We start from the raw sequence: 113585 nt of genomic DNA on the forward strand, positions 1-113585 counted from the left end.
CTGACCGGCAAGGAGCTGCGTTCATGATTCCGCCCAGCACCGGCTTTCTCGGCCGGGGGTCCGGGGGATGCCCCCCGGGTAGGCACAGCCTGGAGCCGACCGGCAAGGAGCTGCGTTCATGACCATCGCGGGCACCTACACCCCCAAGCCCGGCGCCGCCCCTCTGCCCCGCATGATCGCGGCCCAGGCGGCGCTGGAGACCAGGATGCTGCTGCGCAACGGCGAGCAGCTGCTGCTGACGGTCGTGATCCCGACCCTGCTGCTGGTCCTCTTCAGCTCCGTCGACATCGTCGACACCGGCGCGGGCAAGGCCGTCGACTTCCTCGCCCCGGGCATCCTCGCACTCGCCGTGATGTCGACGGCGTTCACGGGGCAGGCGATCGCGACCGGCTTCGAGCGGCGCTACGGCGTACTCAAGCGGCTGGCCTCCTCCCCGCTGCCCCGCTGGGGTCTGATGGCCGCGAAGACGGCGTCCGTGCTGGTCACGGAGATCCTCCAGGTGATCCTGCTCACGGCGATCGCCTTCGCGCTGGGCTGGTCCCCGCGCGGCAACCCCGCCACCGTGCTGCTCCTGCTGGTCCTCGGCACGGCCGCCTTCTCCGGGCTGGGCCTGCTGATGGCGGGCACGCTGAAGGCGGAGGCCACGCTGGCGGCCGCCAACCTGGTCTTCCTGCTGCTGCTCGTCGGCGGCGGGGTGATCGTCCCGCTGGACAAGTACCCCTCCGGCGTCCGGGACGCGCTCGGGCTGCTGCCCGTCTCGGCGCTGTCCGACGGGCTGCGGGACGTGCTCCAGCACGGAGCCGGGGTGCCGTGGGGCGACCTGGGCATCCTGGGCGTGTGGGCGGTCGTGGGGCTGGCGGCGGCCGGAAAGCTGTTCCGGTGGGAGTGACCCTCGTGAACGCATGCACAAGCGGCGGCCTACGATGGTGTACGTGCCAAAGCTGAACCCCGCCGACGCCCAAGCGGCGCTGCGCAACCCGCTCTCCTTCATCGCCGCACGCTGGACGCCGAACCCGAGAACGGTCCAGCGGGCCGCGCTGGCCGCCCTCGTGATGTCGGTGGTCATCGTGGTCACCGGCGGTGCCGTGCGGCTGACCGGCTCGGGCCTGGGCTGCCCGACCTGGCCCACCTGCACCGACGACTCGCTCACCACGACCCGTGCGATGGGTTTTCACGGCATCGTCGAGTTCAGCAACCGCATGCTGACGTACGTACTGTGCGCGGCCGTCGGCTGGGCGATCATCGCCGCGCGCTCGCAGAAGCCGTGGCGGCGCAGCCTGACCCGGCTCGGGTGGGCCCAGTTCTGGCTCGTCATGGGCAACGCGGTGCTCGGCGGCATCGTGGTCCTGGTCGGCCTCAACCCGTACACGGTCGCCGCGCACTTCCTGCTCGCCTCGGCGCTCACCGCGGTCGCCACCGTGATGTGGCAGCGCACCCGCGAGGGCGACGGGGAGCCGCGCCCACTGGTCGGCAAGGCGGTGCAGCAGCTGGTCTGGTTCCTGGTCGCCGCGTCCGTCCTGCTCATCGCGGTCGGCACCGTGGTGACCGGGGCCGGCCCGCACGCGGGGGACTCCAGCGAGGTCGAGCGGATCCCGATCGACTGGGAGACCGTCGCCAAGCTGCACGCGGTGCTCGCCTGGATCGTGGTGACGCTGACCTTCGCCCTGTGGTTCGTACTGAGGGCGGTCGACGCGCCCAAGGGGCCGTCGGCCCGCACACGGGACCTGTTCCTGATCCTGCTCGGGCAGGGCGTCATCGGGTACGTCCAGTACTTCACGCATCTGCCCGAGGCCCTGGTCGGTCTGCACATGCTCGGTTCGTGCCTGGTGTGGATCGGTGTGCTGCGGGTGCTGCTGGCGCTGCGCGAACGGCCGGAGGCCGTGGCGGACGTGCCCGGTCCCACGGCCGAGGCGACGGTCGGCACACCCGCGTGACTCACCTGTACCCGGCGACCAGCTTGTCGATCGCCGGGCCCAGGTAGCCACGCGTCAGTTCCGCCCGTCGCGCCGTCCACTCCGGGGTGGACGGCGGCGCCGGAGGTCCGTACCGCCGGCGTGTGATGTCCTCCACCACATCCCCCGGCGCGCCGAGATCCGGCAGCAGGTCCAGGGCCTCCCGCTTCGAGATCAGCCGGCCGTCGCGCAGTGTGGCGGTCGCCCTCGCAAGGGTGAGCAGTCCCAGGTCCACCCAGATGTCCTGCCGCCACAGTCGGGCCCTGTTCACCGCGGGCCGCCAGTAGTCCCGCTGGTCCCGCACGACGAAGTCGGTGAGCTGACGGGCCGGTACGGGAGGCAGCAGCTCGGCCGGGGAGGCGCCGTGCAGCACCCGGCCGAAGGCGTGCAGCTCGCGGCGGGTGACGGGCGTGACCGGTCGCCGCGTCACGTTGTACGCCCAGGTCAGGTGCGGGCGCGCGGGGTCCGTCAGCGTGTCCGGCGCCAGATAGCTGCAGTGCAGCTTGGCCGCCAGCGGATCTGAGCGCAGGCGACGGTGCAGCGCGACGGTCCTCCGTACGGTGCCCAGCCCGACGGGTGCCGGCAGCACCGCGATCAGGTCCAGGTCGCTGCGGCCCTCCTGGTAGTCGCCCCCGGCGAGCGAGCCGTGCGCCCAGACGGCGACGGGACGCAGGACCGCCAGCGCGTCGAGGAACCGGTCGAGCAGGGCGCCGGTCGGTAACGGGTACGGATCATGGGTCGGCATCCCCCCAGTCTCTACAGCTCACCCCAGCCCGTAAACCCTGTGGGCGTTCCCCGCCGCCACCATCGCGGCCACCCGCTGCGCGTCCCCCAGTGACCAGGCGCCCTCGGCCACCCAGGTGCCCAGCACCCGGGCGAGGGACTCGCGGAACAGGCCGGCCGCCACGACGTGCAGTTCGGGCAGGCCGTGGGCGCCGCTGGAGAACAGGATCTTTCCGAAGGGGGCCAGTTCCAGGACCTCGGCGAGGATCGTCGCGGCCCGGGCGCCGGTGCGCACCAGGGCGGCGCCGGAGTCGGCGTAGACGTGCGGGAAGACGCCGGCGAGGTGGGCGGCGTGACGGTGGTACGGGTAGCCGTGCAGCAGGACGAGGTCGGTGCCGAGGCCCGCGGTGGCCCGTGCGAAGTCGGTCAGCAGGGCCGGGTCGGTGCGGTCGACCCGCACGCCCGGTTCCCCGAGCCCCGCGTGCAGTTGGAGCGGCAGGCCCGAGGCGACCGCGATCCACAGCAGGTGCCGCAGCAGCACCGGGTCGCTCAGCTCGCCGCCGACCCGCCGCCCGGCCAGCCAGCGGCCCGCCGCACCCCGCACCTCCCCCGGCCCGGGCGGCTCGGGCGCCAGCGACAGCCCGTGCCGGACGCCCGCCACCGAGGTGAAGGCGATGGCGTGCGCGGCGGCGCCGTGCACCGACTCGGCGAGGTTGGCGAGGAACGACTCGACGGTGCCGGAGGTGTCCGCGACCTGCTCGGCGAGGAGTTCCAGGCGGACGATCTCGCGGGCGTCGGCGTCGCCCGCCGACGCCATCTCGGCGGGCCCGGTCAGGTCGCCCGGCAGGCCGGTGTCGACCAGGTAGGTGGTGATGCCGCTGCCGCTCAGCAGGCGGCGGCCGACCTCCAGTACACCCAGTTCACGGCGCCGGGCGAGATAGCGCGCGGGCGGACAGTGCGGTTCCAGGCCGAGCAGCGGGGGGCACCAGCGGCGGACGGCGAACCCGGTCTGTGTGTCGAAGAGGGTGGTGCCGGGCGCGGGCGGCCCCTCGGTGCGGGCCAGCTGGGCCTCGAACGTGCCGAGTCCCAGCTCCGTGCGCAGGACGCCGTGGCAGTACTGGTCCACCAGCGACGGCGTTTCGATCATCCGGGCTCTCCGTGACTGGGCCTCGTCCTCCTTGAGGTCCTAACGGGTGAACCCGGTGTGAGGTGTTGCTACGAGTTGCTCGGCCCGCCCACCTGGATCCCGGCCATGCGCGCCCACTCGTACCGGCCGGTCTTCACCTTGCCGGCGAACTCGCCGTCGAACGCCTCGTGGACGGTGATGCCGGCCTTGTGCACGGCCTGCTCGGCGATGGGCCGGCTGGGCGCCACCAGGTCGCCCCAGCCGCCGTCCTCGCCGACGAGCACGATCCGGGCGCCGCGCTCACCGATGTGGGCCACCTGCCCCTCGGCACCGCCGTGCGCCTTGGCGAAGGCGTCGATCTGCTTGGCGAGCTTCGCCACCTTGCGCTCTGCCTTGGGGTCAACCTGCTGCGTGTCTGCCATGACCAGGATGCTACCGACGGGTAGACCAAACGGCGACGGCCGGATTGCGTGGCCTTGACCACGCCGTGCCGACGGCGTTTCGGGGCAGGGGCGGATTCGACCGCGCGGGTCGGTGCCATCGGCGTCCGCAGCGCCGCCGCGGCCCGGCGGAGCCGTCGCCCCACAGGCCTCGGAGAGGCGCGCGGGCGACGGCACTCAGGTGGGCGGCGGCTGCCGGTGGCGGACCGCACCGGCCCGGTCGCCGCCGCCGTACTCGCGTGGCCACCGCCCGGCTTCCGAGCTGCGGGGCCGGGCGCGGGGGCCGACGGCGCAGGGCGGGCGTCCGCCGCCCTCGTCCGGCACCGCCGACAGGCGTCACCGCAAGAAGGGGTCCACCGCGATCGCCAGGAACAGGATCGAGACGTAGGTGATCGACCAGTGGAACAGGCGCATCTCCTTGAGCTTCGCGCCCGTCACCTCGGCCTTGGCGCGGTTCTGCAGCGCGTGCGCCTCCCACAGCCAGAAGCCGCCCGCGACCAGCGCGACCGCCGTGTAGAACCAGCCCGTGTAACCGAGCGGCGTCAGCAGCAGCGAGACGGCGACCATGACCCAGCTGTAGAGGACGATCTGCTTGGCGACGACCTTGTTGGAGGCGACGACCGGCAGCATCGGCACGCCCACGCGCGCGTAGTCCTCCTTGACCTTCATGGACAGCGGCCAGTAGTGCGGCGGCGTCCAGAAGAACATGACGAGGAAGAGGATGACGGGCGCCCACGACATCGAGTTCGTGACGGAGGACCAGCCGATCAGCACCGGCATGCAGCCCGCGATGCCGCCCCAGACGATGTTCTGCGACGTACGCCGCTTGAGGATCATCGTGTAGACGACGACGTAGAAGAGCAGCGCTCCGAGCGACAGCCAGGCGGACAGCCAGTTGACGGTGAAACCGAACAGCAGTGTCGAGACGACCGCCAGCGAGATGCCGAAGGCGAGGCACTCACGGGGGCTGACCATGCCGGTGACCAGCGGGCGCTGCGACGTCCGGTCCATGAGCGCGTCGATGTCGCGGTCTATGTACATGTTCAGCGCGTTGGCGCCGCCCGCGGAGAGGTACCCGCCGAAGCAGGTCAGCAGCACGAGACCCAGGTCCGGCACGCCCTGCTGCGCCAGGAACATCACCGGAACGGTGGTGATGAGCAGCAGCTCGATGATCCGAGGCTTGGTCAAAGCCACGAACGCCTTGACACGGGCCCCGAACGGCCGGTGAATCGGGCTCTCGCTCGCCCCCAGCACCCCGGCTGGACGGGATTCGACGGCCGTCACGCACACCCCTGACAGAGACATCCCAGCGAGCCCCCCGGTGGTGAACAGCGGTGAGGGCTCGCGCGTACCACGCCACTTTAGACGTTGCCCAGACCCGGACATTCGCGGGGGTGGGTTCGTGTTCGCAAGGGGCATCCGGTGTACGTACCGCTACTCGATTGAGCAGTCAGATGAGCGGCTGCGTATTCATGTGCCCGATGCCGTTCCGGCCAGTCGGCGGGCGGATCGCCACCCGGCCCGGCAGTCTGGAACGGTCGAAAAAACGCACGTACTCACAGGGGTAGGCTCGACAGCGGCCGGTGGGCATCCAGTGCACCGGCAGCCGGTGGGCGCGCGCCCAGATCACCGGTATTCGATCATGTGGAGAGGAGCCCTGACTCAGGGTGAGCACCAAGCCGACCACAACAGACCTCGAGTGGACCGAGTTGGACCAGCGGGCCGTCGACACCGCTCGTGTCCTCGCCGCCGACGCCGTACAGAAGGTCGGCAACGGCCATCCCGGTACGGCCATGAGCCTGGCGCCCGCCGCGTACACCCTCTTCCAGAAGGTGATGCGGCACGACCCCGCCGACCCCGACTGGGTGGCGCGCGACCGCTTCGTGCTGTCCGCCGGCCATTCGTCCCTGACCCTCTACACACAGCTCTTCCTGGCCGGCTTCGGCCTGGAACTGGAGGACCTGGAGTCCTTCCGCACCTGGGGCTCGAAGACGCCGGGCCACCCGGAGTACGGGCACACCAGGGGCGTCGAGACGACGACCGGCCCGCTCGGCCAGGGCGTCGCCAACGCGGTGGGCATGGCGATGGCCGCCCGCTACGAGCGCGGCCTGTTCGACCCGGAGACCCCGCAGGGCGAGTCCCCCTTCGACCACTTCATCTACTGCATCGCCGGTGACGGCTGCCTCCAGGAGGGCATCTCCGCCGAGGCGTCCTCGCTGGCCGGCCACCAGAAGCTCGGCAACCTGGTCCTGCTGTGGGACGACAACCACATCTCGATCGAGGGTGACACCGAGACGGCCGTCTCCGAGGACACCGTCAAGCGGTACGAGGCCTACGGCTGGCACGTGCAGCGCGTCGCCCCCAAGCCCGACGGCGACCTGGACCCGCACGCGATCTACAACGCGATCGAGGAAGCCAAGAAGGTCACGGACCGCCCGTCCTTCATCGCGATGCGCTCGATCATCGCCTGGCCCGCCCCGAACGCGCAGAACACCGAGGCCGCCCACGGTTCGGCGCTCGGCGACGACGAGGTCGCGGCCACCAAGCGCGTCCTCGGCTTCGACCCCGAGAAGAGCTTCGAGGTCGCCGACGAGGTCCTCGCGCACACCCGCAAGGCCCTCGACCGGGGCCGCGAGTTCAAGGCGGAGTGGGAGAAGTCGTTCCAGCTGTGGCGTGAGAACAACGCCGAGCGCGCCGCCGACTTCGACCGTATCGCCGCGGGTGAGCTGCCCACCGGCTGGGAGGAGAAGCTCCCGGTCTTCGAGCCCGGCAAGGGCGTCGCGACGCGTGCCGCGTCCGGCAAGGTGCTGCAGGCGCTCGGCGCGGTCATCCCCGAACTGTGGGGCGGCTCCGCGGACCTGGCCGGGTCGAACAACACGACCATCGACAAGGACAGCTCCTTCCTCCCCGAGGGCAACCCGCTGCCGGAGGCGAGCCCCTACGGCCGCACGATCCACTTCGGCATCCGCGAGCACTCCATGGCCGCGGAGATGAACGGCATCGCCCTGCACGGCAACACCCGCATCTACGGCGGCACCTTCCTGGTGTTCTCCGACTACATGCGCAACGCCGTTCGCCTGTCGGCCCTGATGCACCTGCCGGTGACGTACGTGTGGACGCACGACTCCATCGGCCTCGGCGAGGACGGCCCCACCCACCAGCCGATCGAGCACCTGGCCTCGCTGCGCGCCATCCCGGGTCTGAACGTGGTGCGTCCGGCGGACGCCAACGAGACCGCGATCGCCTGGCGCGAGATCCTGCGGCGCTGGACCAAGGAGTTCGGCAAGGGCCAGCCGCACGGTCTGGCGCTGACCCGCCAGGGCGTGCCGGTGTACGAGCCCAACGACGATGCGGCGCGCGGCGGTTACGTCCTGTTCGAGGCCGACGGCGGCGAGGCTCAGGTCGCGCTGATCGCCACCGGCTCCGAGGTGCACGTCGCCGTCGAGGCGCGCGAGCAGCTTCAGGCCGAGGGGATCCCCACGCGGGTGGTGTCCATGCCGTCCGTGGAGTGGTTCGAGCAGCAGGACCAGGGGTACCGGGACAGCGTCCTGCCCCCGTCCCTGAAGGCACGTGTAGCGGTGGAAGCCGGTATCGGTCTGACCTGGCACAAGTACGTCGGGGACGCCGGTCGCATCGTTTCCCTGGAGCACTTCGGTGCTTCGGCCGACGGCAAGGTCCTCTTCCGCGAGTTCGGCTTCACTGCCGAGAACGTGGCCGCCAAGGCCCGGGAATCCCTCGCTGCCGCCCAGCGCTGACGCTCATATACGACCTGTAGGAGATGTAATTCCATGACAGACGCACTCAAGCGCCTCTCCGAAGAAGGCGTCGCGATCTGGCTGGACGACCTGTCGCGCAAGCGGATCACGTCCGGCAACCTCGCCGAGCTGATCGACCAGCAGCACGTCGTGGGCGTCACCACCAACCCGACGATCTTCCAGAAGGCGATCTCGCAGGGCGACGGCTACGACCAGCAGCTCTCGGACCTCGCCGCCCGCAAGGTCACCGTCGAAGAGGCCATCCGCATGATCACCACGGCGGACGTCCGCGACGCCGCCGACATCCTGCGCCCGGTCTTCGACGCCACCGGCGGCCAGGACGGCCGGGTCTCCATCGAGGTGGACCCGCGCCTGGCGCACAACGAGAAGGCGACCGTCGCCGAGGCCCGGCAGCTGGCCTGGCTGGTAGACCGCCCGAACACGCTGATCAAGATCCCGGCCACCATGGCGGGCGTCCCGGCGATCAGCGACACCATCGGCAACGGCATCAGCGTCAACGTCACGCTGATCTTCTCGCTCGAGCGCTACCGGGCCGTCATGGACTCGTACCTCTCGGGCCTGGAGAAGGCCAAGGAGCGCGGCCTGGACCTGTCGAAGATCCACTCCGTGGCGTCCTTCTTCGTCTCCCGCGTGGACACCGAGATCGACAAGCGGCTGGACGCGCTGGGCACCGACGAGGCCAAGGCGCTGCGCGGCAAGGCCGCCGTCGCCAACGCGCGCCTCGCCTACCAGGCGTACGAGGAGGTCTTCTCCTCCGACCGCTGGGCCGCGCTGGAGCGGGCGGGCGCCAACAAGCAGCGTCCGCTGTGGGCGTCGACCGGCGTGAAGGACCCGGCGTACCAGGACACCATGTACGTCACCGACCTGGTGGCGCCGAACACGGTGAACACCATGCCGGAGGCCACGCTGGAGGCCGTCGAGGACCACGGCGAGATCACCGGCAACACCGTCGCCGGCACCTACGAGCAGGCGCGCGCCGACCTGGACGCGCTCGAGAAGCTCGGGATCGCGTACGACGACGTGGTCCAGGTGCTGGAGGACGAGGGCGTCGAGAAGTTCGAGGCGTCCTGGAACGACCTGCTCAAGTCGACGGAGGCGGAGCTGCAGCGCCTCGCTCCTTCGGAGGGCTGAATTGTCCCCGTCTTCAGGCTCTTCCGGCTCGGGCGGTTTCGGGGCGAACCCGCTTCGTGACCCCGCCGACCGACGGCTCCCGCGTATCGCGGGGCCGTCGGGCCTGGTCATCTTCGGCGTCACCGGCGACCTGTCCCGCAAGAAGCTGATGCCCGCGGTGTACGACCTCGCCAACCGGGGTCTGCTGCCCCCGGGCTTCTCGCTGGTGGGCTTCGCCCGCCGGGAGTGGGAGCACGAGGACTTCGCGGCCGAGGTCCACGACGCCGTCAAGGCGCACGCCCGGACCCCGTTCCGCGAGGAGGTCTGGCAGCAGCTCATCCAGGGGATGCGCTTCGTCCAGGGCACCTTCGACGACGACGACGCCTTCGAGCGGCTGCGCGGCACGATCGAGGAGCTGGACAAGGCGCAGGGCACGGGCGGCAACTTCGCCTTCTACCTGTCGGTGCCGCCGCGTTCCTTCCCGGTGGTCATCCAGCAGCTCAAGAAGCACGGGCTGGCCGACCAGTCCGGCGGTTCCTGGCGGCGCGCGGTCATCGAGAAGCCGTTCGGTCACGACCTGAAGTCGGCCGAGGAGCTGAACCGGGTCGTGCACGAGGTGTTCGAGCCGGACCAGGTGTTCCGGATCGACCACTACCTCGGCAAGGAGACCGTCCAGAACATCCTGGCGCTGCGCTTCGCCAACACCATGTTCGAGCCGATCTGGAACCGGTCCTTCGTGGACCATGTGCAGATCACCATGGCCGAGGACATCGGCATCGGCGGCCGGGCCGGCTACTACGACGGCATCGGCGCCGCCCGTGACGTCATCCAGAACCACCTGCTCCAGCTGATGGCGCTGACGGCCATGGAGGAGCCCGCCTCCTTCGACGCGGACGCGCTCGCCGCGGAGAAGACCAAGGTGCTCGGCGCGGTACGGCTGCCGAAGGACCTGGGCAGCGCCACCGTGCGCGGACAGTACGCGGCCGGCTGGCAGGGCGGCGAGAAGGTCATCGGCTACCTCGAAGAGGACGGCATCGACGCCAAGTCGAAGACCGACACGTACGCCGCGATCAAGCTGGAGGTGGACAACCGCCGCTGGGCGGGCGTCCCCTTCTATCTGCGCACCGGCAAGCGGCTGGGCCGCCGGGTCACCGAGATCGCGGTGGTCTTCCAGCGGGCCCCGCACTCCCCCTTCGACCACACGGCGACCGAGGAGCTGGGCTCGAACGCGGTCGTCATCCGTGTCCAGCCCGACGAGGGCATCACGGTCCGGTTCGGTTCGAAGGTGCCGGGCACCTCGATGGAGATCCGGGACGTGTCCATGGACTTCGCCTACGGCGAGTCCTTCACGGAGTCCAGCCCGGAGGCGTACGAGCGGCTCATCCTGGACGTGCTGCTGGGCGACGCCAACCTCTTCCCGCGGACGGAGGAGGTCGAGCTGTCCTGGAAGATCCTCGACCCGATCGAGGAGTACTGGGACAAGAACGGCAGGCCCGCACAGTACCCGTCGGGCACGTGGGGTCCCGCGGAGGCCGACGAGATGCTTGCACGAGACGGACGGAGCTGGCGCCGGCCATGAAGATAGACCTCACGGACACCACGGCCGGCAAGATCAACAAGGCGCTGGTGCAGGGCCGCCGGGCCATCGGCACGCCCGCCGTGGGCATGGTGCTCACCCTGGTCATCGTCACCGACGAGGAGAACGCCTACGACGCGCTGAAGGCCGCCAGCGACGCCTCGCACGAGCATCCCTCGCGCACGCTGCTGGTCATCAAGCGAGTCTCCCGCTCCCCCCGCGACCGCACGCAGTCCCGGCTGGACGCCGAGGTGCGGGTGGGCGCGGAGGCGGGCTCCGGCGAGACGGTGGTGCTGCGGCTGCACGGCGAGGTCTCCGACCACGCCGACTCCGTGGTGCTGCCGCTGCTGCTGCCGGACGCCCCGGTGGTCGTCTGGTGGCCGGTGAACGCCCCGCTGGACCCGGCCAGCGACCCGCTGGGCGCGCTCGCCCAGCGCCGGGTCACCGACACCTACGCCGCCGAGCAGCCGGTACGGGAGCTGTCCGCCCGCGCCGGCGCCTACACGCCCGGTGACACGGACCTGTCCTGGACCCGGATCACGCCCTGGCGTTCGATGCTGGCCGCGGCCCTCGACCAGGTCGTGTGCGAGGTCAAGGCCGTCGAGGTGGAGGGCGAGGAGTTCAACCCGAGCTGCGAGCTGCTGGCGATGTGGCTCGCGGACCGGCTGGACGTCCCCGTCAGGCGTTCCCTGTCCTCCGGTCCGGGGCTCACGGCGGTCCGGATGGAGACCAGCAACGGCCCGATAACGCTGGACCGCGCGGACGGTTCGCTGGCCACGCTGTCCATCCAGGGCCAGCCGGACCGCGCGGTGGCGCTGAAGCGGCGTGACACGGCCGAGCTGATCGCGGAGGAACTGCGGCGGCTCGACCCGGACGACACGTACGCGTCGGCGCTGCGCTACGGGGTCGAGCGGCTGGGATCTCCGTGGAGCGGTTCCCCGGCCGGGGAACCCGCCGCCAAAGGAGGCGAAGCCTCCGGCAAAGGAGCAGGAGCGGAAGGAGCAGGGGAACGGCTCGGGGTCGAGGCCCCTGTCGAAACGGCTGCGAAAGCTCCCGCGAAGGACGCGGCGGCGCAGGCCCCGGTGAAGCAGGAGCCCACGAAGAAGGCGGCGGCGAAGTGAGCACCCCGCAGCTGGTCGTGCACCACGACAAGGAACTGATGGCGCAGGCCGCCGCGGCCCGGCTGATCACCAAGATCGTGGACGCGCAGTCCTCGCGGGGCTCCGCGTCCGTGGTGCTCACCGGCGGCCGCAACGGCAACGGTCTGCTGGCGGCGCTGGCCTCGGCCCCGGCCCGGGACGCCGTCGACTGGGCCCGGCTGGACCTGTGGTGGGGCGACGAGCGCTTCCTGCCGGAGGGCGACCCGGAGCGCAATGTCACCCAGGCCCGCGAGGCGCTGCTCGACTCGGTGCCGCTGGACCCGGAGCGCGTGCACGCCATGCCCGCCTCGGACGGTCCGCACGGTGCCGATGTGGACGCGGCGGCGGAGGCGTACGCGGCGGAGCTGGCCAAGGCGGCCGGACCGGAGAACCACGGCAGCGTCCCCGCCTTCGACGTCCTGATGCTGGGCGTCGGCCCGGACACCCATGTGGCCTCGCTCTTCCCCGAGCTGCCCGCGGTCCGGGAGACCGAGCGCATGGTGGTCGGCGTGCACGGCGCCCCCAAGCCCCCGCCGACCAGGGTCACCCTGACCCTGCCGGCGATCCGGGCGGCGCGGGAGGTCTGGCTGCTGGCGGCGGGCGAGGACAAGGCGCAGGCCGCGGCGATCGCCCTCTCGGGCGCGGGCGAGATCCAGGCCCCGGCCGCGGGTGTCTACGGCCGTTCCCGCACCCTGTGGCTGCTGGACTCGGCGGCGGCCTCCCGGCTGCCGCGGTCGCTGTATCCACCGGCTTCGCCGTGAGACGGCGATGAGAGAAGGGGCGGCGCGGGGATTCCCCACGCCGCCCTTTTTCTTGGGCCCCTACTTCACCGACCCGGCCATCACGCCCTGCACGAAGTGCCGCTGGAAGGCGAAGAACACCACCACCGGCACGATCAGCGACAGGAACGCGCCGGGAGCGAGCACGTCGATGTTGCTGCCGAACTGGCGGATCTGGGACTGGAGTTCCACGGTGAGCGGCTGGGAGGAGCTGTCGGCGAACAGCAGGGCCACCAACATGTCGTTCCAGACCCACAGGAACTGGAAGATGGCGAGACTGGCGATGGCCGGCCGGCCGACGGGCAGGACGAGACGGGTGAAGATGCGCCACTCACTGCCGCCGTCCATGCGGGCGGCCTCCAGCATCTCCTTGGGCATCTCGGCGAAGTAGTTGCGCAGCAGGAACACCGCGAACGGCAGTCCGTAGGCGACGTGGAAGAGGACGACGCCGGGAATCGTGCCGAACAGGCCCAGCTGACCGAAGAGTTTGGCGACCGGGAGCAGACCGATCTGCACGGGCACCACCAGCAGGGCCACGACGAGCAGGAAGACGGGCTCGCGTCCGGGGAAGTCCAGCCAGGCGAAGGCGTATCCGGCGAGGGACGCGATGACGACGACGAGGAGCGTCGCCGGCACCGAGATCAGCACCGTGTTCCAGAACGCCTGGGTCATCCCGGAGTTCTTCAGCAGCGCCGAGTAGTTGTCGAAGGACAGCTGCCCGGGGCTGGCCAGTGCGGTCCACCAGCCGCCCTTGGCGGTGTCCTGCGCCGACCGCAGCGAGGAGAGGAACAGCCCCGCCAGCGGCGTCAGCCAGACCAGGCCGATCACCACCAGGAAGGCCTGCACCAGCCCGTTTCCGAGGCCGCGCCTGACCGCGTTCATCGCTGACTCCTCATCGCTGACTCCTCATCGCTGACTCCTGCGGAAGCGGCGGACGTTGAAGACCATCGCGGGGACCACGAGCAGCAGCAGGAGCACGCCCAGCGCGCTGCCGAGGCCCTGGTTGTTGCCGCCGCCGAAGGACACCAGCCACATCTGGGTGGCCAGTACGGTGGCGTCCTCCTGCACCGGGCCGGGCGCGATGATGTAGACGAGGTCGAAGACCTTCATCACGTTGATCACGAGGGTCACGAAGACCACGGTGAGGACGGGGGCGAGCAGCGGGACGGTGATGCGGCGGAAGATCTGCCATTCGTTCGCGCCGTCCATCCGGGCCGCCTCCAGTGCGTCCCGGGGCAGGGTCGACAGGCCCGCGCCGATCAGCACCATCGCGAACCCGGTCCAGATCCACAGGTACGCGCCGATGATCGCGGGCGTGACGAGGGTCGGACCGAGCCAGGAGACGCCCTGGTAGGGCGGCGCGAAGTTCGACTCCGGCAGCTTCAGCGCGTACGAGCCCGTGTGCAGTCCCGGGAAGCGGAAGGAGCCGTCGGACGCGGTGGTGGTGCTCGCGACCGGCTTTCCGTCCCGCACCGCCTCGACCGTCATGCCGGGCAGCCCGCTCTCCCGTCGGTCGACCTTGCCCTGCGTGCCGCCGCCACCGGGGGTGAAGTCCAGGTAGACGACGCCGCGCAGTTCACCGGCGGCGGGCTTCTTCGCGGCCGCCGGGTAGGCGGGCGAGGCGCCCTTGGGCAAGTCCTTGGGGAGGACGCCGACCATGGGCAGCGTCACCAGGTCACCCGGGGACGCGCTCGCCTTCGTGGTGTACGAGCCGTCGTGGTCCTGGGTCAGGCCGTGTCCGAGCCGGGCCCGTGCCGTCGGGTAGGACGACGCGTCCTCGAAGGCGTCGTGCACGGAGACCACGGCGGCGTTGAGCACGCCCTTGCCGGGATCCTCGTCGTACGCGAGCCGGAAGATGATCCCGGCCGCGAGGAACGACACCGCCATCGGCATGAACAGCAGCAGCTTGAACGCCGTCGCCCAGCGGACCTTCTCCACCAGGACGGCCAGGATCAGGCCGAGTCCGGTCAGCAGGGCCGGGGCCACGACGACCCAGATGGTCGTGTTGCGGATGGCCGTGAGCGTGGCCGGGTCGCGGAACATCTCGGTGTAGTTGTCCGCGCCGACGAAACGGCTGCCGGAGGCGTCGAAGAAGCTGCGGCCGACGGAGAACAGCACCGGGTAGACGACGAGCGCGCCGAGCAGGAGCAGGGCGGGGAAGACGAAGAGCAGGGCGACGATCCGGCCGCGCCGCCGCGAGCGTCGTGCGCGTTCGGCGAGCGCGCCGGGCGGTGGCGGCGGGCTCGCCCCTTTCTTCCTCACGAGTGTGGTGGCGGTCATCGGCCGGCTCAGTCCTGGTAGGCCTTGGCCGCCGCGGCCTCGAGCTTCGCCGCGGTGCCCTTCGGGTCCGACGGGTCGCGCAGGAAGTCCTGTAGCAGCTTCCACTCCCCGACGCCCTTGGTGCCGCCGAAGGAGGCGGGTGCCTGGTCGGACATGTCGAAGCGGACCGAGTCACCGGCCGCGATCAGGGACTTGGCGGTGGCGCGGGTGACGTCGTCGCCGTAGGAGGCGAGGTCCAGCTTCTTGTTCGGGGACAGGAAGCCGCCCGCCTTCGCCCAGACCGCCGCGGCCTCGGGCGTGGCCAGGTACTCCAGGAGCTTCATGCCGGCCTTGGAGTTCTTGCCGTCCTTCAGCACCACGGCCGCGTCACCGCCGCTGACGACCGGCGCCTTGCCGCCGTCGACCGCCGGGAACGGGAAGAAGTTCGCGTCCTTGCCGATGGCCTTGCCGAACTGGTCGTGGGCGACGCCCGCGACGAAGTCGCCCTCGTAGACCATGCCCGCCTCGGGCTTGGGTCCGAACACCTTCTCCACCGAGCCCGGGAAGTCGGTGTTGAGGGCCTCCTTCTGGCCGCCCGCGATCAGCTGCTTGTCCTTGAACAGCTTGCCGAGCGTGCCGAGCGCCTTGACCACGCTCGCGTCGGTCCACTTCAGCTTGTGGGTGGCGAGGGCGTCGTACTTCTCGGGCCCGGCCTGGGAGAGGTAGATGTTCTCGAACCAGTCGGTGAGGGTCCAGCCGTCCTGTCCGGCGACCGCGAAGGCGGCGAGCCCTGAGTCGGAGACGGTGTGTCCGGCCTTCAGCATCGCGTCGTACGTCTTCGGCGGCTTCACCCCGGCCTGGCTGAGGGCGTCGGGGCTGTACCAGACGGTCGACTTGTGGGCGGCCTTGAAGTAGAGGCCGTACAGGCGGCCGTCGACACTGCCGTACTTCTTCCAGACGGGCGCGTAACCGGCGTCCACCGATTTCTCGGTGGTGGCGGACAGCGGCTTGAGCCAGCCCTTCTTCGCGAACTGCTGGAGCACGCCGACCTGCGGCACCATCACGACGTCGGGTGCGTTGCCGCCCTCGATCTTGCTGCCGACGACGGTGGAGACGTTGTCGCCGGTGGAGACGAACTGCGTCTTGGCGCCGGTCTTCGCGGTGAACGCGTCCAGGACCTTCTGGAAGTTCTTCTGCTCGCTGCCGGACCAGACACCGGCGACGGTGACGGTCTGGCCGCTGAGCGCCTTGTCGCCGCCGCCGGCGGAGACCGGGCCGCCGCCGCAGGCGGTCGCGCCGAGCGTCAGGACGAGGGCGGTGCAGCCGGTGAGCAGGGTGGTGCGTCGTCGCATCATCATTGATGTCCCTTCGGGGGGTGGGGAGGTGACGGGCGGGTCAGAGGTCGTTGATCCACCAGGCGGCCGTCGAGCCGGGGAGCACCCCGGCCGGGCAGGGGCCGCTGGACAGCAGGGGGGTGCCGGGGACCGGCGCGGGCGTGGGCGCCGTACCGAAGTTGACGGCGCACACGAGGCCGTCGCCGCGGACGAAGCCGAGGACGCCCGGCGGGGTCTCCAGCCAGCGCAGCGAGCCCTCGCCCAACTGGGGCAGCGCGGTGCGCAGTTGGAGGCCGTCGCGGTAGAGGTGCCAGAACGAGCGGGTGTCGGCGAGGGCGCGGTCGGTGGCGTACTCGGCGAAGTACTCGGGCTGCGGCAGCCACGGCTTGGCGCTCTCCGCCCCGGACGTGAAGCCGAACGGGGAGGCCTGCCCGGACCAGGGCAGTGGCACGCGGCAGCCGTCGCGGATACGGGCGCGGCTGCCGGTGCGCCGGAAGATCGGGTCGGTGAGCACGTCGTCGGGCAGGTCGACGACCTCGGGCAGGCCCAGTTCCTCGCCCTGGTAGATGTACGCCGCTCCGGGCAGCGCCAGCATCAGCAGGGCTGCGGCGCGGGCGCGGGCGGTGCCCAGGCCGCTGCCCTCGGTCGCGGGTTCTCCGTAGCGGGTGACGGTGCGGACCTGGTCGTGGTTGTTGAGGACCCAGGTGACCGTCGAACCGGTGCCCGCGATGTCGTCCATGGCCTCGGAGATGACCTTGCGGAAGGCGTCGGGGTCCCAGGGGGCGCTGAGCAGGTCGAAGAAGAAGGCCTGGTGGAGTTCGTCGGGGCGGACGTACTGGGCGTGTTCGCGGGCGCTGGGCACCGAGACCTCGCCGACGAGGAGGCGTTCGTGGCCGTCGCGGGCCGTGTACTCCTCGCACACCGACCGCCAGTGCCGCCACACGCCGTGCACCTCGGGCTGGTTCCAGGCGAGCGGGTTGACCGAGTCGCGGGTGCGGGCGTCGGCCTCGGGGTCGTCGGAGTCGGGGAGGTCCGGGTGCTTGAACAGTCCGGCGGCGACGTCGATACGGAAGCCGTCGACACCCCGGTCCAGCCAGAAGCGCAGCACGCGGTCGAACTCGGCGGGGACGTCGGGGTGGCGCCAGTTCCAGTCCGGCTGCTCGGGCGTGAACATGTGCAGGTACCACTGGCCGTCGCCGACCCTGGTCCAGGCCGGGCCGCCGAACATCGCATGCCAGTTGTTGGGCGGTTCGCCGCCGTCCGGGCCGCGGCCGTCGGCGAAGTGGAAGCGGGCGCGGGCCGGGCTGCCGGGCGCCGACGCGAGCGCCTCGCGGAACCACGGGTGCTCGCTGGAGCAGTGGTTGGGGACGATGTCGAGGAGCACCTTGACACCGAGCCGCCGGGCGGCCGCCATCAGCAGGTCGAACTCGGCGAGGTCGCCGAAGAGCGGGTCGACGTCGCAGTAGTCGGCGACGTCGTAGCCGTGGTCGTGCTGGGGCGAGGGGTAGAAGGGGCTCAGCCAGATCCCGTCGACGCCGAGCTTCTTCAGGTACGGCAGCCCGGCCCGGACGCCGGCCAGGTCGCCGACGCCGTCGCCGGTGCTGTCGAGGAAGCTGCGGACGTAGACCTGGTAGATCACCGCGTCACGCCACCAATGAAGCCTGTTCAACCCTGTGGCCTGTCTCTGTGAAGGGCAGCAGTTATGCATGCATGTTAGGTAGGCGTTTCACAGGGGTGTCAATGAAAAGAACAGAGACTCCCGAGGCAAGGGAGGCTGAAATCACGACTTATTCGGGCATCTCGCGCCCAGTTGAGATGTTCGCGTTACCTAACAGGTAACTATCGATGGGCGACGGCGTCGAGTTCCCGCGCCAGTCGCCGCACCGCCACCCCGGGCGTCTCCCGCCCGGTCAGCGCATCGTGCACCACCGCCTGCACCACCAGGCTGACCTGGTCGTAACGCGGGCTCTTGGGACGCGCCTTGGCGTCGCGCAGGGCGGTGCGCAGGGTCGGCAGGTACGGGAACTCCCGTACGAGCTCGGGGTCCTCGTACAGCGCAGCACGTACGGGCGGCAGCGCGCCACGGGTGAGGACCTCGCGCTGGACGGGCTCGCTGGTGAGGTACGCGATGAGACGCGCGGCGGAGTCGGGGTGCCGGGCATGTGTGTTCACGGCCAGGTTGGAGCCGCCGAGGACACTCTTGCCCGGCCCGTCCGGTCCGGGCAGCGGTACGGCGCCGATCTTCCCGGCGACCTTGGAGCCCCTGGCCGAGGCGACGGCGTACGCGTAGGGCCAGTTGCGCAGGAAGAGCAGACGGCCGTCCTGGAAGGCGTCCTTGGACTCCTCCTCCTTGTACGTCAGCGCCTGCTTCGGGATCCAGCCCTCACGGAAGCCGCGCGCCAGGAAACCGATGCCCTCGCGGGCGGCGGAGGAGTTCACGGTGACGCGTTCCCCCTCGTCGCCGAGGATGGTCCCGCCCGCCGAGTAGACGGCCTCGGCCGCGTTGACCGTGAGGCCCTCGTACGGCAGGAACTGGCCCGCGTAACCGCCGAGCCCGTACTTCGGTGCGATGGTCTTCGCGTCGTGTTCCAGCTCGGCCCAGGTGCGCGGCGGCGGCACGTCCTCCTTGTCCAGGATGTCCTTGCGGTACAGGAGCAGGCCGGCGTTGGTGACGTACGGGACGGCGTACAGCCGTCCGTTGTACCTGGCCGTGTCGACGACCGGGGGCAGGAAGGTGCCGAGGGGGAAGCGGTCCGCCGGCAGCGGCCGGATCCAGCCGGCGGCGGCGAACTCCGAGGTCCAGTTGACGTCGATGTTGAGCACGTCGAACCGGCTGCGGTCGCCGTCGCGCAGGTCGGTGGTCATCTGCGCGTGCGTCTCGTCGGCGGAGTCCGGCAGCTCGACCAGGCGGACCTTCTCCCCGGGGTGGGTGCGGTTCCAGCCCTGGAGCAGCGGGCCGAGATAGCCGGTGAGGTCCCCCGCGGTGGCCAGGGTGAGCGGGCCGCGGCCCCCGGTGCCGCCCTCGTCGGCGTGGGCGCCCGAGGTGATGTACCCGGTCATGACCACGACGAGGGCGAGAAGGACTCTACCGGCGGCGCTCGTCCACCGCATAGGTTCCTCCTTGCACACTGGCACCGCGGGCACCCTCGCCCGTGAGTCAGAGGCCATGTATACCTGTTAGGTATGGGCGATACTAGGGCCTGGAGCACATTACGCAGACTAGGAGGACAGCACGAGTGCGCCTGCCCCTCCTGGCACTGCTCGCACGCCGCCCTGCCCACGGCTACGAGCTCAAGCAGGGCCTTGAGCAACTGCTGGGCTCCGCGTACCCTCAGCCGAACGTCGGCCAGATCTATGTGACCCTCGGCCGCCTCGAGAAATCGGGACTGATCGAGGGCGAGGACGTCGAGCAGTCCAGCCGGCCCAACAAGAAGGTCTACCGCCTCACCGAAGCCGGACGTGAGGCGCTGCGCGTCTGGTTCGAGGAGCCCGAGGACGAGCCGCGGGTCCGGGACGAGTTCTTCATGAAACTCGCCCTCGCCCCGCAGACCGGTCTCGCCGACCAGATCGCCCTCATCAACAAACAGCGGCGCCAGTACCTCAACACCATGCGTGATCTGTCGAAGCTGGCCGCCGCCGAGGACCGGGACAACCGAATCGCCCATCTGCTGATCGAGGGCGCGATGCTGCACCTGCAGGCCGACCTCGACTGGCTGGAGCGGTGCCAGGAGGAACTGGAGGAGCTGGAGTGAGCGAGAGCCCCACTCCTGCGCTGCGTGCCGAGGGCCTGGTCAAGACCCACCACGGTGAAGGCGCGCCCGCCCGGGCCGTGCGCGGGGTCGACCTGTCCGTGCGGCACGGCGAGTTCGTGGCGGTCACCGGCCCGTCCGGGGCGGGCAAGTCCACGCTGCTGCACCTGCTCGGCGGACTGCAGCGGCCCGACCAGGGCAGCATCTGGCTGGACGGCCGGTGCACGGACGGCTACAGCGAGGCCCGCTGGGCCGAGGAACGCAGGAAAGGCATCGGGATCGTCTTCCAGTTCTTCAACCTGGTCTCCAACCTGTCGGTCGCCGACAACGTCGAGCTGCCCGCGCTCCTGGTCGGCCGCTCGCCGAAGCAGGCACGGGCCGAACGGGAGGAACTGCTCGCCGAGCTGGGCCTTCAGGGCAAGGAGCGCAGCATGCCGGGCGAGCTGTCCGGTGGCGAGCAGCAGCGGGTCGCACTCGCCCGCGCCCTGGTCAACCATCCTCCCCTGCTGCTGGCCGACGAGCCCGCCGGCAGTCTGGACAGCAAGGGCACGCGCGAGGTGATGCGGCTGCTGTCCCGGTTCCACGGCCGGGGGCAGAGCATCCTGCTGGTCACCCACGACGCCCGGCTGGCGAGCGCCGCGGACCGCGTGATCAGTTTCTTCGACGGGCGGATCGTCGACGACGCGGAACTGGACGGCACGCCGTCGCGCAGGCGCACCGGGATATCGGGCGTGCTGGAACTGAAGGACTGACCCGTGCGAGCCACCCTGCGCTGGGCCCACTCCGACTTGCGCACGCATCGCGGTGAAGCGCTGTTCATCGTGCTGGCCACCGCCGGCATCGTCGTCTCGCTGCTGCTGGCCACGGCGCTGTTCGGCTATGCGACCAACCCCTGGCAGCGGGTCTTCACCCAGTCCCGTGGCGCGCACGTGTGGATCCACACCGTGAAGTCCGCCGACACCGGCCGCCTCGCCTCGCTCGACGGCGTCGAGTCCGTCGCGGGCCCCTATCCGACCGAGTCCGTCACGGTGTCCTCGCGTGGCACCCGCGCCTCGGTCGAACTGCGCGCCACCCCCGAGAAGCCCGCCATGGGCAGTCCGCTGCTCACCTCGGGTCACTGGCTCGACGCCCGGGAACCCGACGGTGTCGTCCTGGAGAGCCGACTCGCCCGGGCGCTGCTGGCCGAGCCCGGGGACACGCTCACCCTGCCGGGCACCGCCCGGAAGCTGACCGTCGTCGGCGTCGCCGACAGCGCCGAACCGCGTTACCGCGCGGGCGAGCAGCCCGGCCTGGTCTGGGCCCCGCCGGCCGCCGTACGCGATCCCGGCGGCCGGGTGATCGGACTGCGCCTCACCGATCCCGGCGACACGGACTACGCCGTCCAGCGGGCCGTCACCGTGCTCGGCGCGGGGGCGGTCGGCGAGGTCTCCACCTGGCAGCAGGCGCGGGCCGAGGCGCAGGGCGACAACCGGCTGCTGGGCCAGGTCCTCGGCCTGTTCGGCCTGGGCGCGCTGCTCGCCGCCGGGTTCGCGGTGCACGGCGCGATCGGCACCCGTATCCGCGGCCATCTCCGGGACATCTCGGTCCTGAAGGCGATCGGTTTCACGCCCGCCCAGGTCGTCCGGATCTTCCTGCTCCAGCATGTCGTTTACGCCCTTCTCGGCGCCGTGGCCGCCGCCGCGCTGACCCAGGGCCTGGGCACCTCCGTCCCCGGCCGGCTCGGCGACGCGGTCGGCGTGTGGCAGGGGCTGCCGGGGCACACCGTCGCCCTGTTCACGGTGCCGGTGGGCGCGGTGCTGTTCATCGGCGCGGTCACCGGGCTCGCGGCCTGGCGGGCGGGGCGGGTGCCCCCCGTGCCGGTGCCGCGCCCCGCCGCTCCGGCCGGCGGACGGCTGACCGGCGTGGCCCGCAGGGCTCTGGGCCTGCGCATGCCGCCCGCGCTCGTACTGGGCTGGCACCAGGCCTTCACCCGCCGCCCGCGCGCGCTCGCCACGATCGGGCGGCTGGCCCTGCCGCTGCTGCTGATCGTGGTGGCGATGAGCGCCTGGACCACCATCGACCGCTTCCACAACAGCCCCGACCGGATGGGGCTGCCCGCGGCACTCACCGTACGGGCGGACAGTGGCGTGACCGACGGTGAGACCCGCACGCTGCTGCACCGCGACCCGCGGGTCGCAGCCGTCTACCCGGGCGTCGAGGTGGCCGCCCTGGTCCCGGGCCAGACAGCCACCATCGCCCTCCGCGGCCTCGGCACCCACCACGACCCCTACCCGTACACGCTCGCCGCGGGCCGTCCGGCGAGCGGCCCCGACGAGGCGGTGGCGGGCCAGGGCCTGCTGGACCTCCTCGGCGTGAGCGTCGGCGACTGGGTACGGATGACGGTCGGCGACCAGCCGCAGATCCTGCACATCGTGGGCCGCAGCATCGAACCGGAGAACGCCGGCCGGGTCATCTCCACCTCGCTGGACACCCTCCGCGAGAACGACCCCGGGCTGGCCCCGACCCTGTACCAGTTGCGTCTGCGCCCCGGTGCCGACCCCGACCACGTCGCGACCGCCCTGGCGGCGGCCGGACACGGCCACCTCGACGTGCACGCCGTGACGAACCCGGCCGACGGCCTGTCCCCACTGCGCGGAGTCGTGATCGGCCTGATCGCCGTCCTGGCGCTGATCGGCCTCATCGAGCTGCTGACCGCGATCGGTGGCACGGTCCGCGAGAGCGAGCGGGACCTGCTGGCGCTCAAGGCCATCGGCATGTCCCCGCGCCAGATCACCGCGATCACCGTCACGGCGACCAGTTGCACGGCCCTGGCCGCGGCCCTCACCGGTACCGCCCTCGGCCTCCCCCTGGCCCACTGGCTGATCGACGCCCAGGGCCGCTCCAGCGGCATCGGCGCCGGCATCGCCCAGATCCCGTCCCCCTTCCTCCTCCTGCTCTTCGCATCAGCAGCGGTACTGGGCGCCGCCGCCCTGGCCACCCTCCCCGCAGGCCGAGCGGCGAGACGAAGGCTGGCGGACACGTTGAGCGCGGTGGCTTGAGGCGGGCCCTCGGGGATCGACACCGCGACCGGAGCCTGGCGCACAGGGGCCGAAGCCCCCGCCGGGGTCTGGGGCGGAGCCCCAGGGGGCGGGGGCCGTTCCCGGCCCGTCGACAAGGGCGGGCGGGTGGGCAAGCCCTCCCCCCGTCAACGCCCCCGCAGCTCGCGGTACTTGGAAACCAGCGCGGACGTCGACGCGTCCAGCCCCGGCACCTCCGCCCCCTCCGTCAACGCAGGCTCCACCCGCTTGGCGAGCACCTTGCCGAGCTCCACACCCCACTGGTCGAAGGAGTCGATGTCCCACACCGCGCCCTGCACGAACACCTTGTGCTCGTACAGCGCGACGAGCTGCCCGAGCACGGACGGCGTCAGCTCACGCGCGAGGATCGTCGTCGTCGGCCGGTTGCCCTTGAAGGTCTTGTGCGGCACCAGCTCCTCCGGCACCCCCTCGGCCCGCACCTCCTCCGCCGTCTTCCCGAAGGCGAGCGCCTGCGTCTGGGCGAAGAAGTTCGCCATCAACAGGTCGTGCTGTGCCTTCAGCCCGTCACTCAGCTCCGCGACCGGCTCGGCGAAGCCGATGAAGTCCGCCGGAATCAGCTTCGTACCCTGGTGGATGAGCTGGTAGTACGCGTGCTGCCCGTTGGTGCCGGGCGTGCCCCACACCACCGGACCCGTCTGCCACTCGACCGGGCGCCCCTGACGGTCCACCGACTTGCCGTTGGACTCCATGTCCAGCTGCTGCAGGTAGGCGGTGAACTTCGACAGGTAGTGGCTGTACGGCAGCACCGCATGCGACTGGGCGTCGTGGAAGTTGTCGTACCAGATGCCCAACAGCCCCAGTAGCAGCGGCACGTTGGACTCCGGGGGCGCGGTGCGGAAGTGCTCGTCAACGATCCGGAAACCGTCCAGCATCTCCCGGAAGCGGTCCGGGCCGATGGCGATCATCAGCGACAGCCCGATCGCCGAGTCGTACGAGTACCGGCCACCTACCCAGTCCCAGAACTCGAACATGTTGGCGGTGTCGATACCGAACTCACCGACCTTCTCGGCATTCGTCGACAGGGCCACGAAGTGCTTGGCGACGGCCTCCGGCCCGGCGTTCAGCTCGCTCAGCAGCCAGTCACGGGCCGAGGTGGCGTTGGTGACCGTCTCGATGGTGGTGAACGTCTTGGACGCGATGACGAACAGCGTCTGCGCCGCGTCCAGGTCACGCGTCGCCTCGTGCAGGTCGGCACCGTCCACGTTGGAGACGAAGCGGACCGTGAGGTCGCGGTCGGTGAAGCCGCGCAGCGCCTCGTAGGCCATCGCGGGACCGAGGTCGGAGCCGCCGATGCCGACGTTGACCACGTTCCTGATGCGCTTGCCGGTATGCCCCGTCCACTCCCCCGAGCGGACGCGCTCGGCGAAGTCACTCATCTTGTCGAGCACGGCGTGCACCGCCGGGACGACGTTCTCCCCGTCGACCTCGATCACCGCGTCCCGCGGGGCCCGCAGCGCCAGGTGCAGCACCGACCGGTTCTCCGTCGTGTTGATCTTCTCGCCGCGGAACATGGCGTCCCGCAGGCCGAAGACGCCGGTGGCGGCGGCCAGCTCGCGCAGCAGCCGCAGCGTCTCGTCGGTGACGAGCTGCTTGGAGTAGTCGACGTACAGGTCACCGACCTGGAGGGTGTACCCGGCGCCGCGCCCGGGGTCCGCGGCGAACAGGTCCCGCAGATGGGTGTCGGTGAGCTCCTCGCTGTGCTTGGCGAGAGCGGTCCACTCGGGCGTCTGGTTGAGTCTGGTACGGCCGTCTGCGTTCATTTCGGACTTCAGCCTTCTTTCCTGCCTGTTCCCTGCTGCGTACCTTGCCCCGCTGCCGGTTCCAACCTAGTTGATCAGCGCCTGACGTGAGCGGTCGTCGCGCCGTCGTCCGAGGCAACTACAGGTACGTCCGGCTTGCCCGCCGGTATCAACGAGGTGACCGCCAGGGCGAAGAGCACGGCCGCGGACAACGCGGGCCAGTTCAGCCCGTACCCCCGGGCCACGACGCCGCCGAGCAGAGCGCCGAGCGGCGCACCGGAGGTCGAGGCGGTACGGAAGGCGGACGCGATGCGTCCCACCATCGCCGCCGGGCTGCGTCGCTGCATCAGCGTGACCTGGTTGACGTTCCAGACCATGTTCATGGCGCCCAGCAGCAGCATGCCGACGAGGAGCGCGCCGAGGTTCCGGACGGTGCCGACGAGCACGAGGGAGGACGTCTGCACGCCGCCGGCGACCAGCAGGGCCCGGACCCGCCCGGTGCGCCGTGCGATCCGCTGGGCGACGAGGCCACCGAGGAGGCTGCCTGCCGCGTACGCCGTCATGGCGGCCGCGTATCCCGCGTTGCCGGCGCCCAGCCAGCGCGTCACGTGCAGCACCAGCGTGGCGATCAGGGCGCCCATGCCGATGTTGCACAGCAGGGTGGCCACGCAGACCGCGCGCAGCGTCCGGTCGCGCCACAGGGCGCGCAGGCCCGCGCCGATCTCGGCGCGCAGGGTGCTGCCCGCCTGGCGCGGCGCCCGCTCGGGCGGCCGTATCCGCAGCGACGCCACGAGGGCGGCGGCCACCAGGTACGTGCCCGCGTCGGCCGCGAAGGGCATGAAGGCCCCCACGGTCAGCAGCACCGGCACGAAGGGTCCGGCCAGCAGACCACCGGCGAGTTGCTGGCCGGTCATGAGGCGGGCGTTGGCTCCGCCTAGGCGGTCGCGGTCCACCAGGGAGGGCAGCAGGGCCGTGGAGGCGTTGTCGAAGAGAGTCTGCAGGGTGGTCAGCGCGAAGGCGAGGGTGAGCAGCAGCGGGATCGAGGCGTGTCCGAGGCCGACGGCGAGGGCGAAACCGGCGACGAGCAGGCCGCGAACCGTGTCCACCGCCCACATCGCGCGCCGCTGGTCCACCCGGTCCGCGACGGCCCCGCCGAGCAGCCCGAACAGCAGCCACGGAACATACCCGCAGGCGGTCACCGAGGCGACGGCGAGCGGTTCGTCGGTGAGGCGTACGGCGAGCAGGGGCAGCGCCGACGTCCGTAACGCGTCCCCGAACCGGGACACCACGGCTGCCGTCCACAGCCGCCCGAATCCCCCGCGCCACGCGGGCGCGGCCCTGCCCGCGTCCTCGACCGTCGTCACGACTCCCCCTCACAGTCGGCCCAAGCCTCACTGCAGGCCCATGCACGAACCGTAGAGGGCAGCACTGACAATCGGCCGTCGGCCGAGGGGGGAAACAGCTCCGGCCAGGCGCCCACGGACACCCGGCCGGTTCAACTCCTAGATCTCGCCCCGCAGTTTGGCGAGCGCCTCGGCGAGGATGGCCTCGCCGTCCGCGTCGCTGCGCCGCTCCCTGACGTACGCGAGGTGCGTCTTGTAGGGCTCGGTGCGCGGCGGGTCCGGCGGGTTGTCCCGGTCCTGACCTGCCGGGAAGCCACAGCGCGGGCAGTCCCAGGTCTCGGGCACCTGCGCGTCACTGGCGAAGCTGGGCTGGGTCTCGTGCCCGTTGGAGCACCAGAAGGAGATGCGCAGACGCGGCGCGGACTCGCCGCGCTCGGCCTCGCCCATCGGCCCCGCCCCGACCCGGCTACCTCGGATCGCGTTGCCACTTGCCACGGTCGTAACTCCCTGCGTGATGGTGCCGCGAAGCGAGTCGGCGTTTCGCTCCGCTGCGAGCGCCTCAGTCTACGTAAGGCCCAACGCGCGTCCAGTGCTTGGAGTTACAAACCCCCCACTCTGCAGACGCAAGCCCCATGATAGGCCGCGCACAGGAGCGCGTAGCCAACATGGGGCTCAACGTACGGAATGTGTGTACTTGACCTGATACCGAGCAGATGTGATCAGCTGTTCGACTTCATCAGGAGGCCGAGGACGACGATGCACGCGAACCACAGCAGACCGATCACGATGGTGATCCGGTCGAGGTTGCGCTCGGCGACCGAGGAACCGCCGACGGACGACTGCATGCCGCCGCCGAACATGTCGGAGAGGCCGCCGCCCTTCCCCTTGTGCATCAGCACCAGCAGCATCAGCAGCAGGCTGAAGACGATCAGGGCGATCGAGAACCCCAAAACCACGGCTGGACCAACTTCCTCGGAATCGGATGGACGGGGGCACAGCACCCTGGCTGTACCCCCGCAAGGGTACGACGGATCGCCGCTACCGCCTACTCACGGCCTGCTCACTGATCGCGGAATCGCACGATCTTGACGAACTCGTCCGCGTCCAGCGAGGCCCCACCGACCAGGGCGCCGTCGATGTCGGCCTGCGCCATGATCTCGGCGACGTTGCCGGACTTCACGGAGCCGCCGTACTGGACGCGCACCTTGTCGGCCACGTCCTGCGAGTAGAGCTCGGCGATCTTGCCCCGGACGGCGGCGCAGACCTCCTGGGCGTCCTCGGCGCCGCAGACCTTGCCGGTGCCGATGGCCCAGACGGGCTCGTACGCGATCACCACGGTCTCGACCTGCTCGGCCGTGAGGTCCTTCAGACCGCCCTCGACCTGGGTGAGGGTGTGGGTCACGTGGTTGCCCGCCTCGCGGACGTCGAGCTCCTCACCGACGCACAGGATGGGGGTCAGGCCGTGCCGGAAGGCGGCCTTGGCCTTGGCGTTGACGAGCTCGTCGGTCTCGTTGTGGTACTGGCGGCGCTCGGAGTGGCCGATCACCACGTACGTGCACTTGAGCTTGGCCAGCATGGAGCCGGAGATCTCACCCGTGTAGGCGCCGGAGTCGTGGGCCGAGACGTCCTGGGCACCGTACTTGATCTTGAGCTTGTCGCCGTCGACCAGGGTCTGCACGGAGCGCAGATCGGTGAAGGGCGGCAGGACGGCGACCTCGACGGCCTCGTAGTCCTTGTCCGCGAGGGCGAAGGCGAGCTTCTGGACGTGGGCGATGGCCTCGAGGTGGTTGAGGTTCATCTTCCAGTTGCCCGCCATGATCGGCGTGCGACCGGAAGTAGTAGATGCAGCCATGCTTGGTCAGTCCTCCAGTGCGGCGAGGCCGGGGAGCGTCTTGCCCTCGAGGTATTCGAGGGAGGCGCCGCCACCGGTCGAGATGTGGCCGAACGCGTTCTCGTCGAAGCCGAGCGTACGCACGGCCGCGGCGGAGTCGCCGCCGCCGACGACGCTGAAGCCGTGTCCGTCGACGAGGGCCTGGGCGACCGCCTTGGTGCCCTCGGCGTAGTCGGGGTGCTCGAAGACGCCCATCGGGCCGTTCCAGAAGACGGTCGCGGCGTCGGCGAGCTTCGCGGCGTACAGCTCGCGCGTCTTCGGGCCGATGTCCAGGCCCTCCTGGTCCTCGGGGATCTTGTCCGCGTCGACCACGGTGTGCTGGGTGGGCGCCTTGGCCTTCAGGTCCGGGAACTGCCGGGCGACCACGACGTCGACGGGGAGCACCAGCTCGACGCCCAGCTTCTCGGCGCGCTCCAGGTATTCGGTGACGGCCGGGACCTGGTCCTCCTGGAGCAGGGAGATGCCGACCTCGTAGCCCTTGGCCTTGAGGAAGGTGTAGGCCATGCCGCCGCCGATGAGCAGGCGGTCGGCCTTGCCGAGCAGCTCGTCGATGACGGCGAGCTTGTCGGAGACCTTGGCGCCGCCGAGCGCGACGACGTAGGGGCGCTCGACGTTCTCGGTGAGCTTCTTCAGGACGCCGACCTCGGTGGCGATCAGGTGGCCGGCGTAGTGCGGCAGCCGGGCCGGGAGGTCGTACACGGAGGCGTGCTTCCGGTGCACCGCGCCGAATCCGTCGCCCACGTACACGTCGGCGAGTTCGGCGAGCTGCTCGGCGAAGGCGCCGCGCTCGGCGTCGTCCTTGCTGGTCTCGCCGGGGTTGAAGCGCAGGTTCTCGATGACCGCGACCTGGCCGTCGATCAGGCCCGCGACGGTGTCCCTTGCGGACTCGCCGACCGTGTCGGTCGCGAACGCCACGGCGGAACCGAGGAGTTCACCGAGGCGCGAGGCGGCCGGGGCGAGGGAGAAGGCCGGCTCCGGGGCACCCTTGGGGCGGCCCAGGTGGGAGGCGACGATCACCTTGGCGCCCGCGTCGGCCAGGGCCTTGACGGTGGGCAGGACGGCGCGGATGCGGCCGTCGTCGGTGATGGTGCCGTCGGCGAGCGGCACGTTGAGGTCGGCACGGACGAAGACCCGCTTGCCGTCCACGCCGTCGGCGAGAAGTTCGTCGATCGTCTTCATGGGGAGGGACTCCTGAGGAGGGATCATGATGCTCGTGATCGTAAAGAGGGCCTGATCTGTACGTGAGTCAGGGCTCGGGCAGCGCGTTCACGCGCTGCCCGAGCCCTGTCCTCACACCGAGATGCCTGCTTCGGCGATCAGAGCTGGTTGCCGACGAAGACCGTCAGGTCGACGAGGCGGTTGGAGTAGCCCCACTCGTTGTCGTACCAGCCGATGACCTTCACGTTCTTGCCCTCCTGGACCATGGTCAGGGAGGAGTCGAAGGTGCAGGACGCCGGGGCGTTGACGATGTCGGAGGAGACGATCGGGTCCTCGGTGTAGTCGAGGAGGCCCTTGAGCTCGCCCTCGGCGGCCTTCTGGAAGGCGGCGTTGACCTCTTCCTTGGTGACCTCACGGCCGAGTTCGACGACGAGGTCGGTGACCGAGCCGGTCGGGACCGGAACGCGCATCGCGATGCCGTCCAGCTTGCCCTTGAGCTGCGGGAGCACGAGGGCGGTGGCCTTGGCGGCACCCGTGGTGGTCGGGATGATGTTCTCGGCGGCGGCACGGGCGCGGCGCAGGTCCTTGTGCGGGAAGTCCAGGATGCGCTGGTCGTTCGTGTACGCGTGCACCGTCGTCATCAGGCCCTTGACGATGCCGAAGTTCTCGTCGAGGACCTTCGCCATCGGCGCCACACAGTTGGTGGTGCAGGAGGCGTTGGAGATGACGTGGTGGCTCGCCGCGTCGTACTTGTCCTGGTTGACGCCCATCACGATGGTGATGTCCTCGTCCTTGGCCGGAGCCGAGATGAGGACCTTCTTCGCACCGCCGGCGATGTGCTTCGCGGCGTCGTCCTTCTTGGTGAAGATGCCGGTCGACTCGATGACGATGTCGACGCCCAGCTCGCCCCACGGAATGTCGGCGGGGTTGCGCTCGGAGAGCACCTTGATCGTGTGGCCGTCGACCGTGATCGTGTCGGCGGTGTGGGAGACCTCCTGCTTCAGGCGGCCCAGGATCGTGTCGTACTTGAGCAGGTGGGCGGTGGTCGCGGTGTCACCCAGGTCGTTGACAGCCACAACCTCGATGTCCGCCCCCTGCTCGAGCAGGGCGCGGAAGTAGTTACGCCCGATGCGGCCGAAGCCGTTGATGCCTACGCGGATCGTCACGAACCGATCTCCTCGTTGGTACGCCGGCCATGCGGTGCCGGCGAGCTGTGTTTGGGATGTCCCCGACCACCCCCGACCCTACCTCCCTGGGGGCCCGGTGGTGACATCCAGATGCCTCATACACGGCAGGGCGGTCCGTACCCGCCAGTAGGGGTACGGACCGCCCCGGACTTGCGCCCGGATCACCCGGTTCAGTCATGAATTGTCAATGCCGGTCGAGCGCCCGGATCACTCGTTCGTGAGCGCGTCGGCTCACTTGTCGAGTGCCGCCAGGGCCTTCTTCACCAGGGCCTTCCGGTCGGCCGCGGCCGGGACCTGTTCCAGGCCGAAGCCGAGCAGCACGGTCCGGTCGGTGGTGACCGCTCCGTACGTCTTGAACAGGGCTCCGGTACGCGCCCAGTCCTTCAGTGCCGCCGGGCTGCCCGGTGGCGGTCCGGTCACCTTCCAGGCGCCCAGCGAGGTCTCGAAGCCCTCGGTCTCCTTGGCCGTGCCGCCGACGACGAGTGAGGCGTCGTCGGCGAGGACGCCGTGTCCGCCGGTGCCCGGGTCGGTGATGTAGGCGATCGAGAGCTCGACGGACTTCCCGGCGTACGCGCTGAGGTCGAAGTCGACCGAACGCCAGCCGTTCGAGCTGCCGGTGAGGCTGTGCCACGAGCCGGTGCTGCCGGTCGCGGTGCAGCCGCTGGTCGCGAAGGTCAGATAGTGCTTGAGCCAGGGGTGCTCGTTGACCAGGAACCCGGCCTCGCAGTCGGCCGGCACGGCAGTGGAGGTGGCGCCGCCCGCCTCCGGGAGGGTCGTCCAGTCGTTCGCGCCGGTGGTGTGCGCCTCGACCACCGCGTGGTCGTAGCCCGGCTCGGTGTCCCACAGCAGCCGGGTGCGGAGCGTCGGCTTGTCGGCGGCGCTGACACCGGTGAGGTCGACGGTTCGGGTGAGGCGCTTGTAGGCGTCGTCGGTGTGCACCGCCGCGGCCATGTACGAGCCCGTGTACGGGCCGTACGGGTTGACGGTGCCCGCGAACTGGCCCGCGCCCGCGCTGGCGAACTGCGGGTACTTGGCCGCGGGCAGCTCGTCGGAGGTGACGGCGTAGCTGCCGGCCTTGTCGAGCGGGTTGCCGGGCGCGCCGCCCAGGGCGGCCGTGACCCCACCGAGCTCGCCCGAGCCGGTGAAGCCGGTGGCGCCGGCGAGCGACGTGCGCGAGTAGGCGCCGAGGTAGTACTGGCTGAAGTCGTCCGACAGGGTGCCGTCGGCGAGGGCGACGTTGCCGCCGGCCAGCTCACCGGCCTCGATCAGCTTGCCGCCCTCGTTGAGGTAGGCACGCAGCTGGAGCTGGGTGACGTTGCCCGGGCCGCTCGCGCCGGAGTAGTGGACGACGGTCCTGAAGTACTTCAGCACGCCGAGCGCGTCCGGCGCTCCCTGCTTGGCGACGTCCCAGACGATCGCCTTGCGGCCGGCCGCCTTCAGCGCGTCCACGTACTTCTGCGCCTGCGCGGCGGGCGCGCCCTCCTCGGCGACCACGAGGGTGTCCGCCGCGGACCGCTTGGCCACGGTGTACGTGAAGTGCGGGCTGGAGGTGCGCTTTCCGCTCCTCGTCCTGCCGGTGGACCACACCTCGACCTTGTCACCGGGCTCGCCGCCGCGGACCTTGGCCCGGTACTCGTCGAAGTAGAGGTTGTCCGCACCGCCGAAGGTCTCGCCGCCCTTCCAGTGCCTGAGCGTACGGTCCCGTGTACGGCCGCCGTTGACGCGGTACTTGAGCTCCTTGTCCCGTACGGACTTGCGGACGACGACCGAGACCTCCTGGTCCGCGCCGCGCGCGTACGAGGTGGAGAACGTCGCCGGGGTGAAGTCGGCCGCGCTCAGACCGACCGAGGAGGCCGGCTTGTCGGGGTGGGCGGCGGTCTCGGCGACGGAGAGCGCGAACGGGATGTTCTTGGCGAACTCCTGCTGGATCAGCTTCTCGTCGTCGGGGAAGTTGAAGACCGACTGGCAGTCGGCGGCCTTCCAGGCGTCGTTCGGGTCGATGTCCGAGGCGGTCTGGCAGGTCGACATCTCCGGGGTGAACATCGCCATGCCGTTGACGTTGGAGGCGTGGCCGTCCGCCTCACCGTTGGTGGTGTACAGCTCCGAGGAGACCTGCGGGTGGTAGCCGGGGATCGCGGAGTGCTCCGGGGTGCCGGCGAGCGCCTTGTAGAGGACGTCGTCCGGGGTCGGTGTGGCGACCTGCCAGCCGACTCCGTACAGCAGGAGTTCGGCGGCGGAGTGGTAGTTGATGCCGTAGGTGAAGCCGACGCGCTTCTCGAAGCGGTCGAGGGCCTTGGTCTCCGGTTCGGACGCCGGGCTCGCGCCGCGGTAGGTCTCGCTGGTCGGGTTGGGGGACGAACCCTCGTCGTCGTAGCCCCACTTGTAGGCGAAGTTGCGGTTGAGGTCCACGCCGTCGCCGGTGGAGATGACGCCGTCGCCGTTGACGTCCCTCAGGTTCTTGCGCCACAGCCGGGTGTCGGAGTTCTTGAAGGTGTAGTCGTAGCCGTCGGGGTTGGCCGAGAGCACGAACCACAGCTCGGTCGAGTCGACGATCTTCTTGATGCGCCTGTCCGTCTTGTAGCGGTCCAGGTAGTAGTGCATCAGGCGCCGGGTCATCTCCGGCGTGATCCATTCGCGCGCGTGCTGGTTGGACATGTACAGCACGGAGGGCTTGGAGCCGTCCTTGGACTTCTTCGCGTTCCTGGTCAGTTTGAGCGCGAGGATGTCCTGGCCGCCCACGGTCCTGCCGATGGACTCGACCTTGGTGAGGCCGGGGTTCTGCTGGGCGGCCCTGAGGATCTCCTCCTTCAGGCCGCCGCTTCCGCCGTACGGGCGGAACACGCCCTGGGCGGCGTCCTCGACGCGGGTCGCGGCCTTAGCCGAAAGCTTGTGCTCGGTGAGGTCGACGCCCTGTTTCCCGAGCTTCTCGGCCTGCTTCTCGGTGAGGTAGAGCTCGACAGTGTGCTTGCCGGCTCCGGTCACCTGGTCGCCGAGCTCGTTGCCGTCCTGTCCGGCCGCGAGCAGCAGCGGTACCTGTTTCCGGGTGACTTCGGCGCGGAACACCTTGACCTCGTCGTCGCTCTTGGCGTCGGCTCCGGTCGAGGTGGCGGTCTGTGCGTGGGCGACGGGTGCGAAGCTCGCTCCGCCGAGCAGGAGCGCGCCGACAGCGAGGATCGATCTCGCTCTGTGTCTCATGAACCCCCCTAGCCGTGGTCCGCCACGGCGGCGGACATCTGCCAGGCTCATGACACCTCATGATCCAGTCAAGGGCGCCCCAAGGACAGCGAAACGCCGGCGCCTTCACCCAACTGGGCTCAGGCACCGGCGAACTGAGAGTCCGTCGTCATACCGCCAGGTTGTCCGCCAGCTCCTCGCTGAGGTTGGCCTCCGTCCCCGGGATGCCCAGGTCGGAGGCGCGCTTGTCGGCCATCGCCAGCAGACGGCGGATACGGCCGGCCACGGCGTCCTTGGTCAGCGGCGGGTCGGCGAGGGCGCCCAGCTCCTCCAGGGAGGCCTGCTTGTGCTCCATGCGCAGCCGCCCGGCGGCCGCGAGGTGCTCGGGGACCTCGTCACCGAGGATCTCCAGGGCGCGCTGGACGCGGGCACCGGCGGCGACGGCGGCCCGGGCCGAGCGGCGCAGGTTGGCGTCGTCGAAGTTGGCGAGCCGGTTCGCCGTGGCGCGCACCTCGCGGCGCATCCGGCGCTCCTCCCAGGCCAGCACGGACTCGTGCGCGCCGAGCCGGGTGAGCAGGGCGCCGATCGCATCGCCGTCGCGGACGACCACCCGGTCCACGCCCCGTACCTCGCGGGCCTTGGCGGCGATCGACAGGCGGCGGGCGGCGCCGACCAGTGCCAGCGCGGCCTCGGGACCCGGGCAGGTGACCTCCAGGGAGGAGGAGCGTCCGGGCTCGGTCAGCGAACCGTGCGCCAGGAAAGCGCCGCGCCAGGCCGCCTCGGCGTCGCAGGTCGCACCCGAGACCACCTGCGGGGGCAGGCCCCGGATCGGGCGGCCCCGGCCGTCCACCAGACCGGTCTGCCGGGCGAGCTGGTCACCGCCGGCGACCACCCGCACCACGTACCGGGAGCCGCGGCGCAGCCCGCCCGGCGCCATCACGATCAACTCGGAACTGTGTCCGAAGATCTCCAGGATGTCCCGCTTGAGGCGCCGGGCCGCCATCGCGGTGTCCAGCTCCGCCTCGATCACGATGCGTCCGCTGACCAGGTGGAGGCCGCCGGCGAACCGCAGGATGGCGGAGACCTCCGCCTTCCTGCAGCAGGTCCGGGTGACGGGGAGCCGGGAGATCTCGTCCTTCACCGCTGCCGTCATCGCCATGGGCCGATCCTTCCATGCATCCGAAAAATACGGTCGTACGCGGCGGCCAACAGCTCCGGGTCGTGCCTCGGGGTCCCGTCGGTCCGGGCCACGGGCGCCAGCTCGACCGCGGCTCCCAGCCGCTTGGCGGCCTCGGTGAGGGAGTCACGGTCGGGCACGGCGGCCTCGTCGGCCAGCACCACGTCCAGGGCGAGTTTAGGGGCGTGTCGCCCCAAAACCTCCAAATGACGCTGCGGAGAGAAGCCCTCGGTTTCTCCCGGCTGCGGGGCGAGGTTCAGGGACAGCACCCGGCGTGCCTTCGTCTCCGTGAGCGCGTCCAGGAGTTCGGGGACGAGCAGGTGGGGGATGACGGAGGAGAACCAGGAACCGGGACCGAGAACCACCCAGTCCGCGTCCAGGACGGCGGCGACGGCCTCCGGGACGGCGGGCGGATCGTTCGGCACCAGGTGCACGGACTGCACCTCGCCCGGCGTGAGGGCGACGGTGGCCTGCCCCCGTACCGTGTCGACGTCGTCCGGGCGCTGTGGGTCGTGTCCCTTGACCAGGGCCTGGAGCTCCAGCGGCACGGCGGACATGGGCAGTACGCGCCCGTGCGCGCCGAGCAGTTTGCCGACCAGGTCCAGGGCCTGGACATGGTCGCCGAGCTGCTCCCACAGGGCCACGATCAGCAGGTTGCCGACCGCGTGCTCGTGCAGGTCGCCCTGGGACTGGAAGCGGTGCTGGATGACCCGGGCCCAGGTCTGGCCCCAGTCGTCGTCACCGCACAGCGCGGCCAGCGCCTTGCGCAGGTCACCGGGCGGCAGCACGCCCAGTTCGTCGCGCAGGCGCCCGCTGGAACCGCCGTCGTCGGCCACGGTGACGACGGCGGTGAGGTCGCCGGTGATCCGGCGCAGCGCGGCCAGCGAGGCGGACAGGCCCATGCCGCCGCCGAGGGCGACGACCTTGGGCTGGGCGCCGCGGCGGCGCGGCCTGGCGCCGCGGACCTCGACGGGCCGGCCGGCGCGCGCCTCCGGCACCACCCGGCGCAGCGCGCGCAGCCGCGGTGTACGTTCCCTCATTCCCGTCCCATGTCCCGGTGTACGACCACCGTCTCCACACCCTCGGCCGCGAGCCGCGCGGCGAGCTTCTCCGACACCGCGACCGAGCGGTGCTTGCCGCCGGTGCAGCCGATGGCGATGGTCACATACCGTTTGCCCTCGCGGCGGTAACCGGCCGCGATGAGCCGCAGCAGTTCGGCGTACCGGTCGAGGAACTCCTTGGCGCCGGGCTGGTTGAAGACGTACGCGGACACCTCCTCGTTGACGCCGGTGTACGGGCGCAGCTCCGGGACCCAGTGCGGGTTGGGGAGGAAGCGCATGTCCGCGACCAGGTCGGCGTCGACCGGGAGGCCGTACTTGAAGCCGAAGGACATCACGGTGGCCCGCAGCTCGGGCTCCTCCTCGCCGGCGAACTGGGCGTCCATCTTGGCGCGCAGTTCGTGCACGTTGAGGCTGGAGGTGTCGATCACCAGGTCGGCGTCGCCGCGCAGCTCGCGCAGCAGCTCCCGCTCGGCCGCGATGCCGTCGACGATCCGGCCGTCGCCCTGGAGCGGATGCGGTCGGCGCACCGACTCGAAGCGGCGCACCAGTGCCTCATCCGAGGACTCCAGGAAGACGATCCGCCGGGTGACGCCCCGGGCGTCGAGGTCGGCGAGCGACTCCCGCAGGTTGTCGAAGAAGCGCCGGCCGCGTACGTCGACGACGACCGCGATCCGCGCCACGTTGCCCTGGGAGCGGGCGCCGAGCTCCACCATGGTGGGGATCAGCGCGGGCGGGAGGTTGTCGACGACGAACCAGCCGAGGTCCTCCAGACACTTGGCGGCCGTCGAGCGGCCGGCTCCGGACATGCCGGAGATGATCACCAGCTCGGGGATGGCCCCGTCGGGGGCCCCGGCTGTCTCGCTGCCCGTACTCACCTTTGCTCCGTTGTCCTGGATCGCCTGCTGCGGCTGATCCTCGCGCTTTTCCTCGTGTGCCGGATCTCGGTCCGCTGTGGGGTGTGCGTCGTGCTCCGTCATGTCTCCTGCCCCCGTCGTTCGTCCGGGGTGCCCGCCGTCACGGGCTCCCCCGAGGGATCCCCCGTCGTACCGGGTTCCCCGTCTTCAATGATCTCTCCGGTCGCCGTGTTGACGGCGGGGGCGGCCGGGGCCGCCAGGGCGAGGGCCGCGGCGATCGTCTCGGCCGTCTTGCGGCCTATCCCGGGGACCTCCTGGATCTGGTCCAGCGTGGCGGACCGCAGCTTCTTCACCGAGCCGAAGTGCTTGATCAGCGCCTGTTTACGGGTGTCGCCGAGGCCGGGCACCTCGTCGAGGGGGCCGGCGCGGAAGCGTTTGGCACGCTTGGCCCGCTGGTAGGTGATCGCGAACCGGTGCGCCTCGTCGCGGACGCGCTGGAGCAGGTAGAGGCCCTCGCTGGTGCGGGGCAGGACCACCGGGTCGTTCTCGCCCGGCACCCACACCTCCTCCAGGCGCTTGGCCAGGCCGCAGACCGCGATGTCGTCGATGCCGAGCTCGTCCAGGGCCCGCTGGGCGGCCGCGACCTGCGGCTGTCCGCCGTCGACGACGACGAGCTGCGGCGGGTAGGCGAACTTCTTGGGACGGCCGTCGTCGTCCTTGAGCCCGTCCCCGGGCTCGTTCCCGAGCTCGCCGTCCTCGGAGCCGTCGTCCACCCACTCGCCGGTCTTCTCCTTCTCGGCGAGATAGCGCCGGAACCGCCGGGTGATCACCTCATGCATGGACCGGACGTCGTCCTGACCGGCGAATCCCTTGATCTGGAAGCGCCGGTACTCGCCCTTGCGCTGCAGACCGTCCTCGAAGACGACCATGGAGGCGACCACGTCGTCGCCCTGCAGGTGGGAGATGTCGTAGCACTCGATCCTGAGGGGAGCGCTGTCCAGGTCGAGGGCGTCGGCGATCTCCTCCAGGGCGCGCGAGCGGGTGGTGAGGTCGGAGGCACGCCTGGTCTTGTGCAGGACGAGTGCCTGCTGGGCGTTGCGCTGCACGGTCTCCATGAGCGCCTTCTTGTCGCCGCGCTGCGGTATGCGCAGGGAGACACCCGCACCGCGGCGGCCGGTCAGCCACTCCTGGACCGGTTCGACCGGCTCGGGCAGGGCGGGAACGAGCACCTCCTTGGGGACCGCGTCACCGCTCTCCTCGCCGTACAGCTGCTGCAGGGCGTGCTCGACGAGGGCGCCGGTGGTGACCTCCTCCACCTTGTCGGTCACCCAGCCGCGCTGACCTCGGACCCGGCCGCCGCGCACGTGGAAGATCTGGACGGCCGCCTCCAGCTCGTCCTCGGCGACCGCGATGAGGTCGGCGTCGGTCGCGTCGGCGAGCACGACCGCGTTCTTCTCCATGGCCTTCTTCAGGGCCTCGATGTCGTCGCGCAGGCGGGCGGCCCGCTCGTACTCCATCTCGTCGGCCGCCTCCGTCATCTGCTTCTCCAGACGGCGCAGGTGGGTGCCCGTGCGCCCGGCCATGAAGTCGCAGAACTCGTCCGCCAGTTCCCAGTGGTCCTCGGCCGGGATCCGGCCGACACAGGGGGCCGAGCACTTGCCGATGTAGCCGAGCAGGCAGGGACGGCCGGTGCGGGCGGCGTTCTTGAAGACGCCGGCCGAGCAGGTGCGTACCGGGAAGACGCGGAGCAGCAGGTCGACGGTGTCGCGGATGGCCCACGCGTGCGCGTACGGACCGAAGTACCTGACGCCTTTCTTCTTGTGACCCCGCATCACCTGGACCCGGGGGAACTCCTCGTTCATCGTCACCGCGAGGTACGGGTAGCTCTTGTCGTCGCGGTACTTGACGTTGAACCGGGGGTCGTACTCCTTGATCCACGAGTACTCCAGCTGCAGCGCCTCGACCTCCGTGGACACCACGGTCCACTCCACGGACGCGGCCGTGGTGACCATCGTCCGGGTGCGGGGGTGGAGGTTCGCCAGGTCCTGGAAGTAGTTCGCCAGACGCTGGCGCAGGCTCTTCGCCTTTCCGACGTAGATCACCCGGCGGTGCTCGTCCCGGAACCTGTAGACCCCGGGAGAGTCCGGGATGTCTCCCGGCCTGGGGCGGTAGCTGGAGGGGTCGGCCATGTCTCACACCCTACTGGCGAGGACCGACACCGCGGCGGGCCTGTGGACGACGCCACGCGCCCGCCGCCCCGCCCGGGGGCGCTGCTCGGCCAAGTGCCTACGGCGGCCGAACGCCAGGTGTTGTCGGAGCAAGGTCAACACGCTTCAATGCGGAGGAACTCGGGGGCCGTGAACGACGGCACGTGGCTGAAGCGTACAGATGTGCGACGCCCGGCGCCGACGGGGTGGCCCCCGGGCGGAACCCCTTGGGGCTGTGATCCAAACGACAGGGCCCAGGCCCACGCGCACGGTCTGACCAGCCGTAGTGAACCTTCACAGAAAGGCCCCTGTGCATGCCGCACGCCGCACAGCACGCGGATGTCGCCGCCGCGGAACTGGACACGGCCCTTCGGGGCGGCCCCTTCCATGTCGCCCTGCGGGCCGCGATCGCCGCCCGCGGACTGCCGCTCCAACGCGTGCAGCACCATCTCTCCCGGTACGGGGTCAAGGTCGGGGTGACGAGCCTGAGTTACTGGCAGCAAGGGGCCCGGCGCCCGCAGCGCCCGGAGTCGCTGCGGGCCGTGCGGGCGCTGGAGGAGATCCTTCAGTTGCCGGAGGAGTCGCTGATCCGGCTGCTCGCCGAGTCCGGCGAACGTCAGGCCACCTCACGTCCGGCCGCCGCCCGGTCGTACCGCTCACTGGTCGAGGCCTCCGGCGTCCTGGACCGGCTCCAGGCGGACCTGGGCTGGTCGCTCGACGGCGGCCTGGACACCCTCGGACACCACGAGCGGATACGGATCGGGGCGCGCCGCGAACTGGCCGACCGGGAGTCCCACCACATCGTGCGCGCACACCAGGACGGCGTGGACCGCTTCGTGGCCGTCCACCACGGTGACCCGGGCTGCGTGCCGCGACGCATGAACGTCCGCGCCCTGGAGAACTGCCGCACCGGGCGGATCCGCTGGGACCAGGACACCGGGGTGCTCGTCGCGGAGCTGCTCTTCGACACCCGGCTGCGGTCCGGCGACACCTTCCTCTTCCGGTACGGCGTCGAGGACGGCACGGCCGGGGTCTGCCGCGAGTACGCGCGTGGCTTCGGCTTCCCCGGCGGGCAGTACGCCCTCCAGGTGCGTTTCGACGCGGGGGCACTGCCGGTGCGCTGCCACCGGTTCGGACAGCCCTCCGCGGCGGCCCCGCGCAGCGGCCGGCAGGAGCTGCCGCTCAGCGGGCTGCACCGCTCGGTGCACGTCGTCGAGCCGCGGACCCGGCCGGGCATCGTGGGCATCTGCTGGGACTGGGACTGACGCTGCGCGTAAACGCTTGCGCAAGCGTTTACGTCGGGCGCTCCGATGGGGTACCTTCCGGCCAGCAGGAACCGCCGAGGCCCAGGAGGGAGCCCGATCCGATGCCCACGATGGCCGACGTCGCGCGCAGCGCCGGCGTGTCGGTGGCGACCGTCTCCCACGTCCTCAACGGCACGCGCCCGGTGCTGCCCCACACCCGCCAGGCGGTCCTGGACGCCATCGACGAGCTCGGTTACACGCCCAACACCCTGGCCCGCTCCCTGGTGACCTCCCGCACCCGCTCGATCGGGCTCGCGGTGTCGGCGATCACCAACCCCTACTTCACGGAGATCCTGCAGGGGGTCGAGGCCGCGGCCCTGCAGGAGGGCTACAGCCTCCTCATCGCCGATCCGCACGACGACCCCGGGCACGAGCGCAAGGTCGTCCAACTGCTGCACGAGCGCCGGGTGGACGGCATGATCGTCGCGCCGTCCGCGGACCCCCGCGAGCTCGTCGCCTACCTCGGCCGGCAGGCCGTGCCGACGGTGTTCCTGGACCGGGTGGTCGACGACCGCACGACCGCCGCGCCGTGCTTCGACCAGGTCTGCGCGGAGAACACCGAGCCGATGACCCGGCTCGTGACCCACCTGGCCGGGCTCGGCCACCGGCGGATCGCGCTGGTGGCCGGGCTGCCCGGGCTCAGCACCACCGACGAGCGGATCACCGGCTACCGGCACGGCCTCGCCTCGGCCGGGCTCGCCCACGACCCCCGCCTCGTCGTCTCCGGCAATTCCGAGTCGGCCGGCGCCGAGCGGGCCACGGCGGCGCTGCTGGCGCTCAGACCCGCCCCGACGGCGTTGGTCACCGCCAACAACGCGATGACCATCGGCGCCCTGCGCGCCCTGCGCGACCTGGGCCTGTCCGTACCCGGCGACATCGCCCTGTGCTGCTTCGACGACTTCGCCTGGGCCGATCTGTTCTCCCCGCGGCTCACCGTGATCGCCCAGCCCAGCAGGGACATCGGCGCCCGGGCGGTCCGGGTCCTCCTCGACCGCCTGGCCACGCCGGACGGGCCCGCCCGGACCGTCCGGCTGCCCTGCTCCTTCGTACATCGCACGTCGTGCGGGTGCCCCGAGAAAGGAACCGACTCGTGATCGTCGTCGCCGGTGAGGCACTGATCGACCTCGTACCGCAGGGACAGGGTGCCCTGGCGGGGCTGCAGCCGGCGCTCGGTGGCGGCCCCTACAACACGGCCCTGGCGCTGGGCCGCCTCGGCTCCGCCACCGCCTTCTGCTCCCGCACCTCCTACGACGCCTTCGGCGAGGCCCTGCTGGACGGGCTGCGACGGGCGGGCGTCGACGTCTCGGCCGTCCAGCGCGGCGCGGAACCCACCACTCTCGCGGTCGCCACCCTCGACGCCGAGGGTTCGGCCGCCTACTCCTTCTACGTCCAGGGCACCGCCGACCGTCTGTTCACGGTTCCCTCCGGCCTTCCGGCCGGGACCCGCGCGGTGTCCTTCGGGACCTGCTCACTCGTCCTGGAGCCGGGGGCGAGCGCCTACGAGGAGCTGATGCGGGCCGCGGCGGGACAAGGGCTCTTCACCGCCCTCGACCCGAACATCCGGGCGGGTCTGATCCCCGACGCGGACGCCTACCGTGCGCGTTTCAAGAGCTGGCTGCCGTCGATGACCCTGCTGAAGCTCTCCGAGGAGGACGCCCGGTGGCTGGGCGGCACCCCGGACGAATGGCTCGCCGCGGGCCCTTCCGCCGTCGTGATCACCCGCGGTGGCGACGGCCTCACCGTCTTCACCCGGGACGGCGCCGAGCATTCCGTGCCCGGTGTGAAGGTCGACGTCGTGGACACCATCGGCGCCGGTGACACGGTGAACGCGGCCCTGCTGCACGGGCTGTCCCGGCAGGACGCCCTCTCCCCCTCGGCCCTCGGCGCCCTGGGCGCGGACGGCTGGGCGCGGCTGCTGCGGTTCGCGGCGCGTGCGGCGGCGATCACCTGCTCCCGGGCGGGGGCCGAGCCGCCGTTCGCGGAGGAACTGGGGGACCTCTGAGGGCCCAGGACGGCACATGAACAGCGCCCCGCGGGGAGTGCCGCGGGGCGCTGTTCATACGCGTCAGGCCTTGCGGGCCCGCGTCGTCTTCTTCGCGGGCGCCGCCTTCTTCGTGGCCCCGGCGGCCTTGGCGGTCGCCGTGCTGTTGGCGGCCTTCGCGGCACGTGCCGGGGCTGTCTTCCTCGCCGGCGCCTTCACCGACGGTGCGGCGTCGCTGATCGTCTCCGGCTGCAGGATCTCGCGCAGGAACTTGCCGGTGTGACTGGCCGGAACCCCGGCCACCTGCTCGGGAGTACCCTCCGCCACGACCAGGCCGCCGCCCGCGCCGCCCTCGGGACCCATGTCGACGATCCAGTCGGCGGTCTTGATCACGTCGAGGTTGTGCTCGATGACGATGACCGTGTTGCCCTTGTCGACCAGGCCGGAGAGGACCTTGAGCAGCTTGCTGATGTCCTCGAAGTGCAGACCGGTGGTCGGCTCGTCGAGCACGTAGACCGTGCGGCCGGTGGAGCGCTTCTGCAGCTCGCTGGCGAGCTTCACGCGCTGCGCCTCACCTCCGGACAGGGTGGTCGCGGACTGGCCGAGGCGCACGTAGCCGAGACCGACGTCGTTCAGCGTCTTCAGGTGGCGGTTGATCGCCGGGACAGCCTCGAAGAAGTGCATTGCCTCTTCGATGGGCATGTTCAGGACCTCGGCGATGGACTTGCCCTTGTAGTGGACCTCCAGGGTCTCCCGGTTGTACCGGGCGCCGTGGCAGACCTCGCACGGGACGTAGACGTCCGGGAGGAAGTTCATCTCGATCTTGATGGTGCCGTCGCCGGCGCAGTTCTCGCAGCGGCCACCCTTGACGTTGAAGGAGAAGCGTCCGGGCTGGTAGCCGCGGACCTTCGCCTCGGTCGTCTCCGCGAACAGCTTGCGGACGTGGTCGAAGACACCGGTGTACGTCGCCGGGTTCGACCGCGGGGTGCGACCGATGGGCGACTGGTCGACGTGCACCACCTTGTCGACGAGGTCGTCGCCGTCCACGCGCGTGTGCCGCCCTGGCACGGTGCGCGCGCCGTTCAGCTCGCGGGCCAGGTGCGTATAGAGGATGTCGTTGACCAGCGTCGACTTGCCGGAGCCGGACACGCCCGTGACGGCCGTGAACACGCCGAGCGGGAAGGAGACGTCGATGTCCTGGAGGTTGTTCTCCCGGGCGCCGTGCACCGTCAGCTGCCGCGAGGGGTCGCGGGGGCGGCGGATGCCGGGCACGGGGATGGCCTTCTTGCCGGACAGGTACTGGCCGGTCTGCGACTCGGCGTTGGCGAGCAGGTCCTTCAGGGAGCCGCTGTGCACGACCTTGCCGCCGTGCTCGCCCGCGCCGGGGCCGATGTCGACGACCCAGTCGGCGACCTTGATGGTGTCCTCGTCGTGTTCGACGACGATCAGCGTGTTGCCCATGTCCCGGAGCCGGACCAGGGTCTCGATCAGCCGGTGGTTGTCGCGCTGGTGCAGGCCGATGGACGGCTCGTCGAGGACGTACAGGACGCCCACGAGGCCGGAGCCGATCTGGGTGGCCAGGCGGATGCGCTGGGCCTCGCCGCCGGAGAGGGTCCCGGCCGCGCGGTTGAGCGAGAGGTAGTCGAGGCCGACGTCGACCAGGAACCGCAGCCGCTCGTTGACCTCCTTCAGCACGCGCTCGGCGATCTTCTTGTCGCGGGCGCTCAGCTTCAGCTCGCCAAGGAAGTCCGCGCAGTCGCTGATGGACATCGCGGAGACCTCCGCGATCGACTTGTCCATGATCGTGACGGCGAGGACTATCGGCTTCAGGCGCGTGCCCTCACAGGTGGGGCAGGGGACCTCGCGCATGTAGCCCTCGAAGCGCTCGCGGCTGGCGTCGCTCTCGGCCTCGCTGTGGCGGCGCTTGACGAAGGGCACGGCGCCCTCGAAGGGCGTGGTGTACACGCGCTCGCGCCCGTACCGGTTGCGGTAGCGGACCTCGATCTGCGTCTTGTGGCCGTGCAGCAGGGCCTTCTTGGCGCGCTGCGGCAGACCGGCGAAGGGGATGTCGGTCCGGAAACCCAGGGCGTCCGCGAGGGCGCCGACCAGACGGCCGAAGTAGTCCTTGGTGTGCCCGTGCGACCACGGGTGGATGGCGCCCTCGTCGAGGGACTTGTCCTCGTCGGGGACGATCAGCTCAGCGTCGACCTCCATGCGCGTGCCGATGCCGGTGCACTCGGGGCAGGCGCCGAAGGGCGAGTTGAAGGAGAAGGAGCGGGGCTCGAGCTCCTCGAAGGACAGGTCGTCGTAAGGGCAGTACAGATGCTCCGAGTACATGCGCTCGCGCTCGGGGTCGTCCTCGGGAAGGTCGACGAAGTCGAGCACGACCATGCCGCCGGAGAGTCCGAGCGCGGTCTCCACGGAGTCGGTGAGGCGGCGCTTGGCGCTGTCCTTCACCGTGAGGCGGTCGACGACCACCTCGATGGTGTGCTTCTCCTGCTTCTTCAGCGTGGGCGGTTCGGAGAGCTGGATGGTCTGCCCGTCCACGCGCGCCCGGCTGTAGCCCTTGGTCTGCAGGTCGGCGAAGAGGTCGACGAACTCGCCCTTGCGCTCGCGCACCAGCGGCGAGAGCACCTGGAAGCGGCTCCCCTCCGGCAGCTCCAGGACCTTGTCGACGATGGCCTGCGGTGACTGGCGCGAGATCGGCCGGCCGCACTCGGGGCAGTGCGGCTTGCCGATGCGCGCGAACAGCAGCCGCAGGTAGTCGTAGACCTCGGTGATGGTGCCGACCGTCGAGCGTGGGTTGCGCGAGGTCGACTTCTGGTCGATGGAGACGGCCGGGGAGAGGCCCTCGATGAAGTCGACGTCCGGCTTGTCCATCTGGCCGAGGAACTGGCGGGCGTACGAGGAGAGCGACTCCACGTAGCGCCGCTGGCCCTCGGCGAAGATGGTGTCGAAGGCCAGGGAGGACTTGCCTGACCCGGACAGGCCCGTGAAGACGATGAGCGAGTCACGAGGCAGGTCGAGCGACACATTTTTCAGGTTGTGCTCGCGCGCGCCACGGACGATGAGACGGTCGGCCACGCCGGTCCGCACCTTTCTTGAGAGAAGTGACAGGGGCGGGGCCCCCGTGCTTCTTCAGCCTAGGGGGAGCCACTGACAACGCCGGTCGGGATCCCGGTCGGAACAACAATCCCCGGCCATCCAGCATGCCCGACGCCGCACCCGACCATATAGCACGTGCATTCGATTTAGGGGCTTGGTCCGCCACCTTCACCCGAAGGAGTGGCGGGGCTAGGGTCGCCCCCATGACTGATCACGCGCGTGACCTGGCTTCTGTGCACAAAGCGACTGAACGGCTCCTCAGCGCAGTGACCGCACTGGACAACGCGGCTGTGACCGAGCCGTCACGGCTGCCCGGCTGGACCCGCGGCCATGTCCTGGCCCATATCGCCCGCAACGCGGACGCGCTCGTGAACGTGCTCCACGGGCGACCGATGTACGCGTCCGCGGACACCCGGAACACCGAGATCGAGCGGGACGCCGCGCGCGCCCTGGACGTCCAGCTCGCCGACCTGAGCGAGAGCGCGGCCCGCTTCCAGGCGACGGGGGACGCGCCCGCGGACTGGTCGCGCACGGTGGAGTTGCGGGGCGGGGTCACCGACTCCGCGTCCCGCGTGCCCTTCCGGCGCTGGGCCGAGGTGGAGCTCCACCACGTCGATCTCGGGATCGGATACGAACTGGAGGACCTCCCGGAGGAGTTCGTCGAGCGGGAGATCGATTTTCTCGCCGAACGCTTCGGCGGGCACAAGGACGTCCCCTCGACCGGTCTGCGCAGCCACGACGGCCGGGCCTGGGCCACCGGGGGCGGCGCCGGGGGCGGCCCGATCGGCGTCGAGGGTTCGGCCGCGGACCTGCTGGGCTGGCTCGCCGGACGCCGCGACGGCTCGGGCCTCGCGGTGACGGGCGGCGCACTGCCTTCCCTGCCGCCGCTGTAGCGCTGAGCGGCCTCAGGACCGCTCCCCCGCCACGGAACGGATTAGGCTGATCACCATGACGTACAGCGGTGAGGTGACGGTCGGCGGCCCCGCCGACGTGCACGAGCTCAAGGACCTGATGATCACCAAGGTCGCGGTCGGGCCGATGAACAACAACGCCTATCTGCTGCGCTGCCGGGCCACGGACGAGCAGTTGCTGATCGACGCCGCCAACGAGGCGCACACACTGCTCGGCATGATCGGTGACGACGGGATCGCGTCCGTCGTCACCACCCATCAGCACGGTGACCACTGGCAGGCACTGGCCGAGGTCGTCGCGGCCACGGGAGCCCGTACGTACGCGGGCCGCGAGGACGCCCCCGGTATTCCGGTACCGACCGATGTCCTCGTCGACGACGGCGACACCGTCCGCGTGGGGCGCGTGGAGCTCACCGCGCGCCACCTGGTCGGGCACACGCCCGGCTCCATCGCCCTGGTCTACGACGACCCGCACGGCCACCCGCACGTCTTCACCGGCGACTGCCTCTTCCCGGGCGGGGTGGGGAACACACGGAAGGACCCGAAGGCGTTCGCCAGCCTGATCCACGACGTGGAGACGAAGATCTTCGACGTGCTGCCGGACGAGACCTGGGTCTACCCGGGCCACGGCAACGACACCACCCTGGGCGCCGAGCGGCCCCAACTGCCGCAGTGGCACGCGCGCGGGTGGTGAGAATTCCGTCCACCCGGCGCGCATGCCGCATGCGTGCAGCCTCGCGCATGCGTGCGCCCGCGCGTGTGCGGCCGAGCAGCCCGCGCAAGCCTCGTGCGCGCCCCGTGTGAACAGCGCACACGTGCTGACGGCGTGTGCGCGCTCCCCGGTCACGTGGTTGCGCGCTCAACTGGAAGCAGCCACGCGCGGGAAGACGGCACCCGCGCGGATCGGGCCGCCGGTCCACCCTTATCCCCGCCCTCGGCCGGCGGCCCGGGCAAGCCTCGCAGGAACTGTTCACAAGACCGCAACACCCGTTCCCACCATGCGAACACTTCCTGCCGTGACCTCGACAAACGGGACGCCCTGCTGTCACTCTCCCGCCATGCATCTCGCTCCTGGCGCACTGCGCCGCGCCGTCGTCGCCGCCACCACGGCCCTCCTCGCCACCGCTGTCGGCTGTGCCCCGCAGCCGGAGGAGAAGGCGGCCGCCGATCCGTCCGCTTCGGCCGCGAAGAGCTGCGCCAAGGGCAAGTTGGCCACGAAGACGTCCGGCAAGCTGACGATCGCCACCGACGAGCCGGCGTACGAGCCCTGGTTCAAGGACGACAAGCCCGCCAGCGGCAAGGGTTTCGAGTCGGCGGTGGCCTACGCCGTGGCGCAGCGGCTCGGTTACGGCAAGAGCGCCGTCGTCTGGCAGAGCGTCCCCTTCAACAAGGCGTTCGCGCCCGGTGTGAAGACCTTCGACTTCGACATCAACCAGGTGTCGATCAGTGCCGAGCGCAAGAAGGCCGTGGACTTCTCGTCCGGCTACTACGACGTCCGCCAGGCCGTCATCGCACTGAAGGGCAGCAAGGCCGCGAAGGCGACGGGCATCGCCGACCTCAAGGGCCTCAAGCTGGGCGCCCAGGTGGGCACGACCAGCCTCGACTACATCAGCGACGTGGTGAAGCCGTCGCAGGAGGCGGCCGCGTACTCCAAGAACGACCAGGCCGTCTCGGCGCTCAGGAACGGCCAGGTGGACGCGATCGTCACCGACCTGCCGACCGCCTTCTACGTCACCGCGGCCCAGGTGAAGAACGCCAGGATCGTCGGCCAGTTCGAGAACCAGGGCGGCACGCCGGAGCAGTTCGGGCTCGTCCTGGACAAGGGCAGCGCCCTCACCTCCTGCGTGACGTCGGCCGTGGACGCCCTGCGAGGCGACGGCACCCTGGCGAAGCTGGAGAAGCAGTGGCTGTCCGACGCCGTCGACGCCCCGGTGCTCAAGTGACGGTCACCAAGGAGGAGGCCGGGGAGGACTCCGGCGACGACGGCATGCCGGACCCGTACGTCCCGTCGCGGCGACGGCTGGAACGGGAGCGCCACAAGCGCACCCGAGCCCGCCGGGCGACCGCGATCGCAGCGCTGTCGACCCTGGTCACGGCCGTCGTCCTGTACGTGGTCGTGGTCAGCGCACCGGGCTGGCAGCGCACCAAGGAGACCTTCTTCGACGGGCACTACGCGCGCGAGGCCTTCCCCAAGGTTCTCGACGGCCTGTGGCTCAACGTCCGGCTGCTGCTGATCTGCGGCGTACTGGTGCTCGTCCTCGGCATGTTGATCGCCGTCGCGCGCACACTGCCGGGGCCCGTGTTCTTCCCCCTGCGGGTGCTGGCTGCGGCGTACACGGACTTCTTCCGCGGTCTGCCGCTGATCATCAACCTGATGATCGTGGTCTTCGGCGTACCCGCGCTGCGCCTCCAGGGCGTGACCGTCGATCCCGTGCTGCTGGGCGGTACGGCACTGACGCTGACGTACTCGGCGTACGTCGCCGAGGTGTTCCGCGCGGGCATCGAGTCCGTGCACCCCTCGCAGCGCGCCGCGGCCCGCTCGCTGGGTCTGACCAACCGGCAGGCGCTGCGGTACGTGGTGCTCCCCCAGGCCGTACGCCGTCAGGTGCCGCCTCTGCTGAACGACCTGGTGTCGCTGCAGAAGGACACCGGGCTCGTGTCGATCGGCGGCGCGATCGACGCCGTACGGGCGGCCGACATCATCGCCCAACGCAGCCTCAACTACACGCCGTACATCGTCGCCGGGCTGGTCTTCGTGGCGCTGACCATCCCGATGACCCGCTTCACGGACTGGGTGACGGCCAGGATGGACCGGCAGCGGGCCCAGGGAGGAACCGTATGAGCGACGCTCCGGTGCTGCGGATGGAGTCCGTCCGCAAGACCTTCGGCGGCTCGGTCGTGCTGCGCGACGTCGATCTGGAGGTCGCCCCGCACACGGTGACCGCGCTGATCGGTGCCTCCGGCTCCGGCAAGTCCACACTGCTGCGGTGCGCCAACCTGCTGGAGGAGATCGACGACGGCGCGATCTGGCTGGACGGCGAGGAGATCACCGACCCGCGGGCCGACCAGGACGCGGTCCGGCGCCGTATCGGCGTGGTCTTCCAGGCGTACAACCTCTTCCCGCACATGACCGTGCTGGAGAACGTCGTCCTCGCCCCGCGCCGGGTGCACGGCGTGCCCCGCGCGGAGGCCGAGGAGCGGGCCAGGGAACTGCTGGAGCGGCTCGGCCTGGGCGGGAGGGCGGACGCCTACCCGGACCGGCTGAGCGGCGGCCAGCAGCAGCGGGTTGCGATCGTGCGCGCGCTGGCGGTGCGTCCCCGACTGCTGCTGCTCGACGAGATCACCGCCGCTCTCGACCCGGAGCTCGTGGGTGAGGTACTCAGCGTGGTCCGCGATCTCAAGGACGACGGCATGACCATGGTGCTGGCGACGCATGAGATGGGCTTCGCCCGTGACGTCGCGGACCAGGTCTGTTTCCTGGACGGAGGGGTCGTGCTGGAGCGCGGCACCGCCGAGCAGGTCTTCGGTGACCCGCGGCAGGAACGCACCCGGCGCTTCCTGCGGCGGATCGTGGAGGCGGGCCGGCTGTGAAGGGGCGGGCGCGGTAAGGGGCGGTCGCAAGGGCATCGGGGCTTACGCCTCGGTGTGCGCCGCTCCGGCCAGCGCCGCGACCCGCTCCACGCCGAACACATAGCCCTGCACGCCGCATCCGGCGATGACACCGTCGGCGCGCAGGGAGACGTACGAGTGGTGCCGGAAGGACTCCCGCTTGTGGATGTTGGAGATGTGGACCTCCAGCACCGGCATGCCGTCACAGGTGTTGAGCGCGTCCAGGATCGCGACCGACGTGTGGGAATAGGCGCCGGGGTTGATCACGATCCCGCAGTGGTTCAGCCGCGCCTCGTGGATCCAGTCGACCAGCTCGCCCTCGTGGTTGGACTGCCGGAAGTCGATGGTGCCACCGTGCGCGGCCGCGGCCTTGGCGCAGAGGGCCTCGACGTCGGCGAGGGTGTCGGAGCCGTAGATCTCGGGCTGACGCTGGCCGAGCAGGTTCAGGTTGGGCCCGTTGAGGATCATGATCGGGGCGTTGGCCAGGGTGCGGGGCACGGTTCCTCCGGTCCGTTCGGGGTGGGCGGCCCGTGAGGACCGCTGCTCGGACCCGGTTTATCACGGTGAAGCGAGAGGGCCGAGGCCGTTACCCTCCCGGCATGACCACGCCCTCGTACCCTCCCAAGCCCTCGCCCGGCGACCGCATAGCCGTCGTCTCGCCCTCCGGCGGGCTGCCCGAACTCTTCCCGCGCCCCTACGAACTCGGGCTGGAGCGGCTGCGCCAGGACTACGGTCTCGAGCCGGTCGAGTACCCGACGACCCGGAAGATGGGCACGACGCCCCAGGAGCGGGCCGACGACATCCACGCGGCCTTCGCCGATCCGGACATCAAGGCGGTCATCGCGTCGATCGGCGGCGAGGACCAGATCACCGTGCTGCCGTTCCTGGACCGGGAGCTGCTGCGGGCCAACCCCAAGCCTTTCTTCGGCATGAGCGACAACACCAACCTGCTCGCGTTCCTGTACAACACCGGCATCGTCGGCTACCACGGCGCGACGGTGATGTGCGAGCTCGGCCGCCCCGGCGCGATGCACCCGCAGACCGCCGACTCCCTGCGGGCGGCGCTGTTCACCTCGGGCCCGTACGAGCTGCGGCCGGCCGAACGCTGGAACGACATCGACCGGGACTGGCGCGACCCGGCGACCTTCGAGTCGGAACCGGAGACCCGGCCCGGCACCGGATGGACCTGGCTGGGCGCCGACCGCGTGGTGGAGGGCCGCAGTTGGGGCGGCTGCCTGGAGATCCTGTCCTGGCTGCTGATGGCCGACCGCGAGATCGCGCGCGACCCGTCGGTTTACGACGGCGGCGTGCTGCTCCTCGAGACCTCGGAGGAGATGCCGAGCGCCACGGAGGTCTTCCGGATCCTGCGAAACATGGGCGAGCGCGGCCTGCTGCAGCGCTTCCCGGCACTGCTGATGGGCCGGGCCAAGACGTGGTCCTTCCAGCACCCCAACAGCCCGGATGAGGCGGCCCGGTACGCCGCGGAACAGCGCGAGGCCGTGCAGCGGGCGCTGCGTGCGTACGCCCCCGACACCTTGGCCGTCTTCGACGTGGACTTCGGCCACACAGGCCCCCAACTGGTCATTCCCTACGGTGGCACCGTCCGCATCGACGGCCCCTCGCGGCGCATCACGGTCACCTACTGACCCAGGACACGCCCCCGCGCGCCCCCGTAACCAGTGCTCACTGTGGGTAGTTGACGCAGCATGCACGACGTACGCACCGTAAGGGCGCCCTCCATGCCGCGGCTCGCGGCCGCCTCGCTCGCCGGGACCGCGATCGAGTTCTACGACTTCTTCGCCTACGGAACCGCGGCCGCCCTGGTCCTCGGGCCGCTGTTCTTCCCGACGTTCTCGCCGATGGCCGGGACCCTGGCGGCCTTCGGGACGTTCGGCGTGGGGTTCGTGGCCCGGCCGCTGGGTTCGGTGCTGTTCGGGCACATCGGGGACCGGCACGGACGCCGGCCGGTCCTCGTGGTGTCCCTGCTGCTGACCGGGGCCTCCACGGTCGCGGTCGGCTGCGTGCCGGCCTACGGCTCGATCGGCCTGGCCGCGCCGGTGCTGCTGCTTCTCCTGCGTTTCCTGCAGGGACTGGGGCTCGGCGGGGAGTGGGGCGGGGCGGTACTGCTGACCGCCGAACACGCGCCCGCCGGGCGGCGCGCTCTGTGGTCGAGCTTCCCGCAGGTGGGACCCGCTGTGGGTTTTCTGCTGGCCAACGGCGTGATGCTGGCACTGTCGGCGACGTTGTCCGACGCGCAGTTCGCCCAATGGGGGTGGCGCGTGCCGTTCTGGGCCGCCGGGGTGCTGGCCGCGGCCGGTCTGTGGCTGCGCTCCTCACTGGTCGAGAGCCCCCGGTTCCTGGAGATCGACGACCATGCGCGCATGCCGCTCGCCGAGGTCGTACGTCACCACTGGCGGCTGGTGCTGCTGACGGCGGGCGCACTCGCGGTCGGCTACGCGGTCTTCTACACGGTGACGACCTGGTCCCTGGCCTATGCGACGGAGAGGCTGGGAGTGAGCCGCACCGTCATGCTGACCTGCGTCATGGCCGCCGTGGTGGTGAAGGGGGCGCTGACGCCCCTGATGGCAGTTCTCGGCGACCGGTTCGGGCGGCGGCCGCTGTGCCTGGCGGGGTGCACGGCGACCGCGCTGTGGATGTTCCCGATGGTCGCGCTCCTGGCGTCCGGGGCGCCCTTGCTGATGTTCCTCGGCTTCCTCGGAGCGTTCATCGGGTTCGTCATGATGTTCGCGGTGATCGCCGCGTACCTCCCGGAGCTGTACGAACCCAGGGTGCGCTGTACCGGCGCCGCGGTGGGCTACAACCTCGGCGGGGTGCTCGGCGGCGCCCTGACGCCGATCGTCGCCACCGCGCTCGCCGAGCACTCGGGTCGCGTCCCGTGGGGTGTGGGCGCCTATCTGACCGGGATCGCGCTGTTCAGCCTCGCCTGCTTCGCGCTGCTGCCGGAGACGCGTCCGGTGCCGGTGGCCAGGGCGGTGGAACCGGCCACCGGCCGGCCGGCTACGGGTTGATCGCCAGCTCCAGATAGGCGGCGAACAGCACCAGGTGGACGCCTCCCTGCAGCGGCGTGGCCCGGCCCGGCACCACCGTCAGGGAACTGACCACCACCGTCAGGGCCAGCAGCAGCATATGGGTCGGGCCGAGGCCGAGGACGAGCGGGCCGGAGAGCCAGACGGAGGCGAGGGCCACTGCGGGGATGGTGAGGCCGATGCTGGCCATCGACGAGCCGTAGGCGAGGTTGAGGCTGGTCTGCACGCGGTCGCGGCGGGCCGAGCGGAGTGCGGCGATCGTTTCGGGCAGCAGCACGAGCAGGGCGATGATCACACCGACGACCGCCTGGTGCAGACCGGCGGCCGCCACACCGGACTCGATGGTGGGCGACACTCCCTTGGCCAGTCCGACCACACCGACCAGGGCCAGACCGAGCAGGGCCAGGCTGATCCACGCGGTACGGGCGGTCGGCGCGTCGGCGTGCTCGTCCGCCTCGATCACCCCGCCCTGCCGGGCTATCGGCAGGAAGTAGTCCCGGTGCCGCACGGTCTGGGTGGCGACGAACAGGCCGTACAGGACCAGCGAGGACAGTGCGGCGAAGGTCAGCTGCACGGCGGAGAACTCCGGACCGGGCTTGCTGGTGGTGAACGTCGGCAGCACGAGGCTGAGCGTGGCCAGGGTGGCCACGGTCGCGAGGGCGGCTCCGGTGCCCTCGGGGTTGAAGACCGCCGTGCCGTGCCGCAGCGAGGCGACCAGCAGGCAGAGGCCGACGATGCCATTGCAGGTGATCATCACAGCCGCGAAGACCGTGTCCCTGGCCAGCGTCGCGCTCTTGTCGCCTCCGTCGGCCATGAGGGTGACGACGAGAGCGACCTCGATGACCGTCACGGCCAGAGCGAGGATCAGGGAGCCGAAGGGCTCACCGACTCGATGGGCGACCACCTCGGCGTGGTGCACGGCGGCCAGCACGGCCCCGGCGAGGACCACGGTGACCAGGGCGACGACCGCGCCAGGCAGCTCCCTTCCCCAGGTCAGGACGAGGAGAACGACCGCGAGAACCGGCAGGAGGAACGTCCACTGAGTGGTGAGCGACCTGAGCCGAATGGTCATGCGGCGATCGTGGCAGCGGCGTACACGGTTCGCATTCCAGTCCTTTCACGCGGTACGACGCGGTCAGGCGTCGACGCTGTCCTTCGGGGCTCCCTCGCCGCCGGCCTCTGCCGTCTCCAGCGCCGCCTGCTTCCTGGAGGCCATCAGGCTGGTGATCGTGGTGACGACGAGGACCGCGCAGATCACACCGAGCGAGACCGGGATACTGATCTCCGGGACGTGCACCCCGGACTCGTGCAGCGCGTGGAGCACCAGCTTCACCCCGATGAAGCCGAGGATGATCGACAGGCCGTAGGAGAGGTGGACCAGCTTCTTCAGCAGGCCGCCGATGAGGAAGTACAGCTGACGCAGACCCATCAGCGCGAAGGCGTTGGCGGTGAAGACGATGTACGGATCCTGCGTCAGGCCGAAGATCGCGGGTATCGAGTCCAGCGCGAAGAGGACGTCCGTGGTGCCTATAGCGAGCATCACGACGAGCATCGGCGTCATGACGCGCTTGCCGTTCTGCCGGATCCACAGCTTGGTGCCGTGGTAGCGGTCGGCCACGCCGAACTTGCGCTCGGCCGCCTTGAGCAGCTTGTTCTCCTCGAACTCCTCGTCCTCCTCGTCGGCCCGGGCCTCCTGGATGAGCTTCCAGGCGGTCCAGATCAGGAAGGCGCCGAAAAGGTAGAAGACCCACGAGAAACTCGCGATGATCGCGGCTCCGGCGGCGATGAAGACGGCCCGCAGGACCAGGGCTATGAGCACCCCGACGAGCAGCACGCGCTGCTGGTACTGCGAGGGCACCGCGAACTTCGCCATGATCAGGACGAAGACGAAGAGGTTGTCGACGCTCAGTGACTTCTCGGTGATGAACCCGGCGAAGAACTCTCCGGCGGGCTGTCCGCCACCGAAGACGAGCAGGCCGAGGCCGAAGAGCCCGGCGAGGGCGATCCAGACGACGGTCCAGACGCCGGCTTCCTTGACGGACACGTCATGGGGTTTGCGACCGATGAAGAAGTCGACCGCGATGAGAGCGGCGAGGCCGACGATGGTCAGGGCCCACAGGGTTGCGGAAATTTCCACTGCGCCTCCGGCAGTTCGTAACGGCGAACAGTCAGCGTCATCGCTGCCGGAGGTCTCTTCCACCCGGGATGGGCCGACGCCCCGGGATCTCGTCCGATCCGTATTGACGGGTGCGCCGCAGTCAGGGAGTACTCCCCTCCGTGTCGACAACAGTACCCAATCACCAAGGAAAGGTAAAGCGATTGGTAAAGAAAAAACCAAACCGCCTGGTGGCGGGGCTTTACCTGTGCTTGGGCGATGCCTGAGCCACCTTGGCGAGCACGTGGTCGAGCACCTCGCTTCCGGGTGGCACCAGTGACGGCTCGTACGTCCAGGCATGGCCGACCCAGGGATCCGCGAGATGGTCGTCGGGCACGGGGGTGAGTCGCATGAGGGAATGCCACAGCGGGTCGAGCAAAGGGCCGTACGCCGCGGCGTCCTCCCGGTCGGCGACCATCAGCAGATGCACGCCCACGGCCGGTCCCTCGTCCGCGAGGTAGCGCAACTCCGTTACGGCCCGCTCGTCGAAGCCATGCGGGAAGTCGTTCACGACCAGCAGCTGCCGGGCCATGTCCAGATCGGGCGGCAGCGATTCGGCCGCACCGCCGCGCACCGCCATCTGGACGAGGTCGACGCGCCGGGTGAGGTTGCCCAGGACGTCCCTCACACCCGCGGCGCCGGCGGCGGACGGCCCGGCCAGCACTCCGCTGCGCACCAGCGGCATGAGCGCCCGGGCCGCCGAACCCGCCGGGTCGATCACCTGGACGCGGAACTCTCCCGCCGGGTGCACGGCGAGCATCCGGGTCGCGAGCGCCACCGCCGCCTCCGTGGCGAGGTGCCGCAGCCCGTCCGGCTCGGTGTCCCAGCCGTCGGGCGCCGTCTCACGACCGCTGTCGATCCACAGACCGCGCTCCAGCGGCAGCCGGACCAGCATCGGAATCCGCAGCGGGACGCTCTCCGGCAGGTGGAGCTCACCCAGGCGGACGGCCAGCGGGGGCTCCGTCGGCACCTGGTAGCCGTGCCACACCGGGTTGTCCCAGCCGGCGAAGGCCGGTGGGAGGGCGGGCTCCACGACCTGCGCCTCGGCGGTGAGCTGGGCGAGGTCGCGGTCGAGGACCGCCCGTGCCTGGTCGACGATCACTTCACGTTTGGCGCGGGCCGCCTCGCGAGCCGCGTCACCCGCGGAGCCGAGCCGGTTGCGCGGGTCGGACAGGGCCTGGTCGAGTTCCTTCTCCAGGCGCGAGTCGGCGAAGTCGACGGCGCTGCGGTAGGCGGCCGCGGTGCGGGCGAGGTCCTCGAACATGCCCCAGACCTGGTTGTACAGCCGCTCCTCCATGGACCAGCCGACCGCGTCACCGGCGACCGGCGCCACGGGCTCCCCCGCCGGGCCGGGAGGCGCCTCGGGTGCGGGGGGTGGCGCAGTGGTGTGACGGCGGGGATGGGTGTAGTCGACGGCGCTCCCGGAGGCCCCGGAGGGCTGGGAGGACTGGGAAACGGCGGACGGCGGCTGCCCGTCGGACGGGCTCGGGGTCCACAGCGGTCCCGCGTCGGGGGAACCGTGGGAAGCCGCGCCGGGCTGGTCGAGACCGGGGATGGGAGCCGGTATGGAACGGGCCAGACCCCGGGTGACCGCCTCCTGGATGCCGCCCGCGAGTTCGTCGGCCTGGGGCAGGCCCTGGTCGGTGAGGAGCGCGGCGAGGCCGCCCGCGTAACCCTGGCCGACGGCACGCACCTTCCAGGCGCCATGCCTGCGGTACAGCTCCACGGCGACGACGGCGGATTCCGCGTCGAGGCCGGTGATCGTGTAGCGCGCGACCTGGGTGCCGTCGAGACCGGTGACCGCGACGGAGGGGGCGGCGACGGCGCCGAAGCGGAGCGGCCCCCCGGTCCCCGATGGCAGGGCGAGCAGCACGTCGACGCGGTGCACCTGTTCCGGCACGGCGTCCAGGTCGACCGCGAGGCGGTGTTCGGCGGCCGCCTGACGGGAGACCTCCAGGCCCGGGAGGGTGGGGGCGCCCGGGTGCGCCACCCACTCGACGCCGCGCACCTTGCCGCTGTCGTCGCTGAGCGTGGCACCGGCCAGGACCGGCGCCCCGGCCGTGATCCGGATCTCCAGCCGGACCTGCGAGAGCGGGTGGTTCTGCCCCCGCACCAGCTCGGACGTCATCGCCTGTCCCCCCTGGTCTGTGTCGTGCGCCGGTGCCGGACCCGCCTACAGATGCGGCAGGATCGCCGGCATGAGGTCCTGGAAGGTACGGCCGTTGGACGGGGTGCCCAGGGCGGTCATCGTCCAGCCCGCACCCGACCGGTGCACCTTGGCCATGATCTGGGCGGTGTACGCGCCGCCGCCCGCCAGCGTGTAGCGGGCCAGTTCCTGGCCGTTGGTCTCGTCGACCAGGCGGCAGAACGCGTTCTGCACCTCCTGGAAGGTCTGCCCCGTGAAGGAGTTGACGGTGAAGACGATCTGGTCGATGTGGACCGGGACACGCTGCAGATCGACAAGGATGGCCTCGTCGTCGCCGCCCTGGCCCACGCCGCCGACGAGGTTGTCCCCCGTGTGCCGCACGGACCCGTCGTCGCTGACCAGGTGACGGAAGAAGACCACGTCGACCGGCTGCTTGTCGGCGAAGAGCACCGCGGAGGCGTCCAGGTCGATCTCACGGGTGCGCGAGCCGAACAGACCACGACGGGGAGCCGCCTGCCAGCCGAGACCCATGCGAACCGCGGTCAGGCTGCCCCCGTCCTTCTTCTCCAGGCTGATGGCCTGACCCTTGGTCATGTTGACGGTCACGGCGGTTTCCCCTTTCGGATTTCCCCTGTTGCCGCGGAGTGCGCGGTTGACCATGACCCTACGCAGGGGCGTCGAGGGTGCCGACCCCCGGCCCGCGCTTTGTGTCGGTGTTGCAACACTCCGCACTCCACGCGGATGCCGGGGCCCGTCGCGGGCGGCTCAGGCCAGGCCCGCTTCCCTCATCTGACGCAGCTCCTTCTTCATCTCGGCGACCTCGTCGCGCAACCGGGCCGCGATCTCGAACTGCAGGTCCGCGGCGGCCGCACGCATGCGCTCGGTCATCTCCTCGATCTGCTCGGCGAGCTCGGTCGCGGGGCGGTCCGTGGGCACCGTCGCCTTGCCCTTGGCGGACTTGGCCGCCTTCGTGGCCTTCGCGCCCTTGGCCGCCGAGTCGCCGAGTGACGACACCGGGGCCTTGGCACCCTTGCCGTCCTTCAGCTTGCGATAGCCCGAGCCGAGCAGCTGTTCGGTGTCGATGTCCTCGCGGGCGATCTGGGCGACGATGTCGTTGATCTTCTTGCGCAGCGGCTGCGGGTCGATGCCGTTCGCCTTGTTGTAGGCGATCTGCTTCTCTCGGCGGCGGTTGGTCTCGTCGATGGCCCGCTCCATCGCCGGAGTGATCTTGTCGGCGTACATGTGAACCTGGCCGGAGACGTTGCGCGCGGCGCGGCCGATGGTCTGGATCAGCGAGGTGCCGGAGCGCAGGAATCCTTCCTTGTCGGCGTCGAGGATCGCCACCAGGGACACCTCCGGCAGGTCGAGTCCCTCGCGGAGGAGGTTGATGCCGACCAGGACGTCGAACTCGCCGGAACGCAGCTCACGCAGCAGTTCGACGCGGCGCAGGGTGTCGACGTCGCTGTGCAGATAGCGCACCTGGATGCCCAGTTCCACGAAGTAGTCCGTGAGGTCCTCGGCCATCTTCTTGGTGAGCGTGGTGACCAGGACGCGCTCGTCCTTCTCGGTGCGCTCCCGGATCTCGTGCACCAGGTCGTCGATCTGCCCCTCGGTGGGCTTGACGACGACCTCCGGGTCGACCAGGCCGGTCGGGCGGATGATCTGCTCGACGACGCCGTCGGAGCGCGACATCTCGTAGGCGCCCGGGGTGGCCGACAGGTAGACGGTCTGGTCGATGCGCTCCTGGAACTCCTCCCACTTCAGGGGGCGGTTGTCCAGGGCGGAGGGCAGCCGGAAGCCGTGCTCCACGAGGGTGCGCTTGCGAGAGGCGTCGCCCTCGTACATGGCGCCGATCTGCGGGACGGTGACGTGCGACTCGTCGATGACGAGCAGGAAGTCCTCCGGGAAGTAGTCCAGCAGGGTGTTGGGCGGGGAGCCGGGCGAGCGGCCGTCGAAGTGCATCGAGTAGTTCTCGACACCGGAGCAGCTACCGATCTGGCGGAGCATCTCGATGTCGTACGTCGTACGCATCCTCAGGCGCTGCGCCTCCAGGAGCTTGCCCTGCTTCTCCAGCTCGGCCAGTCGCTCCCCCAGCTCCTTCTCGATGTCGTTGACGGCCCGCTCCAGGCGCTCGGGGCCGGCGACGTAGTGGGAGGCCGGGAAGACGTACAGCTGCCGGTCGTCGCTGATGATCTCGCCGGTGATCGGGTGCAGCGTGGACAGCGCCTCGATCTCGTCGCCGAACATCTCGATGCGGACGGCCAGCTCCTCGTACACCGGGAAGATCTCGATGGTGTCGCCGCGGACCCGGAAGGTGCCGCGGGTGAACGCCATGTCGTTGCGGGTGTACTGGATGTCCACGAAGCGGCGCAGCAACTCGTCCCGGTCGATCTCGTCACCGACCCGGAGCGGGACCATCCGGTCCACGTACTCCTGCGGAGTTCCGAGGCCGTAGATGCAGGAGACCGAGGCGACCACGACGACGTCGCGGCGGGTGAGCAGCGAGTTGGTCGCCGAGTGGCGCAGCCGCTCGACCTCCTCGTTGATCGAGGAGTCCTTCTCGATGTACGTGTCGGACTGCGGTACGTACGCCTCGGGCTGGTAGTAGTCGTAGTACGAGACGAAGTACTCGACGGCGTTGTTCGGGAGCAGCTCACGGAACTCGTTGGCCAGCTGCGCGGCCAGCGTCTTGTTCGGCGCCATCACGAGCGTGGGGCGCTGGAGCTTCTCGATCATCCACGCGGTGGTGGCGGACTTGCCGGTGCCGGTAGCGCCGAGCAGTACGACGTCCTTCTCACCGGCCTCGATGCGTCTGGCCAGCTCGGCGATCGCCGTCGGCTGGTCGCCGCTGGGCTGGTAGGGGCTGACGACCTCGAAGGGCGCCACCGTGCGTTCGATGTGGGAAACGGGCCGCATGGAATCAACCGTACGACCCCGCACTGACAACGGGGCCTGATCAGCGGTTCTGCGGGGTGCGGAAGGCTCGGTCCCCCTGCGACCGGGCCGACTCCAGAGGCGGGCGGCGGCCGGGGTGGGCCATGACGCCGGCCGGGACGCCCGGTTTGCGGTCGACGCGCGTCACTTCGGGCTTGCCCATGACCACCAGCGGGTCGAACATCACCACGACGCCGGCGAGGAGGAGGAAGGCGAGGGGGCCGATCAGCATGGGCGCGAGCAGGGAGGCGGGCGAGTCACCCGCAGGCGTCCCGGATGTGCCGTGCAGGTGGACGCTGAGGGCGGCCATGCCGGTGAAGTGCATGCCGCTCACGGCGAGCCCCATGACGAGGCTCGCGCCCACGCTCCACAGGAAGCCCCGCACCTGTCCGGCCGCCCACAGGGCCGCGGTGGCGGCCACGACCGCTATCACCACCGAGGCGGCGACGGTGAACGTGTTGTACTCGAGCGTGCCGTTCAAACGCATCCCGGCCATACCGAGGTAGTGCATGGACGCGACACCCAGACCGGTGATCGTGCCACCGGTGAACAGGGCCGTGCCGGTGGCGCCGCGGTAGCCGACGATGAAGATCCCGACGCCGACCATGACGATGGCGAGGCCGAGGCTCGCGAACGTCGTCGACTTGTCGTAGTGGACCGGCGTCTCCTTGACGGTGAAGCCCATCATGGCGACGAAGTGCATGGTCCATATACCGGAGCCGATCGCGGCCGAGCCGAGGGCGAGCCAGGCGGGGCGCCAGGAGTGCGCCACCAGCATGGACCGCGTGGTGCAGCGCAGACCGAGGGCCCCGCCCAGGCAGGCCATCAGATAGGCCACCAACGGGGTGACGACCCCGTAGCTGAAACCGTCGACCGTGCCTTGCATGCGCGGCTGCCCTTCCGCCTCTTGCGTCCCGGAATCTGTGACAAGCGCCCCCGCCCCCTGGACCGCTCCGGCGGTCAGGTGTGTCGCAGAGAGTATGACCCGCACCGGAATGGTCGAACGATTTTCCGGCAAAGAAACACAGCCTTGCCCCACTTGTGCCGTACCAGTGAGCGGACTTGGGCAACTCCGTTCAATCTGTGGGCATCGCGCAACCCGACACTGTTTACTCTGTGCTGTCAGGCTGATGCTGTCCGTGCTCACGGGCATCCGCTCGACGCGAGGAGTACGCATGCACGCGCGCGAAGCCGCCGCCACGACCACCGCACTCCTGGTGGCGGTCGCCCTGCTGACCCCCGTCTCCCATGCCCGGTCCGACGATGTCGGCGGGCATCCTGGGATCATCTCCCACCGGGGCGCCTCCGCCTACGCGCCGGAGAACACTCTGCCCGCCATCGACAAGGCGGCCGCCCTCGGCTTCTCCTGGGTCGAGAACGACGTCCAGCGCACCAGGGACGGCCGGCTCGTCGTCATCCACGACGACAGCCTCGCGCGCACCACGAACGTGGAGGACGTCTTCCCCGGCCGGGCGCCGTGGAAGGTGAAGGACTTCACGGCCGCCGAGATCGCCCGCCTGGACGCGGGCAGCTGGTTCGGCCCCGCGTACGCGGGCACGCGCGTGCCGACGCTGCAGCAGTACATGCGCCGGGTGGAGCACAACCACCAGAAACTGCTCCTGGAGATCAAGAACCCCGAGCTGTACCCGGGGATCGAACGGCAGACCCTGAAGCTCCTCAGCAACGAGGGCTGGCTGGACCAGCGGCATCTGGGACGGCTGATCGTGCAGAGCTTCAGCGCGGCCAGTCTGCGGATCGTCCACGACCTGAAACCCGGCCTGACGACCGGCTTCCTCGGCAGGCCGGAGGTGGGCGGACTGCGTGAGTACGCCGGTTTCACCGACCTGATCAACCCCTCGTACGGGTCGATCGACAGCGGCTACGTCGCCGCCGTGCACGCGTTCCAAGGCCCGCACTGCAGGCGCTTGGGTGTGTTCGCCTGGACCGTCGACGACGCGGCCACGGCCCGGACCATGGCCCGCTACGGCGTCGACGGCCTGATCACGAACAAGCCCGATGTCGTGCGGGCGGCGCTGAACGGCTCCTGAGCGGCTGCCGGGCCGGGGGCGTTGTCAGTGGCGGGTCGTACGGTGAGGCGTATGGACAGCCATGGGCGGTACGAGCAGCAGGTCGTGTGGGCAGTCGTCGGCACCGACATCGGCCCGTTGCTGCTGGCGGCGACCTGCGAGGGCCTGGTCAACGTGGTGTTCCACGCCACCGACGCGGTGCGCGACCGGGCACTGGAACGGCTGGCGGGCAGGCTGGGCACCGAGCCCGTGGAAGCCCCCGGCTCGCCCCTGCTGGCGGAGTCGATACGCCAGGTGCGGGCGTACTTCGCGGGTGAGCGGCACGACTTCGAGCTGCCGTTGGACTGGTCGCTGATATCCGGCTTCAACCGGCAGGTGCTGCGCGAGCTGGCCGCCGTGCCCTACGGCACCGTCGTGGGGTACGGCGACCTGGCCGGACGGGTGGGCCAGCCGGGCGCGGCGCAGGCGGTGGGGGCGGCGATGGGCGCCAATCCGCTGCCGGTCGTCGTGCCGTGCCACCGGGTCGTCGCGAGCGACGGCGGGATCGGCGGGTTCGGGGGCGGTCTGGAGACCAAGCGGAAGCTGCTCGCCCTGGAGGGTGTCCTGCCCGAGCCGCTGTTCTGACCGGAAGTCGCCGCCACGGGCGGCAGGCGTTTATCCGGGTGCGGCGCTCGCCAGAGATGAGGAAGGACGTACTGACAGGAGGCAGGCGCGTGGTGCTGGTGGTGTCCGAGGAAGTACGTGAGGCGATCGACGCGCGCCGCCCCGTGGTGGCGCTGGAGTCCACGATCATCGCGCACGGGCTGCCCCGCCCGCGCAATCTGCAGGTGGCCCGGGAGCTGGAGGCAGCCGTACGGCAGGAGGGCGCCGTACCCGCGACGATCGCCGTCCTGGACGGACGGCCCCACGTGGGCCTCGACAAGGAGCAGCTGGAACGGGTCGCGAACGAGGACGGGATCCGCAAGCTGGGCCACCGTGACCTGCCGCTCGCGGTGGCGGCCGGGGCGAGCGGGGCGACCACGGTGTCGGCGACCGCGCTGCTCGCGGCGCTGGCGGGCGTCCGGGTGTTCGCGACGGGCGGGCTGGGCGGTGTCCACCGGGAGTGGACGGTGACGCAGGACGAGTCCGCGGACCTCGGGCTGTTGGCGCGGACGCGGATCACCGTGGTGTGCGCGGGGGTGAAGTCGATCCTGGACGTGCCCGCCACCCTGCAGCGCCTGGAGACCCTGGGCGTGGCCGTCGCCGGATACGGCACCGAGAGCTTCCCCGGCTTCTACCTGTCGGACTCCGGGCACCCCGTCGACTGGACTCTGGACACCCCGGAGCAGGTCGCTGAGGTCATGCGGGCGCAGGACGGTCTCGGGGTGCCGGACTCGGCGCTCATCGTGGCCAATCCCGTCCCGGAGGGGGAGCAGCTCGATCCGGGGCTGCACTCGCGCGTACTCGGCGACGCGCTGCGGGCGTGCGAGGAGGAGGGCGTCACCGGTCAGGCGGTCACCCCCTTCCTGCTCGACTACCTGGTCCGGCACACGGACGGGGCGTCGCTGAGCGCCAACCTCGCGGCGGTGCGCGGCAACGTCCGTCTGGCGGCGCGGATCGCGGCGGCGTGGACGCGGGGGTGACGGCGGACGGCGACGGGGCTCTGCTGGTGGTGGGGGACGTCGTCACGGACGTCGTCGCCCGGCACCGGGGGCCGCTCGCGGCGGGCACGGACACGGCGGCCGTGATCCGGACGCTGCCGGGCGGGGCGGGCGCCAATGTGGCCTGCTGGGCCGCCCACACGGGCTGTGCGGACGTACGGCTGCTGGGGCGGGTGGGTGAGGACACGGTTGCCTGGCACGAGCGGGAGCTGGTCGCGGCGGGGGTGCGGCCGCGGCTCGTCGTCGATCGGGAGGCGGCCACCGGGACGGTGGTCTGCCTGGTGGACACGGGGGCGTCGGCCGAGCGTACGTTCCTCACGGACAGCGGCGCGTCGTTGCGGCTGGAGCCGGCCGACTGGTCCGACGCGTTGCTGGAGGGGGTCGCCCGGCTGCATCTGTCGGGCTACCTGTTGTTCTCCGAGCCGAGCCGGGCGCTGGCGGCGGTGGCCCTGGAGGCGGCGCGTGCGCGTGGAGTGCCGGTAAGTCTGGACCCTGCCTCGGCGGGCTTCCTCAGGCGGCTGGGGGTGGCCCGGTTCCTGGCCCTCGCCGAGCAGGTGGACGTGCTGCTGCCCAGCCGGGACGAGGCGGCCCTGCTGACGGGTTTGCCGGATCCGGTGGACGCGGCGGCGAAGCTGAGCCGTCATGTCCCGCTGGTGGTGGCCAAGGCGGGCGCGGACGGTGCGCTGGTGGCCCGGTCCGGCACAGTGCTCGCACGCGTCCCGGCCGTGCCGGCGACGCCGAGGGACACCACGGGGGCCGGGGACGCCTTCACCGGCGCCTTCCTCGCCTCGCTCCTCGCGGGCGCGGCGCCCGAGGAGGCGGCGGTCGCGGGCTGCCGGGCGGGGGCGCGGGCGGTGGAACGGGTGGGCGGCAGACCGCCCACCCACGGCTGACGCACCCGACCGGCGTCCCGGCCCGAGCTGTGCCCCGGCGCGTCGGTCTACTCCTTGCGCCCCCACGCCGAGATCATCGGTGCCGTGGCGAGGTCCATGGTGCCGGAGGCGACGTTGGACAGATGCCGGTCGATGTCCTCGTCGGTGGCCAGGCCAGCGGCCACCAGCTGTCCGCGTATCTGACGGACGGTGGCGGACTCCAGGGCGGTGCAGGCGGGTGAGGCGAGGGGGAAGCGAGCGTCGGCCTGCACGTCGCGCAACCCGGCCTCGCGGAGCAGCCGGGGCAGTTTGCGGCCGTACGACAGGTCGACGCCACGGTCGGCCAGCAGCTTGCGGAAGCCGTGCCGCAGCCGGTTGGCGTGCTCCTGCTCGGGGCCGTACTCGTCGGGGCAGGGCAGGGGCTGCAGGGCCGCATCGGCGTCCTCGACCAAGAGCCGGCCGCCGGGCCGCAGCGCGCTGACCATGGACCGCAGCGCCCTCTCCCGGTCCCGCACGTGGACGAGGACGAGCCGGGCGTGCACCAGGTCGAACCCCTCCCCCGGCGGCTCCTCCGCGCCGACGTCGTGGACGCGTACCTCCACCGGCGGGCGGGCGACCACGGCGACCCGCGAGACGTCGATGTCGGTGGCGACCACCTTGCCCGTCGGGCCGACCTTCTCTGCCAGCCAGGACACCACGGAGGTGCCGCCGGCCCCCACCTCCCAGCAGCGCAGGCCGGGGCCGATGCCAAGGGCCTCCAGGTGGCGGAAGGTGGTGGGGTCGAAGAGGGCGGTGAAGGCGTCGAAACGCTCCCCCGCTTCTTCCTGCCGGTTGTCGAGGAGGTACTCGTCGGATCGCGTCATGCCGCGATCATCCAACGTTTTGTCCACAGCCGGGAACAAAGCGGAAGCAGCCGTTTCCACAGGCTTGCCCGCAGATCACGCGGGGCTGGCAGACTGGCCCGGCAAGGCGCGGCGGCGATGCGCGAGGAGATCCACGCGAGGAGATCCAGATGTCCATGGCAGGGAATCTGCGGAAGGTCAGGGGCCTCGGCGGTGTCGGCGGTCTGCGCAGGATGGCGCGGCTGGCCCGGCGGCGGCCGAAGGTCGACCTGAGCCATCCCGCGCGCTCCCCGCTGGGCTCCTCGGTGGTGAACTGCGTGACGTACCAGGACGGCGTCCGGGTCCCCGGGGACGGCGACCTGGTGGATGTAGTGGAGCGGGTGCGCAAGAACGGCGACGGCTTCGTCTGGCTGGGGCTGCACGAGCCGACGGACCGTGAGTTCGCCGGCCTCGCCGAGCTGTTCGACCTGCATCCGCTGGCGGTCGAGGACGCGGTGGAAGCCCATCAGCGGCCGAAGCTCGAGCGGTACGGCGAAACGCTCTTCGCGGTGTTCAAGACGGTGTGCTACGTCGAGCACGAGGAGCTGACCGCGACGAGCGAGGTGGTGAACACCGGCGAGATCATGGTGTTCGTGGGTCACGACTTCGTGGTCACGGTGCGGCATGGGAGGCATGGCTCGCTGGGCCCCCTGCGTGAGGAGCTGGAGTCGGATCCGCAGCAGCTCGCCAAGGGGCCGGCGGCCGTTCTGCACGCCATCGCGGACCACGTGGTCGACGACTATCTGACGGTCACGGACTCGGTGCAGGCGGACATCGACCAGGTCGAGACGGACGTGTTCGCGGAGAACGGCGCGCGGGTGGACCCGGGGCGCATCTATCAGATGAAGCGTGAACTGCTGGAGCTCAAGCGGGCCGTGGCGCCCCTCGGCCGCCCCATCGAGGATCTCGCGACCCGGCCGATACGGGTCGTCGCTCCGGAGATACAGGCCTACTTCCGGGACGTCCTCGACCACCTGATGCGGGCCAAGGAGCAGATCGCGTCCTTCGACGAACTGCTCAACTCCATCCTGCAGGCGCACCTCGCGCAGGTGACGGTCGCGCAGAACGAGGACATGCGGAAGATCACGGCCTGGGCAGCGGTGATCGCCGTACCGACGATGGTGTGCGGGGTGTACGGCATGAACTTCGATCACATGCCGGAGCTTCACTGGCGGTTCGGCTATCCGCTCGTCATAGGCGTCATATCGGTGGCGTGTCTGGCGCTGTACCGCGGTTTCCGGCGCAACGGCTGGCTCTGACGCCGGAAACCGGGCGGGTCAGCCGTTCCACGCCGGATGTCTGGGGTCGTCGGCGCGTACCAGCACGTCGGCCGTCCCGACGGGGTCGGTCTCGGCCGTGTAGCGCTCGAAGGCGGGGAGCGTCCAGTGGTCGGCCTCGGGGGTGCGTCGGCGCAGGGCGCCCGGCGAGAGGAGGACGTGGACGGTCAGGTCGAAGGGGAACCAGTGCCGCAGGAGGAGGGGGCCGTGCAGCAGCAGAAGACCGCCGGGCGGGAGCTGGACGTGGGTACTGCGGGTGGCGCGGTCGGTTGCCGGGTCCCACAGATCGGGCAGGACACGGCCGGTGCCGCCCGGTTCCAGTGGGCCGAAGACCTCGCGCCACAGGGCGCCGGTGTCGAGCCAGCCGCCGTAATAGGACTCCACGTCCCTCCGGCCGTGCTCCAGCCGGAGCGAGGCCGGGCGCAGGAAGCCCTCGGTCCCCACCACCAGCGAGGGGCGGCCGCGCACCCGCAGGGCCTCCCCGACACGTTCGGCGAGGTCCACCGGGCGGGCCGCCGGAGCCCCGTCGAAGGCGACGCGTGTCCAGGGGCCGCCGTCGGAGGGCTTCAGCTCGGCCAGTCGGTCGGCGAGCAGCTCACCGAGCCGTTCCCAGGTGATCGCTTCGAGTCGCACAGGCCCCATGATGCCGCGAGGTCCCACCTCGACGACGTGGCAGCCCGGACCGCAGCGGGAAGGAAGCGGATATGGTCCGACTCGCAACCGTCCCGCCCGGCCGCGGACTTCTCGTCATCCAGCCCCTGAGGCGCAAGCACTGCGCCGCGTGCCGGCGGGGGCCGATGCCGCTGCTCGTACTGGAGGAGGGCGTGCCGCGCTGCCTCGACTGCGCCGACCTCGGGCACCTGGTGTTCCTGCCGCGCGGCGACACCGCGCTGACGCGCAGGTCGCGTGAGGAGAGCACGCTGTCCGCTGTGGTGGTGCGCTACAACCGGCGCAAGAGCCGGTACGAGCGGCAGGGTGTCCTCGTGGAGGAGGAGGCGCTGGCGCGGGCCGAGGAGCGGTGCCTGGCGGACGCGGAGGCGCGGCGGCGGCGCCGGGCGCGGGACGCGCGGCGCAGGGCGGTGGAGGACACTCGGTTCGCCGAGGCCTTCGCGGCTCGGATCCTGCGGTTGTTTCCGGGATGCCCGGCCGAGCGGGCCCGGGCGATCGCCGTGCACGCCTCCGTGCGCGGCAGCGGGCGGGTCGGGCGGAGTGCGGTCGGGCGGGCGCTGACCGAGGGGGCGGTGGTCTCGGCGGTCACGGCGTCCGTACGGCACCTGGACACGCCGTACGACCGGCTGCTGATGAGCGGGGTTCCGCGCCATGAGGCGCGGCGGCGGATCTCGGCGGCCGTGGAGACGGTGCTGCGCGGATGGCGCGCGGCCGGGATCGATGTCGGATGAGATGGGAAGAGCCGCCGGGCCGACCGGTGGCGGGCGGCGGTCGTGGTGGCCGGGCGGCGACGGCGAGCGGTTCGGGACAGGAGGTGGTTGGAGCATGAACGACGGGCCTTACCTGGTACTGGTCGTGCTGGGTGTGCTGGCGACCGGGCTGGTGGCCGGGGTCTTCTGCGGGTTCTCGACGTTTGTGATGCGAGGGCTGGCCGCGCTGCCGCCCGCGCAGGGGGTCGCCGCGATGAACGCGATCAACGTGGCGGCGGTGGCACCGGCTTTCATGATCCTCTTCCTGGGGTCGGCCGTACTGTGTGCCGTGATCGCCGTGGTGACCTTCGTGCTGTGGCCCAACGACGGGAAGGTGGAACTGCTGCTGGGCAGCGCGCTGTATCTGTTCGGCGCCTTCGGACTGACCGTCGTCGCGAACGTGCCGCGCAACGAGACGCTGCAGCGGCTGGATCCGGGGACCGCGGAGGCCGCCGCGTACTGGCCGGCGTACATACGCGAGTGGACCTTCTGGAACCACCTGCGCGCGGTCGCCTCGGCCGCCGCCGCACTCGTGTACGCGCTGGCTCTCACCTGAGGGAGGTCTCGGGACGGCCTCGGAGAAGTCTGGCGTCTGCCTGAGGAAGCCAGGGAGAAAGCGCTGTCCTCCCCCTCTGCGGGTGACATGGAGGGGACGTAAAGTGGCCGAAAGAGTGTGCCGCCCGATGACGCACGGCCTGTCCTAACGCCCGAGCAAGGAAGACGGCCATGGCCGATCCCAAGGGTTTCATGAAGACGCCCCGCCAGGAGTGGCCGCGCAGGCCGGTCGCGGAGCGTGTCCAGGACTGGGACGAGGTGTACGTCCCCGGTGCCCTGCTGCCCATCATCAGCAGACAGGCCGACCGTTGCATGGACTGTGGTGTCCCCTTCTGTCACGAGGCGTGCCCGCTGGGAAACCTCATCCCCGAGTGGAACGACCTGGTCTCGCGCGAGGACTGGCGGGCGGCGAGCGACCGGCTGCACGCCACGAACAACTTCCCCGAGTTCACCGGGCGCCTGTGCCCGGCGCCCTGCGAGTCGGGTTGTGTGCTGGCGATCAACCAGCCGGCTGTCACGATCAAGAACGTCGAGTGTGCGATCGCCGACCGGGCCTGGGAGGAGGGTTTCGCGCCGCCGCGGCCTCCGGAGCGGCTGTCCGGGCGGACCGTCGCGGTGATCGGCTCGGGTCCGACGGGGCTGGCGGCGGCCCAGCAGCTGACGCGGGCCGGGCACACCGTCGCCGTGTACGAGCGGGACGACCGGCTCGGCGGGCTGATGCGCTACGGCATCCCCGAGTTCAAGATGGAGAAGCGGCATCTGGAGCGGCGGCTGGAGCAGATGCGTGCCGAGGGCACCAAGTTCCGTACGTCCACGGCGGTCGGGCGGGACGTCGACGCGGCCGAGCTGCGCGCGCGGTACGACGCCGTAGTCATCGCCACGGGGGCCACGGCCTGGCGGGAACTGGACGTGCCGGGCCGCGAGTTGGCCGGGATACACCAGGCGATGGAGTACCTTCCGCTGTCCAACCGGGTGTGCGAGGGCGACCTGGAGGTGTCGCCGCTGTCGGCCGCCGGGAAGCACGTGGTGATCGTGGGCGGCGGTGACACGGGCGCCGACTGCCTGGGCACGGCGGTGCGGGACGGGGCGGCGTCGGTCACCCAGCTGGACATCTACGCCCAGCCGGGCGCCGAGCGCGACGAGCTCACCCAGCCCTGGCCGACGTACCCGAAGATCTACCGGATGTCGGCCGCGCACGAGGAGGCGCGCGATCTGGAGACCGCACCGGTCGCGGACGCCGACGCCCGGCTGTTCGCGGCGTCGACGCTGCGCTTCACCGGTGACGCGGACGGGCACGTGCGGTCGCTGCACCTGGTCGAGGTGGACGCGCTGCGGCGGCCGCTGCCCGGCACCGGACGGGCCATCCCCGCCGACCTCGTCCTGCTCGCGCTCGGTTTCTCCGGACCCGACCGCGAGGACGGCCTGGTGGACCAGCTGGGGCTGGAACTGGAGCCGCGCGGCACGATCACCCGGGACGCCGGCTTCGCTACCGGCGTCCCCGGTGTGTTCGCCGCCGGGGACGCCGCGCGCGGGCAGTCGCTGATCGTGTGGGCGATCGCGGAGGGGCGTGCGGTCGCGGCGGCCGTCGACCGCCATCTGACGGGGAGTTCGCGGCTGCCGGCGCCGATATCGCCGTACGACCGGCCGATGACGGTGTGAGTCGAGTCGTACGTCGGTGTGAACCACAGGCTGGTGTGAGCCGTCGTGTGGTTCAGCGGCGCCGTTCGTCCGTCCCGGCCACCTTGGCCGTGGACAGGGCCACCCGGTTCCATGTGTTGATCGCGAAGATCAGGGCGAGTACGTGTGCCAGTTCCGTCTCGTCGAAGCGGGCCGCCGCCTCGGCGTAGACGTCGTCGGGGACACCGCCGTCGGCGACCAGGGTGACCGCCTCCGTGAGGGCGAGCGCCGCCTGCTCCCTCTCGGTGAAGAAGTGGCGGGCCTCGCGCCACACGGCGACCATGTGCAGCCGGTCCTCGCTCTCGCCCGCCTTGCGGGCGTCATTGGTGTGCATGTGCAGGCAGTAGGCGCAGTGGTTGAGGTGGGAGCTGCGGATCTGGATCAGCTCGACCAGGGCGGGGTCGAGGCCCTCGCGGGCGGCGGCGTCGAAGCCGATGAGGGCGCGGAAGGCCTTCGGGGCGGACTTCGCGAAGTCGAGGCGGGTACGGGCCCGGGCGTTCGTGTGCGTCGTCATGTCCTTCAACCTACGGGCCGGAAAGACCTCTTGTAGGGTGCATTGCCATGACGGAATCGTGGGTCAATTCCGCGCAGCGGATCGGTGTGGACCTGCATCTGGAGCTGCCGGCAACGGGCGGGCGCCGGGCGGCGCTGATCGCGGCGCTGCGGGACGCCGTGGTCGACGGGCGGCTGCCGCCGGGGACGCGGCTGCCGCCGTACCGCTCGCTCGCCGCCGACCTGGGCGTGGCCCGCAACACGGTCGCGGACGCTTACGCGGAGCTGGTGGCGGAGGGCCGGCTGACCGCGCGTCAGGGTTCGGGCACCCGGGTCGCGGACCGCGCAGAGCCACTGCGGGCCGCCGCGCGGACGCCGAAGAAGTCGCCTCCACGCGCGCGTGCGCCACGGCACGACCTCCGGCAGGGCGCTCCGGACGCGTCGGCGTTTCCGCGGGCGGCCTGGGCGGCGTCGTACCGCAGAGCGCTCCAGTCCGCGCCCAGCGAGGCGTTCGGGCCGGGTGATCCCGCCGGGCGGCCGGAACTGCGGGAGGCGCTCGCGGAGTATCTGGCACGCGCGCGTGGCGTGCGTACCGAGCCGGGCCGGATCGTGATCTGCTCCGGTTTCGCGCACGCGCTCCGGCTGCTCTTCGGGCAGGGGCGGGCCGGCGGCGGTGTGCTGCGCGGGCCGCTCGCGGTGGAGGCCTACGGGCTGGGGTTCCACCGGCACCTGCTCGCGACGGCCGGGGCGCGGACCGTGCCGCTCCCCCTCGACGAAGGCGGTGCCCTGGTGGACCGGTTGGGGCGGGAGCGGGCCGTGCTGCTCACGCCCGCGCACCAGTTCCCCACCGGTGGGCCGCTGCACGCCGAGCGCCGGGCCACCGTCGTCGACTGGGCACGCGCGCGTGACGGGGTGGTCCTGGAGGACGACTACGACGGCGAGTTCCGGTACGACCGCAAGCCCGTCGGTGCGATCCAGGGCCTCGACCCCGAACGGGTGATCCTCATCGGCTCGGTCAGCAAGAGCCTGTCGCCGGCGCTGCGGCTGGGCTGGATGGTTCTGCCGGAGCGGTACGTCGACGCCGTGCTCGCGGCCAAGGGCGAGCGCGAGGCGTGGGCGAGCGTCCCGGAGCAACTGGCGCTGGCCGACTTCGTGGTGTCAGGTTCGTACGACCGTCATGTGCGGCGTATGCGGCAGCGCTACCGGCGCCGCCGGGACCGCCTCGTCGAGGCACTCGCCGCGAACGCCCCGCACGTCCGGGTGACCGGCGTCGCGGCCGGGCTGCACGCGGTGCTGCGGCTGCCGCCCGGCACCGAGGCGTCCACCGTCAAGGCGGCGACCTGGCACGGCGTGGCCCTGGACGGGCTCGGCGCGTTCCGGCACCCGGAGACGGACATGGCCGCCCGCGACGGCCTCGTCGTGGGCTACGCGACGCCGCCGGAACACGCGTACGCGGCGGCAGTGGACGCGTTGTGCGCCGTACTGCCGCCGCCGTGACGGAAGGCGGAACCTACGCCTTGCGGGCCACCGCCCCGTATCCCGGGATCACCCCGTCGTCCTGCCCGGGGACCGGGTCGCCCAGCTCGGGATGCCACTTGTGGACGACCTCGACGCCGGGGTCGACCAGTTCGAGCCCGGTGAAGAAGCGGGTGAACTCCTCGCGGGAACGCAGCGCCAGTGTGACGCCCGCCGCCTTGAGCTTCTCGATGGCCGCCGCGGACTCCTCCGGGGTGAAGTCGGCGGTGGCGTGGGTCATCACCAGGTAGCTGCCGGAGGGCAGTTCGGACAACAGCCGGCCGACCAGGTCGTGCGCACCGTCCTCGTCGGAGACGAAGTGCAGCAGGGCGACGAGCGAGAGCGCGACGGGGCGGTCCATGTCCAGGACCTGCTTGGCGCCCGCCATGATGGCGGCCGGGTCGCGCACGTCGGCCTGCAGGTACTCCGTGGCGCCCTCGTCCGTGCCGCGCAGCAGGGCCGCCGCGTGGGCCAGCACGATGGGGTCGTTGTCGCAGTAGACGACGCGGGATTCCGGTGCGATCCCCTGGGCGATCTGGTGGAGGTTCGGTTCGGTCGGGATGCCGGTGCCGACGTCCAGGAACTGCCGTACGCCCTGCTGGGCCAGCCAGCGCGTGGCACGGTGCATGAACGCGCGGTTGACGCGGGCCATCACCGGCACCCTGGGGTCCAGGGCCAGCATCTGCCGGCCCATCTCCTCGTCGACGGGGTAGTTGTCCTTGCCGCCGAGATACCAGTCGTACATGCGTGCGGGATGCGGCCTGCTGGTGTCGATCTGGACGGCGGCCATGGGGTCCTGCCCGGTCATGAGGCACTCCGTAAGCGTCTGACGCGGTGAATGATCAAGTTCGTACCAAGGTCGTATCAACATAGGGAAGTTGAGCAAGAAAGATAATCAACAGACATCAGGACAGCAGAAAATCGGCCTCCCCCGCCTTGGCGCCCTCGATGAAGGCCGTCATCTCGTCCGTGGTGTAGATCAGTGCCGGACCGTCGGGGTCGGTCGACTGGCGTACGGCGATCCGGCCGTCGGCGAGCTTCATCGCCTCCAGGCAGTTCCCGCCGTTGCCGCCGCTCCAGGGCTTGTGCCACCCTTCGCTGCCCAACTCCCGCGCGGGCATGCCGTTGTAGACGTGACTGCGCGGCTTGATGCGATCCATTCAGAGCTCCTTGCGGAGATCCCGGAGGATCTCCTTCGTGCGTTGTGCAGTAGCGGCCTGCGCCGCCATGCGGTCCATGACCTCGAGGTGGGTCGCCACCTCGGTGCGCGCGTCCAGGTAGACGGCGCCGGTCAGGTACTCGCTGTAGACCATGTCCGGAAGTTCGGGCATGGCGAATCGGAACAGCACGAAGGGCCCGTACGTGCCGGGGTGCGGCCCGTTCGCGAACGGGGCCACCTGGAGCGTCACGTTGGGCAGCTGCGTGGCCTCGATCAGTCTGTCGATCTGCGCGCGCATCACCTCAGGTCCGCCGACCGGGCGGCGCAGGACGGTCTCGTCCATCACGGCCCAGAACCGGGGCGCGTCGGAACGGGTGAGCAGTTGCTGGCGCTCCATGCGCAGTGCGACGTACCGCTCGATGTCCTCCGGCCGGGTCTGGCCGATGGCGCCCGATTTCAGGACCCCGCGCGCGTAGTCCTCGGTCTGGAACAGACCGGGCACGAAGTGCGGTTCGTAGGACCGGATCAGGCTCGCCGCGCCCTCGAGGCTGACGTACATCGAGAACCAGCCGGGCAGGATGTCGTGGAACCGCTGCCACCAGCCGGGCTTGTTGGCGTCCTCGGCCAGTTGGACGAAGGCCTCGGCCTCCTCGTCGCCGACGCCGTAGGCCTTCAGCAGGAGTTGCAGGTACGGGATCTTGAGGGCGACCTCCGCCATCTCCATACGGCGGACGGTGGCGGGGGCGACGCGGAGGATGCGGGCGGCTTCCTCCCGCTTGAGTCCGGCACGTTCTCGCAGGTCCAGCAGGCGTCGGCCGAGGACGACCTGGCCCACCGTCGGCGCGGACCGCGGCTCGCTCACACGCCCACCTCCATGGACGAATACGGCTCAACGCGACTGAACGCGGAGAGATGCTGACAGACCTACGGCGCCATTCGAAATCACGTTCGAGAATCTTTCGGATCCTCGCCGATCCCAACTGGCGCCGCTCAACGTGCTGTTGCGTGCAGTGTGCCACGGCGCCCGACCGAGTCACACAGCACTCTGCATTTTTCAGAGTGACACTTGCCAAGTGTTCATGGCGGGGCGATAGTGGCAAGCGTGATTCCGTCCGCGCCTTTAGGAACAGACGCCGCCGCAGGCCGTTTCGGTCTTGGTGCCGCCACGGGAGTCGCCCCGGTCGGGGCCGCTTCCGGGCGCCGGTTCCGCTTCGAGCTGGCCGCTCATCCCGGTTCGCCCGCCCAGGCGAGACGTCTGGCGCGTGCCCGGCTGAACGGCTGGGCGGTCTGCGCGGACACCTGCGACACCGCGGCTCTGGTGATATCCGAGCTGGTGACCAACGCCATAGTGCACACCGCCAGTAGTCGTGTCGTGTGCGAGCTGCACGACCACGACGACACGGTGCGCATAGCCGTGCACGACGAGGGTTGTGCGCCCGGTGAGCCGCACCCGTCCCCTCAGCGGCCCGACGAGGAGCATGGGAGGGGGCTGCTTCTCGTCGACGCGCTGTGCCGGGCCTGGGGTGCCCAGGAGCACGGTCCGGGTCTGACGGTCTGGGCCGAGCTGCCGCGGCAGGCGGACGGGTCGCACGACGACGCGGACGAGGCCGGCGAGGCGGACGGGGACGGGGCGCGGGGTGACCTGGGCTGGGGCACCCGTTCCAAGCCGGCCGCGCCGCGTGACTCGGGACACGACTCCGAGCGCCGCTCGGACGAGGACGAGGCCAAGGCCCTCCACGGCTCCGGTGCCCTCGGGAGGATTCCGCGCGGGCGGGACCGGTCGTGGTCGTGGGGAAGGCCGTGACCGGCGCCCCTGGTCCGGGCCAGACGATGGGCCTGGACACTCTGGTGCGCATCAGGCGCGAGCAGGATCCCTCGGGGGACGCGGGAGGCACCCTGCGGTTGCCCGTGCCCGAGGGCATGACGGCACCGCTGGGCTGCGACGCCGTGGCCGTGCCCGCCCGCTTCGGGCCGGTGATCGTGCCCCGGCTGCCGCGTGTGGGATGCGTGTACACCGACGGCGACCGGTGGTGGTGGATCGTTCCGTCGGGCTCCGACCACGACCTGGCCTGGCCCGCGCCCGGGCTGTACGTGCCGGGTGCGCCGGTGCCCCGGGCCGCCCGGCTCATCCACCGGCCGGAGGGTACGGTTCCGTACACTCCGCCGATACCGCTGTACCTGGCGTTGTGCCGGGTGGTGGGGGCTGCACCGGACTGGTCGGGGGCCATCAGCGCGTAGCGCTCCGCGAGTTCGCGGATGTTCTTGCCGGGGCGGTCTGGTGGGGCCGGTTCCGTGCGGGATCGCCGGCCCTGCGGGTCGGGGCTGCGCTGCCGGGGCCGGCTCGGGAGGGTTTTCGCCCCCGCCGCCCCTACCCTTTCCCGTCCCCAGGAGCTCCGCCCCTTCGACCCCGCGGGGGCTGCGCCCCCTGAACCCCGCGGGGCTCCGCCCCTGCACCCCTGAACCACCGCAGGGCTTCGCCCCAGGACCCAAACCTGGGCTGCACCCCTGAACCACCGCAGGGCTTCGCCCCAGGACCCAAACCTGGGCTGCACCTCTGAACCACCGTAGGGCTTCCCCTCGGGGCCCCCGTGGGGCTCCGCCCCCGCACCCCGCCGGGAGCCCCCCTCATGAGGCTCGGCTCCCGCGCTCCGTCAGGGGGTGGGTCGCCGTACTCCCGATCGACCTGAACGGCATTGTGCTCGGACGTCGGGCGGGCTGGGAAACGGTTCGTACGCCCGCGCGCCCCCGGTGAATCGGTTTCGCGCCCTGCCTAGTGGGCGGTCGTGCCGGGATAGTGGCCGTCGGTCATGGCCGACTCGGGGGAGGTTCACGGTGGGGAAGAGGCGCGGCTCGGCGGGGCCCGAGGTGTCCGAGTCGGAGCGGCTGCTGTTCGGCGGGCCGTTGCGCTACGACATGGGGTGGAACCAGCACACGGACGCCTTCCTGGAGCTGGACTTCCGGGCCATGGTGACCCGGCTGCCCGGCATGCTCGCGTCCAGCTTCCGGCTGGCCCGGGAGGCGGACCGGAGCGCGGCCCGGACGGTGCTGGCCGCCGAGGCGGGCCGGGGTGTGGCCCAGGCGGTGAGCCTGCTGGCGGTGAACAGCGTGCTGGGCCGGCTGATCGGCGGCGGCCCCCTGGAGGACCGGCTGCGCGGCGCCGCCCCCGCCCTGGTCGCCATGGCCTCGGTGGCGCTGGTCGCCACGCTGCTCGGGGCCGCTTCGACCTACGCCACCGGCCGGCTGGAGCCGAAGGTGGAGCGGGTGGCGACCGAGCGGTATCTGGAGCGGGCGGCGGGCGTGGAACTGGCCGCCATCGAGGATCACGCCTTCCACAAGCTGCTGGACACCGCCCAGTACGGGGCCTCGTCCGCGCGGCGCATGATCATGTACGGCACTCGTGTGATCAACGCGCTGATCTCGCTGGTAGCGGCGGCCGGTGTGCTCACCGTGCTCCATCCGGCTCTGCTGCCGCTGCTGATCACCATGACCCTGCCGAGCGCCTGGGGCGCGCTGACCAACGCCCGGCGTCGCTACGAGTCCTTCCACACCTGGGTGCAGCACGCCCGCGCCGGTCATCTGATCAGCGGTCTGCTCACCGAGCCGGAGGCCGCGCCGGAGATCCGTGTGCACGGTGTCGGCCCGTTCCTGCTCCGGCATTTCCGGGCGATGTCGGAGACCGCGGAGGCGGAGCAGGCGCGGCTGGCCCGGCTGGCGGCCCGCACCGGTCTGATCGCGGCGGCCTGGACGGGCCTGGCGACCGTGGCGACGTACGCGACGCTGGGCGCCCTGCTGCTGTCGGGGACGATGGCGCTGTCCGTGGCGGGCACCGCCGTGATCGCGATCCGCACCGGCTCCGCGAGCCTCGACACGCTGGTGCTGGAGGTCAACACCCTGCACGAGGAGGCGCTGTTCGTGGGTGATCTGCAGCGGCTGTACACCGAGGCGGCCGAGCGCGCGATCCCGGTCGGCGGGGAGACGCTGCCCGAGGACCCGCGCGAGGTCCGCTTCGAGAACGTCACCTTCCGCTACCCGGGCGACTCCACCCACCCCGCCCTCGACGACGTCACGCTCACCCTCCCGCTGGGCCGGATCGTGGCGCTGGTGGGTGAGAACGGCTCGGGCAAGACGACCCTGGTCAAGCTGCTCGCCGGCCTGTACAAGCCGGACCGGGGCCGGATCCTGTGGGACGGTGTGGACGCGGCGCGGGCCGACCGGCACCAGCTGGCCGAGCGCATCGCGATGGTGGCGCAGGACTTCAAGCGCTGGCCGTTCACCGCGCGGGTCAACATCGCCATCGGCCGTTCCGCGGTGCCCCTCACCGAGGAGTGCCTGGCCGACGCGATCGACGAGGCGGGCGCGCAGGAGGTGGTCGCGGACCTGCCGCACGGCCTGGACACCCTGCTGGCCCGTCACTTCAGCGGGGGGCACCAGCTCTCCGGCGGCCAGTGGCAGCGCCTGGGCATCGCCCGGGCCGCGTACCGGCGCGGGCGGATCCTGATCGTGGACGAGCCGACCGCGGCCCTTGACGCCCGGGCCGAGCTGGAGGTCTTCGACCGGATCCGGGCGCTGGCGGGCAGCGGTCAGACGGTCGTGCTGATCACCCACCGGCTGGCCTCGGTACGGCACGCGGACCTGGTGCACGTCCTCGACCAGGGCCGGCTCGTGGAGTCCGGGACCCCCGAGGAGCTGCTGGCCACCGGCGGCCTCTACGCGGAGCTGTACGCGCTCCAGGCGGAGCAGTTCACGGCGAAGCTGCCCGCCCCGAAGGCGGGCTGAGCCCGCTCACTCGACGCCGGCGGAACCCCGCACGATCACCAGGAACGTGTCGGTCGCGAGGTCCATGACGACCTCGGCGGGCAGCCCTTCGAGGCGCCGCGCGTGCGCGAACTCCTCGGCCGGCCACGATCCCCGCGGTCCACCGGCGGGAAAGCGTTCGAGCACCGTTCGCCCGTTCACCATCTCGCACCTCCAGAAAGCGTCATACCTGTAGGAGTAAACGCCCTGGAATGGGAAACGGCCTCGCTCAGTGACGGTACTGAGACATTGTTGACACCCGTTCACTGCGGTAGGTGAGATTCCGTTCACTATGCGACACCAAAGGCACCGTAAGTGACGGATTCAATACGACGAACGACAGATGGACGGCACCCGCCCACGAGTGGTCGTGGACGGGCCGGCCGTCGAAGTCGTCATCTTCAGTGGCGGTACGCCACGACCACGTGGAAGCTGCGGTCCGCCAGCACTCCCATCGAGTTGTACGTCTGGATGAACAGGCAGTTGTTGGTGGCCCACCGGCCCACGACGGTGATCTCACCGGGCGGTGACGACATGGCGCTGCCGGGAAGGCCGATGGTGGCGACGTAGGTGCCGTTGGCGATCGGTGTGTTGAAGCAGACCTGGTAGGTGCCGACGGCGATCCTGGTCGACGACACGGCACCGGAGCTCTGCCCGGGGACGAGGCTTCCGTCGCTTCTCACGACGGCCCGGACGATCCTCTGCTCCCCGTTCTCATGGGGATCGTTCTGCCCCTTGACGGCTGTTTCCGCGGCCGTCGAGTTGCTCGTGTTCGGCGGGGCCGGGGTGGCCGATCCGGCCGAAGCGAGGGCGGCCGCAGGAGAGGTGGCGAGAACCCCCGCGATCACGGATCCGGCCACCGCCGCAAGACCTCTTGCCGTCCATGTGAAGCCCTTGGACCGGCCGTCGAGACGCCGTGGGACCCTGTGTGCTGATTTCACGCTTGCTCCCTTTTCGGTGAGTGTCACTCGGATCGGAATCAGCAATTCCACGGGTGCCGCGCCCGGTTTCGCAATCAATACGATTAATCACCCGTGTGGGTCACGAAATGCACCGGACGGGAGTGCGTGGCCCGCAGCCCCAGCCGCTCGCGCTCTCGCTCCAGCTCGCCGACGAGCTCGGTGAGCAGGCTGATCTGGTGCGGGGTCAGGTGCCCCGCGTCGTCGAGGTGCACCGCGGACGCGGTAGTCGTGTCGACGAGCCGTTCGAGCATGGCGGCGACGGAGTCCGTGCCTTCCGTGTGCCGGGCGAGGGCCGGCAGTTCGGCGGCGGAGACGGCGATGGCGGTGCGGGCCTCGGCGAGGGTGCGGTAGGCGTCGCGGCGCAGGGCCCACCGTTCGGCGCGGTCGTCGGACTCGCTCAGTACATGGGCGAGGTAGGCCTGCGCGGCGTCCCCGGCCGCCGCCAGCCGCTGCCGTACGCCCGCGCCACGCGCCCCCGGCATCGGCAGATGCCCGACGATCAGCACGATCGCGCAGGCCAGCAGCGTCTCCCCGATCCGGCTGACGGAGGCCTGCGGCTCCCCGCCGACCATGACGAGGGCGAGGACGAGCAGGGTGACGACGGCGGTCTGGGCGGCGAAGTGCCGGGCGGCGACGGGGACGAGCGCCCCGCAGACGGTCACGAGGGCGACGAGTCCCTCGGGCCGGGGCAGTATGGCGGCGAAGCCGGCGAAGACGAGGGCGCCCAGCACGGTTCCCGCGGCCCGGGACAGCACCCTGGACGCGAGCGGTCCGAGGTCGGGCTTGACGAGCCACACGGCCGTGACGGGCAGCCAGTACCAGTACTGGTGCCCGTGCCAGTGCGCGGTGCGCAGGGCCTGGGCGATGGCCGCGCTGGCTCCGAAGCAGAGCGCGATCCTGAGGCCGTACTCCCGGCCGCCGCTCCCCAGGGCGGCACGGAGGAGGTCCTTGGAGGTGCGGCGCCGGGTGTGCAGCCGCTGCTGTGCGTCATCGGCCCGGTCGAAGGTCTCGGCGGCGCGCAGCAGGGCGTCGTCGAGGGCGCGCAGCGCGGGCGCGGACCTGTGGGGCGCGGGCAGCGGGCCGGTGGCGTTGTTGCCGCGTACGGCGGCGGCGAGCCGCCGGGGTCCTTCCGAGGCCCGCTCGTCGGCGGCCTCCCCGGCCCAGGCGAGGGCGGTCGCGGCCTCGGCGAGGGGCAGGGCGGCGGCGTACTGGGCGTGCAGCCGGCGTTCGGTCGCGGAGCTGGCGTGGCGGCGCAGCCGGGGTCCGGCGAGGGCGTCCTGCGCGTGGTCGAGGGCGGCGGTCAGCGCGGCCCGGCGGGCCAGGGCGGCGTCGGTGCCCACGGCGTCGAGCAGCTCGGCGATCGCGTCGTACACCCCGGCGACGGCGTCCCGCTCCCCGTCGAAACGGAAGTCGCCGGCGAGGGAGCCGGGTGTGGGCAGCGCCAGCCGTAGCGCGAGCAGCCACCCCGCCCCGGCGAGGAAGGCGAGTGCCCGCAGCCATCCCGGTGCGGGCAGCGGCATCCCGGCGCCGACGGCGGCGCCGACCAGCAGTTGCGAACCGGCGGCGCTGGCCGCGGGCCCGACGGCGACCGCGCCGCCCGCGACCAGGCCGAGCCCGGTGAGCAGCAGGGTCAGTGGGACGGCTGCCAGGTGCTGCCCGCCGTACGTCCCCACCAGCAGCCCCACCGACCCGGCCAGCGCGGGCATCCCGAGACGCTTCACCGAGGCGCGTCGGCTGCCCGGCCGGTCGTTGGTCCCGGCGAGCATGGCGCCGATGGCGGCGAGGATTCCGAGGGGGATCCGGTCGGTGAGCACGGCGAGGAGGAGCAGGGGACCGGCGGCCAGCGCACCCCGCGTGACCGCGCTCCAGGGAACGGGCCCGCCCTGCGCTCGGAAGGCGTGGGCGAGCCACGGGGGCAGGACGGGGAGGACGCGGGTCACTGGGCTCCTGTGCGGACGAGGGCGGGGTGCGCCTTCGGGCGACGGTGGCCGGGCTGCTCGGTGCTTCAAGCCTAAACGTGTTCCCGGACGGGACGGAGCGTATGTGTTTCGCCCGGGTGACGGATGACCAGAGGACCGAGTTCTTTATGAACGCAATTCCGCGGCGCACGTGAGCGGGCCCGAGGGCGTAGCCTGCCCCCGGGCCCTGGAATGCCGCCCATATCGGCACGCCGGCACGCTTGAGAGCCCAGATCAGTCGTTATGTCGCCGCGTCCTGCCTTTGGACCACCGCGCACCGAGCTGCGCGGGCAGGACTTGAACCTGCATTTCGACGTGCTGGGGCCCGGGCCCGGTCGATCCGGCGATCGGCGGCGAATGCTGAGTCTGGAGCGAGAGTCTGAGATTGAAACGCGAATCCGTCCCTGGGTTCTTTGGCGGGTACGGACCGCTCATCACGACAAGCCTCAGCTTCAGCTTGCGCTCCTCGCGCACCTCGGCCGCGATGGGCCAGGGAGTCTTCGAGGTTACCCGAACAGGTAACCGAACACGGCGTCGCCGACTCGCTGGTCGACGACGTCGACGCCGTTCGCCTCCTCACGGGCGAACTTCACGGCCTGCCGCAGTTTCTCGACGCGGTCGAGGATCTCGTTGACGCGCCGGACCGGGAGGGCCCCGAGAACTTCACGGTGGTCCAGTACCGCTTCTGCAGGCCGTGGTGAGCGGCCGTGAGGTCCTGGTGGGCCTTGGACTTCACGCCCTCCTCGACTGCGATGATCTGATTGAGTTTCGCCACGGCAGGGACGTTGACAAGGTCATCTGCCGGTATTCAAAGGCATTGTTCGGGGACGAGGAGCGCCTCGGCCGCGCGTACGGCGTCGCGGAGGGCCTCGGGGTCGGGGCGCAGTGCGCCGAGCACCTCGTCGATCCCGCGCAGGCCGGCCCGCTCCAGCAGCCGCTTCTCGTTCGTCACCCACTCGCCCCGCCCCGCGAGCACCGCGTGCCCGGCCTGTACGGCGGCCAGGGCCACGGCCCCGGCGACCTCGGTGAGACGGCCCGCCGGGGCGTGGTTGGCCTGCGCGTAGGAAAGGCCGGCCCGGGCGGTGCCGTACCAGCGCTCGGGGGCCGTGCGCCGGAGCTTGTCCGGGTAGCCGGCGGGCTTGGACAGCTCCCCGCGCAGCACCCGGTTGACGGCGAGTTCGGCGACCACGAGGTACGTGGGAATTCCCGCGAGGTGGAACAGCAGCGGCTCCACCCGGAACCGCCCCTCCTCCGACTCGGCCAGTTCGTGTTCGACGACGTCGAGGTCCCGGTAGTGCACGTCGACCCGCCGCCCGTCGATCGTCAGCCACGCACCCCCGTTGAACACACCGCCGCCCCACCCGCCGACCTCGGAGACCTCGCCCTCCCAGCCGACGGCGCGCAGGTCGTCGGGGTCGAACGCACCCCGGTAGTAGACGGCCAGGTCCCAGTCGCTGTCCGGGCGGTGGGTGCCCTGGGCCCGGGAGCCGCCGAGAGCGACGGCCCGGACGCCGGGGAGGGCGGCGAGGCGGTCGGCGGTGGAGTCGAGGAAGGTCTCGTCGGCAGGGGTCACATTCATCCTCAGTGGTGAAGAGCGTTATCCGTGAGCGGCCTCGGGCGCGGGACGTCGTCGGGCAGCATGGTTCCAGAGATGGAGAGCCTTCTCGGCACGTACGTGAGCACCGAGGGCTCTCTCCTCGTACCGGATCGCCGCTGAAATCCCGGCAACCTTTGTGGCCCCTGCGACCACTGGTGAGTCGGAAGCGCATGTCCTCACGTACTACGTGAGGACTCGAAGGACTCGAAGGAGTCACCGTGGCATCCTCACCCCACCGCCGACCCGCCCCCGGACGACGCACGGCCCTGGTCTCCGCCGTCGCCGTGGCCGCCGTGGGACTTGTCGTCTCCCTGGTGATGGCGTTCCGCCCGCACGGCGAGCCCCAGACGGTGCGGGCTGCGGCCACGCCCACCGCGAGCACCCGGTCGACGAGCGTCCCGCCCAAGGCGCCGAAGCTGAAACCGAAGCCGTCCAAGGCACCCAAGGGGTCCGAGGCGTCCCCGACCCCGGCGGCCACCAGGACCACCCCGAAACCCGCCAAGGCACCGACCACTTCGGCGCGGCCGTCGCCCGTCCACACCACCGTGGCGAACGCGCGGCCGGCTTCCGGCACGGCCCCACTGGCGGGACGCATCAAGCCCGGGGTCACCTACAGCGGTGTCGCCACGCACTACGCCGCGGGAGACGGCAACGGCGCCTGTACGTACGGCCCGACGTCCGACCTGATGATCGCGGCGATGAACCACACCGACTACGAGACGGCCAAGGCGTGCGGGGCGTACATCAGCGTGCGCGCGGGCGGGGCCTCCGTCACGGTGCGGGTCACCAACGAGTGCCCCGAGTGCGCCGTCGGCCAACTGGACCTGAGCGAGCAGGCCTTCGCGAAACTCGCCGCCCTCAACGCCGGCCGCATCTCGGTCACCTGGAGCCTGCTGAGCCCCAGCACCTCCGACAAGGTCTCGATCCGCTACAAGACCGGCTCCAGCGCCAACTGGTGCGGCATCCAGGCCCTCGGCCACCGCAACCCGCTGGCCCGCCTGGAGGTCAGCACCGGCAGCGGCTGGCGTCAGCTGACCCGCGAGACCTACAACTACTTCCTCTCCGAGGACGGCACCGGCTGCGGCGGCCCGCTGCGGCTCACCGACATCTACGGCGAGCAACTGACCGTCAGTGGCATCGCCGTCCGCCCGGACGCCGTCCAGGCGACCCGCGTGCAGTTCGCCCAGCACTGACTCAGGCGTAGGTCCAGCGCCACGCGCCCGAGCTGTAGCTGCACCTGATGCTCGTACCGCCGGCGGTCGTCGTCGTGGCGCCGTGGTCGCTGTTCCGGCAGTACTGGCCCGCCTGGTAGCAGTTGCCCGCGTTGGAGGTGATCGAGCAGGTGCCGGTGGCGGTGCCGCCGCCGCTCCCGCTGCTGCTTCTGCCACTGCTGCTACTGCTGTGGCCGGTACCGGTTCCGGAGACGCTCCGCGCGGTCTTCGTGACCGTGACGGTCGGGCCGGGTCTCTTCACCGTCTTCGTCTTGGTGACCGTGGGCGCGGGCGCGACCTTCGGCATGTCGGTCACGGTCGCCGTGGCCGTCACCGTGACCGTCGGCCGCGGCTTGGCGGCGGCGGCCTTCGCCGCGTTCACCTCGTCCTGCGCGCTCTGGGTGCCGCCCATGGCGCCCAGACCGAACACGACCAGGCTCGCCGCCCATACGCGCTTGCGCTTGTACCAGCGCCGGGCGTCCACGGGGCGCGAAGCGGGCGGCGTCGAGTACGGGTTGTTCATGTCGTCCCCCTGAGGTTCTTCCAGGGGGACGACGTTAACTGCATGTACACGCCACGAAAAAGAGGTGTGAAGATTTGGAGATCATTCCGTGATGCTCTGTGGCCCCAGCATGTCCTCGATGAGGTCGGCGGCGCGTGACGTGCCCCCTTCGGCCCGTGCGCCGGCGCGCAGCCGTGCCGAGCGGCGGGCCACCTCCTCGTCGGCGACCAGGTCGCTCAGGGCTGCCCGCAGGCTGTCGGCGGTGGCTTCGGCGGTGTCGATGCGGCGGGCCACACCCAGATCCACCAGCCGGTCGGCGTTCATGAACTGTTCGGCGCCCTGTGGTACGACGATCATGGGGACGCCTGCCAGCAGTCCTTCGCCGCTGCCGCCCACACCGGGTCGGGTGTCCGGGGCGGCCGCCTCGAGATCGTCGATGCTATGTCCGGTCCGTGATCGGATGCGGGTCGTCCCGAAACACCCGTTTGACTCGAACCACTGCTCAGCGCCCGGAAATTGGGATGCGTCGAGGGGTGGTGGTCCGGATGATCGGGTGGTTGCCCACCACCCGACCCAGGAGTCCAGCCCATGATCCGGCGCGTCACCGCCCCCGGTCTCTTCCCGCCCCCCACCTACTCGCACGCCACCGTCGTCGAGGCCGGCACGAAGCTTGCGTTCCTGGCCGGGGCGGTGCCTCTGGAGGAGAAGGGGGAGGTCGTCGGGCCGGGGGATCCCGTGCGGCAGGCCGAGCAGGTGATCGGCAATCTGCGCGAGCAACTGGCGGCGGTGGGCAGCGACCTGGGGCACGTGGTGGCCACCGACGTGTACGTCGTGAGCAGTGAACCGTCCGTGCTGTCCGCAGTGTGGGAGGTGGTCGAGGCCTCCGGGCTCAGTGCGGGGCCGCACTCGTCGACGCTGATCGGAGTGGCCTGCCTGGGGTACACCGGGCAGCTCGTGGAGATCACGGCGACCGCTGTGGTGCCCGAGTGAGCGCCGGGGCGACGGTCGTGCTGCGCCGGGCGGCCTCTTCCGACGCCGCCGCCGCGGCCGATGTCTGGCTGCGGTCCTTCGCCGCCGCGCTGCCCACGGTGGTCCGGCCGCGTTCCGACGACGAGGTGCGCGCGTACTTCCGGGACGTGGTCGTGCCCTTGCGGGAGACCTGGGTCGCCGAGGAGGGGGGCGGTGGTGGGATCGTCGGAGTGATGGTGCTGCAGGACGAGCTGCTGTCCCAGCTCTACCTCGCCCCGGAATGGCGCGGGCGGGGCATCGGGGACCGGTTCGTCGCGCTGGCCAAGGAGCGCAGCCCGCAGGGGCTCACGTTGTGGACCTTCCAGGTCAACAAGCCGGCCCACCGGTTCTACGAGCGGCACGGTTTCACCGCCGTGGAGTTCACGGACGGCAGTGGGAACGAGGAACGGGAGCCGGACGTGCGGTATGTGTGGCGGCCTTGATCAGCCGGACCCGCGGCCCCAAGTCCGCCGCTTGGGCAGGGGCTTGCCGTAACTGCCCGCCCGGCTGGTGGTAAGGCCCAGCGACACCAGCGACTCCGCCAGTTTCACCGCCGCCCCGACGCCGTCGACGACCGGGAGCCCGAGCTTCTCCCCCACCACGCGCTGCAACCCCGTCATTCCGGCACAGCCGAGCACCAACACCTCGGCCCCTGCCTCCCGTGCCCGCTCGGCCGCCGCCAGGAAGGCGGCTGCCGTGCGTTCGTCGTCGTCGCCGAGATGGAGGACGCCCAGTCCGGTGCCGACGACCGCGGCGCAGTTACGCGCGACCCCCGCGCTCTCCAGGCTGTCCTCGATCTGCCCGCAGGAGCGCTCCAGCGTGGTGACCACGCCGTACCGCCGCCCCAGCAGGCAGGCCAGATGGGCCGCGGCCTCTGTGATGTCAACGACCGGCGCGTCCACCAGTTCCCGGACGCCCTCCCGCCCGTGCTCCCCGAACCCGGCCAGGACGACCGCGTCGTAGGGCGGGCCCTCGTACGTCTGCAGCGCGTCGAGGACGGCCGCGGCGGACAGGTAGCTGTCGAGCCAGCCCTCCGCGGACTCGGGTCCCCATGCGGGGGTCAGCCCGGTCACGGTGGTGCCCGGGTCGGCGGCGGCCCGGGCACCTCGCACGATCTCCTCTGTCATCTCCTGCGTGGTGTTGCAGTTGGTGACGACGATCCGCACGTCCGTCAGCCCTCCTCGGCGGTGCGTTTGCCGCGGCACAGCGCCGCGTACAGCCCGGCGGCCAGCGCCGTGCCGATGAACCAGGAGTACGGCGCCACATCGCTGAAGGTCTTCACCAGCGCCAGCACCGCGGCGACCGCCGCCGACGGCAGGAACGCCCACAGCGCCTTGGGGTTGACACCCTTGCGGTAGTGGTAGCGGGAACCGGGAGCGGCATCGAAGAGGGCGTGGACGTCGACCCGGCCGCGCTTCACCCAGTAGTAGTCGACCATGATCACGCCGAACAGCGGGCCGAGGAAGGCGCCGAGGCCACCGAGGAAGTAGTTCACGACGGTGGGGTTGGAGAACAGGTTCCAGGGGGTGACGACCAGCGCGGCCACCGTGCTGATCATGCCGCCGACCTTGAAGGTGATCTTCTGCGGCCAGACGTTCGCCAGGTCGTACGCCGGGGAGACGAAGTTCGCGACGATGTTGACGCCCATGGTGGCCACGGCGAAGGTCAGCGCGCCGATCACCAGAACCCACTTGTTACCGATCTCGGCCACGAGGTAGGCCGGGTCGGTGATCTCCTTGCCGAACACCTGGTACGCGCCCGCCGTGACGATCACCGACACGATCACAAAGGCCGTGGAGTTGACCGGCAGGCCCCAGAAGTTGCCCCGCTTGACCGTCCTGTAGTCGGGTGCGAAGCGCGAGAAGTCGCAGAAGTTGAGCATCAGCGTGCCGTAGGTGGCCAGGACCAGGCCGACCGCGCCGAACCACTGGCGCCATTGCTCGCCGACGGACACCGGGTGCGGGGTGGAGGTGAGCGCGATGGTCCAGTCAGCCTTGGCGAGGATCCAGACCGCGAGCGCGATCATCACGACCCAGATGGCCGGGCCGCAGAAGTCCTGGAACTTCCGCACCGACTCCATGCCCCGGCTGATGATCAGGGCCTGGACGATCCAGAGCGCCACGAAGGAGATCCACCCGAGCGCGTCCAGGCCGAGGAAGGAACTGTGTGTCCACGACTTCAGGCCCGGCCAGGCCGCCAGCAGCATCACGTTGACGGCGACGGAGGCGAGGTAGGTCTGGATGCCGTACCACATGATGGCGATGACGGCCCTGATCAGGGCGGGTATGTTGGCGCCCCAGACACCGAAGGCGATACGGCTGACGACCGGGAAGGGCACGCCGGTGCGCTGGCCGATACGGCCCATCATGTTCATCCCCAGATAGATGATCACGAAGCCGGCCAGCAGCGACGTGAAGATCTGCCAGACGTTCATGCCGAGGAAGAGCAGCCCGGCGGCGAAGGTGTAGTTGCCGAGGTTGTGGACGTCCGACATCCACATGGCGAAGAGGTCGAAGACCTTCCAGGAACGCTTGGCCGCTGGCGCGAGGTCGTCGTTGGTGAGCCGGGGATCGGGGACAAACGCTGGTGTGCCGGTGACTTCGGCACGGTCGGCGAGGGACACGGGGTGCCTCCATGGACGAGGGGCGGAGGAGGACTGCTCGGGGGGTGGCTTGCCGGACCGTTTGGTATACCAAACTGCTGTCATGGTGCCGCCGTCAAGCGCCGCGACCGATGTCCGTCCCGTTACGGCTCCGTAAAAGACCCCTCGCGTCGGCGAAGATGGGCCCATGGCGAAGATCGAACCCCTCGGCGCGGTACGCGAGCGCGTCCTGGCCGGTCTGCGGCAGGACATCATCGCGGGCCGTCTGCGCCCCGGCGACCGGCTCGTCGAGCGTGAGCTGGCCGAGCGCTTCGGGGTCTCGCGCGTGCCGGTCCGCGAGGCGATCCGGGCCCTGGTCAACGAGGGCTTCGTCCTGTTCGAGACCCCGCGCCGCACGGTCGTACGCCGGCTGTCCCCCACCGACGTCAGGGAACTCTTCGAGCTGCGCGAGGCGCTGGAGGTGTACGCGGCCGGGCTCGCCGCGTCACGGGCGACCCCTGAGGCGCTGGCGGAGCTGCGCGCACTGCTGGACCAGGCGGCCACGGCCACCGGGACGGGGGACGCCGAGACGATCACCGACGTCAACACGCGCTTCCACGACCGCATCCGGGCCCTGGCGGGAAACACCCTGCTGATCTCGGTCATGGAACCGGTCGACGGCCGACTGCGCTGGCTGACCCGGCAGAACGTGGAGTGGCACCAACTACTCACGGAACACCGCGAGTTGTACGACGCAATCGCCTCCGGCGACCCGGACCGCGCCCGCGCCCAGGCGCTGCGCCACGTCCAGGCCAACTACCGGTCGACTGTGCGGCACCTGTTCGGCGAGGCCGCGGAGAACGGGTGACGCCGTGACACCAGGCCGGGTGACGCCATGCAAGGGGCGCGGGGTGATGCGGGTCAGCTGCCCAGCCCGGCGGCCTCCGCCGCTGTCCGCAGCACCTCCCGCAGCATCTCGGGGGTGAGCCGGCCGGTGAAGGTGTTGCGCTGGCTGACGTGGAAGCAGCCGAAGAGGTCCAGGCCGTCGAGCGCGACCCGGGTGCCGTGGGCGAAGGCGGGGCGGGGGCGGGGGACGCTCCAGCCCGCCTCGGCGAACGCGGGCAGCGCGGCCTGCCAGCCGAAGGCGCCGAGGACGACGGCGGCCCGTAGCGTCGGCCGCAGCAGCCGCAGCTCCTGCACCAGCCAGGGCCGGCAGGTGTCCCGTTCCTCGGGGGTCGGCTTGTTGGCGGGCGGGGCGCAGTGCACGGGTGAGGTGACGCGGGCGCCGTACAGCTCGAGCCCGTCGCCGGCGTGCACGGAGGTGGGCTGGGAAGCCAGGCCCACGTCGTACAGGGCCTGGTACAGCGCGTCCCCGGAGCGGTCGCCGGTGAACATGCGGCCGGTGCGGTTGCCGCCGTGCGCGGCGGGTGCGAGGCCGATGATCAGCAGCCGGGCGTCGGACGGTCCGTAACCCGGCACCGGCCGCCCCCAGTACGTCCAGTCGGCGAAGGCGGCGCGCTTGGTACGGGCCACCTCCTCCCGCCAGGCGACCAGCCGAGGGCAGGCCCGGCAGCCCGCGACGCGCCGGTCGAGCTGGTTCAGACCGCTGATGTCCATTCCTCCACGGTAGGAAAACGTGTCCGGCTTCCCCAGCCCGGCGAGCTAAGGTCGAGGACATGGCTTCCCAGGATGCGGACGAGGACACCACCCGCGACACCGGTGGTGCCGCGCGAACGGACGCACAGACCGTCGACCCGAAGATCACCGCCGCTGTGGCCGCGGCGGAGGCGGCGGGCCCTGCGGCCGGTGAGACCGTGCGCATCGACAGCTGGATCTGGGCGGTCCGGCTGATCAAGACCCGTTCCCTCGGGGCCACCGCCTGCCGCGGCGGACACGTCCATGTGAACGGCGAGCGCGTCAAGCCCGCGTACGCCGTGCGCGTCGGCGACGAGGTGCGACTGCGGCACGAGGGCCGTGAGCGGGTCGTGATCGTCAAGCGTCTGATCCGCAAGCGGGTCGGCGCCCCCGTGGCCCAGCAGTGCTACATCGACAACTCCCCGCCGCCCCCGCCCCGCGAGGCCGTGGCCCCCCTCGTCCTGCGCGACCGCGGCACGGGCCGCCCCACCAAGCGCGACCGCCGCGAGCTGGAACGCCTGCGGGCGCTGAACGGACTCAGGGGGCGTCCCGGAGGGCAGTGACCCCAAGCGCAGGGGTCACGCTCCCGGCCGGGCCGAACGCAGCAGCCGCAGCAGCTCCGTGTTCTGCCCGCGCCGGGCCCAGGCGATCACGGCCAGCGGCACGATCAGGATCAGCGGTGTCGCGGCGTACTGCCCGTCGAAGACGGTGAGCTGGACGATGAAGTCGCCCACCATCAGCGCGCTCAGCGCCATCGCCGCCAGGGACTGCAGGGCCGGAACCAGCAGGGCCACGGCCCCGGCGAGTTCCAGCGCACCGATCGTGTACATCCCCGTGCTGCCCCAGCCGATCCTGTCGAACGACTCCACGGCCGACGGGTGGGCGATGAGCTTGGGCAGTGCGCTCGCGATCCCGTAGAGGAGGGCTAGCAGCACCTGCACCGTGCGCAGGGCGACCCGGGCGGCCTGGCCACGGCGACCACGGCGGCTCCCGGAAGCGGCGGAGGCGGCGGGGGCAGCGGGGGCAGTGGTCTCGGGCATTGGGTTCTCCCTGGGTGAAGCGGTCCCGGTGGCTGTCACCGAGGTAGACCCGCCCGAGGCCCAGAACTCATCGCCGCACCGCGCGCACCCACACTCTGTCCGGCGTCAGGTACTCGTCCACCTCCAGTCCCGCTTCCGCCAGCGCCTCCTCGAACTGCTCCTTCGTCAGTGGCCGGGACAAGAACGTCTGCGTCCACACCGCGTCCGGGAACACGTACTCCGCGCGCACCGAGTTCACGCCGTCCCCGACCGGTTCCGCCGACAGCATCCGCACCGTGAAGCCGCTGGGGTCGACTCTCTCCCGCGGCAGATCGGTGTGGTAGTCCTCGCCCTCCCGCTGGATCAGCACGCAGCCGCCCTCCGCCACGTGCCGGGCGCAGGTGCGCAGCAGTCCCCGGCGGACCTCCACGTCCCCGGCGTGCACCAGGAAGGATGCGAGCATCACCACGTCGAACTTCTCGCCCAGGTCGAGTTCCTCGATCGGACTGCATATCGTCCGCGCCCCGTGGACGCGCTCCAGCATCTCGGCGGACTCGTCCACCGCCGTCACCGTGAAACCCCGCTCCAGCAGGGAGTGCGTCATCCGGCCCACCCCGCTGCCCAGTTCCAGGATGTGTGCCCCGGCGGGAACCGCCGCGGCGATGATGTCCGGCTCGTCACCGACCGGAAGCCGCGCGTACAACTCGACCGCGCAGCCGTCCGGGGTGATCGCACCCGGTCCCGTCCCGTCGTATCCCTCACGCATCTCCACCGTCATGCCCGAACAACGGCCGGGCCCCGCAAGCCCGTTCCCCTCCGGCACTTGTTCACTCGTTCGAGTTATTCGGTCCGCAGCGGGAACCAACCGTGCCCGATGTACCAGTGCCGGCCGGCCCGCAGATGGTCGCCGACGGCCCGCTCGACGGCCGTCCGGCGGGGCAACCGGTCGACCGGCAGGTCCGGGTCACCGAAGACGAAGTGGACGGGCTCCCGGTCGGCCGGCTCCGTGTCCTCGCGAGCGGTGCGGAACCGCTCCTGGAAGCGGACGATGTTGGAGTGCTCGGGCAGGTACCGCCGCAACTGCGGATCGAGCAGCCAGGAGTGGCAGACCGCGGTCGTGTACCGCTCCTCGGGAAAGTGCCGGGCGAAGAACTCCCGCGCCAGCGCCACCGACCGGTCGCAGGCCGCCGGGGTCAACGGGCCGTGGAAATCGGGTATGTGGACGGAGAGGCAGGGGGCGCCCGGTGCCGCCCGCTCTCCGGCCGCGGCAAGCGCCTGCGCGGTGCGCTCCCCGAGTTCCGCCCGCTGGAACTGCAGTCGCCCCAGCTGGTACAGCTCACCGCGGAAGTGGTGGGCGAGCCAGCGTGGGAACTCCAGCCCTGCCGTGCCGTACCGCCTGCGGTGGACGGTGAGGTGCCGGCCGAGGTCGGCGAGGGTGTGCCGGGAGACGTCGGCCGGGATGCCGCGCTCGCGATGGTACGCGCGCGCGTGCGGCAGCGCGGCGAGGAACACGTACACGGGGAAGCACCGCGCCAGGGCGGCCGGGACGGCGGCGATCCGCTCGTCGAGGCCGTCCGGTGTGGTGCCGACCTGTCCGATGTCCCGGACCAGCTCCGCCACGCACTCCGCGAGGAGCCGCAGCACGCCCGGGTCCGCCGTCACCGCGCGCCGCAGCCCGACGAGCTCGTTGATGTCCTCGTGCGGTACGGCGAGGTCGAGGAGCAGCTCGGGCAGGTCGTCGGCGTCCGGCAGCACGGTGCGGTCCCCCCTTGGGTGAAGGTCCTCGTGGAAGGGTACGCGGCCACGGAGGAGCGTGAACCGTGATGCGTACGGGCAGTGAGCCGGCGACCGCGCGCAGTGCGCTGCGGATGCGGTTCTGGCTGAGCGTGTGGGGACTGGTCTGGACGGTCTTCGGCACGACGGCGTTCGCACTCGCCGGGCGTCCCGGGTGGGCCGCGGCGTGCGGGGTGCTGTGGCTGGTGGTCACCGTCGACCTGATCATGATCACTCGGCACATCCGGCAGGGTCCGCACTACCAGCCGGGCCGGGACATCCCGCCGTACCGCCCGCCGGAGGACCACTCGCCCGGTCCCCCGCCGAAGCGCCGCCCGCCGTTCCGGCACCGGCATCCGTGACCGGCGGCAAGAGGTCCGCGGGTCAGGAGTCGAAGCGTGCCGCCTTCAGGTACTCCGGGTTGGGGTCCAGCGCGGCCGCCAGCCGGAAGTGACGCTTGGCCTGGTCGGGCCGTCCCTGGCGTTCATAGGTGCGGGCGAGCGCGAAGTGCGCGAAGGCGTTGTCCGGCTCGCGCTCCAGGACGACGGTGAATTCCAGCTCCGCGGGCCGCAGTTGCGCGGCGGCGAAGAAGGCACGCGCGCGCAGCAGCCGCGCGGCCGTGTTCTCCGGGTGCGCGGCGATGACTCCGTCGAGCAGCTTCACCGCGCCCTGCGGGTCCCGTGCGTTGAGCAACTGCTCGGCGGCACGGAAGTCGATGACATGCGTCTCCGGGGTACGTCCGGTGGAACCGCTGGTCTCGGGCACGGCAGAGTCCTTCCCTCACTGGAGGGGTTCAACGCCCACTTCGGGAGCCGCTATTCCTGGAACGGCGCCCCGGCGTCCCCGCTCGGCGCGTGCGCCCGGCCCACCAGCTCGTCCCACACCTCGCGCACCCGTTGCCGCAGCACCGGAAGCGGTACGTCGTTGTCGATGACGATGTCCGCGATCTCCAGGCGCTTCTCCCGGGTCGCCTGTGCGGCCATGCGCGCGCGTGCGTCCTGCTCGCTCATGCCCCGCAGCCGGACCAGCCGGTCGAGCTGGGTCTGAGGGTCGGCGTCGACGACGACCACGACGTCGTACAGCGGTGCGAGGCCGTTCTCCGCGAGGAGGGGGACGTCGTGGACGACGACGGCGTCCTCGGCCGCCGCGTCCTCCAGCTCGCGGGAGCGGGCGCCCACCAAGGGGTGCACGATCGAGTTCAGCAGGGCCAGCTTCTCCTGGTCGACGAAGACGATCGAACCCAGCTTGGGCCGGTCCAGGCTGCCGTCCTCGGCGAGCACCTCGTCGCCGAAGGCCTCGACGACGGCCGCGAGGCCCTCGGTACCCGGCGCGACGACCTCGCGCGCGATGCGGTCCGCGTCGATCAGCACGGCACCGTGCTCGACGAGCAACCGCGACACCTCGCTCTTGCCGGCGCCGATCCCACCGGTCAGGCCCACTGTCAGCATGAGCGGAAGCTTAGGGCCTGCCCCTGACACACCGCCCGGCGGGCGGTCTGTCAGGGGCAGGGCGTCAGTTGTCGCCCTCGCGTTCCGCCAGAAAGCGCTCGAACTCGCGGCCGATCTCATCGGCCGAGGGGATGTCGGCCGGTTCGGCGAGCATGTTGCCGCGGGTCTCGGCACCCGCCGCGGCGTCGTACTGGTGCTCGAGGCCCTGGACGAGGGCGGTGAGCTCCTCGTCGCCCTCGCGGATCTGCCGGTCGATCTCGGTCTGGGTCCGGTGGGCGTCCGTACGCAGGCCGTGGGCGATGCCGGGCAGGACCAGACCGGTCGCGGCCGTGATGGCCTCCAGGACGGTCAGGGCCGCGTCCGGGTACGGGGAGCGAGCGATGTAGTGCGGGACGTGCGCGGCGACGCCCAGGACGTCGTGGCCCTCCTGCATGAGGCGGTACTCGACGAGTGCCTCGGCGCTGCCGGGGACCTGGGCCTCGTCGAAGGGGCTGCGGTGGCCCGGGACGAGGTCGGTGCGGTTGCCGTGCGGGGTGAGACCGACGGGCCGGGTGTGCGGGACGCCCATGGGGATGCCGTGGAAGTTCACGGACAGGCGGACGCCGAGCCGCTCCACGATCTGCCGCACGGCCGCGGCGAACCGCTCCCACTCCACGTCCGGCTCCGGGCCGGACAGCAGCAGGAAGGGCGCACCGGTGGTGTCCTGGACGAGCCGGACCTCGATGCCGGGCTCCTCGTACTCGGTCCAGCGGTCGCGCTGGAAGGTCAGCAGCGGGCGGCGCGCGCGGTAGTCCACGAGCCGGTCGTGGTCGAAGCGGGCGACCAGCTGGTGGGGCAGTGTGTCCAGGAGCCGGTCGACGATCTGGTCACCGGTGTCCCCCGCGTCGATGTATCCGTCGAAGTGGTAGAGCATGACAAGCCCGGCCGACTCCTGGGCCAGCGCCATGTCGACGACGGCCAGCCCCTTCGGCTCCCACGCGTACAAACCCTGCGGATCAAGCACAGTGACCGCCCCTCCTCGTTGTCCGTCATCAACAACGTGCCCTGGAGCGTGGGCATTCCCGCGGCTCGGCCATGATCGGATTTCGCCGCCATCTCGGCAGGGGCCGCGGCGCCCCCCTTGGGGGCGCGGCGAACTGCGCGACCAGCCATAAGCGGCCGGCAGACGAACGACGACCGGCAGGCCCGAGACACGGCTGAGGGGCCGCACCTCAAAAGGTGCGGCCCCTCAGGACCATCGGCTAAGCCCAGCGGCTAGCGATCAGCTCTGGCCGCCCGCCAGCTTCTCGCGCAGCGCTGCGAGCGCCTCGTCCGAGGCCAGCGCACCGGAGTTGTCCGGGCCCTCGGAGGAGTACGAACCGCCACCGGACGCGGCCGGAGCAGCGGCCTCGCCACCCTCGGCAGCCGCCTGGGCGTCCGCCTCGCGGGACTTGATGACCTGCGCCTGGTGCTGCTCGAAGCGCTGCTGCGCCTCGGCGTACTGGCGCTCCCACTCCTCGCGCTGCTTCTCGTAGCCCTCGAGCCAGTCGTTGGTCTCGGGGTCGAAGCCCTCGGGGTAGATGTAGTTGCCCTGGTCGTCGTACGAGGCAGCCATGCCGTACAGGGTCGGGTCGAACTCGACCGCGGCCGGGTCGGCACCGAAGGACTCGTTGGCCTGCTTCAGCGAGAGGCTGATGCGACGACGCTCGAGGTCGATGTCGATGACCTTGACGAAGATCTCGTCGTTGACCTGGACGACCTGCTCCGGGATCTCCACGTGGCGCTCGGCCAGCTCGGAGATGTGGACCAGACCCTCGATGCCCTCGTCCACGCGGACGAACGCACCGAACGGAACCAGCTTCGTGACCTTGCCGGGCACGACCTGGCCGATCTGGTGGGTGCGGGCGAACTGCTGCCACGGGTCTTCCTGGGTCGCCTTCAGCGACAGGGAGACACGCTCGCGGTCCATGTCGACGTCGAGGACCTCGACCGTGACCTCCTGGCCGACCTCGACGACCTCGGAGGGGTGGTCGATGTGCTTCCAGGACAGCTCGGAGACGTGGACCAGACCGTCGACGCCACCCAGGTCCACGAAGGCACCGAAGTTGACGATGGAGGAGACCACACCGGAGCGGACCTGACCCTTCTGCAGGGTCGTGAGGAACGTCTGGCGGACCTCGGACTGGGTCTGCTCCAGCCAGGCACGGCGGGACAGGACCACGTTGTTGCGGTTCTTGTCCAGCTCGATGATCTTGGCCTCGAGCTCCTTGCCCACGTAGGGCTGAAGGTCGCGAACACGGCGCATCTCGACCAGGGAGGCCGGAAGGAAGCCGCGGAGGCCGATGTCGAGGATGAGACCACCCTTGACGACCTCGATGACGGTACCGGTGACGATGCCGTCCTCTTCCTTGATCTTCTCGATGGTGCCCCAGGCACGCTCGTACTGGGCGCGCTTCTTCGAGAGGATCAGGCGGCCTTCCTTGTCCTCCTTCTGGAGGACCAGGGCCTCGATCTCGTCACCGACGGCGACGACCTCGTTGGGGTCGACGTCGTGCTTGATCGAGAGCTCGCGGCTCGGGATGACACCTTCGGTCTTGTAACCGATGTCGAGCAGGACCTCGTCCCGGTCGACCTTCACGATGACGCCGTCGACGATGTCGCCGTCGTTGAAGTACTTGATCGTCTCGTCGATCGCTGCGAGGAAGGCTTCCTCGTTACCGATGTCGTTGACCGCTACCTGCGGGGTGGTGGCGGTGGTCTCGGTGCTGCTCGTCATGTGGGAAAGGGCTCCGGTACGGACATTGAAGTCGTAGGTACTGCTTACGCCGGGAGCCCGTTTCGCTCTGATGAAGCCGGACAGCCAAGGAAGCGCCCCACCAGGATCGGTGATGGCGCCTCGACAACCGAGGGGACATACAACAGATGCGAGCGCAGCCTGCTACGTCTGAGGTGCGCAGGCCCGCAGCGCAACTTGTAGCATACGGGGGCAGCCGGACAGGGTCAATGCGCGAAGCCGCACACCCGGGGCGGATCGCCGCATACCCGGCACAAGAATCGTCCAACAAGGCCAAGCGGGCCTTCGGGGACGTCTTCCTGACACCGTTCCGACCGGTTGGACGGAAGAGTACGACGAGGGAGCCGATCATCCAAGAGCCCGAACCGTTCGAACCGGAAGCCACCCGGCGCGACGCCGATGTGACGGAGAGCTCCCGGGCCAACCGGGGCTGGTGGGACCGGAACGCGGACGACTACCAGATCGAACACGGCACGTTCCTCGGCGACGACCGCTTCGTGTGGGGCCCCGAGGGCCTGGACGAGGTGGAGGCGGAACTGCTCGGCCCGCCCGAGGACCTCAAGGGCAAGGACGTCCTGGAGATCGGCGCGGGCGCCGCCCAGTGCTCGCGCTGGCTGACCGCACAGGGCGCCCGCCCGGTGGCCCTGGACCTCTCCCACCGCCAGCTGCAGCACGCGCTGCGCATCGGCGGATCGTTCCCCCTGGTGTGCGCGGACGCCGGCGCGCTGCCCTTCGCGGACGGTTCCTTCGACCTGGCGTGCTCGGCGTACGGGGCGCTGCCGTTCGTCGCCGACCCGCGGCTGGTGCTGCGGGAGGTCCGCCGGGTGCTGAGGCCGGGCGGGCGGTTCGTGTTCTCCGTGACGCACCCGATCCGCTGGGCGTTCCCGGACGAGCCCGGGCCCGAGGGGCTGTCGGTGTCCGCCTCCTACTTCGACCGCACGCCGTACGTCGAACAGGACGACGAGGGCCGGGCGGTGTACGTCGAGCACCACCGGACGCTGGGCGACCGGGTCAGGGACATCGCGTCGTCGGGCTTCCGGCTGGTGGACCTGGTCGAGCCGGAGTGGCCGGCCTGGAACACCTCCGAGTGGGGCGGGTGGTCGCCGCTACGGGGCAACCTGATCCCGGGGACGGCGATCTTCGTGTGCGTACGAGACTGAGTGCGTGATCCGTTACGACGCCCTGGACGCCCTCCCCGTACGCAGCGCCCTGCCCGCGCTGAACGACGCCCTGGAGGCGCACGGCACCGCCGTCCTCGGGGCGCCGCCCGGCACCGGCAAGACGACGTTGGTGCCGCTCGCACTGGCCGGGCTGCTCGGGAGCGGGCCCGCGCGGCGGGTGGTCGTGGCCGAGCCGCGGCGGATCGCGGCGCGGGCCGCGGCGCGGCGGATGGCCTGGCTGCTGGGCGAGCAGGCCGGCGACAGCGTCGGCTACACCGTGCGCGGCGAGCGGGTCGCGGGCCGGCACGCGCGCGTGGAGGTCGTCACGACCGGTGTGCTGCTGCAGCGGCTGCAGCGGGACCAGGAGTTGACCGGTGTCGACGTGGTCCTGCTCGACGAGTGCCACGAGCGGCACCTGGACGCGGACACGGCGGCCGCGTTCCTGTGGGACGTACGGGAGACCCTGCGGCCGGATCTGGGCCTCGTGGCCGCGTCGGCGACCACGGACTGGGCTCAGTGGGCGCGGCTGCTGGGCGGGGCGCCCGTGATCGAGGCGCGGGGTTCGGCGCACGCGGTCGGCACCGTGTACGCGCCCCCGGCGCGTCCGGTACGGCCGTCGCACGGCACGTGGGTGGACCCGGCACTGCTCGCGCACGTGGCCTCGGTGGTCCGCCGGGCGCTGACCGAGTGCTCCGGGGACGTGCTGTGCTTCCTGCCGGGCGTGGGCGAGATCGCGCGGGTCGCCGGGCTGCTGGGGGACCTGGGTGACGTGGCCGGCGTGGACGTGCTCCAGGTGCACGGGCGGGCGTCGGCGGCGGCGCAGGACGCGGTGCTGGTGCCGGGGCAACGGCGCCGGGTGGTGCTGGCGACCTCCGTGGCGGAGTCGTCGCTGACGGTTCCCGGGGTCCGGGTGGTCGTCGACTCCGGGCTGGCGCGGGAGCCGCGCGTGGACCACGCGCGCGGGCTCAGCGCGCTGGCGACGGTACGGGCGTCGCAGGCCGCCGGGCGGCAGCGGGCGGGGCGTGCCGGGCGTGAGGCGCCGGGAATCGTGTACCGGTGCTGGGCCGAGGCCGAGGACGGGCGTCTGCCGCGGTTTCCGTCACCGGAGATCAAGGTGGCCGACCTGACCGCGTTCGCCCTGCAGGCGGCTTGCTGGGGTGATCCGGACGCCTCCGGGCTGGCATTGCTGGATCCGCCGCCGGGCGGGGCGATGGCCGCGGCGCGCTCCGCTCTGGCAGCCGTTGGGGCCGTCGACTCCGCTGGGCAGGCCACGGAGCGGGGGGTGCGGTTGGCTCGGCTGGGGTTGCACCCCCGGCTGGGGAGGGCGTTGCTGGACGCCTCCGGCGGCGCCGAGATCGTGGCGCTGCTCAGCGAGGAGGCGCCCCGGGAGTACGGGGATGATCTCGCCGGTGCGTTGCGGAGTGCTCGGCGTGGGGGTGACGCCTACGCCAAGCGGTGGGCTGTCGAGGTTCGGCGGCTGCGGGCCGTCGTCTCTGAGGGGGTTTCCCACCCACCCGCCCATGGCCTCCGATCAGAAGCGGACGCCGAGGTCGGAGCTCGCACCGGCGACGACCACATCGCCGGGCTCGTCGCCGCGCTCGCCTTCCCGGAGCGGATCGCGAAGCTCGACGGCGGGTCGTACCTCATGGTCTCCGGGACGCGGGCCGAGCTTGCCGAGGGGTCCGCGCTGCGCGGGGTGCCCTGGATCGCCGTCGCCGTGGCCGACCGGCCGCTCGGCAAGGGGCACGCGCGTGTGCGGCTCGGCGCCGCGGTGGACGACGGGCTCGCGCGGGTCGCGGCCGGGGCGCTGTACGAGGAGCGTGACGAGGTGCGCTGGGCGGACGGCGACGTCGTCGCGCGCCGGGTGGAGCGGCTCGGGGCCGTCGAGTTGGGGGTACGGCCTCTGAAGGAGGTCGATTCCGGCCTCGTTCGGGAGGCGCTGCTGGAGGGGCTGCGGCAGGAGGGGTTCGGGCTGCTGCGGTGGTCGGCCGAGGCCGTCGGCCTGCGGCAGCGGCTGGCCTTCCTGCGGCTGCGGGTCGGCGAGCCGTGGCCGGACGTGTCCGACGAGGCGCTGCACGCGCGCGTGGACGAGTGGCTGGAGCCCGAGCTCGGCCGTGCCCGGCGCCGCGCCGACCTGGCGCGGATCGACGCCGGGCAGGCGCTCGGGCGGCTGTTGCCCTGGTCCTCCGGGCAGGCCGCGCGGCTCGACGAACTCGCCCCCGAGCGGATCACCGTACCGAGTGGGTCGAGGATCCGGATCGACTACGGCAACCCGGAGCAGCCCGTCCTCGCCGTGAAGCTGCAGGAGATGTTCGGGCTGCAGGAGTCGCCCGCCGTGGCGGGGGTGCCACTGCTCGTCCATCTCCTCTCCCCCGCCGGGCGGCCCGCCGCCGTCACCGCCGACCTCGCGTCCTTCTGGAGGGACGGCTACAAGGGCGTACGGGCCGAGCTGCGCGGGCGGTATCCGAAGCATCCGTGGCCCGAGGACCCGGCCGGCGCCGAACCGACGCGGCACACCAACGCCCGGCTCAGGCGCTGACCGGCTCAGGCGCTGACCGACTCAGGCGCTGACCGGCTCCGGTGCGGCGGTCCGGGAGGGCGCCGGGTCCGACGGCCCGCGGCCACGGGCCTCCAGGTACAGCGAAAGCCCCAGCAGCAGGATCCCGAGGATCAGGAAGCCCCAGGGCAGGTAGGACGTCAGCAGCAGGACGATCGTGCGGTTGTGCTTGACCAGGGCCACGGTGTGCTCGGTGTAGTCCTCGCGCATCTTCACGTCCCCCGCGAACGCCGTCACCTTGGCACGCCCGCCGAGCAGGGTGCCGCCGCGCAGTTCCTCCTGGTGGATCTCCTCGCCGTAGACGGGGGCGCCGGTGACGGGCTCGACCCAGAACCTGCGGACGGTGGTGTACCAGCGGGTCGTGCCGGTCTTGGCGATCGACTCGGGGGTGATGCCCTTGACCGGCATGGTGCGGGGCATCTTCACCTTGGTCCAGGGGACGGTCTGCTCGAAGTAGTAGACCTTCAGGCCGCGGAAGTCCTGGGTGCCCTTGTAGTGGATGGGGTTGGTGGTGCGGGTCTGCGCGTCGAAGTACTCGTAGTCCCGCTTCTGTGTGAGGAAGGGCCACTTGAACTCGATGCCGTCCCGCCTGACGGGGTCGCCGTCGACCATCTCACCGGTGGCGTGGACGGGTTCCTGGGAGTGCGCGTCGAAGATGTAGCGTTCGGGAACTTTGGAGACCATCTTGCCGTCGGGGCCCTGCACGTAGGACAGGCCGTCCCAGACGACGACGTCCCGCCCCGCCGTCTTCTCTATCGTCCGGGCCGCCTCCACGTCGCCCTTGAGGGTCTGCACGATGGTGACCTTGGGGACCTTCTTGGCCTTCATCGTGCCGTAGTCGAGGAGTGTGGCGCCCTTCGCCTCCAGGACCATGGTCTCGTACTGGTTCGCCGGGATCTTGGCCAGGCGCGGGAAGGCGTACCAGCGCAGCAGCGGGGACAGCGCCGCGAAGAACACGGCGAGGGCGAGCAGGATCAGACTGGCCGTGCGGCGCATTTCGGCCTCCCTCACGGGCGGGCGGTCACGGGTGCGGGGGCACCGTGGTGAGCAGCGGTTCCGGTGACGTGCGGCCGGCCGGGGGGCCCATCGCTCCGATCGCGAGGATCAGGACGAGCGCGAGGGCGAAACCGGTCGCGGCGGCGATCAGGGCGCGCATGAGGGACCCTCCCGGACCGTCCGGAACTGATACAGCGTCAGGTCCGGGCACCGTAGCAACGGGAGGGCGAGATGAGAACAGTCGCGCACAGCCGACGAGGGCGCCCCCTCCGCCGGAGCGGAGGGGGCGCCCTCGTCGGGTGCGGCGGGTCCTTGCGGACCCTTGGTCCCTATGCCGTGGGGCTCGGGGAGGCGGAGGTGGTCCCGGTGCCGCTCGGTGACGGGCTCGTCGAGGGGTCCGCCGCGGCGACCTTCAGTTCGACGGTCAGCGTCGCGCCGCCGGTCGTCGTGATGCGGAGCAGGAAGGTGCCGGTGGTGTCGTCCGCGTACAGCTTCGGCAGCTTCAGCAGGCCGTCGCCGTCCGTCTCCAGGCCCGTCAGGGTGCGTACGGCGTTGCCGTCGGCGTCCTTGAAGTAGGGGCCCTTGTCGTTCGCGGTCGCGTCGTCGGCGGACTTGATCAGGGTCGCGGTGGCGGCGACCTTGTCGGCTACGGCTCCCTTGTAGGTGGCCTTCACCTCCACCTGGTCGGCGAACTCACCGCCCGGTGTGCACGTCAACGCCGTGTCGCTGGTGCGGGCGAGGGTGTCGGCCGCCCGCGCCGTGACGGTCGCCTTGTAGTCGAGGCCGCTGACCGCGCGGCCCAGGACGGTGGCGCGGATCGTGAAGTCGCCGGTCTTCTCACCGGCGTTGAGGGCGGGGGCCACGGCGGTGCCGGTGCTGTTGGTGATGACCGTGGCGACCTTCTCACCGCCGGTGAAGGTGGCGTCCGTGTCGCCGACGACGGTGAGCCGGATCCTGACCTTGGCGACGGCCTTCCCGGCCTTCGTCTCGGCGCGGGTGCTGATGCGCTGGGTGAAGGCGTCCCCGGCCATCGCGGTGAGCTTGGCGGTGCCCGCGTCCTCCAGGTGGTCCACCGTGTCGGTGGGGGTGGGGGGCGTGCTCGGGGGAGTGTTCGGAGGCGTGTTCGGGGGCGTGTTCGGTGGGGTCGGGTCTGGGGCGGGCTCGGTGGGCTTGCCGTCGCCCGGGCCGTGCGGCTTCGGGCTCGGCGTCGACCTGTGCGGGTGCGTCGGCTTGTGCGGGTGCGTCGGTGTCGGGGACGGGCTGGTCCTCGGCGTGCCGTCGTCGCTGCGGTGCGACGGCACCGAGCCGGTGCCGTCGGGGATGGAGTGGGTGCCCTTGCGGTAGTACTCCAGCCACGACAGGACCGTGTCGAGGTAGTCCTGCGAGTTGTTGTAGCTGAGGATCGCGCTGTGCAGACCGGCCTGGGTGGACATGTCCCAGTCGTTGCGGCACAGGTAGTGACCGGCGGCGAGCGCGGCGTCGTAGACGTTGTTGGGGTCCTTCACGCCGTCGCCGTTGCCGTCGCGGCCCGCCCAGGCCCACGTCGACGGGATGAACTGCATGGGGCCGACGGCCTGGTCGTAGGAACTGTTGCCGTCGTACGCACCGTGGTCGGTGTCCTTGATGAGCGCGAAGCCGTTGCCGTCGAGCTGCGGGCCCAGGATCCGGCCGATGGTGGTGCCGTTCGCGTCGACGCGGCCGCCCCGCGCCTGCCCCGATTCGACCTTGCCGATGGCGGCGAGGAGCTGCCAGGGCATGTTGCATCCGGGTTTGGAGCCGCGCAGTTCGTCCGCGGCCTTCTTGTAGGCGTCGAGGACGGTCGCGGGTATGCCCGCTTCGGTCCCGCCCGGCGAGGTGGGCGTGCCGGTGGTCGGCGACGGGCTGGGGTTGGGGCTGTGCAGCGGCGGCAGGTCCGTGTAGTACGGCGAGTCGCCGGTGGCGTCGCCCCCGGACGCGGCGTCACCCCCGGACGTGGCGTCCGGCGCGGAGGTGGCGCCGGCGGCTGCCTGTCTGTCCTGGTTCTCGGCCGTCACTCCTGGAGCCTGGGACGCGGACAGAGCCGCGACCGCCACCGCGGCCACGGCGGTGGTCGCCGCCCCTTTGCGCAGCCGACTGCCGAAATGCGCCGCCATAGAGTGAACCCTCCCGTGGACGCCTGAGCGCCCGTCTCAAGTCTTTCCGCTCTTTCCACTCGCCCGTTGTGACGGTTGACCCGTGACTGTGGTTGCCCCCGTTGCGTTTTTCCACTCGTGCCGTGATGTGCCGCACCGTGCGTCCCGGCACGGTGACCCAGGTGACCCTACGACAACTTCCTTTCAGGGGGCACCCGGTCGTGCCCGGTTTTCACCGGTTGGCCATGTGCCGTTGGCCCGAGGTGCCCTCCCGCATACTTGGCGGCACGACCACCGGGTGAACCGCCCGGTAATGTCCGACCTGAGGGGCCGAGTTGCCGTTCACTCTCAGCCATGCGGCGGCCGTACTGCCCGCTGTCCGCGGGGACGGGTCCGGCCGGGGCCGGCTGGTACCGGCGGCGCTGGTGGCGGGTTCGTTCTCTCCCGACATGACCTACTACACGGCGGGTGTCCTGCCCGGGGCGATGCGGTTCGGGGACGTCACGCACTCCTTCGCCGGTGTGCTCACCGTCGACGTGCCGGTGTCCTGGGCCCTGGTGGGGCTGTGGCTGCTGCTGCGCGAACCGCTCGTGGCGCTGCTCCCGCCGGGGCGCCAGGGACGGTGGGCGGCGCTGCTGCGGTGCGGGGCGCCACGCGCGCGTGTAGGGCCCGCTTCTGCCGCCTGGTGGTACGTCTCCGCGGTGCTCGGCGCGTTGACACACGTCGTGTGGGACGCGTTCACACACCACGGCCGGTGGGGCGTGCGGCTCTTCCCCGTTCTCTCCCGGTCACTGGCGGGGGTGCCGCTGTACCAGTGCCTCCAGTACGGCTGTTCGCTCGTGGCCGCCCTCGTGATCGCGGCATGGGTGGGGCGCGCGGCGCGCCGTACGCCCGGGGGCGCACCGGCCGGGGTCGCGCTGTTGTCGGTGCGGGACCGCTGGTGGGCGGCCGCGGCGATCGGCGGCTGCGCGATCGTCGGGGCCGTGCAGCGGGCGCTGCGGTGGTGGGCGTACCGGGGTGTCGGCGCCAGACCCTGGCAGCTGGTGCCGACGCTGTGCTTCGGGCTGGGCGCGGGGCTGGCGGCGGGGCTGCTGCTGTACGCCGCGGCCGTCAGGGTGTGGCGTCCGGCCCGGACTGCCGCCGGTCCCGGCGGGGCCGGTGTGCGGCGGACCGGATCGGCCGCGCGGTGAGCGGCGCCACGAAGACGGTCATGGTGCGCGCGGAGCGGATTTTCGTCAGTCGCGCGAGGAGCAGGGCCAGATAGCCACGGCCCAGGTCGGCGGCCGCTCTTCCCGCCCGGGAGAGCCGGCCGCCGAGGCCGCGTCCGAGGGCCGCCGTAGTCCTGCGGACGGCCCTGGCCGGGTCGGCGGGAATGCGGGCGGTGCTCGCCTCGGCCGAGAAGTCCGGAACCGGCGGGGACGGCCTGTCCGGGGCCGCGGCGGCACCAGGCCGGCTCGGGGTCCGTGTGCGGGCCGTCCGGCGGTGGGGCGTGCGTATACCCATGACCGCATCTTGACGGGCGGGGGCGGTGACGGCGTTCTGGCGGGGGCCACATGAGTGACGCGGCCCCGCGGAGCCCGTTGCGCCCTGGGGGGCTTGGGCGAAGGCTGTGCGGGTGGCCCCGTGACCGGACCGAACCGCCGCCGGTTCGGGCACGGGGCCACTGAGGTGCGCCGTAGTGGTTGCTCGTCACCCCTGCGGAGGCCTCCCGCAGCGACGACGAGCAAGCACTGCCGAAGTGGCTAGTGGGCCGCCGACTCCCAGTCCGGGCCGACACCGACCGAGACGTCCAGGGGGGCCCTCAGCTGGACCGCGCCCGCCATTTCACGGCGGACGATCTCCTCGGTGGCCTCCCGCTCGCCCGGGGCCACCTCCAGGACGATTTCGTCGTGGACCTGCAGGAGCATGCGGGACTTCAGGTCGGCCTCGCGCAGCGCCCGGTCCACGTTCAGCATGGCGATCTTGACGATGTCCGCCGCCGTGCCCTGGATCGGCGCGTTCAGGGCCATGCGCTCGGCCGCCTCGCGGCGCTGCCGGTTGTCGCTGTTGAGGTCCGGCAGGTAACGGCGGCGCCCGAAGAGGGTCGCGGTGTAGCCGGTCGCCCGCGCCTCGTCGACCGCCCGGCGCAGATAGTCCCGTACGCCGCCGAAGCGCTCGAAGTAGGCGTCCATCAGGGCGCGGGCCTCGGCGGCCTCGATGTTCAGCTGCTGGGACAGGCCGAAGGCCGACAGCCCGTACGCCAGGCCGTACGACATCGCCTTGATCTTGCGGCGCATCTCCGCGTCCACCGCCGAGGCGTCCACCGCGAACACCTGGGAGGCCGCCGTGGTGTGCAGGTCCTCACCCGAGGTGAACGCCTCGATCAGGCCCGCGTCCTCCGACAGGTGGGCCATCACCCGCAGTTCGATCTGGCTGTAGTCCGCGGTCATCAGGGACTCGAAGCCCTCGCCGACGACGAAACCGCGGCGGATCGCCCGGCCCTCGTCCGTACGGACCGGAATGTTCTGCAGGTTGGGATCCGTGGAGGACAGCCGGCCGGTCGCGGCCACCGTCTGGTTGAAGGTGGTGTGGATGCGGCCGTCGCCCGCGATCGTCTTGATCAGGCCCTCGACCGTGACCCGCAGCTTCGCCTGCTCGCGGTGGCGGAGCATGATCACCGGCAGTTCGTTGTCGGTCTGGGTGGCCAGCCATGCCAGGGCGTCGGCGTCCGTGGTGTAGCCGGTCTTCGTCTTCTTCGTCTTCGGCAGGGCCAGCTCGCCGAAGAGGACTTCCTGGAGCTGCTTGGGCGAGCCCAGGTTGAACTCGTGGCCCGCCGCCGCGTGCGCCTCCTTCACCGCCTGCTGCACCGCGCCGGCGAACATCTGCTCCATGGCTTCGAGGTGGCTTCGGTCGGCCGCGATGCCGTGCCGCTCCATACGGGCCAGGAGCGCGGAGGTGGGCAGTTCCACGTCCCGCAGAAGGTCCGCCGCGCCCACCTCCTCGAGCCGGCCCTCGAAGGCCTCTCCCAGGTCGAGGACCGCACGGGCCTGGATCATCAGGGCCTCGGCCTCCGCGCCGTCGTCCGCGCCGAAGGCCAGCTGGCCGTCGGCCGCCGCGGCGGGTGCCAGCTCGCGGTGCAGATACTCCAGGGACAGCGCGTCCAGGTCGAAGGATCGGCGGCCGGGCTTGACCAGGTAGGCGGCGAGCGCGGTGTCCATGGTCACGCCCCGCACCGACCAGCCGTGCTCGGCGAAGACGCGCATGGCGCCCTTGGCGTTGTGCAGGACCTTGGGGCGGTCCGCGGCGGCGAGCCAGGCCGCGAACGCGTTCTCGTCGGACTCGTCCAGCTCGGCGGGGTCGAACCAGGCGGCCGCTCCGCCGGCGGCGGCGAGCGCGACCTCGGCGACCGAGCCCGTGCCCAGCGCCCAGGTGTCGACGGTGGCGACGCCGAGCCGCTCCGTGCCGTGCTCGGCGAGCCACGGGGCGAGCTCACCCGTGCCGAGGACCGTGCCGTCCAGCTGCACGCCGTCCGTCGCGATCGGGGTGGCCTCGGCCTCCTGGGCGCCGGGGTCGACGGCGAAGAGCCGCTCGCGCAGGGACGGATTGCGGATCTCCAGGGTGTCCAGGACCATCGCGACGGCCTTGCGGTCGTACGGTGCCCGCTCCAGGTCGGCGACCGCCTTGGGCAGCTCGACCTGCCGCTCCAGCTCGGTCAGCCGGCGGTTGAGCTTGACCGCCTCCAGGTGGTCGCGGAGGTTCTGCCCGGCCTTGCCCTTGACCTCGTCGACGCGCTCGACCAACTCCGCGAACGAACCGAACTGGTTGATCCACTTCGCGGCGGTCTTCTCGCCCACGCCGGGGATGCCGGGCAGGTTGTCCGACGGGTCGCCGCGCAGCGCCGCGAAGTCGGGGTACTGGGCGGGCGTCAACCCGTACTTCTCGAGAACCTTCTCCGGGGTGAACCGGGTGAGCTCCGAGACGCCCTTCGTGGGATACAGCACCGTCGTGTGCTCGGAGACCAGCTGGAAGGAGTCGCGGTCACCGGTGACGATCAGCACCTCGAAGCCGTCGGCCTCGGCCTGGGTGGCGAGGGTCGCGATGACGTCGTCCGCCTCGAACCCCTCTATGGCGAAACGCTGCGCGTTCATCGCGTCGAGCAGCTCGCCGATCAGCTCGACCTGGCCCTTGAACTCGTCCGGGGTCTTGGAGCGGTTCGCCTTGTACTCCGTGAACTCCTCGGAGCGCCACGTCTTGCGGGAGACGTCGAACGCCACCGCGAAATGTGTGGGCGCCTCGTCACGCAGGGTGTTGGCCAGCATCGACGCGAAGCCGTAGATCGCGTTCGTCGGCTGGCCCGTCGCGGTCGTGAAGTTCTCCGCGGGCAGCGCGAAGAACGCGCGGTAGGCCAGCGAGTGCCCGTCCATGAGCATCAGCCGGGGACGGGTGCCGCCGGAGGTCTTGTCGGTCGTCTTCGATGCTGTTTCTGCCACGCCCCGATCCTGCCACGCCCCACTGACAGCGTGGGCGCCGCGCCGGCTTCGGCCGGGGCAGGGAGAGAGGGCCGGTGGGGAGCAGGCGGGAGGGAGCGCAGCCGGGGACGAAGCGGGGGCCGGGCCACGAGCAGGGGCGACGGCCACCAGGCCCGGCAGGCGCGCGGTCCGCGGAGCCGGCTGCCGGGGCCCGAATCCCGTCGAGGCCTCCGGGGACGGCCCGCCCGAGCGCGGCGGACGTCATGCCGATCGGTTCTCGCCCCCCGCCGCCCTCACCCTCTCCCACCCCCAGGGATGGGGCCCCTTCGACCCCGCCCGGGGCTGCGCCCCTTGGACCCCGTCATGGGCAGCGCGTCCTCGACTCCGCCAGGGGTTCGACCCCTTGGGCCCCCTCCGGCGGCCGGTGTAGGGGCGGGTGCCCGGTTCTCCGGGCCGTCGGTCCTGTTCGCCCCCGCCCGCCCGCAGGCGTTGTCGGCGCCGCGTGCGAGGATCGGTCGGGCATGGCACATACACAGTCGAAGGGGAGCGTGCGATGGCGACGAAGCCACCGACGGGGGATCCGGTCCAGGACGCGCCTCGGATCGAGGGGCCGAAGCACGCGGCGGCTGGACTGCCGGCGATCGGGCACACCCTGCGCATCGCCCAGCAGCAGATGGGCGTGAAGCGCACCGCGCTGACGCTCCTGCGGGTCAACCAGAAGGACGGCTTCGACTGCCCCGGCTGCGCCTGGCCCGAGCCCGACCACCGGCACAAGGCGGAGTTCTGCGAGAACGGCGCGAAGGCGGTGGCGGAGGAGGCGACCCTGCGCCGGGTCACCCCGGAGTTCTTCGCCGAGCACCCGGTCGCCGATCTCGCCCGGCGCAGCGGCTACTGGCTCGGCCAGCAGGGCCGGCTCACACATCCCATGTACCTCCCCGAGGGCGGAGAGCACTACGAGCCGGTCAGCTGGGAGCGCGCCTTCGACATCATCACCGACGAGATCACCGCTCTCACCTCCCCCGACGAGGCCGTCTTCTACACCTCGGGCCGCACCAGCAACGAGGCAGCGTTCCTGTACCAGCTCTTCGCGCGCGAGCTGGGCACCAACAACCTGCCCGACTGCTCGAACATGTGCCACGAGTCGTCGGGCTCCGCGCTGAACGAGACCATCGGCATCGGCAAGGGCAGCGTCCTGCTTGAGGACCTGTACGAGGCCGACCTGATCATCGTCGCCGGCCAGAACCCCGGCACCAACCACCCCCGTATGCTCTCCGCGCTGGAGCAGGCGAAGGCGAACGGCGCGCGGATCATCAGCGTCAACCCGCTGCCCGAGGCGGGCCTGGAGCGCTTCAAGAACCCGCAGACCCCCCAGGGCATGCTCAAGGGCGCCGCCCTCACCGATCTGTTCCTGCAGATCCGCATCGGCGGCGACCAGGCGCTCTTCCGCCTCCTCAACAAGCTGATCCTTCAGACGGAGGGCGCCGTCGACGAGGCCTTCGTCCGCGAACACACCCACGGCTACGAGGAGTTCGCCGAGGCAGCCCGCGCCACCGACTGGGACGAGACGCTCACCGCGACCGGCCTCACGCGCGCGGAGATCGAAAAGGCCCTCGGCATGGTCCTGGCCTCCGAGCGGACCATCGTCTGCTGGGCGATGGGCCTCACCCAGCACAAGCACTCCGTGCCGACCATCCGCGAGGTGGTCAACTTCCTCCTTCTGCGCGGCAACATCGGCCGCCCGGGCGCGGGCGTGTGCCCGGTACGCGGCCACTCGAACGTGCAGGGCGACCGCACGATGGGCATCTTCGAACGGCCAGCCCCGGCCTTCCTGGACGCCCTGGAGAAGGAGTTCGGCTTCGCACCCCCGCGCGCGCACGGCTACGACGTCGTACGCGCCATCCGCGCGCTGCGCGACGGCGAGGCGAAGGTCTTCTTCGCCATGGGCGGCAACTTCGTCTCCGCCTCCCCCGACACCGAGGTCACCGAGGCGGCCATGCGGCGGGCCCGGCTGACCGTGCACGTGTCGACGAAACTCAACCGCTCCCACGTGGTCACGGGCGCGCGTGCCCTGATCCTGCCCACACTCGGCCGCACCGAGCGGGACGAGCAGGCCGGCGGCGAGCAGTTCGTCACGGTCGAGGACTCCATGGGCATGGTGCACGCCTCCCGGGGCCGCCTGGAGCCGGCGAGCCGGCACCTGCTGTCCGAGCCGGCGATCGTGTGCCGTCTCGCGCGCCGTGTACTCGGCGAGGACAGCAAGGTGCCGTGGGAGGATTTCGAGAAGGACTACACCGCCATCCGCGACCGCATCGCGCGCGTGGTCCCCGGCTTCGACGACTTCAACACCCGTGTGGCCCGCCCCGGCGGCTTCGCCCTCCCGCACGCGCCGCGCGACGAGCGCCGCTTCCCGACGGCGACGGGCAAGGCGAACTTCACGGCCGCCGCGGTGGAGTACCCGGCGCTGCCCGAGGGCCGGCTGCTGCTCCAGACGCTGCGCTCGCACGACCAGTACAACACCACGATCTACGGGCTCGACGACCGCTACCGGGGCATCAGGAACGGCCGCCGGGTCGTCCTCGTCAACCCCGAGGACGCACGCAAGCTGGGCGTGGCCGACGGGTCGTACGTCGACCTGGTCAGCGAGTGGCAGGACGGCGTGGAGCGGCGGGCACCCGGGTTCCGGGTGGTGCACTACCCGACGGCGCGGGGCTGCGCGGCGGCCTACTACCCGGAGACCAACGTCCTGGTCCCGCTGGACGCCACCGCGGACATCAGCAACACCCCGGCCAGCAAGTCCGTCGTCGTACGTCTGGAACAATCGACGACCGACTGAGCGTTTGCTCAGCCGACAGACAGGTTCACGACGAACGGAGCCGGGCCGATGGGCGAGCAGAGTCACGTGAAGTTCCCGCAGGAGGTCATCGACGAGTACGCGGCGCTCGGCGTCGACCTCCAGGCCCTGTTCTCCGCCGGACACCTCGGCACCCGGATGGGTGTGCAGATCACGGAGGCCTCCGCGGACCGGGTCGTGGGGACCATGCCGGTCGAGGGCAACACCCAGCCGTACGGGCTGCTGCACGGGGGCGCGTCCGCGGTACTGGCCGAGACCCTCGGCTCGGTGGGCTCGATGCTGCACGGCGGCAGCTCGAAGATCGCGGTCGGCGTCGACCTGAACTGCACCCACCACCGCGGGGCACGCTCCGGCCTCGTCACCGGCGTGGCCACCCCCGTGCACCGGGGCCGCTCGACGGCGACGTACGAGATCGTCATCAGCGACGAAGCCGGCCGGCGCGTGTGCACCGCCCGGCTGACCTGTCTGCTGCGGGACGCCCCGGCGGCGGGAGAGCGCGGCTGAGCGGTTGCGCAGGGTTGCGAAACCGACCGAGCCGAGAACAAAGCCGGTTGAGACGTCGTCGGCATGAAGTCCGCATACTGTGGGGCGAGTTGCCGACGACGCCGGCGGTTCACCCGACCCGCCGCACGAACCACCCCGGAGATCACTTCGGGTGCCGTCGACGTCCGATTGTTCGAGCGTTCACCCCGAAATGCGAACCTACCTTTTCTTGACGTAACGCTGCGTAACACACGTGCAATGCGAGGACCTCGGTTCCTTCCGCGGCGGCGCACTGCCCCGAAAGCCCCCGGGCTGCCCCAAGGCCCCACACCCGGACAGACCCGCCGGTCGAGGCCACGGCCAATCGGAAGTGCGCGTTCTCAAAATATGGACCCGCGGCAAATCCCGCCAAAACGGCTGAGAACCGCCCTCGCCCCACCGCGTCGTCCACGTCGTCATAACAAGAAAGTCACAAGCCAGCGCACAACAATGCCCATGTCTGCACCCCGGGCTTAGAGTCACGGCCAGTCACCGCTCCACCGGGAGTTCGGTACCGGCACCGCAAACCCCGTCCCCGCAGGGACGGACGTGCCTGCGGAAAGGACTGATTGTGCGACAGCGTTCTCTGGTGATTCTCACCTCCGTACTGACCACCGGAGCCCTGACTCTCACCGCCTGCGGCTCCCGCGACGACAACAGCAAGAGCGGCGACAGCGGCAACACCACCGTCGTCATCGGCGTCGACGCCCCGCTCACCGGTCAGAACTCCGCCACCGGCCTCGGCATCCAGTACGGCGCACAGATCGCCGTCGACGACGCCAACAAGAACAAGACCGTCCCCGGCGTCACCTTCAAGATCAAGGCCCTGGACGACAAGGCGGTCCCCGCCACCGGTCAGCAGAACGCCTCCCAGTTCGTCGGCGAGAAGGACGTCCTCGGCGTCGTCGGCCCCCTCAACTCCGGTGTGGCCACCCAGATGCAGCAGACCCTGGCCAGCGCCAACCTGGTCGAGATCTCCCCCTCCAACACCGCCCCCGAGCTGACCCAGGGCAAGAACTGGCAGACCAAGCCGGTCCGCCCGTTCAAGTCGTACTTCCGCACCGCCACCACCGACGCCCTCCAGGGCGCCTTCGCCGCGGACTACGCCTACAACGGCCTCAAGAAGAAGAAGGCCTTCGTCGTCGACGACAAGCAGACCTACGGCGCCGGTCTCTCCAAGATCTTCAAGGAGCAGTTCGCCAAGCAGGGCGGCAAGGTCATCGGCACCGACCACGTCAACACCGGCGACCGCGACTTCTCCACCCTGGTCACCAAGATCAAGAACTCGGGTGCCGACCTGCTCTACTACGGCGGCCAGTACGACGAGTCCGAGGTGCTGACCAAGCAGCTCAAGGCGGGCGGCGCCAACATCCCGCTGTTCGGCGGCGACGGCATGTTCACCCCCACCTACATCAAGACCGCCGGCAAGGCCGCCGAGGGCGACCTCGTCACCTCCATCGGCGTCCCCGTCGACACCCTGCCCGCCGCCAAGGACTTCGTCGCCACCTACAAGGCCAAGAAGTACCCCGGTGACTACGGCACCTACGGCTCCTACGCCTACGACGCCACCACCGCGATCATCAAGGCCGTCGGCCAGGTCGCGAAGGACGGCAAGATCCCCGACGGCGCCCGCGCCCAGATCGTCGACGCCGTCCAGAAGAACTCCTTCGAAGGCATCTCCGGCAAGATCTCCTTCGACGAGTTCGGCGACACCACCAACAAGCAGCTGACCGTCTACCAGGTCAAGAACGGCGAGTGGAAGTCCGTCAAGAGCGGCGTCGCCAACCCGAAGTAGCAGAACCGAACACTCCGCACCACCAGGGCCGCGCGGCGCAGACCACCGTCACCGCGCGGCCCGCCTTCTACCCTTCCACTCTCCCCACCACATGGAGGCCACGCGGTGAACACCCTGCCGCAGCAGCTGGCCAACGGGCTGTTCCTCGGCTCGATGTACGGGCTGATCGCCATCGGCTACACGATGGTGTACGGCATCGTCCAGCTCATCAACTTCGCCCACGGCGAGATCTTCATGACCGGAGGCTTCGGCGCACTCACGGTCTTCCTCGCCCTCCCGGACGGCATATCCATGTGGATAGCGCTGCCACTGATGCTCCTGGGCGGCGCACTAGTCTCCGTCCTCATC

General features: G+C 70.9%; 101 protein-coding genes and 1 pseudogene (1 of these 102 only partly in view). 45 read left to right on the top strand and 57 right to left on the bottom strand.

The annotated features are described in order from the left end of the window. The first annotated feature begins 118 nt into the window (after positions 1 to 118). Positions 119 to 889 carry an ABC transporter permease gene (locus tag ACFYZQ_RS00280; protein ID WP_389139937.1) on the top strand — a complete coding sequence of 257 codons (771 nt, stop codon included), beginning with the start codon at positions 119 to 121 and terminating at the stop codon, positions 887 to 889. A 34-nt stretch (positions 890 to 923) separates the two neighbouring features. Then, positions 924 to 1934, top strand: coding sequence for a heme A synthase (locus ACFYZQ_RS00285; RefSeq protein WP_389139940.1), 1011 nt, complete (start codon positions 924 to 926; stop codon positions 1932 to 1934). Position 1935: 1 nt separating this feature from the next. Here ACFYZQ_RS00285 and ACFYZQ_RS00290 read toward each other — a convergent pair whose 3' ends face one another. The 4 genes from ACFYZQ_RS00290 to ACFYZQ_RS00305 all read right to left on the bottom strand — a co-directional run bounded on the left by ACFYZQ_RS00290 (position 1936) and on the right by ACFYZQ_RS00305 (position 5531). Continuing rightward, positions 1936 to 2697 carry a nucleotidyltransferase gene (locus tag ACFYZQ_RS00290; RefSeq protein WP_389139942.1) on the bottom strand — a complete coding sequence of 254 codons (762 nt, stop codon included), beginning with the start codon at positions 2695 to 2697 and terminating at the stop codon, positions 1936 to 1938. Between the two features lie 18 nt (positions 2698 to 2715). Next, a complete protein-coding gene (locus tag ACFYZQ_RS00295) occupies positions 2716 to 3822 on the bottom strand; it encodes an amidohydrolase family protein (RefSeq protein WP_389139944.1) in 1107 nt (368 codons plus the stop codon). A gap of 68 nt (positions 3823 to 3890) precedes the next feature. Continuing rightward, positions 3891 to 4223: a hypothetical protein gene (locus ACFYZQ_RS00300; RefSeq protein ID WP_389139947.1), complete on the bottom strand. Its 333-nt coding sequence runs from the start codon at positions 4221 to 4223 to the stop codon at positions 3891 to 3893. A gap of 354 nt (positions 4224 to 4577) precedes the next feature. Beyond that, positions 4578 to 5531, bottom strand: coding sequence for a heme o synthase (locus ACFYZQ_RS00305; protein ID WP_389141817.1), 954 nt, complete (start codon positions 5529 to 5531; stop codon positions 4578 to 4580). 377 nt (positions 5532 to 5908) lie between these two features. Here ACFYZQ_RS00305 and tkt point away from each other — a divergent pair, with 377 nt between their 5' ends. The 5 genes from tkt to pgl are packed head-to-tail and all read left to right on the top strand — an operon-like array spanning position 5909 to position 12603. Then, entirely contained in the window at positions 5909 to 7996 is a 2088-nt protein-coding gene (gene tkt, locus ACFYZQ_RS00310) for a transketolase (protein WP_389139950.1), read from the top strand. 33 nt (positions 7997 to 8029) lie between these two features. After that, a complete protein-coding gene (gene tal / locus ACFYZQ_RS00315; protein WP_389139953.1) occupies positions 8030 to 9148 on the top strand; it encodes a transaldolase in 1119 nt (372 codons plus the stop codon). 1 nt (position 9149) lies between these two features. Further along, complete coding sequence (zwf, locus tag ACFYZQ_RS00320; protein ID WP_389139957.1) at positions 9150 to 10706, top strand: glucose-6-phosphate dehydrogenase; 1557 nt, start codon at positions 9150 to 9152, stop codon at positions 10704 to 10706. After that, the gene (opcA, locus tag ACFYZQ_RS00325) at positions 10703 to 11824 is read left to right on the top strand and encodes a glucose-6-phosphate dehydrogenase assembly protein OpcA (protein ID WP_389139960.1); all 1122 of its coding nucleotides are present in this window, start codon (positions 10703 to 10705) and stop codon (positions 11822 to 11824) included. Before zwf ends, opcA begins: the two co-directional genes overlap by 4 nt. Further along, a complete protein-coding gene (gene pgl / locus ACFYZQ_RS00330) occupies positions 11821 to 12603 on the top strand; it encodes a 6-phosphogluconolactonase (protein ID WP_389139963.1) in 783 nt (260 codons plus the stop codon). Before opcA ends, pgl begins: the two co-directional genes overlap by 4 nt. A gap of 60 nt (positions 12604 to 12663) precedes the next feature. Here pgl and ACFYZQ_RS00335 read toward each other — a convergent pair whose 3' ends face one another. The 5 genes from ACFYZQ_RS00335 to ACFYZQ_RS00355 form a co-directional block, all read right to left on the bottom strand. Then, a complete protein-coding gene (locus tag ACFYZQ_RS00335) occupies positions 12664 to 13503 on the bottom strand; it encodes a carbohydrate ABC transporter permease (RefSeq protein ID WP_389139966.1) in 840 nt (279 codons plus the stop codon). Positions 13504 to 13527: 24 nt separating this feature from the next. Further along, positions 13528 to 14901: an ABC transporter permease subunit gene (locus ACFYZQ_RS00340; protein ID WP_389139968.1), complete on the bottom strand. Its 1374-nt coding sequence runs from the start codon at positions 14899 to 14901 to the stop codon at positions 13528 to 13530. 8 nt (positions 14902 to 14909) lie between these two features. Beyond that, positions 14910 to 16235, bottom strand: coding sequence for an ABC transporter substrate-binding protein (locus ACFYZQ_RS00345; RefSeq protein WP_389141819.1), 1326 nt, complete (start codon positions 16233 to 16235; stop codon positions 14910 to 14912). A 40-nt stretch (positions 16236 to 16275) separates the two neighbouring features. Beyond that, positions 16276 to 17922: a glycoside hydrolase family 13 protein gene (locus tag ACFYZQ_RS00350; protein WP_389139971.1), complete on the bottom strand. Its 1647-nt coding sequence runs from the start codon at positions 17920 to 17922 to the stop codon at positions 16276 to 16278. A 131-nt stretch (positions 17923 to 18053) separates the two neighbouring features. Continuing rightward, positions 18054 to 19325: an ABC transporter substrate-binding protein gene (locus ACFYZQ_RS00355; RefSeq protein ID WP_389139973.1), complete on the bottom strand. Its 1272-nt coding sequence runs from the start codon at positions 19323 to 19325 to the stop codon at positions 18054 to 18056. A 125-nt stretch (positions 19326 to 19450) separates the two neighbouring features. Between ACFYZQ_RS00355 and ACFYZQ_RS00360 the strand changes: the two genes are divergently transcribed. The 3 genes from ACFYZQ_RS00360 to ACFYZQ_RS00370 are packed head-to-tail and all read left to right on the top strand — an operon-like array spanning position 19451 to position 23001. Beyond that, positions 19451 to 19966, top strand: a complete 516-nt coding sequence (locus ACFYZQ_RS00360; protein ID WP_389139975.1) for a PadR family transcriptional regulator — start codon at positions 19451 to 19453, stop codon at positions 19964 to 19966. Further along, on the top strand, positions 19963 to 20715 hold the full coding sequence (locus tag ACFYZQ_RS00365; protein WP_389139977.1) for an ABC transporter ATP-binding protein: 753 nt from the start codon (positions 19963 to 19965) through the stop codon (positions 20713 to 20715). The genes ACFYZQ_RS00360 and ACFYZQ_RS00365 overlap by 4 nt, the downstream gene beginning before the upstream one ends. Before the next feature lie 3 nt (positions 20716 to 20718). Continuing rightward, complete coding sequence (locus tag ACFYZQ_RS00370; protein WP_389139980.1) at positions 20719 to 23001, top strand: FtsX-like permease family protein; 2283 nt, start codon at positions 20719 to 20721, stop codon at positions 22999 to 23001. Between the two features lie 146 nt (positions 23002 to 23147). Here the strand turns inward: ACFYZQ_RS00370 and pgi are convergent, their stop codons facing one another. The 12 genes from pgi to uvrC form a co-directional block, all read right to left on the bottom strand. Then, entirely contained in the window at positions 23148 to 24800 is a 1653-nt protein-coding gene (pgi, locus tag ACFYZQ_RS00375) for a glucose-6-phosphate isomerase (RefSeq protein WP_389139982.1), read from the bottom strand. Between the two features lie 74 nt (positions 24801 to 24874). Then, the gene (locus ACFYZQ_RS00380; RefSeq protein ID WP_389139984.1) at positions 24875 to 26143 is read right to left on the bottom strand and encodes an MFS transporter; all 1269 of its coding nucleotides are present in this window, start codon (positions 26141 to 26143) and stop codon (positions 24875 to 24877) included. Positions 26144 to 26281: 138 nt separating this feature from the next. Beyond that, entirely contained in the window at positions 26282 to 26617 is a 336-nt protein-coding gene (locus ACFYZQ_RS00385) for an RNA polymerase-binding protein RbpA (protein ID WP_003976875.1), read from the bottom strand. Between the two features lie 224 nt (positions 26618 to 26841). After that, complete coding sequence (gene secG / locus ACFYZQ_RS00390; protein ID WP_389139986.1) at positions 26842 to 27078, bottom strand: preprotein translocase subunit SecG; 237 nt, start codon at positions 27076 to 27078, stop codon at positions 26842 to 26844. A 104-nt stretch (positions 27079 to 27182) separates the two neighbouring features. Beyond that, the gene (tpiA, locus tag ACFYZQ_RS00395; protein WP_388789216.1) at positions 27183 to 27938 is read right to left on the bottom strand and encodes a triose-phosphate isomerase; all 756 of its coding nucleotides are present in this window, start codon (positions 27936 to 27938) and stop codon (positions 27183 to 27185) included. A 42-nt stretch (positions 27939 to 27980) separates the two neighbouring features. Then, on the bottom strand, positions 27981 to 29192 hold the full coding sequence (locus ACFYZQ_RS00400; protein ID WP_389139989.1) for a phosphoglycerate kinase: 1212 nt from the start codon (positions 29190 to 29192) through the stop codon (positions 27981 to 27983). Positions 29193 to 29329: 137 nt separating this feature from the next. Then, the gene (gap, locus tag ACFYZQ_RS00405) at positions 29330 to 30337 is read right to left on the bottom strand and encodes a type I glyceraldehyde-3-phosphate dehydrogenase (RefSeq protein ID WP_389139992.1); all 1008 of its coding nucleotides are present in this window, start codon (positions 30335 to 30337) and stop codon (positions 29330 to 29332) included. Positions 30338 to 30589: 252 nt separating this feature from the next. Then, positions 30590 to 33553, bottom strand: a complete 2964-nt coding sequence (locus ACFYZQ_RS00410; RefSeq protein ID WP_389139994.1) for a M14 family zinc carboxypeptidase — start codon at positions 33551 to 33553, stop codon at positions 30590 to 30592. A 148-nt stretch (positions 33554 to 33701) separates the two neighbouring features. Beyond that, on the bottom strand, positions 33702 to 34691 hold the full coding sequence (whiA, locus tag ACFYZQ_RS00415; RefSeq protein ID WP_132886120.1) for a DNA-binding protein WhiA: 990 nt from the start codon (positions 34689 to 34691) through the stop codon (positions 33702 to 33704). Continuing rightward, positions 34682 to 35749 carry a uridine diphosphate-N-acetylglucosamine-binding protein YvcK gene (gene yvcK / locus ACFYZQ_RS00420; RefSeq protein ID WP_389139997.1) on the bottom strand — a complete coding sequence of 356 codons (1068 nt, stop codon included), beginning with the start codon at positions 35747 to 35749 and terminating at the stop codon, positions 34682 to 34684. Before yvcK ends, whiA begins: the two co-directional genes overlap by 10 nt. After that, positions 35746 to 36747 carry an RNase adapter RapZ gene (gene rapZ / locus ACFYZQ_RS00425; RefSeq protein WP_389139999.1) on the bottom strand — a complete coding sequence of 334 codons (1002 nt, stop codon included), beginning with the start codon at positions 36745 to 36747 and terminating at the stop codon, positions 35746 to 35748. Before rapZ ends, yvcK begins: the two co-directional genes overlap by 4 nt. Beyond that, entirely contained in the window at positions 36744 to 38813 is a 2070-nt protein-coding gene (uvrC, locus tag ACFYZQ_RS00430) for an excinuclease ABC subunit UvrC (protein ID WP_389140002.1), read from the bottom strand. The genes rapZ and uvrC overlap by 4 nt, the downstream gene beginning before the upstream one ends. Positions 38814 to 39145: 332 nt before the next feature. On the opposite strand from uvrC, the gene ACFYZQ_RS00435 reads away from it, so the two are divergent. The 3 genes from ACFYZQ_RS00435 (at position 39146) to ACFYZQ_RS00445 (ending at position 42137) form a co-directional block, all read left to right on the top strand. Next, positions 39146 to 40096 carry a hypothetical protein gene (locus ACFYZQ_RS00435; RefSeq protein ID WP_389140005.1) on the top strand — a complete coding sequence of 317 codons (951 nt, stop codon included), beginning with the start codon at positions 39146 to 39148 and terminating at the stop codon, positions 40094 to 40096. Between the two features lie 101 nt (positions 40097 to 40197). After that, positions 40198 to 41229, top strand: a complete 1032-nt coding sequence (locus tag ACFYZQ_RS00440) for a LacI family DNA-binding transcriptional regulator (RefSeq protein ID WP_389140007.1) — start codon at positions 40198 to 40200, stop codon at positions 41227 to 41229. Further along, positions 41226 to 42137, top strand: coding sequence for a carbohydrate kinase (locus ACFYZQ_RS00445; RefSeq protein WP_389140009.1), 912 nt, complete (start codon positions 41226 to 41228; stop codon positions 42135 to 42137). Before ACFYZQ_RS00440 ends, ACFYZQ_RS00445 begins: the two co-directional genes overlap by 4 nt. A gap of 63 nt (positions 42138 to 42200) precedes the next feature. Here ACFYZQ_RS00445 and uvrA read toward each other — a convergent pair whose 3' ends face one another. Beyond that, on the bottom strand, positions 42201 to 45200 hold the full coding sequence (gene uvrA / locus ACFYZQ_RS00450; RefSeq protein WP_389140012.1) for an excinuclease ABC subunit UvrA: 3000 nt from the start codon (positions 45198 to 45200) through the stop codon (positions 42201 to 42203). Positions 45201 to 45424: 224 nt separating this feature from the next. Between uvrA and ACFYZQ_RS00455 the strand changes: the two genes are divergently transcribed. The 5 genes from ACFYZQ_RS00455 to ACFYZQ_RS00475 all read left to right on the top strand — a co-directional run bounded on the left by ACFYZQ_RS00455 (position 45425) and on the right by ACFYZQ_RS00475 (position 49723). Beyond that, on the top strand, positions 45425 to 46114 hold the full coding sequence (locus ACFYZQ_RS00455) for a maleylpyruvate isomerase family mycothiol-dependent enzyme (protein WP_389140014.1): 690 nt from the start codon (positions 45425 to 45427) through the stop codon (positions 46112 to 46114). A 55-nt stretch (positions 46115 to 46169) separates the two neighbouring features. After that, the gene (locus tag ACFYZQ_RS00460; RefSeq protein ID WP_388788962.1) at positions 46170 to 46826 is read left to right on the top strand and encodes an MBL fold metallo-hydrolase; all 657 of its coding nucleotides are present in this window, start codon (positions 46170 to 46172) and stop codon (positions 46824 to 46826) included. 364 nt (positions 46827 to 47190) lie between these two features. After that, positions 47191 to 48075 carry an ABC transporter substrate-binding protein gene (locus tag ACFYZQ_RS00465; protein ID WP_389140016.1) on the top strand — a complete coding sequence of 295 codons (885 nt, stop codon included), beginning with the start codon at positions 47191 to 47193 and terminating at the stop codon, positions 48073 to 48075. Continuing rightward, complete coding sequence (locus ACFYZQ_RS00470; RefSeq protein WP_389140018.1) at positions 48072 to 48974, top strand: amino acid ABC transporter permease; 903 nt, start codon at positions 48072 to 48074, stop codon at positions 48972 to 48974. The genes ACFYZQ_RS00465 and ACFYZQ_RS00470 overlap by 4 nt, the downstream gene beginning before the upstream one ends. Continuing rightward, positions 48971 to 49723 (top strand): amino acid ABC transporter ATP-binding protein, encoded by a 753-nt coding sequence (locus ACFYZQ_RS00475; RefSeq protein WP_389140020.1) that lies wholly within the window; start codon positions 48971 to 48973, stop codon positions 49721 to 49723. Before ACFYZQ_RS00470 ends, ACFYZQ_RS00475 begins: the two co-directional genes overlap by 4 nt. A 42-nt stretch (positions 49724 to 49765) precedes the next feature. Here ACFYZQ_RS00475 and aroQ read toward each other — a convergent pair whose 3' ends face one another. Next, positions 49766 to 50239, bottom strand: a complete 474-nt coding sequence (gene aroQ, locus ACFYZQ_RS00480; RefSeq protein ID WP_389140022.1) for a type II 3-dehydroquinate dehydratase — start codon at positions 50237 to 50239, stop codon at positions 49766 to 49768. Between the two features lie 101 nt (positions 50240 to 50340). On the opposite strand from aroQ, the gene ACFYZQ_RS00485 reads away from it, so the two are divergent. Together ACFYZQ_RS00485 and ACFYZQ_RS00490 are read left to right on the top strand one after the other, a co-directional pair. Continuing rightward, complete coding sequence (locus ACFYZQ_RS00485; protein ID WP_389140025.1) at positions 50341 to 51387, top strand: S66 peptidase family protein; 1047 nt, start codon at positions 50341 to 50343, stop codon at positions 51385 to 51387. A 93-nt stretch (positions 51388 to 51480) separates the two neighbouring features. After that, positions 51481 to 52770, top strand: coding sequence for an MFS transporter (locus ACFYZQ_RS00490; protein WP_389141821.1), 1290 nt, complete (start codon positions 51481 to 51483; stop codon positions 52768 to 52770). On the opposite strand, the gene ACFYZQ_RS00495 is transcribed toward ACFYZQ_RS00490, so the two are convergent. From ACFYZQ_RS00495 to ACFYZQ_RS00520, 6 genes are all read right to left on the bottom strand, one after another. After that, positions 52760 to 53860, bottom strand: coding sequence for a calcium:proton antiporter (locus ACFYZQ_RS00495; protein ID WP_389140027.1), 1101 nt, complete (start codon positions 53858 to 53860; stop codon positions 52760 to 52762). The two genes, ACFYZQ_RS00490 and ACFYZQ_RS00495, sit on opposite strands and share 11 nt — an antisense overlap. 63 nt (positions 53861 to 53923) lie before the next feature. Next, positions 53924 to 54925 (bottom strand): TerC/Alx family metal homeostasis membrane protein, encoded by a 1002-nt coding sequence (locus ACFYZQ_RS00500; RefSeq protein WP_389140030.1) that lies wholly within the window; start codon positions 54923 to 54925, stop codon positions 53924 to 53926. 220 nt (positions 54926 to 55145) lie between these two features. Continuing rightward, entirely contained in the window at positions 55146 to 57071 is a 1926-nt protein-coding gene (locus ACFYZQ_RS00505) for a TerD family protein (RefSeq protein ID WP_389140033.1), read from the bottom strand. Positions 57072 to 57116: 45 nt separating this feature from the next. Next, entirely contained in the window at positions 57117 to 57695 is a 579-nt protein-coding gene (locus ACFYZQ_RS00510; protein ID WP_388788945.1) for a TerD family protein, read from the bottom strand. Between the two features lie 159 nt (positions 57696 to 57854). Next, positions 57855 to 60005 (bottom strand): excinuclease ABC subunit UvrB, encoded by a 2151-nt coding sequence (uvrB, locus tag ACFYZQ_RS00515; protein ID WP_389140035.1) that lies wholly within the window; start codon positions 60003 to 60005, stop codon positions 57855 to 57857. 40 nt (positions 60006 to 60045) lie between these two features. Then, entirely contained in the window at positions 60046 to 60909 is an 864-nt protein-coding gene (locus ACFYZQ_RS00520; RefSeq protein ID WP_389140038.1) for an MHYT domain-containing protein, read from the bottom strand. Positions 60910 to 61198: 289 nt separating this feature from the next. Here ACFYZQ_RS00520 and ACFYZQ_RS00525 point away from each other — a divergent pair, with 289 nt between their 5' ends. The 4 genes from ACFYZQ_RS00525 to ACFYZQ_RS00540 all read left to right on the top strand — a co-directional run bounded on the left by ACFYZQ_RS00525 (position 61199) and on the right by ACFYZQ_RS00540 (position 64583). Continuing rightward, positions 61199 to 62071 (top strand): glycerophosphodiester phosphodiesterase, encoded by an 873-nt coding sequence (locus ACFYZQ_RS00525; protein WP_389140041.1) that lies wholly within the window; start codon positions 61199 to 61201, stop codon positions 62069 to 62071. A 51-nt stretch (positions 62072 to 62122) separates the two neighbouring features. Beyond that, positions 62123 to 62674, top strand: a complete 552-nt coding sequence (locus ACFYZQ_RS00530; protein WP_389140043.1) for a methylated-DNA--[protein]-cysteine S-methyltransferase — start codon at positions 62123 to 62125, stop codon at positions 62672 to 62674. 89 nt (positions 62675 to 62763) lie between these two features. Then, positions 62764 to 63672 (top strand): pseudouridine-5'-phosphate glycosidase, encoded by a 909-nt coding sequence (locus tag ACFYZQ_RS00535; RefSeq protein WP_389140046.1) that lies wholly within the window; start codon positions 62764 to 62766, stop codon positions 63670 to 63672. Further along, complete coding sequence (locus tag ACFYZQ_RS00540) at positions 63657 to 64583, top strand: carbohydrate kinase family protein (RefSeq protein WP_389140049.1); 927 nt, start codon at positions 63657 to 63659, stop codon at positions 64581 to 64583. The genes ACFYZQ_RS00535 and ACFYZQ_RS00540 overlap by 16 nt, the downstream gene beginning before the upstream one ends. Positions 64584 to 64630: 47 nt before the next feature. On the opposite strand, the gene ACFYZQ_RS00545 is transcribed toward ACFYZQ_RS00540, so the two are convergent. After that, positions 64631 to 65425 (bottom strand): methyltransferase domain-containing protein, encoded by a 795-nt coding sequence (locus tag ACFYZQ_RS00545; protein ID WP_389140051.1) that lies wholly within the window; start codon positions 65423 to 65425, stop codon positions 64631 to 64633. Between the two features lie 149 nt (positions 65426 to 65574). Between ACFYZQ_RS00545 and ACFYZQ_RS00550 the strand changes: the two genes are divergently transcribed. Further along, positions 65575 to 66702, top strand: a complete 1128-nt coding sequence (locus ACFYZQ_RS00550) for a magnesium and cobalt transport protein CorA (protein WP_389140053.1) — start codon at positions 65575 to 65577, stop codon at positions 66700 to 66702. Between the two features lie 18 nt (positions 66703 to 66720). Here ACFYZQ_RS00550 and ACFYZQ_RS00555 read toward each other — a convergent pair whose 3' ends face one another. Then, complete coding sequence (locus tag ACFYZQ_RS00555; protein WP_389140055.1) at positions 66721 to 67362, bottom strand: uridine kinase; 642 nt, start codon at positions 67360 to 67362, stop codon at positions 66721 to 66723. Positions 67363 to 67424: 62 nt separating this feature from the next. On the opposite strand from ACFYZQ_RS00555, the gene ACFYZQ_RS00560 reads away from it, so the two are divergent. The 3 genes from ACFYZQ_RS00560 (at position 67425) to ACFYZQ_RS00570 (ending at position 70352) form a co-directional block, all read left to right on the top strand. Further along, complete coding sequence (locus tag ACFYZQ_RS00560) at positions 67425 to 68120, top strand: DUF2293 domain-containing protein (protein ID WP_389140057.1); 696 nt, start codon at positions 67425 to 67427, stop codon at positions 68118 to 68120. Between the two features lie 94 nt (positions 68121 to 68214). Continuing rightward, positions 68215 to 68694, top strand: coding sequence for a DUF1772 domain-containing protein (locus ACFYZQ_RS00565; protein WP_389140060.1), 480 nt, complete (start codon positions 68215 to 68217; stop codon positions 68692 to 68694). Positions 68695 to 68864: 170 nt separating this feature from the next. Beyond that, positions 68865 to 70352, top strand: coding sequence for a glutamate synthase subunit beta (locus tag ACFYZQ_RS00570; RefSeq protein WP_389140063.1), 1488 nt, complete (start codon positions 68865 to 68867; stop codon positions 70350 to 70352). Between the two features lie 52 nt (positions 70353 to 70404). Here the strand turns inward: ACFYZQ_RS00570 and ACFYZQ_RS00575 are convergent, their stop codons facing one another. Continuing rightward, positions 70405 to 70884, bottom strand: coding sequence for a carboxymuconolactone decarboxylase family protein (locus tag ACFYZQ_RS00575; protein ID WP_389140066.1), 480 nt, complete (start codon positions 70882 to 70884; stop codon positions 70405 to 70407). Between the two features lie 47 nt (positions 70885 to 70931). Here ACFYZQ_RS00575 and ACFYZQ_RS00580 point away from each other — a divergent pair, with 47 nt between their 5' ends. Beyond that, positions 70932 to 72359: a PLP-dependent aminotransferase family protein gene (locus ACFYZQ_RS00580; protein ID WP_389140069.1), complete on the top strand. Its 1428-nt coding sequence runs from the start codon at positions 70932 to 70934 to the stop codon at positions 72357 to 72359. 13 nt (positions 72360 to 72372) lie between these two features. On the opposite strand, the gene ACFYZQ_RS00585 is transcribed toward ACFYZQ_RS00580, so the two are convergent. The 3 genes from ACFYZQ_RS00585 to ACFYZQ_RS00595 form a co-directional block, all read right to left on the bottom strand. Next, positions 72373 to 73185 carry an SAM-dependent methyltransferase gene (locus tag ACFYZQ_RS00585; protein WP_389140071.1) on the bottom strand — a complete coding sequence of 271 codons (813 nt, stop codon included), beginning with the start codon at positions 73183 to 73185 and terminating at the stop codon, positions 72373 to 72375. Positions 73186 to 73282: 97 nt separating this feature from the next. Further along, complete coding sequence (locus tag ACFYZQ_RS00590) at positions 73283 to 73537, bottom strand: DUF397 domain-containing protein (RefSeq protein WP_388070964.1); 255 nt, start codon at positions 73535 to 73537, stop codon at positions 73283 to 73285. After that, complete coding sequence (locus ACFYZQ_RS00595; RefSeq protein WP_389140074.1) at positions 73538 to 74398, bottom strand: helix-turn-helix domain-containing protein; 861 nt, start codon at positions 74396 to 74398, stop codon at positions 73538 to 73540. Between the two features lie 231 nt (positions 74399 to 74629). Here ACFYZQ_RS00595 and ACFYZQ_RS00600 point away from each other — a divergent pair, with 231 nt between their 5' ends. The 3 genes from ACFYZQ_RS00600 (at position 74630) to ACFYZQ_RS00610 (ending at position 78312) form a co-directional block, all read left to right on the top strand. Next, positions 74630 to 75340: an ATP-binding protein gene (locus tag ACFYZQ_RS00600; protein WP_389140076.1), complete on the top strand. Its 711-nt coding sequence runs from the start codon at positions 74630 to 74632 to the stop codon at positions 75338 to 75340. 26 nt (positions 75341 to 75366) lie between these two features. Next, the gene (locus tag ACFYZQ_RS00605; protein WP_389141823.1) at positions 75367 to 75774 is read left to right on the top strand and encodes a hypothetical protein; all 408 of its coding nucleotides are present in this window, start codon (positions 75367 to 75369) and stop codon (positions 75772 to 75774) included. A gap of 675 nt (positions 75775 to 76449) precedes the next feature. Next, positions 76450 to 78312: an ABC transporter ATP-binding protein gene (locus tag ACFYZQ_RS00610; protein ID WP_389141825.1), complete on the top strand. Its 1863-nt coding sequence runs from the start codon at positions 76450 to 76452 to the stop codon at positions 78310 to 78312. Between the two features lie 6 nt (positions 78313 to 78318). Here the strand turns inward: ACFYZQ_RS00610 and ACFYZQ_RS00615 are convergent, their stop codons facing one another. From ACFYZQ_RS00615 to ACFYZQ_RS00635, 5 genes are all read right to left on the bottom strand, one after another. Further along, positions 78319 to 78495, bottom strand: coding sequence for a hypothetical protein (locus ACFYZQ_RS00615; protein ID WP_389140079.1), 177 nt, complete (start codon positions 78493 to 78495; stop codon positions 78319 to 78321). Between the two features lie 236 nt (positions 78496 to 78731). Then, the gene (locus tag ACFYZQ_RS00620; protein WP_389140082.1) at positions 78732 to 79190 is read right to left on the bottom strand and encodes a hypothetical protein; all 459 of its coding nucleotides are present in this window, start codon (positions 79188 to 79190) and stop codon (positions 78732 to 78734) included. A 164-nt stretch (positions 79191 to 79354) separates the two neighbouring features. Next, positions 79355 to 81232: an FUSC family protein gene (locus ACFYZQ_RS00625; protein ID WP_389140085.1), complete on the bottom strand. Its 1878-nt coding sequence runs from the start codon at positions 81230 to 81232 to the stop codon at positions 79355 to 79357. Positions 81233 to 81839: 607 nt separating this feature from the next. Then, positions 81840 to 82025 (bottom strand): hypothetical protein, encoded by a 186-nt coding sequence (locus tag ACFYZQ_RS00630; RefSeq protein WP_389141919.1) that lies wholly within the window; start codon positions 82023 to 82025, stop codon positions 81840 to 81842. A gap of 33 nt (positions 82026 to 82058) precedes the next feature. Next, on the bottom strand, positions 82059 to 82823 hold the full coding sequence (locus ACFYZQ_RS00635) for a nucleotidyltransferase domain-containing protein (protein ID WP_389140088.1): 765 nt from the start codon (positions 82821 to 82823) through the stop codon (positions 82059 to 82061). A gap of 242 nt (positions 82824 to 83065) precedes the next feature. Here ACFYZQ_RS00635 and ACFYZQ_RS00640 point away from each other — a divergent pair, with 242 nt between their 5' ends. After that, on the top strand, positions 83066 to 84040 hold the full coding sequence (locus ACFYZQ_RS00640) for an expansin EXLX1 family cellulose-binding protein (protein ID WP_389140090.1): 975 nt from the start codon (positions 83066 to 83068) through the stop codon (positions 84038 to 84040). A 1-nt stretch (position 84041) separates the two neighbouring features. On the opposite strand, the gene ACFYZQ_RS00645 is transcribed toward ACFYZQ_RS00640, so the two are convergent. Beyond that, on the bottom strand, positions 84042 to 84581 hold the full coding sequence (locus tag ACFYZQ_RS00645) for a hypothetical protein (RefSeq protein WP_389140093.1): 540 nt from the start codon (positions 84579 to 84581) through the stop codon (positions 84042 to 84044). A gap of 81 nt (positions 84582 to 84662) precedes the next feature. Further along, positions 84663 to 84962 (bottom strand): annotated as a pseudogene (locus tag ACFYZQ_RS00650) (nucleotide disphospho-sugar-binding domain-containing protein); the annotation flags it as partial. A 186-nt stretch (positions 84963 to 85148) separates the two neighbouring features. Here ACFYZQ_RS00650 and ACFYZQ_RS00655 point away from each other — a divergent pair. Both ACFYZQ_RS00655 and ACFYZQ_RS00660 read left to right on the top strand, forming a co-directional pair. After that, entirely contained in the window at positions 85149 to 85550 is a 402-nt protein-coding gene (locus ACFYZQ_RS00655; RefSeq protein ID WP_389140096.1) for a RidA family protein, read from the top strand. Beyond that, entirely contained in the window at positions 85547 to 86011 is a 465-nt protein-coding gene (locus tag ACFYZQ_RS00660; protein ID WP_389140099.1) for a GNAT family N-acetyltransferase, read from the top strand. The genes ACFYZQ_RS00655 and ACFYZQ_RS00660 overlap by 4 nt, the downstream gene beginning before the upstream one ends. Here ACFYZQ_RS00660 and ACFYZQ_RS00665 read toward each other — a convergent pair whose 3' ends face one another. After that, entirely contained in the window at positions 86012 to 86734 is a 723-nt protein-coding gene (locus ACFYZQ_RS00665; RefSeq protein ID WP_389140101.1) for an aspartate/glutamate racemase family protein, read from the bottom strand. 5 nt (positions 86735 to 86739) lie between these two features. Then, positions 86740 to 88191, bottom strand: coding sequence for an NCS1 family nucleobase:cation symporter-1 (locus ACFYZQ_RS00670; RefSeq protein WP_389140104.1), 1452 nt, complete (start codon positions 88189 to 88191; stop codon positions 86740 to 86742). A 166-nt stretch (positions 88192 to 88357) separates the two neighbouring features. On the opposite strand from ACFYZQ_RS00670, the gene ACFYZQ_RS00675 reads away from it, so the two are divergent. Beyond that, positions 88358 to 89017 carry a GntR family transcriptional regulator gene (locus tag ACFYZQ_RS00675; protein ID WP_389140107.1) on the top strand — a complete coding sequence of 220 codons (660 nt, stop codon included), beginning with the start codon at positions 88358 to 88360 and terminating at the stop codon, positions 89015 to 89017. A gap of 53 nt (positions 89018 to 89070) precedes the next feature. Here ACFYZQ_RS00675 and ACFYZQ_RS00680 read toward each other — a convergent pair whose 3' ends face one another. Further along, on the bottom strand, positions 89071 to 89766 hold the full coding sequence (locus tag ACFYZQ_RS00680; protein WP_389140110.1) for a uracil-DNA glycosylase: 696 nt from the start codon (positions 89764 to 89766) through the stop codon (positions 89071 to 89073). A gap of 59 nt (positions 89767 to 89825) precedes the next feature. On the opposite strand from ACFYZQ_RS00680, the gene ACFYZQ_RS00685 reads away from it, so the two are divergent. Continuing rightward, positions 89826 to 90347: an RNA-binding S4 domain-containing protein gene (locus ACFYZQ_RS00685; protein WP_389140112.1), complete on the top strand. Its 522-nt coding sequence runs from the start codon at positions 89826 to 89828 to the stop codon at positions 90345 to 90347. 15 nt (positions 90348 to 90362) lie between these two features. Here ACFYZQ_RS00685 and ACFYZQ_RS00690 read toward each other — a convergent pair whose 3' ends face one another. The 3 genes from ACFYZQ_RS00690 to ACFYZQ_RS00700 all read right to left on the bottom strand — a co-directional run bounded on the left by ACFYZQ_RS00690 (position 90363) and on the right by ACFYZQ_RS00700 (position 92558). Next, entirely contained in the window at positions 90363 to 90824 is a 462-nt protein-coding gene (locus tag ACFYZQ_RS00690) for a DoxX family protein (RefSeq protein ID WP_389140114.1), read from the bottom strand. A gap of 67 nt (positions 90825 to 90891) precedes the next feature. Next, positions 90892 to 91569, bottom strand: coding sequence for a class I SAM-dependent methyltransferase (locus ACFYZQ_RS00695; RefSeq protein WP_389141827.1), 678 nt, complete (start codon positions 91567 to 91569; stop codon positions 90892 to 90894). A 74-nt stretch (positions 91570 to 91643) separates the two neighbouring features. Continuing rightward, positions 91644 to 92558 carry an acyltransferase domain-containing protein gene (locus ACFYZQ_RS00700; RefSeq protein WP_389140116.1) on the bottom strand — a complete coding sequence of 305 codons (915 nt, stop codon included), beginning with the start codon at positions 92556 to 92558 and terminating at the stop codon, positions 91644 to 91646. A gap of 68 nt (positions 92559 to 92626) precedes the next feature. Between ACFYZQ_RS00700 and ACFYZQ_RS00705 the strand changes: the two genes are divergently transcribed. Then, positions 92627 to 92938, top strand: coding sequence for a DUF6343 family protein (locus tag ACFYZQ_RS00705; RefSeq protein ID WP_389140119.1), 312 nt, complete (start codon positions 92627 to 92629; stop codon positions 92936 to 92938). Between the two features lie 22 nt (positions 92939 to 92960). On the opposite strand, the gene ACFYZQ_RS00710 is transcribed toward ACFYZQ_RS00705, so the two are convergent. The 4 genes from ACFYZQ_RS00710 to rpsA form a co-directional block, all read right to left on the bottom strand. Beyond that, complete coding sequence (locus tag ACFYZQ_RS00710) at positions 92961 to 93341, bottom strand: tetratricopeptide repeat protein (protein WP_389140121.1); 381 nt, start codon at positions 93339 to 93341, stop codon at positions 92961 to 92963. Between the two features lie 50 nt (positions 93342 to 93391). Further along, a complete protein-coding gene (coaE, locus tag ACFYZQ_RS00715; RefSeq protein WP_389140124.1) occupies positions 93392 to 94024 on the bottom strand; it encodes a dephospho-CoA kinase in 633 nt (210 codons plus the stop codon). 64 nt (positions 94025 to 94088) lie between these two features. Beyond that, on the bottom strand, positions 94089 to 95027 hold the full coding sequence (locus ACFYZQ_RS00720; protein ID WP_389140126.1) for a PAC2 family protein: 939 nt from the start codon (positions 95025 to 95027) through the stop codon (positions 94089 to 94091). A gap of 258 nt (positions 95028 to 95285) precedes the next feature. Next, positions 95286 to 96779: a 30S ribosomal protein S1 gene (gene rpsA, locus ACFYZQ_RS00725; RefSeq protein ID WP_031115633.1), complete on the bottom strand. Its 1494-nt coding sequence runs from the start codon at positions 96777 to 96779 to the stop codon at positions 95286 to 95288. Between the two features lie 317 nt (positions 96780 to 97096). Between rpsA and ACFYZQ_RS00730 the strand changes: the two genes are divergently transcribed. Both ACFYZQ_RS00730 and hrpB read left to right on the top strand, forming a co-directional pair. Beyond that, the gene (locus tag ACFYZQ_RS00730; protein WP_389141829.1) at positions 97097 to 97957 is read left to right on the top strand and encodes a class I SAM-dependent methyltransferase; all 861 of its coding nucleotides are present in this window, start codon (positions 97097 to 97099) and stop codon (positions 97955 to 97957) included. 4 nt (positions 97958 to 97961) lie between these two features. Beyond that, positions 97962 to 100496: an ATP-dependent helicase HrpB gene (gene hrpB, locus ACFYZQ_RS00735; protein WP_389140128.1), complete on the top strand. Its 2535-nt coding sequence runs from the start codon at positions 97962 to 97964 to the stop codon at positions 100494 to 100496. Positions 100497 to 100517: 21 nt separating this feature from the next. Here the strand turns inward: hrpB and ACFYZQ_RS00740 are convergent, their stop codons facing one another. From ACFYZQ_RS00740 to ACFYZQ_RS00750, 3 genes are all read right to left on the bottom strand, one after another. After that, positions 100518 to 101510 carry a DUF3068 domain-containing protein gene (locus tag ACFYZQ_RS00740; RefSeq protein WP_389140131.1) on the bottom strand — a complete coding sequence of 331 codons (993 nt, stop codon included), beginning with the start codon at positions 101508 to 101510 and terminating at the stop codon, positions 100518 to 100520. Between the two features lie 25 nt (positions 101511 to 101535). Beyond that, positions 101536 to 101670, bottom strand: a complete 135-nt coding sequence (locus ACFYZQ_RS00745; protein ID WP_389140134.1) for an SPW_0924 family protein — start codon at positions 101668 to 101670, stop codon at positions 101536 to 101538. A gap of 169 nt (positions 101671 to 101839) precedes the next feature. Continuing rightward, on the bottom strand, positions 101840 to 103642 hold the full coding sequence (locus ACFYZQ_RS00750) for a lytic transglycosylase domain-containing protein (RefSeq protein ID WP_389140137.1): 1803 nt from the start codon (positions 103640 to 103642) through the stop codon (positions 101840 to 101842). Between the two features lie 314 nt (positions 103643 to 103956). On the opposite strand from ACFYZQ_RS00750, the gene ACFYZQ_RS00755 reads away from it, so the two are divergent. Continuing rightward, on the top strand, positions 103957 to 104811 hold the full coding sequence (locus ACFYZQ_RS00755; protein WP_389140139.1) for a DUF4184 family protein: 855 nt from the start codon (positions 103957 to 103959) through the stop codon (positions 104809 to 104811). On the opposite strand, the gene ACFYZQ_RS00760 is transcribed toward ACFYZQ_RS00755, so the two are convergent. Both ACFYZQ_RS00760 and polA read right to left on the bottom strand, forming a co-directional pair. After that, positions 104732 to 105124: a hypothetical protein gene (locus ACFYZQ_RS00760; protein ID WP_389140142.1), complete on the bottom strand. Its 393-nt coding sequence runs from the start codon at positions 105122 to 105124 to the stop codon at positions 104732 to 104734. The two genes, ACFYZQ_RS00755 and ACFYZQ_RS00760, sit on opposite strands and share 80 nt — an antisense overlap. A 239-nt stretch (positions 105125 to 105363) precedes the next feature. Next, a complete protein-coding gene (gene polA / locus ACFYZQ_RS00765; protein ID WP_389140145.1) occupies positions 105364 to 108090 on the bottom strand; it encodes a DNA polymerase I in 2727 nt (908 codons plus the stop codon). Positions 108091 to 108622: 532 nt separating this feature from the next. On the opposite strand from polA, the gene ACFYZQ_RS00770 reads away from it, so the two are divergent. The 4 genes from ACFYZQ_RS00770 to ACFYZQ_RS00785 form a co-directional block, all read left to right on the top strand. Further along, positions 108623 to 110902: an FdhF/YdeP family oxidoreductase gene (locus tag ACFYZQ_RS00770; RefSeq protein ID WP_389140148.1), complete on the top strand. Its 2280-nt coding sequence runs from the start codon at positions 108623 to 108625 to the stop codon at positions 110900 to 110902. Positions 110903 to 110950: 48 nt separating this feature from the next. Beyond that, a complete protein-coding gene (locus tag ACFYZQ_RS00775; RefSeq protein ID WP_389140151.1) occupies positions 110951 to 111424 on the top strand; it encodes a PaaI family thioesterase in 474 nt (157 codons plus the stop codon). 589 nt (positions 111425 to 112013) lie between these two features. Continuing rightward, positions 112014 to 113237, top strand: a complete 1224-nt coding sequence (locus ACFYZQ_RS00780) for a branched-chain amino acid ABC transporter substrate-binding protein (protein ID WP_389140153.1) — start codon at positions 112014 to 112016, stop codon at positions 113235 to 113237. Between the two features lie 105 nt (positions 113238 to 113342). Next, positions 113343 to 113585, top strand: the 5' portion of a protein-coding gene (locus ACFYZQ_RS00785; protein ID WP_389140156.1) for a branched-chain amino acid ABC transporter permease. Its footprint extends 696 nt past the window's final position; the window shows 243 of its 939 coding nt (coding positions 1–243); it begins with the start codon at positions 113343 to 113345; the stop codon falls past the right edge of the window.

The sequence above is a fragment of the Streptomyces sp. NPDC001843 genome, assembly GCF_042891955.1.
GTDB lineage: Bacteria > Actinomycetota > Actinomycetes > Streptomycetales > Streptomycetaceae > Streptomyces.

What these genes read in the sequence shown, in the direction of transcription:
- ACFYZQ_RS00280 (WP_389139937.1), top strand. Translation starts at nt 119, where the DNA reads ATGACCATCGCGGGCACCTACACCCCCAAGCCCGGCGCCGCCCCTCTG.
- ACFYZQ_RS00285 (WP_389139940.1), top strand. Translation starts at nt 924, where the DNA reads ATGGTGTACGTGCCAAAGCTGAACCCCGCCGACGCCCAAGCGGCGCTG.
- ACFYZQ_RS00290 (WP_389139942.1), bottom strand. Translation starts at nt 2,697, where the DNA reads ATGCCGACCCATGATCCGTACCCGTTACCGACCGGCGCCCTGCTCGAC.
- ACFYZQ_RS00295 (WP_389139944.1), bottom strand. Translation starts at nt 3,822, where the DNA reads ATGATCGAAACGCCGTCGCTGGTGGACCAGTACTGCCACGGCGTCCTG.
- ACFYZQ_RS00300 (WP_389139947.1), bottom strand. Translation starts at nt 4,223, where the DNA reads ATGGCAGACACGCAGCAGGTTGACCCCAAGGCAGAGCGCAAGGTGGCG.
- tal (WP_389139953.1), top strand. Translation starts at nt 8,030, where the DNA reads ATGACAGACGCACTCAAGCGCCTCTCCGAAGAAGGCGTCGCGATCTGG.
- opcA (WP_389139960.1), top strand. Translation starts at nt 10,703, where the DNA reads ATGAAGATAGACCTCACGGACACCACGGCCGGCAAGATCAACAAGGCG.
- ACFYZQ_RS00335 (WP_389139966.1), bottom strand. Translation starts at nt 13,503, where the DNA reads ATGAACGCGGTCAGGCGCGGCCTCGGAAACGGGCTGGTGCAGGCCTTC.
- ACFYZQ_RS00340 (WP_389139968.1), bottom strand. Translation starts at nt 14,901, where the DNA reads ATGACCGCCACCACACTCGTGAGGAAGAAAGGGGCGAGCCCGCCGCCA.
- ACFYZQ_RS00345 (WP_389141819.1), bottom strand. Translation starts at nt 16,235, where the DNA reads ATGATGCGACGACGCACCACCCTGCTCACCGGCTGCACCGCCCTCGTC.
- ACFYZQ_RS00350 (WP_389139971.1), bottom strand. Translation starts at nt 17,922, where the DNA reads ATGCATAACTGCTGCCCTTCACAGAGACAGGCCACAGGGTTGAACAGG.
- ACFYZQ_RS00355 (WP_389139973.1), bottom strand. Translation starts at nt 19,325, where the DNA reads ATGCGGTGGACGAGCGCCGCCGGTAGAGTCCTTCTCGCCCTCGTCGTG.
- pgi (WP_389139982.1), bottom strand. Translation starts at nt 24,800, where the DNA reads ATGAACGCAGACGGCCGTACCAGACTCAACCAGACGCCCGAGTGGACC.
- tpiA (WP_388789216.1), bottom strand. Translation starts at nt 27,938, where the DNA reads ATGGCGGGCAACTGGAAGATGAACCTCAACCACCTCGAGGCCATCGCC.
- ACFYZQ_RS00400 (WP_389139989.1), bottom strand. Translation starts at nt 29,192, where the DNA reads ATGAAGACGATCGACGAACTTCTCGCCGACGGCGTGGACGGCAAGCGG.
- ACFYZQ_RS00410 (WP_389139994.1), bottom strand. Translation starts at nt 33,553, where the DNA reads ATGAGACACAGAGCGAGATCGATCCTCGCTGTCGGCGCGCTCCTGCTC.
- whiA (WP_132886120.1), bottom strand. Translation starts at nt 34,691, where the DNA reads ATGGCGATGACGGCAGCGGTGAAGGACGAGATCTCCCGGCTCCCCGTC.
- yvcK (WP_389139997.1), bottom strand. Translation starts at nt 35,749, where the DNA reads ATGAGGGAACGTACACCGCGGCTGCGCGCGCTGCGCCGGGTGGTGCCG.
- rapZ (WP_389139999.1), bottom strand. Translation starts at nt 36,747, where the DNA reads ATGACGGAGCACGACGCACACCCCACAGCGGACCGAGATCCGGCACAC.
- uvrC (WP_389140002.1), bottom strand. Translation starts at nt 38,813, where the DNA reads ATGGCCGACCCCTCCAGCTACCGCCCCAGGCCGGGAGACATCCCGGAC.
- ACFYZQ_RS00435 (WP_389140005.1), top strand. Translation starts at nt 39,146, where the DNA reads ATGCCGCACGCCGCACAGCACGCGGATGTCGCCGCCGCGGAACTGGAC.
- ACFYZQ_RS00440 (WP_389140007.1), top strand. Translation starts at nt 40,198, where the DNA reads ATGCCCACGATGGCCGACGTCGCGCGCAGCGCCGGCGTGTCGGTGGCG.
- ACFYZQ_RS00455 (WP_389140014.1), top strand. Translation starts at nt 45,425, where the DNA reads ATGACTGATCACGCGCGTGACCTGGCTTCTGTGCACAAAGCGACTGAA.
- ACFYZQ_RS00460 (WP_388788962.1), top strand. Translation starts at nt 46,170, where the DNA reads ATGACGTACAGCGGTGAGGTGACGGTCGGCGGCCCCGCCGACGTGCAC.
- ACFYZQ_RS00465 (WP_389140016.1), top strand. Translation starts at nt 47,191, where the DNA reads ATGCATCTCGCTCCTGGCGCACTGCGCCGCGCCGTCGTCGCCGCCACC.
- ACFYZQ_RS00475 (WP_389140020.1), top strand. Translation starts at nt 48,971, where the DNA reads ATGAGCGACGCTCCGGTGCTGCGGATGGAGTCCGTCCGCAAGACCTTC.
- ACFYZQ_RS00485 (WP_389140025.1), top strand. Translation starts at nt 50,341, where the DNA reads ATGACCACGCCCTCGTACCCTCCCAAGCCCTCGCCCGGCGACCGCATA.
- ACFYZQ_RS00490 (WP_389141821.1), top strand. Translation starts at nt 51,481, where the DNA reads ATGCCGCGGCTCGCGGCCGCCTCGCTCGCCGGGACCGCGATCGAGTTC.
- ACFYZQ_RS00495 (WP_389140027.1), bottom strand. Translation starts at nt 53,860, where the DNA reads ATGACCATTCGGCTCAGGTCGCTCACCACTCAGTGGACGTTCCTCCTG.
- ACFYZQ_RS00505 (WP_389140033.1), bottom strand. Translation starts at nt 57,071, where the DNA reads ATGACGTCCGAGCTGGTGCGGGGGCAGAACCACCCGCTCTCGCAGGTC.
- uvrB (WP_389140035.1), bottom strand. Translation starts at nt 60,005, where the DNA reads ATGCGGCCCGTTTCCCACATCGAACGCACGGTGGCGCCCTTCGAGGTC.
- ACFYZQ_RS00520 (WP_389140038.1), bottom strand. Translation starts at nt 60,909, where the DNA reads ATGCAAGGCACGGTCGACGGTTTCAGCTACGGGGTCGTCACCCCGTTG.
- ACFYZQ_RS00525 (WP_389140041.1), top strand. Translation starts at nt 61,199, where the DNA reads ATGCACGCGCGCGAAGCCGCCGCCACGACCACCGCACTCCTGGTGGCG.
- ACFYZQ_RS00530 (WP_389140043.1), top strand. Translation starts at nt 62,123, where the DNA reads ATGGACAGCCATGGGCGGTACGAGCAGCAGGTCGTGTGGGCAGTCGTC.
- ACFYZQ_RS00545 (WP_389140051.1), bottom strand. Translation starts at nt 65,425, where the DNA reads ATGACGCGATCCGACGAGTACCTCCTCGACAACCGGCAGGAAGAAGCG.
- ACFYZQ_RS00550 (WP_389140053.1), top strand. Translation starts at nt 65,575, where the DNA reads ATGTCCATGGCAGGGAATCTGCGGAAGGTCAGGGGCCTCGGCGGTGTC.
- ACFYZQ_RS00555 (WP_389140055.1), bottom strand. Translation starts at nt 67,362, where the DNA reads ATGGGGCCTGTGCGACTCGAAGCGATCACCTGGGAACGGCTCGGTGAG.
- ACFYZQ_RS00560 (WP_389140057.1), top strand. Translation starts at nt 67,425, where the DNA reads ATGGTCCGACTCGCAACCGTCCCGCCCGGCCGCGGACTTCTCGTCATC.
- ACFYZQ_RS00565 (WP_389140060.1), top strand. Translation starts at nt 68,215, where the DNA reads ATGAACGACGGGCCTTACCTGGTACTGGTCGTGCTGGGTGTGCTGGCG.
- ACFYZQ_RS00570 (WP_389140063.1), top strand. Translation starts at nt 68,865, where the DNA reads ATGGCCGATCCCAAGGGTTTCATGAAGACGCCCCGCCAGGAGTGGCCG.
- ACFYZQ_RS00575 (WP_389140066.1), bottom strand. Translation starts at nt 70,884, where the DNA reads ATGACGACGCACACGAACGCCCGGGCCCGTACCCGCCTCGACTTCGCG.
- ACFYZQ_RS00580 (WP_389140069.1), top strand. Translation starts at nt 70,932, where the DNA reads ATGACGGAATCGTGGGTCAATTCCGCGCAGCGGATCGGTGTGGACCTG.
- ACFYZQ_RS00585 (WP_389140071.1), bottom strand. Translation starts at nt 73,185, where the DNA reads ATGACCGGGCAGGACCCCATGGCCGCCGTCCAGATCGACACCAGCAGG.
- ACFYZQ_RS00590 (WP_388070964.1), bottom strand. Translation starts at nt 73,537, where the DNA reads ATGGATCGCATCAAGCCGCGCAGTCACGTCTACAACGGCATGCCCGCG.
- ACFYZQ_RS00605 (WP_389141823.1), top strand. Translation starts at nt 75,367, where the DNA reads ATGGGCCTGGACACTCTGGTGCGCATCAGGCGCGAGCAGGATCCCTCG.
- ACFYZQ_RS00610 (WP_389141825.1), top strand. Translation starts at nt 76,450, where the DNA reads ATGGGGTGGAACCAGCACACGGACGCCTTCCTGGAGCTGGACTTCCGG.
- ACFYZQ_RS00615 (WP_389140079.1), bottom strand. Translation starts at nt 78,495, where the DNA reads ATGGTGAACGGGCGAACGGTGCTCGAACGCTTTCCCGCCGGTGGACCG.
- ACFYZQ_RS00645 (WP_389140093.1), bottom strand. Translation starts at nt 84,581, where the DNA reads ATGAACAACCCGTACTCGACGCCGCCCGCTTCGCGCCCCGTGGACGCC.
- ACFYZQ_RS00655 (WP_389140096.1), top strand. Translation starts at nt 85,149, where the DNA reads ATGATCCGGCGCGTCACCGCCCCCGGTCTCTTCCCGCCCCCCACCTAC.
- ACFYZQ_RS00675 (WP_389140107.1), top strand. Translation starts at nt 88,358, where the DNA reads ATGGCGAAGATCGAACCCCTCGGCGCGGTACGCGAGCGCGTCCTGGCC.
- ACFYZQ_RS00680 (WP_389140110.1), bottom strand. Translation starts at nt 89,766, where the DNA reads ATGGACATCAGCGGTCTGAACCAGCTCGACCGGCGCGTCGCGGGCTGC.
- ACFYZQ_RS00685 (WP_389140112.1), top strand. Translation starts at nt 89,826, where the DNA reads ATGGCTTCCCAGGATGCGGACGAGGACACCACCCGCGACACCGGTGGT.
- ACFYZQ_RS00690 (WP_389140114.1), bottom strand. Translation starts at nt 90,824, where the DNA reads ATGCCCGAGACCACTGCCCCCGCTGCCCCCGCCGCCTCCGCCGCTTCC.
- ACFYZQ_RS00695 (WP_389141827.1), bottom strand. Translation starts at nt 91,569, where the DNA reads ATGCGTGAGGGATACGACGGGACGGGACCGGGTGCGATCACCCCGGAC.
- ACFYZQ_RS00705 (WP_389140119.1), top strand. Translation starts at nt 92,627, where the DNA reads ATGCGTACGGGCAGTGAGCCGGCGACCGCGCGCAGTGCGCTGCGGATG.
- coaE (WP_389140124.1), bottom strand. Translation starts at nt 94,024, where the DNA reads ATGCTGACAGTGGGCCTGACCGGTGGGATCGGCGCCGGCAAGAGCGAG.
- rpsA (WP_031115633.1), bottom strand. Translation starts at nt 96,779, where the DNA reads ATGACGAGCAGCACCGAGACCACCGCCACCACCCCGCAGGTAGCGGTC.
- ACFYZQ_RS00740 (WP_389140131.1), bottom strand. Translation starts at nt 101,510, where the DNA reads ATGCGCCGCACGGCCAGTCTGATCCTGCTCGCCCTCGCCGTGTTCTTC.
- ACFYZQ_RS00745 (WP_389140134.1), bottom strand. Translation starts at nt 101,670, where the DNA reads ATGCGCGCCCTGATCGCCGCCGCGACCGGTTTCGCCCTCGCGCTCGTC.
- ACFYZQ_RS00750 (WP_389140137.1), bottom strand. Translation starts at nt 103,642, where the DNA reads ATGGCGGCGCATTTCGGCAGTCGGCTGCGCAAAGGGGCGGCGACCACC.
- ACFYZQ_RS00760 (WP_389140142.1), bottom strand. Translation starts at nt 105,124, where the DNA reads ATGGGTATACGCACGCCCCACCGCCGGACGGCCCGCACACGGACCCCG.
- ACFYZQ_RS00770 (WP_389140148.1), top strand. Translation starts at nt 108,623, where the DNA reads ATGGCGACGAAGCCACCGACGGGGGATCCGGTCCAGGACGCGCCTCGG.
- ACFYZQ_RS00775 (WP_389140151.1), top strand. Translation starts at nt 110,951, where the DNA reads ATGGGCGAGCAGAGTCACGTGAAGTTCCCGCAGGAGGTCATCGACGAG.